Source organism: Vibrio sp. S457-15, assembly GCF_000960545.1.
Classification (GTDB): Bacteria; Pseudomonadota; Gammaproteobacteria; order Enterobacterales; family Vibrionaceae; genus Vibrio; species Vibrio parahaemolyticus.
In genome coordinates this window covers 57672-173014 of the sequence record NZ_JYOQ01000180.1, presented here as the reverse complement: position 1 = coordinate 173014, position 115343 = coordinate 57672, and the positions used below count along the sequence as shown (strand labels likewise).

Here is a 115343-nt window from a genome sequence, read left to right as displayed (position 1 = left end):
TCCTGCAGCGATCCCGCCCCAAGCACCACATGCTCCATGCAAAGGCCACACACCCAGTACGTCATCGATTTTGGTTCGGTTTTGCAGATATGTAAACAGATACACAAACAAAACCCCGGCAACGGCACCTGTCACTAATGCACCAAGCGGATGCATTAAATCTGACCCCGCGCAAACCGCAACCAAACCGGCCAAAGGGCCATTGTGAATAAAGCCAGGGTCATTTTTACCCGCAAGTAATGAAGCTACGATACCTCCAACCATTGCCATCAACGAGTTCATCGCCACTAAGCCACTGATTCCAGAAAGAGTTTGAGCGGACATAACGTTGAAACCAAACCAACCAACACAGAGAATCCAAGCCCCAAGTGCCAAAAATGGGATATTAGATGGAGCGAAGTTCGTATGCTTTCCTGCGCGGATACGACCTCTACGCATCCCTAAAAAAGTAACGGCCACCAGCGCAATCCATCCACCAACGCCGTGCACAACGACCGAACCTGCAAAATCGTGAAAACCATAACCAAAGGTACTTTCAAACCAAGCTTGAACACCAAAGTTTCCATTCCAGATGATTCCTTCAAATAGCGGATATACTATGCCGACAGTGAAAAATGTTGCGATTAGAATCGGATAAAAACGAGCTCGCTCCGCGATACCACCAGAAACAATAGCAGGAATCGCCGCAGCGAAGGTCAGTAAGAAAAAGAACTTAACCAACTCGTAGCCATTATCTTGAGATAAGGTTTGAGCATCAGAAAAGAACGTGCCGCCATAAGCAACCCAATAACCAATAAAAAAGTAAGCAATCGCAGAAATACCAAAATCGGCAATAATTTTAACGAGTGCGTTTACTTGGTTCTTTTGGCGCACGGTTCCCACTTCAAGAAAAGCAAAACCAGCATGCATCAAAAAAACCATGATGGCACCCAATAATAGAAAAAGTGTATCGGAACTTTGTGTGAGAGTTTGTACAACGCCATGTACCTGATCAGCAGTTACACTCATTATGTTTATCTCCGTTATTTGTAGCGCACTCATCCTGTGCATCAAAGTTAAATTCATCACCAATTTGGTGAATGAAATTTACAAAGCGTCTAATACAGCAATTACCGTTCCATAATTTACTCTTCTAACAATTAGGGTTTAATTCATTGTTTTATAAAGCCTTAAATGAAATCAAAAACTTTTATTTGTATTGATTTTATCTATTTAAATGCACCAATGTAGGGTTTATGCACCAATATAATGCGCACAACATGTACGCGTTTAATTAGTAAACTCTGACCATAAACGCAAAAAAGCCACCTCATATAGAGATGGCTCATACATTAAATTTCTAACTAAATGATAATTTATCGCGTGATCTTGTCTGCTTTTACATCTTCTAGCCAACGTCCTTCAACGAGATATGGAGGAAGCTAACTAAGCAGCAAGGTTTAAAATCTCTCTATAGGATATAGTACGTTATTTTATATTTAGGACTAGCACTTGCAATTCTGTAGCTCCCATACAACATCGCTTTAAAACTCTTCTATATCTGCCTCGTCGATCCTACCTTTTTTGAGTGTCTTTAAAGCTTTTTCTGACACTACAAGTCTATAGTCTTCAGCTATCCAAAAATCATCCTTTTCCACACTACCTACTACCTTCAACCAATAGAATTTAGGCAATTGTATTCCTGGATATAGTTCGCCAAATTGCTCAGATGTTGATATCTCCACATCACTCAGTTTGTAACCTGTTAAATTTGCTGATCCAATTTCTTTTGCTAATGACTCGGTAACAATGTAGCAAGGAAACGTCGCTAGTAAATCATCTCCCAACCAACCATCAAATTGATAGTGTAACTTAAACACTTTAGGTGGATGAGTTGATGTATCAAGCAAAGAATGCCTTCCCAATCCACCACTAACCTCAGGTTCAATATAAAAATACATATGCTCCTCCGGACTAATTATCTAATAGGTGGGTTGAATTGTGCACCAAACATATCATCAATTTCTGTCGCCTTATTAAGTAACTGTTGCTTATTCGGGTTAGGGTTCTGCCGATAAAACTTGTCCCACTCTTTCCTGATCTTACTCAAATGAAGTTTAGAGTTTACTTCTTTTGGTATCCCACGCAAATTTTCAAGAGAGTGCATTTCGGATTCCTTTATTATCCCTGGGTATCGCTCACGAACTTGTTGCTCGACTGCATGATGCACAACCACTTTCCCTTCCGTTAAAGGGTTGGCTTCAAAGAACGTTTTTCTATAGTTTATGGTTGTAGACTCACCAAATTTAGCTGATTCGTATTGGCCAAAAACATAAGTCACTCTAGATTCTTTGCGCGGGTGTAAAAGAACAAACTCCTCAATCCCAACAACATACTGAACTTCGTGTCTGCTGCCATCTGAATGATTGATATGGCGATAAAAAGTAATCTCGTTTTTCTTGCAATCAATATGGTCTAAATCGTATTCATATCGAATATTGTTTTTACCATTGGGTTTGCGGATTTTGACTTGCGAGCGAACACCATCTTCTCCGACGGATGACTCTTTTGCAGCTTCTAAAATCTGATCGCAAACCTCTTGGGGGACATCGCTTTGCGCCTGATACTCAGCCAGCATTTGCTGTAAGCGTTTTAACCCTTCTTCACAAAGGAAACCTGTTGGGTCAATCCACTGGATAGGATTGACTGCATATTGGTAATGGTTAATGCCACCAGCAATAGATATCGGGTCTTGTTGGATAAAACGTCCTAGCTTAGGGTCGTAATACCGAGCGAGGTTGTAATGTAAGTTGGTTTCTTGGTCGAAGTACTGACCTTGAAAACGTAGGGGGTTTACCACCTCTTCAATGTCAATATGGGCGAAGCCGTACACATCATATCTCGCACTCCAAACGACATGACCACTGCAATCAATGAGTCGTTCCGGTTTACCTACCTGATCACATTCATACAAATAAATTGAGCCATTTTCTAACACAGCCAATGGGATGTAGGTTTCTGGTTGATATAAGTACCAACGAAAGCCATCGGCGGTGCGTTCTCCGAGCAAACGCTCACCTTCCCAAAGAAACTCCGTGATACCATTTTGAGTAATTTTCTTTGTTCTACGGCCTAATGCATCATATTCATAGTGACTAATACTCGAATCACCATGTACTTCTACCAGTTGATTTAATGCGTCAAACACACGTTTTTGAACCGTGCCATCGCCTTCTCGTTTAACTTGATTACCTTGTTGGTCGTATTTGTAACGAACACCTGCATAAGCTTCAATGCGGTCACTCATTACCTTAGAATCAGCCAAAGCGGGATTTCCAAAGCTATCTGATTCAAATGTTGAAGTCGAACCGGCTTCACTAACCTTTGTAACGTACCCGAGGGTATCGTACTGATAGTGAGTTGCCCCTGCAGTATTATCTAAAATTGAAGAGATTCGGTTCTGTGCATTGTATATGTATTTTTTTTCTCTACCTGACCATTGCTGCTCGACTAATCGACCGACACCGTCATAAAGTTTGCTCTCTCTGAAACTCTCATTTTCAGTGACAGAAAGCCTCCCCATAACATCATATTGGAACTCAATTTTTGGTAATGAGTCATCGCTAAACCGGATTTCGGAAAGCCTACCATTGGTGTCGTATGAAAAGTTAAGTGACGTCTTGTCTGGTAAGGTTTGCGAAACACGCTGTCCGGCTCGGTTAAACTCTTCACCGATTTCAAATTGACCTTGAATACGCTTAGTTAAATGTCCAAATGAGGAATATTGATACTGTAGAGTTTGATGACGATTAGAGGCTAAAGTCAGTCTTCCACCTAACGTATAGTTAAAGTGATTCTCAACAATATTTTTTCCATTTCCCGCTTTAATATGCTGAAGAAAGCCAGCATCGTCATAGCTGTATAAAACGGTCCTATCTGCAACATCTTTTCGGATGATTTTTCCCATAGAGTCGTATTTGAATTGGCTGTGTAGCCCATCAAATCCTACGGTACCTGATAGTAAACCTTCACTGTCGTACAAAAACTCAAACGCTAGACCATCACTTCGAACTAATTTCGTTAGGTTACGTTGTTGATCGTACTCGTAGGAAATATGGCTGCCATCAGGGAAGATTACCGCTTCTTGTTGAGCCAAAGCTCCCCATTGATAAGACGTGACACCTTCTGGTGTCTGTATCTGTGCAACACGACTAAACTCGTCATAAGCGTATTCTTCACTGTAACCGACTTTGTCTTCGTCGTTGAAATATCTTATCGATGTGCGGCGTCCGTAATCATCATAGGAAATCTGGGCAACACATCCATCGGGATACGCAATCCCATTAACTAAATCGGTAGCGCCATAACTGTAACGAAGTAAAGTGCCATCTACTTCATGAGCGACTAATCTTTGTTGTTTATCCCACCACCAACGGCTCTTCTTACCATCTTCAGACTCTCTCTTTACGACTTGACCATGTTTATCGTATTCATACTCCGTTACGCAACCTAGAGCATCGATATCCCACACTCGTTGGCCAAGACTGTTGTAATAGGCCTTTTCAAGATCACCATCAGGAGATACCGTTTTTACAAGCTTACCTAAGCTGTCATAACCATATTGAATTTGAGCACCGGAAGAGTGCAGTTTGGAAATTAATTGGCCTTGCTGATTGTACTGGTACTGTGTTGTCGAGTTATCTGGGAATACCGCTTTCTCTTTACGCCCTAAATGATCATAGTGCCATTGCCACGTTCTTCCTGTCGGGCTCGATTTTTCAAGCAGATGACCTTGCTCATCATGAATGAAAGTCCACTCATTATCTAAAGAGTCAGAATAAGAGGACTTTGCCCCCTCATAATGGAATCGATAATCATAAATACCTGAGTCACCAAAGTTTCTAATGCACTTAGCACTCGAGCCTTCTCCCGACCATTCAAAGTGATGCGTAAACCCTGTTGGTCGAACACGTTTGGCTATCAAATGTTGGTTTTGATACTCATATCGCTCAGTCAAACCCAAATCATTCGTCGCACCAACAAGATCGTCTTGCTCGTCATAGATATATGTTGTTAATACTTGTTCTGTCTTTGCGTTCAGCAATTCAACAAGGCGCCCTTGTTTATCATATTGACACTCAATAACTGGTCGCTTGTTATGTGCAACTTCAACTAGGCGGTGGTTTCTTGAATAACGAAGTTGGAACGTCGAAAAGATTCCATTGCGGATTTGTTTTAATAGCCAAATGTCTTCTACCAACTCAAAACGATATTGATCACCACTAGAGAGAGTGACAATTTGTGTATTTGGGTTTAGGAAATGACAGCTTGCTCCGACATAGACTTGATAACTTGTTGAACCATGCTCAACTGGTTCAAATTCAATCTCGTCAGCAGAATCACTTACAAATTCCCATGAGGTGACGTTGTGCTTTTCATCTGTGACTTCTTTCAGTTCAAATTGAAAAGCATGTCGCCAACCGTAACCAAGACCTTGATTTCGGTAAGCTTTGGATGAGCGATACGTTCTTGACCAAACGAAGCCATTGGGAAGCTCTACATCATTGAGTGTTAATATTTCTTCGCCCGTTACTAGAGAAACCGGATCTCCCGCTTTTTCATGACATTCGCTGCCCGTCTGTAAAGGCTTTGCAGAGGCTGAATTCTTAGCTTGGGTTTTAGAAGATGTATGTGCTTTGTTCTGCTTAGACTTTGCTTTTACTTGCTTAGGTACCGGTGTTGGCTCACTGGATATTGTCGCGTTTTTCTTTGTTTTAGGGAAACTAGCGACATAAAGAGAACCATTCACAAGTGCTTTTGCAAATACAGGCGCATAAAGCTCTGGTGTCAGTTCTTCATCCGGTACGTTTGGGGGAAACTGACCAAGTAGATGATACAACTCTTCAACACGGCTTGAGCTAAGCGGTACGAAGTCATCTAGAAACGCCTTCGCACTCTGTTCTGAGTCAAACTTTTTGTGTTCACCTTTTGGGATTGGCTGACTGGAAAAATGATAGCTTTGACCAAGGCAGTTGGTGAGAGGGATAACAAATTGAGGAATCATAGTTGTAACGAGTGTGTCCTTTCCTATTGCCTACCACTGACTTCACAAGTTTGCTTTGTTTTCATCTAGCAGGCACTGAGAATACAAAGCAAACGTGTGAAAGCCGGATCCTTTTCAGAATTCGACTATTCCTTGACTTGAATGCACTAAGGCGAATTTGATGCTCTTTAAAAAGCTGAGCGTCGCGTACTCTAGCGGCTAAAAATGCCTTGAGTAAATGAACAATAGTGTGAGTGAGACTGAGGTCTCAGCGATTTGCCTTTTAGAGAGCAATTTCTTTTGTTAATTTGATTCGCTCCCCAGATAACAAAATTCACCAAGAAAATTCACAATAGTCGCATGACTGAGATACCGTGTCTCACACAAGAGAAGTTGACTCAAACTATAGAACGTTATGCTCATGTCCAGCGTGTCACGGCAAGCTTCAGGCTTTCCATTGCATAATCGAAGCAATAAAAAAGCCGCCCTAAATAAGGCGGCTTTTGATGCTGTTAAGGTTCAATTATAGGTTTGGACCTGTAGAGGGAGTATGAGGTTGATTGTTACGCAGTTGCTGCATGCCTTGGAACATACGGATGAACCAGACAAGAATAGCTAACGCAGCGAATACCATTCCGACCCAAGGGATGAAGTAAGCGATGTCTTCGATCAACGTACTTTTCACCCAATAGTCACTCACCCCGACGAGCACACCGTTAGAGGTCGCTACGGTGACAATCAGCACCACAAAAAACGTCAGGTAGAGGAAGAAGGTACGAATCAGACCGTAGTAATGAGAAATCACTACGTCGCTGTCTTCCCCCTTATCCAAACGGTAACCCGCATAGATAATTGCGATAACGCCTGAGATCAAAAACGTAAACGGGGTAAAACAACTCAGGATATACGCAATCCAAATCCCGTTATGATGTTTGTTCATTCGCTTTCGCTCCTTTCTCTGTCGTTGGTTTTGATTCTGCTTCGCCCATCGCTTCTTTAGACTTCACTTCTTCATACCAAAGATCGTGATGCTCTTTCGCCCATGTTTCATCGACTTCACCAGTCACCATGCCTTCTAACGCACCTTCCATACCGAATAGACCGATATAGATGTGGAAAATAAAGCCACAGATCAGAATCAGGGCTGAAATGGCATGAACTAGGTTAGAAAGTTCCATATCTCGTCGAGTTTGCCCAAAGATTGGGAAATCCAAAACTAAACCACTTACCGCGACAATAGCGCCAAAGAAAATCAACAACCAGTAGATGGCTTTCTCACCACCGTTTGAGAACCCTGCCGATGGATGTGTTCCTTTGTGCTTACCAACCATGCCGCCCATTTTCATGAACCAACGGATATCTGTCATGTTTGGAATCGACTTGCGCCACCATTTCAAGAGTACAAACATCAGCAAAATGAAGAACAGTGGTCCCATGTAGTTGTGGTATTGCTTCGCCAACATGACGATAAAGCCCCAAAACTCGGTAGGAACATACGGTTTTAAAAAGTGCTTACCGTAAACCAGCATCAAACCACTGAATGCAAGCGTTAAGAATGTAAACGCCATACTCCAGTGGAGAGCGCGATCCAAGCGAGACCAGCGCTTCATCTTTTTGCCTGTACGAGGCTTACTCAGCATCAAAGGGCCAACAAATACGTAAGCCATGATAACCATCGCGATACTGCCGAAAATCGCGACAGCACCAGCAGGAGACATCCATTTCTCTTTTAGAATGTACCAAGTCTCACCAGGTTTACTGATTAATACGCCATGTTCTGGCGATTTAGACGTGGTATAACCTTCTTGCCCCTCTCTGACTTCACGCCAATAATCTGCACCTGCAAGTTGCGTTATCTCCTGTTGAACCACTTTAGAAGATTGCTCCTCTGCTGAAGCAGGCATTGCGAAAGTCAGCAGCAATGCCGTCATCATTGACAGCATTGCTAGAGACGCACGTTTAAGAGTGTTTAGCATGTGCCTCTCCTTACTTAGCTTTTCGTCGCATCGTAAGAAAGATCGTTTCCGTCTGTCCAACCTGCGTTTTTCGCGCCGCGCTCTACCACACGTTGACGGAAAATATCAGAGACTTTCTCTGCGTCACCCGCAAGTAGTGCTTTTGTTGAACATAGCGATGCACACATCGGTAGTTTGCCTTCTGCGATACGGTTCGCACCATATTTTTGGCGTTCTTCTTCTGAACCTGGTTCAGTGTTTGGACCGCCTGCGCAGAATGTGCATTTGTCCATTTTGCCACGTTCACCGAACGCTTCTTGTTTCGGGAACTGCGGAGCGCCAAACGGACAAGCAAACAAGCAGTAACCACAGCCGATGCACAGATCTTTATTGTGAAGTACGATGCCGTCTTCTGTATGCTCGAAACAGTCAGCTGGACAAACCGCCATACAAGGCGCATCTGTACAGTGCATACAAGCAACAGAGATCGAGTTTTCACCCGGTTCACCGTCATTAAGTGTCACAACGCGACGACGTTGGATGCCCCATTCAAGCGCATCGTCGTTTTCGTTCTTACATGCAGTAACACAGCCGTTACACTCGATACAGCGTTTGGTGTCACATAGGAATTTCATTCGTGCCATTGTCAGACTCCTTACGCTTTACGAATGTTACATAGGGTTACTTTAGTTTCCTGCATCAAAGTAACAGGGTCGTAACCGTAAGTGGTTGCCGTGTTGGCGGCTTCACCAACAACATAAGGTTGCGTGCCTTCTGGGTATTTAGGACGTAGGTCTTCACCTTCGAACTTACCGCCAAAGTGGAACGGAATGAATGCCAAGCCAGGTTTCACACGACGTGTAACCATCGCTTTCACCTTGATTCGTCCCTTCTCTGCACCTTCAACCCAAACATCATCACCATCTCTAAAGCCAAGATCGTTCGCGTCTTTCGGGTTTACTTCAACAAACATTTCTTGTTGAAGCTCGGCAAGCCAAGGGTTTGAACGCGTCTCTTCACCGCCACCTTCGTATTCAACCAGACGGCCCGAAGTCAGAACGATTGGGTACTCGCCCGATTTGTCTTGCTCTTGAATTGATTTATACAACGTAGGAACACGGAAGATTGCATCTTTGTCGTCCCAAGTTGGGTAATCCGTTACAAGGTCACGACGTGGTGTGTACAGTGGTTCACGATGCAGTGGTACGCGGTCTGGAAACGTCCAAACAATCGCACGCGCTTTCGCGTTACCAAATGGAATACAACCGTGCTTGATCGCGACACGCTGAATACCGCCAGAAAGGTCTGTCTTCCAGTTTTTACCCTCTGCTGCCGCTTTCTCTTCAGCGGTTAGATCGTCCCACCAACCAAGTTGTTTCAACAACTTGTCAGTGAATTCTGGGTAACCGTCTTTGATTTCACAGCCTTTCGAGTAGCTGTCTTCCGCAAGAAGGCTCTTGCCTTCGAATTCCACACCAAAGCGCGTACGGAAGTTACCGCCACCTTCTGCAACCGTCTTAGACGTATCGTACAGAATGTGTGTGCCTGGGTGTTTCATTTCCGGTGTACCCCAACATGGCCAAGGTAGACCGTAGGTTTCACCGTTGACAGGGCCACCTTCCGCTTCCAATGTGGTTTTGTGGAACGTATGCCAGTTTTGTTGGTGCGCTTTCAAACGCTCTGGGCTTTGGCCTGTGTAACCAATCGTCCACATGCCTTTGTTGAATTCACGCGTTAGGTCTTCAATAACCGGCTGGTTGTTTTCAACACGGATGTTTTTGAACAGAAGATCTGAATAGCCCAGTTTCTTCGAAAGCAGGTACATGATTTCGTGGTCTGGTTTTGATTCGAACAAAGGTTCAATCACCTGATCACGCCATTGTAGAGAGCGGTTAGAAGCGGTAACACTGCCGTATGTTTCAAACTGCGTTGTTGCAGGAAGCAGGTAAACTCCGTCGGTACGGTCGTTCATTACCGCAGCAACAGTTGGGTATGGGTCCACAATCACCATCATGTCCAACTTCTGCATCGCTTTTTTCATCTCAACACCACGTGTTTGAGAGTTCACTGCGTGACCCCAGTAGAACATTGCACGGATGTTTTCGCGTTGACGAATGTTGTCTTTGTTTTCCAGTACGCCATCCACCCAACGAGATACAGGAATACCTGCACTGTTCATTGGTTTTTGACCACCGTAAGCGTTGTCATCGAAACGACCTTTAATCCATTCGTAATCGATTTCCCACACTTTTGACCAGTGACGCCAAGCACCTTCAGAAAGGCCGTAGTAGCCCGGTAGCGTGTCAGAAAGTACGCCTAGGTCGGTCGCGCCTTGTACGTTATCGTGACCACGGAAGATGTTTGCACCGCCGCCTGATTTACCAATGTTACCAAGCGCTAGCTCAAGCACACAGTAAGCACGTGTGTTGTTGTTACCAGTAGTATGCTGAGTACCACCCATACACCAAACAATACAGCCCGGGCGATTTTCAGAAAGCAGTTTTGCTGTTTGGTAAACGTCTTCTTCGCTTACGCCTGTTACACGCTCAACTTCTGCTGGCGTCCACTTCGCTACTTCAGCACGGATTTCATCCATACCGAATACACGTTGACGGATGAACTCTTTATCTTCCCATTGGTTTTCGAAGATGTGCCACAACACACCCCAAATGAATGCTACGTCAGAACCAGGACGAAGTGAGACATAGTGATCCGATTTTGCTGCCGTACGTGTACGACGAGGATCCGCTACGACGATCTTACAGTTGTTCTTCTCTTTCGCGATCAGAATGTGCTGCATCGCTACTGGGTGTGCTTCAGCTGGGTTTGAACCAATGAACAGCATCGACTTACAGTTGTGCATGTCATTGAAAGAGTTGGTCATCGCACCGTAACCCCAAGTGTTCGCTACACCCGCCACGGTTGTTGAGTGACAAATACGCGCTTGGTGGTCAACGTTGTTAGTGCCCCAAAGTGATGCCATTTTGCGGAACAAGTACGCTTGTTCGTTGCTGTGCTTTGCGCTTCCCAAGAAGTAAACCGAATCAGGGCCAGACTCTTTGCGGATATCCATCACCTTGTTACCGATTTCTTCGATCGCTTGATCCCAAGAAAGCTTTTTCCACTTACCGTTTTCAAGCTTCATTGGGTATTTAAGACGGCGCTCACCATGACCATGTTCACGCAGTGCTGCGCCTTTTGCACAGTGACCACCGGCATTAAATGGGTGGTCGAATGCAGGCTCTTGACCCGTCCAAACACCATTTTGAACTTCTGCATAAATACCACAACCCACTGAACAGTGAGAACAGATAGTACGTTTTACTTCTGTTTTCGCTTCTGGATCGACTGATTTTGCTTGCGCTTTTTTCATCATTCCCGGTGCGAATAGACTAGCACCAACCACTGCGCCACCAGCGGCAAGCGAAGTGTTTTTCATGAATGCACGACGAGATACGCCAAGCTGGTTCGTTTCTTTGCTCACACTGTCGGAGCGTTTGACAAGTTTCATCCGTTATCTCCTAAAGTGTGTCGTAGTAATCGCGAATGTGTTGAGTTTCACGATACCCTTTCTTTTTCACGTCTTTTTCAGAAGGCTCAACCGTTTCTGAAGCAACGGCCACTTTCGTGGTTCCCGCAACAACAGCACCAGCAACGGCAGCGGTTGTGAAGCCTTTTAGGAGATCCCTACGGCTTGTGTTTATTTCTTTATTATCTTTCATCATTGCTTCCTTACCTTACGGTAGATCTTTGGAGACTCATGCCTCTCTATCGATATGACCAAGTACTGCTCGATTACTCGTAATCAGTGACGTTTTTCACATCAATTTTTAATTTGCTCTTACTGCTTTTGGTGTTCACGCTAAAGCGCACTTGCTCTAACGTTAAAAATGCATCGCAAAGCTGTGCAGCTGGCTTGTAGAAGTTCACGCTTTCTGCGTTCTCTAGTTGGCGCGTAAAAGATTGGAACCAAGGGGCGATGTGTTTGTTAAACACCGCTTGTTGAAGTTCTTCCTCTTCACCCGTCAGCATTGCCATCACTTCGCACAGTGCAGAAATATGGTCTTCAGGCTCTTTCACGTTCTCTTCTCGTTCGATGCCTAAAAGATCCAAATCGCGACGAATTTCCGCTAACGGTTTTTCCATCATCGAGCCAGTGCGATGCCAAGATCCGAATGGCACAACTTCACCACGTCCAATGCCAATAAACAGATCTTGATATTCTTCTTCTAACGCTTCACGTTGCGCTTCGTTCGCGGCTTGTTGCAGTGCGAGCCAAGCTTTTTGCATCGCGCTCTCAGACGGTTCAATTTCTAGCGATTTCAAGAACGCCAGCATTTCATCACTAGGCGCACTACGAAAAAGTGCGGATAGAACGAGATAAATGTCCGTTCTCAGTGTTTGTTCTTGTTGTGTATCCACTGCGAGCTCCTAGTATTTCAATTGATTCATTGGATCAGCAGCCATCGATTCAAACATGTCGATCACACGACAGTCTTCACACATGGCGATGCGATTAATGGCGGCTTCATCAGAGAAATGAGAATGACCACGAAGCTTGTTTTGCAGCATGTCGATCATCGATTGCGGAGCAAAAGGCTTGTGACAACGAATGCACTCGGCTGCCTTTTCTTCATGAATCACAACCGCTTTCTGGCGTTCTTCTTTCACCCAGTTCATACGAGGAGTAAGCGTCAGCACTTTCTCTGGACACGCTTTCTCGCACAGCCCACATTGAATGCAGTCTTGCTCGACGAATTTAAGTGACGGAGATTGTCCGTCCGTATGCAATGCACGCGTTGGACACACCGCCACACAGCTCATGCACAACGTACAATCTTTGCTTTCACAAGAAACAGTGCCGTAAGGTGCGTTTGCTGGCAGTTCAACAATGTTCTCAACTGGAATACGCGATGCTGACAACGCATCCAACGCCGTAAATAGGCGCTGACGCTTGTTACCTTGCAAGTCTCCTAATGCCAAATCAAAAGACTCGGTACAAAGTGTCGGAGCACCTTCACGTAGTGACTCTAGATACAGAATGTCGATGGTTTCTTTGGCGATACCAAGTTGGTCGAGCAGCTCTTGAGCAATACCGACTTCGCTATTAAGCACACGAATAATGGTTTGAGGCATAAAACGCGAAGCCGCAAACAGCACCTGAGTAGCACCGTTCACAAGCGCGGCAAACCAAGTATCTATACCAACCGAAGGCAGTTCTTCCACCACAATTGGAATTACATTATCTGGCAGCGCTTTTAGTGCCATCACGTTGTAGCTCTCGTGGCGAGAACTACAAATCAATACGATAGGATCTAAACCACCCGCTTGCTCATAGTTGGCTAGCGTACGTTCAATAAACTTTTGCGTATCTTCGGGGTTTGGCAATGCGTAATGAATAGCTTCTGTCGGACACGCTGTAGCACAAGTACCCACGCCTTGACATAGGTATGGGTTGATCTCGATGCGATGGCCCGTTTTGTCGCTGCCTTCACTCGATAATGCACCTGCCGGACAAGCATCCACACAACGTTCGCAACCTTTTACGCCACGAGAGCTGTGTGCACATAGATCGGTATCTAAACGGAAGAATTTCGGTTTATCGAATGTCCCCATCAAGGTTGGAATTTCTTCCAACGCTTCAGCCAGTTTCGGATAGCCACGACCAACTGGGTAGTAGCCCGGTACTGGTACTTCTTCCGACATGCAGCTGTTTAGGCAAAGATCGAGTACGATATCGAAACAATCGCTATTGATCGCGACCTTGGCAAGATTGTTGGTCGAACCATGATTTTCAATGAGAACTTCAAACGTACCTAAGAACCCTGAAACCTGAACCGAATTGGCGTAGTAAAGCTCGGGATTTGTTCCCTTTTCGCCATCGGTAGAAAGCAGCGTTAGGCTGTTCATTTGCGACAATTGCGCTGCCGCACTTTCGATGATTGCCGTTGGACCCACAATCAAAGTATTACCGCCGCTTTCATAGCTTACGGTTGGTGGAATAAGATTGGTCAACTCTACGGTATTTTCGAAAGCGTACAGCCTCGCTTTACCGTTATTGGAAGTTGCTTGTTCTAATAATTGTTTCAGCATTGCTCAATTCCATTTATGAACATGGATAGTCTTTTCCATCTCTTAGTGTAGTTAGCGCCGGAGATTCTGCTGATTAACTTATCAATGAGCATTCTTATTCCGCCATCTATAGGCGATGAATACTACGCAGTGCGTCCGTACTAACTTCAACCAGATTGGTATTGAGCAACAAATAGCAAATGTCATGCCAATAAAATATCAATTAAAATTCAACCACTTAGATATTTTACCGACAAATAGTAGGGATAAAAAAACCAGTTGAGACATTTTGTCCCAGCCGGTTCATTGAGTGTTTAGTCAAAATGTACCTATTCTTTGTGTGGTATATTTTGTCTCACCTCGTTAGGCTGTGATTCCTCAGCAAAAGTATCACTTTCACCGGATACTGTATTTATATACAGCTCATTTTCATCTTGGGTAATTCCGGCACTTTTTTCGGCGTTTGGTTCTGCGTCTTCAACCACTTCAGATGCGATATCGTCGGCGTTAAGTTCAGATCCTTGCGCCGTTTCAGCGTCTGGTTCTTCTTCCACTTTTTCTTTAACCCAATCACGCAGCGTCTCTGCGACGTCTTTAGAAAGTGACTTTAAGTTACTGTAATCATCATCGTAATCGTCTAGGCCATCACGCACGTTAAATTCTTCGGACAAGAACATTTTGCGCAGCGCGGCTTTCTTAACACTTTCTGCAGCTTCAGAAACCAGCAGTTGCGCCACAGACATTTCCTCGGGCTTTTCAGTCTCTACATTCGCGGTAATGTCTGAAGACTGACTAACCTCATTGACGTTCAAAGCGTCTGAGCTTTCGTCAGCGTTTGAAAGCGCTGTGACACAATCTTCGGATTGCTCCGTCTCTGCTATCGGCGTGATCTCTTCATCATGTTGGGAAGATTCTTCTAACTTACGTTTCGACCAACGGCTTAAAAAACTAGTTGCCATTTGCTCTGCCCGCTCCTTTGCGTTTCTTACGTCTTACTTCTAACAACTCACCGTGGCGACCGATGAAGGCTTCCATCCAAGCCTGAACGGCTAACGGCATATCGTTGGATAGTACAAGGTTGTCGCCATCCATATATTGCGCCGCGACAGATTGTGAAGCCGTTAGTAGCTGTATCGCTGGTTTTTCACCAGACTCGACGTTATCCATCACTAAAAAAAGTTTAGGTTGCTGAGAGCTTAAGTTAAAGCGGTAGTCTGTACGCTCGTCTTTGTGCAATTGCAACAGACAAACATCTGGAGTCTCTTCCGTCGGATTTAGCGCAAATCCCGTCAACTGCCATTGGGTTGTCACCCAAATCCCTGTACTGATCTCATGCTCAACAAGCTCTACGCCAATTGGCCATGCGTCTTCAGTCTTCTCGTAATTGTTCTCGAAATCTTTCTTATCCGACATAACTCACCCAGTTTTTCTATGTTGGTCTGAAAACTCACAGGACATTTTGACCTTGGCTTTCATCCATTTCATCGCTACAAAGCAATAACCGCGCCAAATCAATCCTATACACAGCGCTATACTCAAGTACCAAAGTAGTTGAAACTCAAATTTATTGATGTGTCATTACTGCGATATCGCAGTTTTAATGCATTGTTGACATAAAACCTCGCAATTTTTATGGGAACCGCTATTTTGGAACGAGATTTGCTTTGCTAACCACTTAGCAAGCTAAATGCGTAGCAACCTAACGCTCTTAATCACTAGGACACGACTGTGCTGAAACCAAATATTATTAAAACCAGTGAAAATCCCCTGCAAACCATTGAAGTCGATGTGTACGACGAGTACGGCGAAAAGCTCACGAAGCAAATCGCTTGCGAGCGTCCTCTTACGGTCATGCTGAACTGGAAAGAAGTGGTCACGCTCATGACGCTAGGTTCGCGTCCAGAAGCGCTAGTACTGGGTTATTTAAAAAACCAAAGCTTCCTGTCTGATCCAGCAGCGATTGAATCCGTCATTATTGACTGGGAAACGCATTCCGCAGCGGTGATTACTAAAGAAAATACCGAACATTTAGAAGGCGCTCTGAAAAAGAAAACCGTCACATCTGGCTGTGGTCAAGGCACCATGTATGGCAACGTGATGAAACAACTTGAGAACTACCAAGTGCCTCAAGTTCCGCTTAAGCAATCAGAAATCTACTCCGCACTTGAAGCGTTGACTCATTACAACGACACCTACAAAAAAGCGGGCGCGGTACATGGCTGTGCGGTTTGCAAAGGCAATGAGGTATTGTCATTTGTGGAAGATGTCGGCCGTCACAACGCAGTGGATACTCTTGCAGGTGAGATGTGGCTCAAAGAAGAGACAGGTGAAGATAAAATTTTCTACACAACAGGTCGCCTTACATCAGAGATGGTGATTAAAGTAGCTCAAATGGGCATTCCTGTTCTACTTTCTCGCTCTGGCGTTACTCAAATGGGGTTAGATCTAGCGAAGCAATTTGGCATTACGACCATTGCGCGTGCGAAAGGTTTGCGATTCCAAGTATTTACCGGAGCGGACAAGATTGAGTTTGATGTGAAAGGCGAAAACGCATCTCGTTAACGAGAACACATTACAAAACCGCCGATTAGTGTAAACTTATAACGATTGGGATAAGTAAATCATCACGTTATGAAGGCTTAACTAAGCGATATAAGCCAGAAATAGCAACGCTTGTTGTAGCAATAACAACACTTGTTTTAATTGATGCTAACTACAGCTCATTCACAAAGGATGTGAACTATGGACAATGACCAACTGTGGAATTTTTTGCTCACGCCCAGTGGCATTATGCTCTCAATGATCATTACATTTGGTGTCGTCGGCATATATGCGTATCTAACCGGTCAGTTTAAGGATTAAGACCAATTAAAAAAGCCTCGCTAAATAGCGAGGCTTTTACTTTTCAAGCGCTGTATGAGTAATTACGCGTCAACGCCACGAGATTTCAAGAACTCAGAGTAAGTACCTTTGAAGTCTGAAATCTTGCCATCGCGAATTTCGATAATACGTGTTGCTAGCGAGTCTACGAACACACGGTCGTGAGATACGAAGAACAACGTGCCTTTGTATTGCTCAAGCGCAGTGTTCAAAGATTCGATCGATTCCATATCCATGTGGTTGGTTGGTTCGTCCATTAGCAACATGTTTGGCTTGTGCATCATCAGTTTGCCAAGCAGCATACGACCTTGCTCACCACCAGACAGTACTTTTACTGACTTCTTAATGTCGTCTTGACCAAACAGCATACGACCTAGGAAACCACGAACTACTTGCTCGTCGTCGCCCTCTTGACGCCATTGACCCATCCAATCCGTTAAGTTCATGTCTTCTGCAAACTCATGCGCGTGGTCTTGCGCGTAGTAACCGATGTTTGCATTTTCAGACCATTTGAACTCACCCGCACGAGGTTCAAGTACACCAGCAAGCGTGTTTAGAAGAGTTGTTTTACCCACACCGTTCTCACCGATGATCGCAACGCGCTCACCCACTTCAAAAATTGCATTGAAGTCTGAGAACAAGTCCTCTTCAAAACCTTGGCTTAGGTTTTCAACAATCAGAGCGTTACGGAACAGTTCTTTCGACTGTTCGAAACGAATGAATGGGTTTTGACGGCTAGACGCTTTAACTTCGTCCAGTTTGATCTTGTCAATTTGCTTCGCGCGAGACGTAGCTTGTTTTGCTTTCGATGCGTTTGCAGAGAAACGCGCCACGAAAGTTTGTAGCTCAGCGATTTGAGCTTTCTTCTTCGCGTTGTCGCTAAGTAGACGTTCGCGAGCTTGAGAAGCCGCGGTCATGTACTCGTCGTAGTTACCAGGGTAAACACGTAGTTCACCGTAATCCAAGTCAGCCATGTGTGTACATACTGAGTTTAGGAAGTGACGGTCGTGCGAGATGATGATCATCGTGCAGTTACGCGCGTTTAGCGTGTCTTCCAACCAACGGATCGTATCCATGTCCAAGTTGTTGGTTGGTTCGTCAAGTAGCATGATGTCTGGGTCAGCAAACAGGATTTGCGCTAGAAGCACACGCAGTTTCCAACCTGGAGCCACTTCGCTCATCAAACCGAAGTGTTGTTCCATTGGAATACCTACAGCAAGAAGCAACTCGCCCGCTTTTGCTTCTGCCATGTAGCCGTCCATTTCCGCGAATTGAACTTCAAGGTCAGCCACTTTCATACCGTCTTCTTCGCTCATTTCTGGCAAAGAGTAAATACGGTCACGCTCTTGCTTCACTTCCCAAAGCTCTTTGTGACCCATGATTACCGTGTCGATAACCGTGAATTCTTCATACGCGAACTGATCCTGGTTTAGCTTTGCAACGCGCTCATTTGGATCGTAGCTTACGTTACCGCCTGTTGGCTCAAGCTCACCGCTTAAGATCTTCATAAAGGTTGATTTACCACAACCGTTAGCCCCGATTAAGCCGTAGCGGTTACCTTCGCCAAACTTAACTGAGATGTTTTCAAATAACGGCTTAGCGCCAAATTGTTGAGTGATATTCGCTGTGGAGATCAAAACCTTTACCTTAGCAATTTAAGTGTATTGAGAAAAAACCGGGCAACGGTACTGCTTCAAGCTACATACTTCAAGTTTTGTTTTTATTAATTAATGGGAAATATGTTTCGTTACCTGTGTTTTTCTGTACGAAAAGGCGAAAAATCCATGTCATTTGTCGTACTTAAAGTGGCAACGAAGGATAAGATGAGTAGATAAGAAAAAGGCCAGTCTTCACTGACCTTTTTTGATGGAACTGGCGTTGGTTTACGTTACGCGATGTTCGTCACTTCCAGCAGTAGCTCGGCTTTCTTCGGTAAATAGATGCTGAATGTACTTCCTTTACCCCACTCCGATTCGGCTTTCAGCTCGCCACCGGTTTGACTAAGAATACTTTGCGAAACCGACAAGCCTAATCCGGTACCATCGCGTTTCGTCGTGTAAAACGGTGAGAAAATTCGATTTAAGTTTTCTGGTTTGATACCACAACCATCGTCGATAACATGAATCGCCGCGCCCTTTATTTCACCTTCTTCAATCCAATCTTCACTCATTACGATCAGTTTTCCTTTACCGTTCATCGCGTGAATGGCATTCATTTGCAGGTTAACCAAAATTTGTAGCAAGTGATGGCGATTAATTTCGACTGGCGTATGCGCTTGTAAATCGGTAACAAATTCGACGTCGCGCTTCTTAGTACCGGTTTTGACCAAGGTGATGCTCTCATCAATGATCGGGTTGACATGTTGCCAAGTGATTTCATCTTGAACACCGCCTTGGCGACTGTATTGCAATAAACTGCGAGTGATATTGCGGATACGGTCAATTTGCGCGTGAATTGCATCAATTTCTTCTTGAACTCGACTCGCATCTTCACCCAACTCAAAGTGAATCAACTCAACGTTACCAAGAATTACCGCAGTTGGATTATTGATTTCGTGTGCAATCCCAGCGGTCAGCTCACCGAGCGCCGCCAGTTTTTCATGCACTACCAATTTATCGCGGGTTTGGTTGAGCAACTGAATGTGAAGTTCGAGTTCCTCAGTTTTTTCTCGCAAGCTAGCCGTTCGCTCTTGAACTTTACACTCCAACTGCGCCGCCGCATTTTTGAGTTCGATTTTGCGATCTTCCAAGGCGTCAAGCATATTGTCGAACTGCCTAGCCAGCTGCGCCAACTCATGATGATCATCCAGCCCCAGCGGACCAATACGTTTCTCTTTACCAAGTTGAACTAGCTTAACGACTTTATGAATGCGCTCTATTGGTCGGAACAAATCACGCGAACCGCGATAGACCATCACGCCAGAGACCAGTAATAGCATTAAGGTAATAAGGCTGATTTCGGCGATGTTGGTCATGTACGCTTTCACAAATGGCCACATCAGGTAGCCGGTATAAAGCATGCCAATGACGTTATCGTACTGGTCTTTGATTGGTTGATAAGCGGTGATGTACCACGCATCGTACACATACGCGCGGTCGACCCATTGCTGACCTTGAGAGAGCACTTGGTTATACACTTCAGCACTTACTCGCGTACCAATAGCGCGCCCTAGCCTATGGTCGCTGTCTAGAGGGACATTGGTGCTCACACGCAAATCATCAAGAAACACGGTCAACGTACCCACAGGACGAAGGCGGTCATTATCACTGAGATAAATGAGATCGCGGATTTGGTCCACCAGCACAGTACTGTTGTTGAGGAGCAAACCACCATCAAGGAAGCCGATCAAATCGTTCGCTTGGCTGTATACCGGAATAACGGTACGGCTCACCAAGCCGCGCGCTTCCATTCCACCATCAGCCAGAATGGGCACTTCGGCCCTTTTGGCGAGTTCCGGATCGAGCTGTTCGAGCTCTTCCCGATTGAGTACATCAAAAAACGATTCGCGCTTGGTGAGATCCATAAAACGGAATTTGTTTTCCATCGAATTAACGCGTTGGAAAGAGAGAAAGTCTAGGGAGTAACGTTTTTTCTGTTCAGTAACCCACTTTTGTAGCTCGTTTTGTGGTGTCCCTTGATTGATTCGGGTTCGGAAGTCGTAGGAGTCAGCAAACGCTCGCACGTAATTGGCTTGCTTTTGTTGTAACAACGTCACGCTGTTATTTGCCACACCCAAACGCTCTGACACATCCAGCAGCGCGTTTTGCCACGTGTAATGGATAGACCAATAAATCGTAATACCGATCAGCGCTATCAACGTAAGGAAGATCGGTGCAGAGGTTAAAATCAATAAGCGATAACGCACCATGGTTTTAAAACGGTGCGTCCATTTCGACAATCCTTTGTGCTGCTGCCAGTTAGTCGGCATATCCCTCATCCTCAGAATCCCATTCTTTGTATTTGCGTTCTAACGTCTTGCGGGCAACGCCTAAGTCGCGCGCCGCTGCCGATTTATTGCCTTCATGCAAATTAACGACTTGTTTGATATGCGCTTTCTCGACTTCTTTTAAAGTCCAATTGTTTGGGTAGCCTTCGCCAGTAAATTCTTTGCCTTCTCTAAAAGTTGGTAACTCGGCGGAGTGAGAAACGGTAATCGAAACATTAGGCAGAGAATGTCCACCGTTCAGCTCTCGCCAGTAATGCGCTGGTGGCTTACCAAGCAAAATGCAGCGCTCGATGAGGTTCTTCAGCTCACGAATGTTGCCCGGCCAATCGTACTCACTCATGGCTTCCATGTCTTCGTGCGCCCATTTTGGCGCAGGCATACCGAGCTCGCGCGTCAGCATGTTGCTGAAAAATGGCACTAACTCAAATAAGTCGGTTTTGCGCTCTCGCAGCGGACACACTTCAATTTTCAGAACGTTTAAACGGTAATACAGGTCACTGCGGAAATTGCCTTGGTTGACCTCTTCTTGCAGATTACGGTTGGTTGCCGCCACGATACGAACATCAATGCTGATCTCTCTTTCTGAACCGACAGGACGAATTGTACGCTGCTCTAACACGCGCAATAATGATGCCTGCATGGAAAGCGGCATTTCTCCAATTTCATCAAGGAATAAAGTGCCGCCATTCGCTACGCGGAACAAACCTTCGCGTGATTTTTTCGCTCCAGTAAACGCACCTGATGTATGACCAAATAACTCACTTTCGAGTAGCTCTGGCGCAATCGCCCCACAGTTGATAGGCACAAATGGGCCCGTTCGCCCACTTGCTTGGTGAATGCCTCGCGCGACCAACTCTTTGCCCGTACCTGATTCGCCTTCAACCAATACTGAGGCACGTGATGGAGCAAACTGCGTGATAAGTTGTTTGAGCTGACGCGTTTTTTCTGAACCACCAATGATCTCGGAAGTATTGTGACGCTGGTAATCACGCTTCATGGCGTACTGCATGCGCTCGTTCAACCGGCGATCCATACAGCGGCTGACCGCTTTTAGCATCTGCTCAAGGTTGAATGGTTTGAGGATAAAGTCGGAAGCTCCGAGCTGCAGCGCTCGAATGGCAATTTCTAGATCCGCATAACCCGTCATGAAAATCACATCGGCGCGTTTTTCATCATCTTCAAACGCTTCTTCCCACTCAATCCCAGAACGCCCCGGCAGATTAATATCCAGCAAAATCAAATCATAATGGCGAGAACTGCGCAGTTGTTCTGCTTCTTCGATGCTGCCAGCGGTGTCGACATGTGAGAAAAGCTTTCCCAATGCCTTTTTTAAAATGGCTTGCATGCCCAATTCATCATCAACGACCAGTACGGAAAAGGCGTTATATTGTTGGTTTGTACTAATATGGGATTGAGTAGACATATTTACCCCAGATGGATTCGGATGGGACAGAGTGTACCAAGTTTGAAACGATATACCCTACAAAAAGTGCGACATTTTGTACCAACGCAAACTTTTGTGCAAATAACTCCATGAATCCGCGCATAAATCAAACATTTCTGGCTTGTAAAATGTTGGCATCTTGTTTGCTATAAGGGGTATCCAAGTGATCTCAGGATGTTGGAGAACTTGCTATTCCAACACCCTAAGGCAACTTGTGATTTGAGCAATCAAGATCGCTCCGGAGACTTCGCTGTCACCTAGACGGATAGAAGCCAAAGAATCATTGGAAAGGAAACACATAAAAATGAAAAAAATTGCGCTAACATTGGCCGCAACGTCAATCACGCTTGTAAGCTACTCTGCATTTTCTGCTCAAGACGCTGAACACGTCCGCCTAGCAACTACAACCAGTACTTACCACTCGGGCTTGCTTGACTACCTACTTCCACAATTTGAAAAAGACACTGGCTACAAAGTCGATGTTATTGCTGCAGGTACTGGCAAAGCGCTAAAAATGGGCGAAAACGGTGACGTAGATTTGGTGATGACTCACGCACCAAAAGCCGAAGGCACATTCGTTGAGAAAGGCTACGGCGTTCTACCTCGTAAGCTGATGTACAACGACTTTGTGATTGTTGGCCCTAAAGCAGACCCAGCAAAAATCAAAGATGACGAAAGCGTGTTAGATGTGTTCAAAGAGATCGCGAACAAAAACGCAACGTTCATCTCTCGCGGCGATGATTCTGGTACGCACAAAAAAGAAATGGGCTTTTGGGCTCAAACTAAAATCGAACCAAACTTTGGTGGCTACCGCAGCGTAGGTCAAGGAATGGGCCCAACTCTGAACATGGCGTCTGAAATGCAAGGCTACACAATGTCAGACCGCGGTACATGGTTGGCTTACCAAAACAAGTTGGATCTAGAAATTCTGTTCCAAGGCGATGAAAAACTGTTTAACCCGTACCAAGTTATTCTTGTTAACCCTGAGCGCTACCCAACAATCAACTACCAAGGCGCGAAAGCTTTCAGTGATTGGTTGGTGAACCCTCGCGGTCAGGAACTTATCAATGGTTTCCGCCTGAACGGTAAACAACTGTTTGTTGCGAATGCTGAGAGCAAATAACGCAATATGAATCTTGCTGATACAACACTGGAAGCGCTTCGCTTGCTGGTGAATTTTGATGCAGACCTATGGGAGATCGTTGCGGTCTCCTTTAGTGTTTCTATCACGGCAATATCCTTGGTGGTATTGCCGGCTATTTTGATGTCCTTTGTGCTGGCGTATACCGATTTTCGCGGCAAATGGTTTTTGCTGTCGATCGTGAATACGCTGCAAGCGGTTCCTACCGTCGTGATTGGCCTTTTGCTGTATATGTTGCTATCACGCGCTGGCCCTTGGGGAGATTGGCAAATGCTGTTCACTCAGAAGGCGATGATCTTCGGCCAAATGGTGATCTGCTTCCCTGTTTTGGTATCGATGATGCATGGTGCATTGCAATCTAGCGACCGTCGCGCAGTGGAAACCGCCATCACTCTAGGCGTCTCCATTCCGCGCGTTGCTGCTACGATGATTTGGGAAACCCGCTTTCCTCTACTTGCAGCTATCATTGCCGGGTTCTCACGTATCGTAACCGAGGTGGGCTGCTCAATGATGGTAGGCGGAAACATTATGGGCGTGACGCGCAATATTCCGACCGCTATCGCAATGGAAAGCAGCAAAGGTGCTTTTGCGCAAGGAGTTGCATTAGGAATTGTATTACTATCTTTAGCGTTGGCACTAAACTTCTTCTTATCAAGCATGAGAGGCAAAGGCTACCTCAGAACATAGAAAATGAAGCAAACAAACGACTCACCATTAACCCCATGTAGAGGCGCATTATGACTATAAAAATCACCGCCGAGCAGTTATCCATGCGCTTTAAAGAGCGTGTGCTTTTTCACATCCCTGAGTTAGCCATCGGCCCAAATGATGCCATTTATCTCAAGGGTGACAATGGTGTGGGCAAAACTACCCTACTCAAAATCCTTGCTGGCTTGCTAAAACCTTCTACTGGCGATGTTGTTGCACCAAAAGATACGTGGCTGAAAAGACTGACGCGCCGCAACGGCCGTGTCGATGTGATTTATCTCCATCAATCTCCTTACCTTTTTGACGGCACTGTTTATGAGAACGTAGTCTATGGAGTGAAATATCAACAAGACACACCAAAAGATAAGCGAGCTCAAGTTATTCACGCACTACGCATGGTAGATTTAGAAACATTAGCGGACGAACATATCTCCGTGTTGTCCGGCGGTGAAAAACAGCGTGTTGCCATGGCAAGAGCTTGGATCTTAAAACCGTCGATTTTATTGATGGATGAGCCAAGTGCGTCTTTAGACAAAGAGTCCATTGAACGATTGGTGGTGATGGCGAAAGATCTTTTGGATCGTGGTTCCAGTATCGTGGTGACAAGCCATCAAACCAACGCACTAACCGACTTATGTAAAAAACAGTGGTGGATTAAAGACAAGACTTTGATAGAGTCTCCTCTGTTGTATGTCATACCAAAAGAAACATCCCAAGAGAATGCATATGCTTCAACCAACACAAACTAGTTGGGTCATTTTGGCTGGTGGCCAAGCCAGCCGTATGGGTGGAAAAGATAAAGGTCTGATTGAATTAAATCAGAAGCCACTCATCGAACACGTTATTGAACGTTTATCTCCACAAACACCACGCATTTTAATTAATGCCAACCGAAACCAAGATGCGTACAGCAAATTTGGTTTCGTATTTAGTGATCAATTCAAAGATTTCCCTGGACCTATGGGCGGTATTCACGCGGGTTTGATGCATGCTGAAACTGACTGGGTCGGATTTGTACCTTGCGATAGTCCACAAATTAACACCGACCTTGTCGAGCGTTTCTGCCAGGCCGTCAAAGAAGACAGCGATATTTTGGTCGCGCATGATGGTGACCATCAGCAACCTGTTTTCACGCTCTACCACAAACGCGTACTGCCAAAACTCACCGCATTTTTAGAACGTGGCGACCGCAAAATCATTCTGCTCTACAAAGAGTGCAACACCAGTTACGTTGACTTTAGCGACTCACCAAACTGTTTCGTCAACTTGAACACTCCGGAAGAACTGGCGCAATTTGGACAATTAGAATCATGAAACACACGCTAAACATTCCTATTCTTGGTTTTGCAGCTTATTCAGGCACAGGCAAAACCACGCTACTTGAAGCCCTATTGCCAAAGCTGACTGAAGCAGGTTTACGCATTGGCATGCTAAAACATGCGCACCACAACTTCGATGTCGATAAGCCGGGTAAAGACAGCTACCGTTTACGCAAAGCCGGCGCGTCTCAAATGCTGATTGCTTCTCGCAACCGTTTTGCGTTAATGACAGAAACGCCAGAAGCCGAAGCGGAGTTTGAATACCTCTTAACTCGTTTTGATGAAGACAAGCTCGATGTAGTTTTGGTCGAAGGCTGTAAAAACATCGCGTTTCCTAAAATTGAATTGCACCGTGAAGAAGTGGGTAAACCTTGGCTTTACCCTCACGATGAAAACATCATTGCTATCGCTTCCGACAGTGCGGAGTTAGATTCTGAGCTCCCTCAAATGAACATCAATGATTTGGATGCCATCGCTCAATTTGTTCTTCAATACGTTCAAGATGCAAAAGCACCAAAATCTAAAGAGAAAGACGCCGCATGTTGCGACACTCTTTCTCCGGCTTTCCTTTCTGTGGTTCAAGGCCAAGAAAAAGTCCTTTCTTTGGTGAACACGGTTTCGGAAATAGAAGCATGCAAGATTGAAAACGCCTATGGCCGCGTTCTCGCGGAAGATATCATTTCACCAGTAAACGTGCCGCAGTACACGAACTCCGCGATGGACGGTTACGCCATCCGCAGTGATGATGTAGACCGCGATAGCTACCAAGTGGTTGCTGAAGTGATGGCGGGCCATGCTTACGATCAGCCTATTGAAGTTGGTCAAGCGGTGAAGATCATGACAGGCGCACCAACACCACTTAACGGCGACACAGTGGTCATGCGTGAGCAAGCCTCTCAAGAAGGTGACAAGGTCACCTTTGACGGTGCGAATATCAAAGCAGGCCAAAACGTTCGTCAAGCAGGTGAAGATCTCGCTATCGGCAGTGACGTCTTTACCGCAGGCACTCGCCTAGCCTCTCCAGAAATGGGCATGATTGCTTCGCTTGGTTTTGGTGAAGCGAATGTGTTCCGCAAATTGAAAGTTGCCGTGTTCTCCACCGGTGACGAAGTACAAGCGCCGGGAACAGAGCAAAAAGCGAATTCTATCTACGATTCCAACCGTTTTACCATCATGGGCATGCTTGAAAAGCTCGGCTGCGAGATCTTGGATTTCGGTATTCTGGAAGACAACGAACAGTTAATGATTGAAGCGTTGGAAAACGCATCGGCGCAAGCAGACGTGGTTATGACTTCTGGTGGCGTATCCGTTGGTGATGCGGATTACATCAAACTTGCCTTGGATAAACTTGGTCAAATCGATTTTTGGCGAATCAACATGCGTCCGGGACGTCCACTAGCGTTTGGTCAAATCAACAACAAGCCGTTCTTTGGTCTGCCGGGCAACCCTGTTGCCGTGATGGTCTCTTTCATTAACTTTGTCGAGCCTGCACTGCGTAAGATGCAAGGCGAACAAGGCTGGAAGCCTCTGAAAGTGAATGCCATCGCGACTGAGAATCTTCGCTCTCGCCAAGGTCGTACCGAGTTTAGTCGAGGAATCTATGAACTGGATGACACTGGCCGTTTAACCGTTCGTACAACAGGCAAGCAAGGCTCTGGCATTTTGCGCTCAATGAGTGAGGCGAACTGTTTGATCGAAATCTCCCCAGCTATTGATACAGTAAAAGCGGGAGAAAGCGTGACAATTATCCCACTTCAAGGCAGAATCTAGCCCAAACTAGAAATTCAAAGGTCAGCGAGTCTGGCCTTTTTGTTTAATACAGAAACCTTTTCAGAGAGACAGCTATGGCTCGCACCATTCTTTACACTTACAAAGACCAAGACAAAGAACTGACGTTCTCATACCAGCAGCACCGCAACATTCAAGAAGCGGTTGCCGAAGCAGAAGGTATCGATATCACTGAGTTCCTAAAGATGGAGCAACAAATCGAAGCAGTGTCTGACACTAAAGCGGTGCGCAACTACCGCGATAACTACTTCAGAAAATTAGGCTTTAGCAAAATTACCCTAGCTCAAAAAGAAAACCTAGGCGTAGGTAAAAAGAATAAATAAGCTTAGCTACAAACAGAAAACTCGCGATTCGTCGCGAGTTTTTTTATACATGCTATTTTTGTTCGTGCTCTATACCCGAGCATACCGAAATTACTTAGGTATATGAGTTACTTGGGTATATGAGTTACTTCGATATATAAGTCAAAAGCCCCGTTTTACCTTGATGGTCTAAACGGGGCTTTAAATTTCTTCTTACTTTATATCGAGTAAGGTTTCAGTCACTACTTGATGTTTAGGAACGCAGCGCCACGTACACCACCTGAATCACCGTGTTTTGCTTTGATGATCTTCGGACACTTCGCGACAGAAAGCAGGTACTTAGGAATACGTTTTGGCATCTCTTCGTAAATCAATTCGAAGTTGGAAAGACCACCACCCAGCACAACAACATGTGGGTCAGTCGCTGTAAAGATGTTTGCAAAACAGATAGCCAGCAACTCCATAAAACGCTCAACGTGCTCAACAGCTTTCGCCTCACCTTCTGCGTGCGCTTTAATGATGTCGATCGCTTTCTTCTCTTCACCGTAGTAATGGGCATAAAGAAGTTCGAAGCCTCGGCCAGAAAGGTAACTGTCTAAACAACCTTTCTTGTCACAACCACAGCCCAACAGAGGTGCGTTTTCGCCTAGGTGGAACCAAGCATCGATAGGTAAACGAGTATGACCCACCTCACCTGCTACGTGGTTACGACCAGAGAAAACTTTACCATCGTAGATAAAACCACCACCAAAACCAGTACCTAGGATCAAACCAAGTACAGAAGGCTCATCTTGAAGCTCTTCGTCCCATGCTTCTGATAGCGCAAAACAGTTCGCATCGTTTTCAATCTTTACGCTGCGACCGATTTTCGCTTCAAGATCCGCGCGCAGTGGTTTGCCTTTCGCCGCAGGAACGTTAACTGTTAATACCGTTGCATCGTCTGCGTCTTCCATGCCTGGTAGGCCAAGACCAATTGTGCCTTCGCAACCAAACTTTGCATCGTATTTGTTAACCAATTCCGCAATGGTATCAACCAGCAGCTCGTAGTTGTCTGTTGGTGTAGGTACACGTTCCGTCGCTACACGCTCAAGCTTCTCGTTAAATGCACCAAATTCAATTTTAGTGCCGCCGACATCAAAGCCGTAATACATGTATTTCTCTCCTAAAAAATGCTTAAACGACTCCAAAAATGGCTGGAGTCAAAAGTATAAACTAGTGGCATTATCCATATCTGTACGCCTGCAAACCGTGACCGAATGCAGATTTATCCCCTCGCTGAAGTCAGTTGAACAACATGCCATCAACAAAAGTTCATTCCTTAGAGTCAGCTCTCGGTTTTCACCCACTCTTTGAAACGTTTCAAATGTGGTCGATTAGGATCGTTTTTGACTCGGGTCTTGGTTAGCATGTAGGTTTCTCTAAAGGCTTCAAACCACAATTGAAGGCATTCCGATGCTTTGTTCTCCCCGGCTTGTTTCAAAACTAAAGTCGCAACTTCAGCTGTCGAAAGATGCTGCTCGTTCTCAGAACGGCGCATGATGTATTCAGATAAACACTCCGGCTCGATAGATAGGACTGGTAGAGACTGTAAAAACTCAGAGCGACGGAAGATTTTTCGCGCCTCACGCCAACTACCATCGATAAAAATCAACAACCACTTTTTGCTATTACCATCAGTGCGATGTAAGTACTCAGTGTTTAATCCATCTAGCAATCGCTCAGGTTGATCAACGTAATCGGCAGGAAAGACAATGACAGGCTGGTAGTCATCGTTGGACAAAAGATCAAGCATCTCTTGTGAAGGTTCAGTGCGATTCCATTGATACACGTAAGTCTCTTTCACCGTATCAGCAATCAAACGGCCTGTATTGCTTGGCTTAAACACTTCGTTCTCAGACACAATCAGCATGCACGCGACATTGCTATTGATATCAGGTTGCAATTCACATAAACAATGCTGCTCTGAAACCTGACAGAATGGGCAGCGCTGAACTTTGCATCCACGAGCATTGAAAGGCTTCGTTGAGATGGATTGACGATACTGATATAAACGATGGAAAGCGTGGATTCTCATGAAGGAAATGCCAAATAAAAACGAGAGCGCGATTCTACTGGTATAACCGCTCGCTCACAAGGCGGCAGCGTTATTACTCTAAAAACCAAACATTGAAAGAATCTCACGTTAGTTAAGGTCTATTGCGACAAATACGTAGAAGAAGGAAAGATCAGTGACTGAAAACACGTTTACCGACCCATCTTGGTTGCGACTTAGCTGTTTTATTGGCGTATTGTTGCTGTGTACTCTTTGGGAAAACAAGCTCCCAAGAAAGACACTCACCGTCAAACGTTCCTTTCGCTGGTTAAACAACCTCTCTTTGGTCGCCCTAAATAGCGCGATCATTGCATTAGTGATGCCTATCGTTGCGTTTCAAGCTGCGGCCATTGCTCATGATCAGCAATGGGGACTATTCAATCTTCTGTCCCTGCCCGGTTGGTTAAATGTGTTGCTTGCTGTGATTGCTCTCGATCTCATCATCTATGTTCAGCACTTGGTTTTTCATCGCGTTAAACCGCTATGGAAAATTCATCGTATGCACCATGCCGATTTGGATATCGATGTCACAACTGGCGCGCGTTTTCATCCAATTGAAATCATCATCTCGATGGTCGTCAAAATCGCCTCGGTATTCATTCTTGGCGTTTCACCTCTCGCGATTGTGGTGTTTGAGATCATTCTAAATGCGAGTGCGATGTTCAATCACAGTAACGCAAAACTTGCGTTATCTATCGATAAAAAACTGCGAAAAGTCATTGTGACACCAGACATGCACCGCGTGCACCATTCGGTGATGGTGAAGGAAACCCATTCGAACTTTGGTTTTTTCCTTTCCGTTTGGGATAGGTGGTTTGGAACGTATCGCGCACAACCAGCGCTTGGACATAACGATGTCATGATTGGCGTGCCTGAGATCAGGGAAGCGAGAGAGCAAAGATTGGATAAACTGCTGACACAGCCTTTTCGTTATCGCGAAGGCAAGGGCAAGAACGATGATTAAAAGAAAAACGTAGATGGAGTAACCAACAAAAAACAAATCACAGAGTTCATTATAGAGTTTTGGAGACCCCACCCACCGAAAAGACTTGCCGAATTAACTTTCGACTAATTGGCGTTTTTTATTTAATTGCGTAATGCCAATAACCAAGCCTATGACTCCAAAAACAGCACAAACTAAAGCACTAGTGTTGACGTGTTGCTGCGTTTCGAAGGAGCTGTACACAAAAGCGAGACTGAAGAAAATGGTGCCAAAACTCAAACCTGTTAACGCACTAAAACCGGCAAAACTCGCCAAGTCTTTAAAATCGTTCATAACGAATCCCTGTTGATAATCCTTAAATGTGTGAGTAGATAAAGTTAACGAAATATCTGACGCGATTGCTGGTGCTTTCGCGCATTCCAAAGCCAGATGGAAACGCCCAACGAAAAGCCCAAGAACAGCGTTTTCATTTGCAGAGCCACATTGTTGTCCAATACTTCTAATGTATAGTGAGCGTGTGAACTAAAAATCACGTTTGTCATTAAAATCAATAGCATCAACACCAAACCCACTCGGCGATGTTTCACTAATAAGTACACCGCTAACAAATCTAAAAGACCTAATGCGCTCCAATAAATGTTTAGCCAACGCGGAGCAAAATCGTAAGGCAAAAAGCCATCAACGATGTTGTCATACAGGTGAACCACGCCACCTATCATCATAAAAAGGCATAAGAGAAACACTACGAATTTATCCATTATCGTTTCCTTATCTGAAAGAATGCGCAAAGCATATAGAAGTCAGTTAAACATTTGTAATCCCATAGCCATTTTTGAGATCGACAGTGCCTTTAAACCGTACACGAGGCGTGCGAAAAAAGAGTAACGGATGCTCTCCCTTATCTATTCGCTTCTGATAGAAGCATAGTGTTTGCTTTGGCACTTCGCTCAAATCCGCTAGTTTTCCCTCGAGATTAGGTGAGAAAGGTTGTTGGGCTCGCGATGATAAAGATATGTCACACTCAACACTCCTTCGCGATCTCAGATACAAAAACAAATTTTTTCGACGGCGGAAAGATACAATCGTCCGAACATCTAAAGCCTCGTAGCCAGAATCCGTCGTCGAGATCCCGTAGATACAAACCACGAGGATAAGCTTTGTCATTCGAAAGCGGGGAAGACACCACAGTAAGGTACTCTCCCTTCGCCAAGTCAATTTCTTGTAAACGGAGGTATGGCGCAACAACTAAAGGGCAAGGTGATAGATTTTGTGTCGACGCCGCTTCAATCATTTCTCCAAGGGTCGCGCCAAAATAAAGTCCGAAGTCAAACGGTGTTTTTATCGTTAAAAAGAACGATTGAATCTCATCTGCGCACTCGACTTTGTCATCATCAAATAGTTGTTGGGCGAAGGCATTCAATTGAACACCTTTTTTACTCAGGTGCTTTAACAAGTTCTTCTTTGTTAAACCTCCAACTTGCAACCTCACATACACCACCCCTTGGTCTATCAGTTTTCGAACTTTTTCCAGTGCGTGCTGAAAAACAGTATGCGCCAGTGAGGAAATATCGCTCCCTATATAGTGCCAAAAAAACGCAAAATCATGTCCGCCATCGTCTTGCGTATGAAACGTCCATGAATCCTCTAGGTCTGCACACTCACACAAAACAAAATGCCATGCTTGATTTTGAAAGCCACTGTCCCATGAACATAAATACCGAGCGGAGATAACGTGCGTAATCCCAGATTCTTCAGCCAGCTCCCGTTTTGCAGCCGTGATGTAACTTTCATCAAACGTCTCAACCGTTCCCTTGACTAACTGAATACCCGCTAAGGGATGCTGAAAAAGTAGGATCTCTTGGTTTTGCTTACGCAGAACAACGGGGCAAACTTTATCGATCATAAAACCACTCCTCGTTGTCTAAACAGAAAACTTTGGCTTGCTCTGGATATAAAGGAATCGTATGAAGTTGATCTAAACGCACCCACTTTAAATGATACTGGTTAACGTCTGATTGTCTGGTTTGTTCCGGCCCCACCCCCAGTTTCACTTTTGAGTTCCCTACATAAGAAAGAAAATAGGTTTCTAAGCGACCTTGGTTTTCGATCTCAAAAACCTTTTGGACTCGATTGAGTTCCAATGAGGTTTCTTCCAGCGCTTCTCTTTTCGCAGCTTCAACAGGCTGCTCTCCAACTTCAACACTACCGCCGGGGAAAACCCAATAATGTCTATCGTTTTGAAAACGCTGGATAAGCAAAAGTTCTTGCTGATGATTAACCAGTATAAGGCTGGCTCTTTGTAATAGTTGCATGATTCATTCCTTTGAATTCGGACAACATTCTAGCCATCTTGTTTTACCGACATAGCATTAACACCACGTAGTGATAACTCAGCCCTTAAGAAATGAGCAAGATGCGATATAACTCACTTTTGCGATTTTAATAGCAATGAGAAGGTGCGTAGAAGCAACAAAAAAGCAGAACCGAAGTTCTGCTTATAGAAAATAAAAACATGTCACTTAGGCGGACTGATGTAGCTCGTATTTATGCAACATCGCTTGTTGATGCCCTGCAATTTCTGCCACTTGTTCAGAGCTTTCAACCATGGATTCAAGTTGTAGCTTTGTACGCTCTCCAAGCTCGGAAATATTATTGATGGATTGAGACACGTCCGCCGTCGCACGTTCTTGCTCTTCCGTGGCAACAGAGATCTGCTCAACACGCTCTTGAATATGCTTAACCGCGAGGTTGATGTCAGAGAACGTCGATTTCACTTCATTGCTGGAATGCAGCGCGTGGGTCATTTCTTCTCGCGAATCATTTACCGCTTGGCGAGAACGCTCTGCCGCAGTAATAAGCTCGCTCATCATTTCACGAATATTGGTCGTTTGTTGGGAGGTATCCTTTGCTAGTTTACGGACTTCATCCGCGACGACCGCAAACCCGCGCCCTTGTTCACCTGCGCGAGCAGCTTCGATGGCTGCATTCAGCGCAAGTAAATTGGTGTTTTCCGCAATACCACTGATCATGTCGACCATTTCACGAATCTGCTTAACACGCTGGTCTAGCTCTAACATTGATTGTTCATTCACATCCAAAGAGCTTTCTAATGATTCCAACCGCTTGCGGTTTTGCTCGACAACTTGGACACCTTTTTCGGTATGTCGTGTAGCAAGTAATGAATCTTCTGACGAAGCATTCGTTACTGTCGCAATTTCACGTATGGACGCCTCTAGCTGAGTAATCGTAGTCACCATGCTCGCTAACGCTTCGTTTTGCGTCGTTAGACCTTCATTGGTTTGCTCAGCTGCATCGTGGCTGATTTCTGCGGTTTGATAAAGCGTCTCACAGTTACGTGTAACCGTTTGGATAGAGTCGTGTGTTGAATCGATCACCTGATTCAATTTGCGTGCGACCTCTTTTAGCTCAAAGGGGCCCATCTCATCTGCTTTGGCACGAAAATCGTGGTCAGTTAATGCGGATAAACGTACCAGCACATTCTTCAAGCCTCGGTTTGTCCACGTTTTTAGCCCGAACCAAGAGACCAAAACAACCAGAGAGATAACACACGCCGCGACAAGAACCATCATGCTGACGTTGCCTATGGTGTTATTGACCATGGCTTCGCGTTCATCAATCAAGTTCGATGCCGACTGCGAAATGCTATCCAAGAGCCTCATGGTTTCATCAGCTAATAACGACGCTTGATGAAACTCACGCTGTTGTTGTTCGCTTTGGGCCAACTTGGCAAGAATGAGTTGCAAAATGCCCTCTTCGTCAAAGCCTGATTTCACCATCTCATAAGGCGCAGTCAAGCTGGCGTAGTCACTGACTTCAGGGTGTAAGGCTTTGAAATCTTCGTAAGCAAGGTTAATCCCCGCAATTCGATTTCGCATCTCCCGATATTCTTTCTCCGCTTTAGGTAAATCGGTATGCATCATCATTACAAGGAAAGTGCTTTCCATCGAACTCGCAGATGCAATAAAACGGTTTGCCGCGTCACTCGACTCAGGATCATCCAGGCTTAAAAATGAGCTAATTCTGTTCATCTCTGGGCCGATGGAACTCAGTCCATAGCGAAAACCACCAACATTCGCGTCGATGTGCCCTTGCATCTGAATCACTGCGGATTGCTTGAGTAAAATGGAGTTTGTGATTTGGTGCAATGTCTCCACTTTATCTTTTAACTCATTGGAAAGCTGTGGAGCGACTTCGGATGTTTTCTCGATCAGACCTTCTGTCTGTTTCGCCAGCGCTTCAATTTGCGCTTCTACAAGCGGCAACTCTTTCGCTTCCGTTACCTGCATTCCATAGTTGAGCAGTTTCACCATCTCCAACACATTTCTGGTCAGAGTCGCATTGGCCATCGCAATCGGTAATGCTTTTTGAGACAAATCTTCAAATTGTTCTCCAACCTGCCCCATTCCTTTGAAACTTGAGACAGAAAGGGCTATAACAAGTGCGATGATAGTTAAAAATGTTGCGCTGATAGTCTGAATCAGTGAAAGCGATGTGCGTGAGCGTTTGCGCGTTGCCATAATCAATTTTTATTCTTTCTTGAGGTTGAGTCGGCTTTGTCGTGAATCCGTCACACATGTGAGACAAAACCGTGATTTTCAGCCCATACTATGGATTGGTTATGACATTAATATTTCAGTTATGAGTCATACAGATGACAGGTGAAGATTTGCGTCGTATATATTTTCCTTTGATAATCAGTGCTCTACTTTCAGCTTGTTCGTCTGGCCCAGAGCCGAGTGAACAGGTTGAAGTAACTGTACCCACCAATCAGTTATTGTCTAATAACCCTGACTTGTTTCAGTTTTACAACGAGTGGCACGGCACGCCCTATCGACTTGGCGGAACGCAAAAATCTGGAATCGACTGCTCGGCTTTCGTTCAAAGAGCCTTTGTCGAAGCGTATCAACTCGCCCTACCAAGGACGACAAAGCAGCAATCCACACAAGGCGTTGAGCTGAGTTGGACGGATGCCAAACAAGGAGATTTGGTGTTTTTTAAAACTCGACGAAGCACCTACCACGTTGGAATCTACTTGGGGAACAAGCAGTTTATGCACGCATCAACGTCTAAAGGGGTAATTATTTCTAGAATAGACAACCCTTACTGGGCGTCCAAGTTTTGGCAAGTAAGAAGAGTTACCTTGTAACCCTTCTTATTGTTGGAATAGTGTTTAGCTGAATATTAGGGGGCATACTCGGCATTTGAACATTAGTCGTAAGTGGCGACTGCGGTATCAAATAGGTTTTTCACTAACGCAATGTATTCATCTAGAAAAGCAATCTGTTCGTTCGTTGCTTTCTTGCTCCACACGCCCGCTAGCACTTCACCAAGGTCTTCTACAACGGCATCTGCTTCTTTAAGCAGTTTAAAACGTACGCTTGAGTGAAGCTCAGGGTTTTGCTCAAAGATCGCCATGATGTTTGAAGCAACCATGTCAGTAACCACATCTTCGATGCTTTCGGAACCTGTATCGCCAATTTCCGTTGTGAAAATATCTAGATTAAGCGACAAATGCTCAATGAGAGCGAGATACCCATCGGTTTCTACAACCACTGTTTTTCTCCGTTTATTGCAAGCCTTCGTAGCTGAAAGCGAATTAGTTTCAATAGTAAGACATGCCGAGAAAATTTCATTAACTTATTTCATATTAATAAACATTCATGCGCTAACTGGATGCTTTTCAACCAATTAGGTTAATCGCATTCATGCAAACAAGTTTGGTTTCGCCCATTTTCTTTTGCGCGGTATAACGCCGCATCAGCACTCTTTAACCATTGAGTATGACTTTCAAAATAAGGCTTATACTCGCAAACACCAATACTTATCGTGTAATTAATCAAAAAATCTTCTACTTTCACGATCTCTTGCTCAATTCTCTTACGTAATCGCTCGGCAAAATAGCATGCTTGCTCTTGATTGGTATGCGGTAATAGCACAGTAAACTCTTCGCCACCAAAGCGGCCACAAATGTCACTGCTGCGCGCGGTTTTACGAAGTAAAGCAGAAGTACGACGAATTACCTCGTCACCCGTTGGGTGGCCATAGGTGTCGTTTACTTTTTTAAAGTGGTCAATATCGAAGATAACCAGAGAACATGGTCCGTCGATCACTTTGAGGTGCGCAAACTCATCTTTTAATGATTGCTCCCAAAATGCTCGATTAAACAAACCTGTTAAACCATCCTTTCTGCTGATCTCAGACAAATGCTGATTGGTTTCTCGCAAATGGATTCGGTTTCTCGCCGTTTCGGAAACATCGTTCACTTGAATCGCAATATGGCTTACTTCGCCAGAAAGTGAACGCAATGGCGTGATAACGATGTCTTGAAACATAAAGTCAGAGCTATTGGAAACCGGTGAAAAATTGTTGAATTTAAAAAGGTATGGTCGGTTTTCCCAACTGGAGAAGGAACGAGTCTCAAGATCAGCAGAGGCCTTTAGTTTCGTTTCCAACCACGTTCGTGGTAGTTCGTCGAAATGATCGAACAAGCATTGACCTAAAATATCTTGAGACAGCACACCGCTGTAAGACTGCATAAAGCTGTTCCAGACACACACGTTATATTCTGGATCAAGAACAATGAGCCCAGAATCCATGGTATCTAAAATTTGTGTGACCCAATGAAAGTCTGCTATGTCCAGCGTGATATCGGACATCAGATTAACTCCATGATTTCATAAATAATTTCTACTGATGGTTTGTCTATTAGAAATAATACTTCACACTCAAAATCGAGCGCTTCCGCCATGTAGGTATATTCGATGGTAAAGAGTTCGCCTGATTCTCCTTGTTCTTCATTGTAAGGAGTGATTGTATCGACGATGCCCGGCTGACGAAGTGAAAACTGCTTATCAAGTTGGTTCCCTAAAGAGGTTAGGAATGACGAAACCAGCAAGTTAGAGACATTTAAAATAATTTCATTATGAGGCGTAAATTCGAGCAGATACCCCAACCTTTCGCCAATTTGATTGATATCTTTCCCACGTAGGCAAACCAACGCCTCTCCGTGTATACCGCCGCCAACAAAGCGCTGCGAAACTGCTACAGAGCTATCTCGCCCAATCACGTCCACCAGCGTCATATGCAATTCACCATAGGACAATGGCCCAACATGCGGAACTGGCAACTGGATAAACTCATGCAAGTGATCAGCCATAATGGCCGCCCCTTTGCCTAGCGCAATGTTGGCAATTTCACGAAACTTGGCAAGGGATGAAAGCTCTTCTTGGCTTTGTGCAGAATTAAGCTCCATTGATGTTCGCTGTGCATAATGCAACCCAAGACGCTCGTACAGCGGGATGACTTGTTCTTCTGACAACGGCTTTGCGATAAAATCCATTGCCCCTAACTCTAGGCAGCGCTGCTTTGCTTCTTGTTGTACATCACCCGACACGATCACGATCTGAGTTGGATAATGGCTGACGGGTAAAGACTCAAGAACCTCGAAACCGTCCATAATGGGCATCGTTAAATCGAGGAACAAAACGTCAATATTTTGTTCGGCTAAGATTTTCAGCGCCTCATTCCCGTCTTGGGCTTCAATAAGGTGCAATGAGGTATCTTGTACGATGGTTCGAGCGATAAGCTTACGAGCAACCGCCGAGTCATCACATATCAGTATTTTCATGCCACCAATGGAACTAAAGTCAAAAAAATAATCATACCTGTTGTAAACAAATTGCTCCATATGTTAAGCCGACAAATCATAGGCTTATAGGAGATTTGATTCACACTTATAAAAAATAGGTGTTTTTAATCAAAGTTTTCTTGCCGAAGTATGCTCAACTCCGCGCCAATCTCTTGTCGTTTATCCTAAACTATTGGTGGTCAAATAGATTCGCGAGGTTTTGTATGTGGCAAGCAATATCGCAACAACTTTCTGATACATTACTGTTTGAATATCAGATCACCGAAAAAGTTCGACTATCCGGCGGAGACATTAGCGAAAGCTATATGATAAACGACGGTGAGCAACGCTATTTTGTCAAAATCAACGACCGAGAATTCTTGCACAAGTTTGAAGTTGAGGCCGAGAGCCTGCACTTGTTACGCGAAACTTCGACAATATTTGTCCCTGAAGTGGTATTAGTTGGTAAGACCAAAAATAACGCTTTCATTATTTTGAACTACCTTCCTACCAAACCCCTAGATGACCCTGAAAACAGCTTCAAATTTGGTCAGCAATTAGCTCAACTGCATCAATGGGGAGAACAGAAAGAGTTTGGTTTCGATACCGACAATTATCTCGGTTCCACCCTACAGCCAAATCAATGGCACAAAAAATGGTGCATGTTCTTCGCTGAGCAACGTATTGGTTGGCAACTGCAGTTATTAAAAGAGAAAGGCGTGACGCTAGTTGATATCGACGACTTTATTGACGTTGTAAAACAGCTTCTTGCGAACCATACGCCAGAACCGTCTCTTCTACATGGTGATTTATGGAATGGTAATGTCGCTCTCACCGCGTTTGGCCCGATTTGTTTCGATCCTGCATGCTATTGGGGGGACCGAGAATGCGATATCGCGATGACTGAATTGTTTGGAGGGTTCCAACCTGAGTTTTATCAAGGGTATGAATCGGTGATGCCATTGCTGCCTAACTATCATGAACGAAAAGATATCTACAACCTCTATCACATCCTCAATCATTGTAATTTGTTCGGTGGGCATTATTTGGAGCAAGCTCAGCTCACTATCAATAAAATTATTTCTTACTAATTTGGAAGGCATAAGCCACTGCTTTGTGTCAATTTTCGAGGCACATCACTCAAGCTACAGACCCCAGATTCAAGGTTGAGTTTGGGGTCAAGTTTTGTACTTATTTCGAATCAATTAGCAACAAGTCCACCTAATATCTAAGTAACTTATCTTTAGATTGTGCCTGAGCCGTTGGCATAAATGGCGCTTACGCGATTTGTGAATGGCCAGGCAAAGTAAGTGAAAGGGCTGTACTTCCTTAAATATTGAGTTTTAAAAGCCCTGCAATACTAGGAGTTGTTGTATGAAAAATTATACTGAAAGGCATGTTAAGTGCCCGCATTGTGGGCACTCAATAGGCATAACATTGGATGCAAGTAATGGGGATCAAGAGTTTTATGATGATTGCCCGGCTTGTTGCCATGCGATTCATTTAAATATGCGCGTGGACGAACTTCAAGATAAAGTCGAGTTGTTTATTGATGACAACTACGAGTAGCTACCCTCGGTATTGTTTCAAATCCATTAAAAATAGAAAAAGGAGCCTCTTTGCTCCTTTTTCTTCATCTATATGAGGCCAATATATAAGGCCAAATCTGCGTTCCAGCTACAACTGTTTAGCCGCCAGTACGCGCTCAACAGTATCAACGATAGCTTGAGTTTGAGGATCGAATTCAATGTTCACCTTGTCACCCACCTGTCGACTGCCAAACAAGGTTCTTTGTAAAGTTTCAGGAATCAAATGCACAGAGAAACGGTTTGCTTCAACTTCTCCAATGGTTAACGAGCAGCCGTCGATACCGATGTAACCTTTCGCAAGAACATATTTCATCGACTCTTGTGGTAACTCAAACCAAATTGTGCGGTTGTTCGGCGTATCAATCACATCTACAATGTTTGCCATTAAGCTAATGTGACCAGACATACTGTGCCCACCGATTTCGTCACCAAATTTAGCAGCGCGCTCAACGTTAACAGCGCTTCCTTCTTCGATAAGCCCCAAGTTGGTCAACGCAAGCGTGGCTTGCATCAAGTCAAAGCTGACTCGATTTCCATCGATGTTCGTCACAGTTAAACAGCAGCCATTGTGCGCAACAGACGCACCAATTTCTAACCCTTCGATTAACGCGCCATCGAGTTCAATGACGTGAGTTTGAAAACGCTCTTTCTTATCAATCTGAACAACCTTCGCTGTTCCTTGCACTATTCCTGTAAACATGTCTTTTACCTACTGATGCAATATAAACGTTGGCTATCCGCACAGACACTGTAATCCTGCGGCATTTTGCCTTCTATACCTAAACAATCCTTCGAAGAAAGCCAAAATGAGAATCGCTTAGGTATAGCATATGCACATACAATTGTTTATCATTTGCGCGGAGTTTCTCCGAGGCATTTTTTCACCTTATCGTGACTAAAATCAACCATCAGATCAGTTCATCACATCTTTTGTCCTCGAGCACTCCCTTTCTTTCAATCTTATTGTTCCGCTCTGGAGTATTTTTCGTGCATCGCTATAAAGAAGAAGCATCGAGTCTAATTAAATTGGCTACCCCTGTATTGATCGCGTCTGTCGCTCAAACGGGCATGGGTTTTGTCGATACCGTAATGGCAGGTGGCGTTAGCGCAACTGACATGGCTGCGGTATCTGTCGCTTCAAGCATTTGGCTGCCATCTATTTTGTTTGGTATTGGCCTGCTTATGGCTTTGGTTCCTGTTGTGGCGCAGCTTAACGGATCTGCGCGTCGCGAAAAGATCCCATTTGAAATTCAGCAAGGTGTTGTCCTTGCGTTGTTAATCAGTATCCCGATCATTGGTGTGTTACTGCAAACACAGTTCATTCTACAATTGATGGACGTAGAAGCTGTGATGGCAGATAAAACCGTCGGCTACATTCATGCTGTGATTTTCGCTGTGCCAGCTTTTCTTCTCTTCCAAACTCTGCGCAGCTTCACTGATGGTATGTCATTAACCAAACCAGCGATGGTGATTGGATTTATTGGTTTGCTGCTGAACATCCCGCTTAACTGGATTTTCGTTTACGGTAAATTTGGCGCGCCTGAGTTGGGTGGCGTAGGCTGTGGCGTAGCAACCACCATCGTATATTGGGTTATGTTCGCGTTGCTGTTGGCGTATGTGATGACGTCATCACGACTAAAAAGCATCAATGTGTTTGGCGAATACCATAAACCACAATGGAAAGCGCAAGTTCGCCTGTTTAAACTGGGTTTCCCTGTTGCAGCTGCACTATTCTTTGAAGTAACACTGTTTGCTGTAGTGGCGTTGTTGGTATCACCACTTGGCCCAATCATCGTTGCGGCGCACCAAGTTGCGATTAACTTCTCTTCGTTGGTATTTATGTTGCCAATGAGTGTAGGTGCTGCGGTAAGTATTCGCGTTGGCCACCGTTTGGGTGAAGAAAATGTCGACGGAGCACGCGTTGCATCTCGCGTCGGTATTATGGTTGGTCTTGCTTTAGCAACGATTACAGCGATCATCACAGTACTGTCTCGAGAACTGATTGCTGAGCTTTACACCAATAACCCAGAAGTAATCACACTAGCGATGCAGTTATTGCTGTTTGCCGCCGTTTACCAATGCACTGACGCCGTTCAAGTCATCGCAGCCGGTGCGCTTCGTGGCTACAAAGACATGCGCGCGATCTTCAACCGCACATTCATCGCGTATTGGATTCTTGGCCTTCCTACTGGTTACATTCTTGGTCGTACAGATTGGATTGTTGAACCAATGGGCGCACAAGGTTTCTGGCTTGGCTTTATCATCGGCCTAACCGCAGCTGCGTTAATGCTTGGTGTCCGCCTTCGTTGGATGCACCGTCAAGAGCCCGATGTACAACTTAACTTTTCTCTGCAGTAATTCGGCTCACCATTGGTGACGGTTTACAACAGAACGCAAAAGCCAGCATTCGCTGGCTTTTTTGATCTCCATGGCCAGTTGTTAGGTATACTTTTTGACAACGTATTAATTGAGTAACACAAGCAAACAGATAAGGAAGTTTGTGAAAATCCTATTCTTCGCATTACTCGCTTTGCTCAGCGGTTGCAACGGTTGGACGAATCCAGAGCGCGCAATCTTTGAAAAGTACCATCAACGTTTGGCAAACGTACTCGACGTTCCTCCGAGAGAGCTTAACGAGGTTTCCACTATCACGATTCCTGATAAAAGGGCTTTGTATCAAGAGTTGCCAAGATTGTCGCTAGGGTTACTAGAGAGTTACCAGCTGCGTCAATGCGGCCTGTTCAACCTGATTGCGGAAAAGAACTCCCAATTGGGCAAAGTACAAGACCCTTTCCATGACCTGGATTACCAAACCACTTTGCTCAACACGCTCAATAGTTGTTTGACTGAATACCCCTTGAGCGAAGACGAACGCACGACATTAACTCGCCTGTATGAACAAAAATGGCAGCATCTTCCCGTTCATCTTGATAACGTTCTCCTCACAAGCGAAACCATGCGCAAGCAACTCACCGCTTCAAGTTGGTTATCAGCCAAAAGCCGCAATCAAACTGCTCATGTCAGTAAAACCTTTCATGCGTTAAATGCCATGTATGAGACGCCTAAAGGGGTCATTTCGCGCTTACCCTCTTTCTCCTTCGTGCAATATCAAGAGGAAATGGAAAAGTCTCGCTTGATGGGTAAGGTTTACTTCACTTTGAACAGCACTTCTGAGTGGCTTGATGTCACCACAAAATTGCTAGAAGAAAATCATGAGCGCATTGTGTGTGGAAAGAATCGAGACACCACACAATTTCGCTATTTGAAAAATGTTTTCCAGTCAATTTATGTTGAAGAAGTACAGCCATACCTCGCCTTTGTTGACAGTACATATCAGCAGTTGAATGATGGTGCAATACTCATTGAGCAGAGAATGGAACTTCATGGGGAAAGTTATGGCGTGATAAAAGCGCATGAGCAATTTAGAACAAAGACCCTCGAACATGTTAAGTTCTGGCAGGGTCTTTTTAAACGTTGTGGCGTGGTAGTGGGAAACTCACCTACTCCTTGAATCGTTCTCTCAAAAAGCGAGCAAATCTTGGTTTCCCCGTTTGGGTAAACCCGTTGTATCTAAACGTAATGGTAGAGCCGATTTTCGGCGGATGGCGACGAACTTCATCCGTAAAACCGCTGCCGATGTAAAACTCTGTACCATCTGGCAAACGCACGAGCATTGCGCCCATCATCCCAAGCAAACGCCCCGTTCCCGGTTTGTAACCAACCACTTGAGCTTCCGTGTCGGCGTAGCGCTTTAGCTTAAGTAAGTCGCTTCCTCTGCCCGCTTGGTAACGGCTCGACACTTTACGCAGCATCACGCCTTCGCCATCGGACAAGGAAATTTTATCCAGTTGAGCAAACAAATGTTGCTCGTTTTGGATGGCTCGGTGCTCAACGTATTTGATGTGGTGCTCATCAATATCAAACACTAAATCCTGAATGTTGTAATAACGTTTTCGGTAATCTCCTGCGGAATACGGCATGTCAAACACCATAAAATCGATTTCGCGCCACGCGCTATCAATTGGTGTTTTATCAAGAACGGTTTGCTGAACAATGTGAAAATTTCCGCGTCCGGCCCAAAGCTCACCATCCAATGGATAGTTCGGGAGTGACTCAGTGAACCACTCGGGCGCATAAATTCGGTTTCCGTTGCGGGTCACGAGGTGTTGACCTGTCCAGTAGGCTCGAATTCCATCGAGTTTCTCACTGTACCAATACTCAGAAACATCTATTCCATCTTGATAGGTTTCAGCAAGAGAGACGGGCGGAGCTATAGGTGTATTCGCTTGGGGCTGCGCAGATGCCATAACGGCAAGGGCAATCAATGTCATTTTTAATGGCATGGGGGAACCTTGTACAAAAAAGCATCTTTATTGAAACGTAACTCCACCGATTTACCTATTTGTCAGTGTTAATTATTCGACTCAGAACAATCAACATAAGTAATGGTTTGCAATGTAAATCATAAAGTTTAGACAGGTATTGCATTTGTTTTTTCAGCTCACGTTAATGGCACGGTTATAAAGCCAAACTCTCCTCTTCAATTTTCAATCTGCATCTAAATCATCGTTCATTTTTGATTCTCAAATTGAGAACTGGGCGTTTCTCAATTTGAACATCACACTGCCATCACTTTAATTGATTGAAATTATTGAATTTAAATTTTGGCACGCTCCCTGCTCTACGAGATTAGGAAAGAACCTAAATGGAGATAGGATCATGGAACTACGCAAACTTGAAATCACCCAAGACAAACTAGCGATTGAGATTTTTGGTGACTTGGATGCAAACGGCTGTCGTCAAGCCCAACATCACATTGATGAAGTAATTCACAACAATCATCACAAAGAAGTCGAAATCAACCTCCAGCACGTCCAATTTCTTGATTCCTCAGGGATTGGTGCCATTGTTTACTTATATAAGCGCCTAGTTGAACGTGAACGAAGCATGAGTATTGAAAACGTATCAGGTCAGCCATTAGAAATCATGAGCTTGCTACGTATCAACCATGCCATTCCCGTCAATTCAAAAGGACACTAAAAATACCGGTTTAAACGGAGGTTGGCATGGTAAATCTAATACGACGAAGTGTAGTTAGCGGTCTCGTTGTCGGCATGTTTGGTTGTTCGTCATTTGATTATCCCGATCATGGTCAGGGTGGATTGGCGGAAAGCTATCAAGATATTTCGATTGAGAACTATCAGTTCTCGCCTGTGATGCCAGATGAACCATTGGGCCCAGAGCATGGATTGCGATTCGATTGGCAGTTGACCAAGCTTCATCTCGACGCTTTGATTCAAGAAGGCGCTCGTTGGTGCTTCCCTGCTGCAGTGGTGCAAGCACTCGAGAAGCAAAATCGCATTGCTCGTGAACTAGAAGGCGGTTTACTGCTTGATGCCGCCAATGACCTGGTCATCCAGCGTCGTCGATTAAACCAGCTTGAGCAGCAACTCGACTACGTACTTACGCAAACCACTTGCACGCCGCCGGATGACATTGATGCACTAAGGAATGACCTAAACATCGTCGCCGATATTTATGCGCTGCTCAACGTCGATAATCAGTTTGCCATTGATTCTGCGGAGATCAATCCGAAGTACATGGGACACTTGGCAGAAGCCGCTTATATTCTGCGCGACCACCCAGCTCTGTCTCTGGTTGTCACTGGCCATGCGGACGTCACGGGTACACCTGAGCACAATAAAAAACTAGCACAGGAACGAGCCGAGCAAGTTAAACGATACTTAAGTGTGTTCGGTGTAACGTCAGACCGTGTACAAACCAAATCTGTTGGCGACACATTGCCTTTGTATGAGGGACAAACGCCAGCCGTCCGCCTAACCAATCGTCGTGTGAGCATCGAAGTTCTCAGCGAAAACTCTGATAGCAATGCGCCAATGAATCACAATTTACCTAACAAAGGCAACATGCCAACGAGCGCGAGCGGTTCGATAGGAGGCGCGTTATGAGCATTTTCAAAACGTTTTTTGCCTTGTTCGCGATGTGCGTGCTCGCTTGGGTAACCCCTCTACATGCCGCAGATAACGACACAGTAAAAGTTGGTGACTTAGTACAGATCAACCTGCCCGGCGAAGCATCGCTAAACCAAGGTTTTCAAGTGGACCGCCGCGGACGAATCAGCTTACCGGAAATTGGTCCGGTGTTTGTTGCTGGTTATAACGAGCAGCAATTGCAAGATGTCATTATTGAAACGCTGAAAACCGTCTATCGAGACGTGAATAACGCTCGCGTGTTCATTAAACAGCAACAACTGCTTGTCTCCGTGCAAGGCTACGTTGTTAAGCCGGGAGAATACACGTTGCCCGCAGGTTCTAACATCCAAATGTTTGTTTACGAAGCTGGCGGGCTCCGCGCAGGTGCACAGCTCGACAAAATGATCGTCAAACGTGGCGATCAGAACATCGAGTTCGATTACAAACGCTTTTTGGATACAGGCGACAACAGCCAGCTACCAAAACTGGAATCGTTAGACGTGTTATTTGTGCCTGCTTCCCCATTGGTCGGCAACATTGAGCAAGAGTTCGATGCAGCCAAACTCGCCAACTCTGGTGACAGTGCCGACTCCGCTCGCGCAATCAAAGTGTTCGGTGAAGTGAACGCCCCGGGTTCATTTACTTACAAGCCAAACACCACGCTTGTCGATGTAGTCATGCGCGCTGGCGGTGTTACTCGCTACGCGAGCGTTGAGCAAATTCGCGTGATTACGAACAACACACCAACTATGTTCAACTTGAAAACCTACCTAGATACTGGCGATCAAAGCTTGCTGCCTGAGATATTGCCCGGCGCAACCATCTTTGTTCCTAAGCAGGAAGAAGAGATAAAAGCTGGCGCGAACGTAGTTTATATCATGGGTGAAGTTGCGCACCCGGGAGCTTACGAAGGTAAACAAGGTGCGAGCTTTATGGACATTCTGGCAAACGCAGGGGGCCCGACTCGTTACGCAGAATCACGCCAAATACGAGTGATAAAAGCCGACGGTCAGGTGATCAAATTCGACTTAACGGCGCATACTGAAGGGCTCTCTTCCGTAGCGCCACCAAAAGTGAGCGCTGGCGACGCGATATTCGTACCGGAAAAAACCGACTTTAATGAAAAGTCATGGTTGAAAGTCGCACCAAGTCGTGCCGTTGCCGTAATGGGTGAAGTCGTTCGTCCAGGCCGAATCGAATGGTCAGATGAAATGGACCTCATTGATTTGCTGGCTCACGTTGGCGGCCCGACTCGCCGTGCCGACACCTCCAAAATTGAAGTGGCCAACAACGGTCAAATGGCGAATTTCGATTTAGACCAGTACATTTTAGATGGTTCGCCAGCGTCTAACTTGCCACTCGTATCTGCCGGCACGGTCGTGCGCGTTCATGCACTGCCAGATGACCCTTCCGACAACAAATCTCAATGGGTCAGCCAAAGCTCAGACGCGTCCATTTACGTGTTTGGTCAAATCAACGCACCTGGTCGCTATCGCTTCACGGACGAAATGCACTTTCTCGATATTCTTTCGGCCGCCGACGGCCCGACGATGGATGCCGATATCCACAATATTCGCGTGACTCATCGCGGCTTAGGCTACGCAAAAGTGAGCAAACTAAATCTGTCGATGTATTTCGAAACGGGAGATGAATCTATCCTGCCAGACGTGCGCCCTGGCGACACTATTTACATTCCGGAGAAAAACAAAAACTGGCTCGACCGTTCTAAAGAATCCACCGTGCGCGTACTGGGTGAAGTACGAGATCCGGGACGCTACGTGTTCAACGACAACATGACGGTTTTAGACTTATTAGCAGAAGCTGGTGGCCCAACAAACAGCGCTTACCTTGAGAAAATTAGCATCGTCAATATGTCGTGCTGCCAAGGCCAAGCGAGAACGTTCGACCTCGTAAACTTCAGCAAAACCGCCAACATTTACGATCTGCCTGTCATTCGAGCTGGGGATACGATTTACATTCCTCATAAAGATGAAAGCTTTGCAGAAAAAGCGCGCGCTGGTTTGAGAGACATTCTTCAAATCACCACCACCATCGTGTTAATAGGAGCGCTGTAATGACCATTCCTGCGACTCATGCCGAAATCGAGCAAATCTATCTGCAAAGTGAACAAAAGGGTCACAGATCGATTTGTGTGGTGGGCTGTAAATCTGAAGAAGGCGTTACGTCTATTGCCTCTTCTCTTGCCGAGCGCCTTATCTTGGCAGGTTACAGTACGTTATATGTGGACTTGAACTTATTCAAACCCGCGTATCACACGGTGCACGAGTTTGATGATGACGCAAATGTCGGTCATTTAATTACGCGCGAAGATGCGCACCAAACGCTGGTGGGATTACCTGCCCCGTCGTTGGCAAGCACCAAACTGGCGTATCGAGATCCAACCGCACTGAGGAAAAACATCGAGACATGGTTATCTCAGTATGATCGAATTGTCATCGACACCTCTCCGTTGCTCAGTGTGAATAAGAGTAACATTCCACCGCAAGTCATCGCGGGAGTTTGTGATGCTACGCTTCTGGTTGCTCATTATGGGTCTACGACGACAACGCAACTTGAGCAAGCCAAAAAGCTGCTTGAAGCAAGCGATGCCAATCTGATTGGCTCGGTACTAAACATGAAACACACTCCGAGCCTAAAAGACGAGCTGATTCGCCAAGTCGAAAAGCTGCGTTTTCTACCGAAAAAATGGAAAGACAAACTGGCCCAGCAGATTAAAAAAAGTGAACTGTTTATGTTATAGGGAGCGCTTATTATGAATTCCAATACTGCACAACACATTGAACAAGAGTTGGTTGATGAGCTCATTCTCCAGCAAATGATTAAAGACACCTGCGCGGAGATCATTCCCACGTTGATTGAACACTATATCGAAGAGTCTCGCGAACGGATGCAAAAAATTGAGCGGGCGTTGGGTGAGCATGATCTAGAAAAACTCGAGTTTGAAGTCCATACACTCGGCAGTTCTGCACTGGCATTAGGCAATCGCCCATTATCTCGTCAAGCCAGAAGCATCGAGAAACATTGCGTCGAAGGTAAAACCCAACAAGCATTGGAGCTGTGTGCAGCATTGCCTTTACTGGCTGAACGTTCGTTTGAAGCGCTCAACCTGCGCAAGGCTCAAGGTTTTGAGTAACAAGAAGAAAACCCGCAAAACCATATGAACCATCGCACTTATTATAGTGCGATTTGGTCTTCATCTTTTAAAATTCATACCGCGCTTAATCAATTAAAAAGTAAAGAATTTTCGCAATATCCCTGCCCTGTGCTAATACTTAACTATAACTTTTCTCAAATTGAGAATCTTCTAGCGACTTGAGGATGCTTATCTATTTTTTCTTTCTCATCAATCTCCAAGTGAGCTGGCAGAATCATAACAATGAATCAGATTAAGTTGGGATAGGACTATGAGACCAAGGGTGTTATTGGTAGAAGACTCTACCTCATTAGCCATACTTTATAAGCAATATGTGAAAGATGAACCTTACGACATTTTCCATGTCGAGACAGGTCGTGATGCCATTCAATTCATTGAACGCAGCAAGCCTCAACTGATCATTTTGGATTTAAAACTTCCAGACATGTCGGGTGAAGACGTGTTGGATTGGATCAATCAAAATGATATTCCCACTTCGGTCATCATCGCCACCGCACACGGTAGCGTCGACTTAGCTGTAAACTTGATACAAAAAGGCGCTGAAGACTTCTTAGAAAAACCCATCAATGCCGACCGTCTTAAAACCTCTGTGGCACTGCATCTAAAGCGAGCCAAATTGGAAGACTTGGTAGAAAACATTCAGTCTACCTTCGATCGCCACAACTATCATGGCTTCATTGGCTCAAGCCTACCGATGCAAGCGGTATACAAAACGATAGATGCCGTCGCACCAACCTCGGCCAGCGTCTTTATCGTCGGTGAAAGTGGCACGGGTAAAGAAGTGTGCGCCGAAGCCGTTCATCGCCAAAGTGATCGCAGAGACAAACCTTTCATCGCCATAAACTGTGGTGCGATACCACGAGATTTGATGGAAAGTGAGATTTTCGGTCACGTTAAAGGAGCGTTTACTGGCGCAACCACAGACAGAAAAGGCGCAGCAACATTGGCCCACGGTGGGACGCTATTTCTCGACGAGCTGTGTGAAATGGAACTGGAAATGCAGAAAAAGCTACTGCGCTTCTTACAAACGGGCACTTACACCCCACTTGGCGGCACAAAAGAGATGAAAGTCGATGTACGTATCATTTGCGCCACCAACCGAGATCCACTTACAGAGGTGGAAGAAGGACGCTTCCGCGAAGACTTGTATTACCGTGTTCACGTTGTGCCGATTGATATGCCACCTTTGAGAGAAAGAGGAAGTGACATTGTCACGTTAGCCAAGCATTTTCTAACAACTTACGCCAAAGAGGACAAGAAAAAATTCTCTAACATTGATACCGAAGCGCAGCACGTGATCAAACATTACGAATGGCCTGGTAACGTAAGGCAGCTACAAAACATCATTCGTAATATCGTGGTACTCAACAATGATGAAAAAGTCACGGTGGCTCACCTGCCCGCTCAGTTAACTCAAAAGAAAACGCAGGCAAGAACCGTAACCCCTGTGCACGTCGAATCATCAAGCCCGAGCAACAATCTCAACGGACATAATGCTCCAGCGATGCAAACACAACCCATTGAACCAGTGCAACCTGTTCAAGAGGTGCCTGCTCAACAAACACAGCCTACTGTCGGCGTTGAAACACCGAGTCATTCCTTATCGCCGTACTTTAATGCAGACGGAAGTATCCGACCAATGTGGCAAGTCGAACGTGAAGCGATTCAAAACGCGATCGCCTATTGTGATGGTAACGTGCTCAATGCCGCTGTGATGCTGGAGCTAAGCCCTTCAACGGTCTATCGTAAAAAACAAGCGTGGGAAGCGGATGAAGTTAATCTCGAACAATCCTGATTTACCCATTGTGGGCGAAGTTTGGATTTTTGTTGATAGCCGCATTTTTGGCGGCATCGAAAGCCACATATTAGAGCTGGCAAAAGGCATTCTCGCGTTTGGGCACGCCGTGCGTATAGTGTTGCCAACGGAATACATACCTCAAGCGCAGCTTGTAGAAAAAGCGCAAGCGGCAAACATTCCCACCAGCTATTTGCCGCAAATATCTGGCGTTCCTTTGAATACAATTGCGATCAAGCACCTCACCAGCGCTGTCGCGCATCACCAACCGAGTGTGCTGCACACTCACGGCTACAAGGCGAGCATACTGGCTCGCACCGCCAAACTGCTCACTCGCACTTTTCCGCGTTTGGTCTCAACTTATCATGCAGGTGAGTCGTCATCGGGCAAACTGTGGCTTTACGACGGGTTGGACAGATGCTCAGGCTATCTCTCGGATCACTGCTTTGCAGTAAGCAAAAGTATTCAAGATAAAGTGCTCTGCCCCTCGCAACTGCTCAATAACTTTGTCGCGCTACCAAGCATGAACAACCATTATCAAGAGATCTCGTTTGTTGGTCGCTTAAGCCATGAAAAAGGCGCAGATCAATTTATAGAGTTAGCGAAAGCCTGCCCCGATTATCGCTTCTCTATCTATGGCGATGGGCCTGAGCGACAAAACTTAGAGACAACCGCACCAGCGAATGTCATTTTTCATGGTCATCAAGCAGACATGAACGCGGTATGGGAAAATATCAGCGTATTGATCATCTCTTCTCGCTTCGAAGGACTACCCATGGCGGCACTTGAGGCAATGGCACGCGGCATTGTGGTGATCAGTCTAATGGTCGGACGTTTACCCGACATCATTCAATCCGGCAACAATGGCTTTATTGCCGATGATGTCCCCGCTCTCGCGCTCAATCTACAGTACTGGATGACGATGGAGAAAAGCCAACAAGAACGAATCCGTAAAAACGCACGCCAAACGATCGTAGAACAGTTCTCAACAGAGAGCGTTATTCCCGTATTGCTAACGCAATATCAAATTGAGATGGATAACTAACCCATATTGGTTCTCAAATTGAGAATTTGTCTCGCTGCCTCTTTGTTTTCATTTCCTCACCTATACATTTCAATCACTTAAACCAATAGCATATTTTGGCATCTCGGTTGCAGTAGTCGAATTAGATTAACGATAAGACCGAGGTGACTTATGACTACTCCAAAACGCATTCTTTACGTTCATTATGGTGATAACTGGATTCGCGGCAGTGAAGTGGTACTACTCGATCTTATCTTGGGTATCGACCGAGACAAGTTCGAGCCAATTGTCTGGTCGAACTGCCAACCTCTGATTGAGAAATGCCAAGATCTTGGTATCAAAGCAGAGCACTCTACGTTCAATCTCGTCGGTGGCTGGTGTGCGCCGCGCTGGGACATTACAGGTTGGAACAACCTAATCAAACAGGGTTCTGCGCTGATTGAAAAGCACAATATCGACCTTGTTCATGTCAACAGCGGCGGCCCTTGCCAATGGATGTGCTTGGCTGCGCGCATGAACCATGTACCTCTAGTCACGCAATTGCATTGTCACTACACGTTGCGCGATCGTTTTTCGCTTGGCTTGCACCTTTCGCCAAAATTGATCTGTGTAAGCAAAGATGTAGGCCGTGAAATTCTGCGCGATGGTTATCCAGAAGAGCAACTGCACGTAGTGCACAACGGCGTCTCTTTGGATGACTCTGAAGCGCCTATCGACATCAAAGCGCGCTTGGGGATTCCTGCTAATGCATTCACCTTCCTTTCGGTTGGTTCGCTGATCAAACGCAAAGGGTTCGATCGCCTCATTCATGCTATGCGAATGCACAACTACCATCAAACCAATCCACATCTCGTGATTGTCGGCGACGGTGAAGAGCGCGAAAACTTGAAGCAATTAGTTACCGACCTTGGTATGCAAGACCGCGTGCACTTCGTCGGAGAACAGACCAATGCAGGCGCTTGGATGTCGGGCAATGCTGACGCTTTCATTAGCGGCGCATACGAAGAGGCTTTTGGTCTAGTCGTAGGAGAAGCGGCATTAGCAAAACTGCCAATCGTAGCACCTAAAACTGGCGGTATTCCCGAATTGTTCGAGCACAACCATAGCGCCCTTCTTTATCCAAACCAGGGCATGGCTGGACTGCTGAATGCGATTCAATTGGTCATGCAAGATGCCGACTTGCGAGAAAAACTGGCTGAAAATGCCTACCTACATGCTAGCCAAAACTTGACCACGACCGCTTCCGTCAAAGCGATTGAAGCAATTTATGAAACCGAGCTGGAAAACAAAACTGTTGTACCGATGCCAATGGCGCAGTGCATGAAACCCCTTTCCCGCTGGTTGAGCATCAACTGAGGAACAGATCATGAAACGTGTATTGATGTTCGATGCGATTCCAATGCAAGGCGGCTCAAAAATCGCCAATGCAGAGCTACTCAAACAGTGCAATAAGCTCAACGTTGTTGGTTATTTGGTGACAACAAAGCCCGAGCATTGGACGCCACTTTTGGAAGACACGCCACGCATCCAGATTCTCAACATAAAAGCGGCGCCGTTTTGCTCCACTCATGGCCTTATCTATTGGTTGATGAACGCGTTTTACCTGATTCAACTGCTCAAGGTTTGCATGAAGCTGCCAAAAATAGATTGGTATTTGGGGCTTTCTTGCCCAAGCAATGACATGCCTTTGTACCTGATGAGATTGTTCAGCCGCAAGCCAGTGGTACAAATGATTCACGGACCTGTTGGCGTCGCAAGATCGTCCGGCTATTGCTTAGTAAAAGCCAGCGCTATCTACTATCTGTCGAACACTCGCGAATCCTTGATTAACGCGTTGCAAGCCTATTTAAAAACACCAAAACCTGCGACGGAAAGATATTGGAGCACATTGAACGCCTCCACATTTGTGAACGGCCTTTCTCGCGAACGCTGGCCGAAACAAGCCAACCCAATCTCCAATCGCGTGTTTTGGGCAGCGAGTTTGTTGAAATGGAAAAACGTGGATTTACTGCTGGATGCCCTAACGTTAGAAAACACCACCACCATTCAATCTACCATTTGTTACATCAAACCGAATGTACCAGGCGTTGAATATTCCACTCCGGATTTTAATACCAAAGGGGTCGATTGGTATGAATCTCCAAACAACCTCAACGATTTGCGCGCACAGTGTGGTGTTTTTGTTTCCACCAGCGTGAACGAACCTTTCGGGCTTTCCATTTTAGAAGCACTGGCGTCCGGTATGTGTGTGGTTATCCCTCACGATGATAGCTATTGGGATCGCGTATTGACTCATGGAAAGAACTGCATCAAATACACACCGAATAATGCTGCTTCTCTGCACAACGCGATTCTTCTGCTTAATGAGTCACCGTGGATGAAGGTCACAATGGGACTTGAAGCCTTAAATGTCGCACAGCTATACAGCGCTGAACGCTGTTACATGCCAATCGCTCAATATTTATGTTCAGAGCATGCGCCAACCAGTCATCACGGTGCCAAAGCGCGAAACAACGTCAAAGGATATGACCATGTCTAAAGCAATGACCAACATGTCACTTTTCGCGATTGCGTTGGTGATCAACAAAAGCATCAGCTTACTCATGTTGCCTGTGCTTCCGCACTTTTTGACGCCAGAGCAAATGGGCAAACTCGAGCTACTGACCACTTTTGGCGTAGTGACAACCTTGTTGGTCAGCTTTGCTTTGCACGAAGCACTCTATCGTTTTGTCGGCGTGGAGAAAGACGCACAAAAAAGAACCGTTTCTCTCAACCAACTTTATTCATTGTCGGTGCTGATCGCCGGCGCGGTGGCTGCGATTCTCCTGTTACTGATTGCGTTGCTTCCTATTCCTGAACCTTTTACGCGCATCGAATTTGCTGTTGTCACGCTTGCCATTGTTCTGGAAGGCAGCATTGCGATTGGCACGGCTTGGCTGCGCACGCAAGATGACAAAGCCAAAACACTGCTTCAAGTGATGGTGACGACGACTCTACTGCAAGTCACGTTTATCGTCGCGGCGCTTGCGCTGCACCCGCATGTCATCTCGGTGCTGATTGGCGGTCTTATCGCTGCGGTCATGCAATTTGTTTGGTTACACATCATCAACCGTTACACCCTTGCTCTGCCTCAGATTGCCTTAGCCAAGCAGTATTTGAATTACAGCCTACCAGTAATGCTGTCTGCGCTTGTCGCGTTTTGTTTGAATGGTGCCGAGCGCTGGTTCATCGGCGCAAATGCTTCGTTGGCGACGTTAGGCATTTATGCGATTGCGGTTAAGTTCGCAATGGGTATGTGTATTTTGGTGCAGCCATTTGGCATGTGGTGGATGCCACGACGCTTTACGTACCTCGAAAATGGTCGAGATAGTGAAGCCGTGCGTGTTTCCCATTTAGGGATGATTTATGTTTCTGCGCTCAGCGTGGTTGTAGCGACACTGGCAATGGTCATGATCACGAACTTCTTGCCAAAAACCTACCATGAAGCGGTACTTTACACGCTGTTCTTGCTACCGATTGCGATGCTCAAGGAATGGAGCGAATTGTTAAACATCGCCATTCTTTTCAAACGCAGAACCCGATGGTTGCTTGGTATTAATGTGGTTTCTGCCTTCGTTGCGATTGGGTTGCTGTTTGGTTTGTCTTCTCTCGGTATTTTTGGCGTGTTCATTGCGTTGTACTACGCGCAGCTTTGTAAACTCGGCTTAACTTACGCGGTTGGCCAACAGTGTATGACTCTACCATTCCATTTGAGTTTGATGGTTTTACTTCAAATTATCTCAGGTGTGGCACTGTTCCTGCTTCACTCTTCACAATCGATAGGAATCGCCATCGCGATTTGCATTTTGACATGCAGCCTGCTGGCAGGACTCGCCGTTCGTTACATGAGTAAAGAAACCCGCAGCGCATTAAGTCAGCAATTCATTCGATGGCGCGGACAAGTGAAGAGATATTCGATATGAGCTCAACCGATGTGAGAACAAAACAATCCATTGCAGCGCTGACGATCACCGTCGTGATTGCGTTGCTTTGGATCGTGATGCCTCACCCCATTTTGATTGTGGCAGTGTGCTTTGCACCGTTGGCATTGCTATTCGTCCTCAATCAAACCTTTTGGCTCGTGACACTGTTCGTTATCTTTTCCTTTTTCCGTATTCACGAAGCGTTTCCTGCCATTTACAGCTTTAAAATTCCATTGCTTTTATCCCTTGGCGCGTTAGCTGCGCTAGCTTTTCATCTACTGCTGAGTCGCCAACTTACGGCATTCTGGCACCCTTCACTCAAGTGGCTGTGCATTTTCTGGGGGCTAGTTATCATCGGGATTGTGTTCGCCTCTAGCCGAGATATTGCCATCACGGTATTTAAAAATACGTATTGGAAAATCATTGTGATGACCTTGGCGATCACTTGGCTGATCACCAAACCACAGCAGCTCGCTCAAATGTCCAAAGCGATCATCGTCGCCGGCATGTTGATTGGGTTAGTCGCGCTTAACAACGCAGCGAACGGCATTGATTTAGTCGAAGGCACTCGCGTGTCGATTGGGCGTTCCATTGGTTCAGTGCTGGGCGATCCTAACGACTTGGCACTCGTGTTAATGTTTCCTCTCGCCTTTACCGTCAGTCAATTGATGGAAAAACGCTCGCCAACCCTATTACGACTCTTCGCGCTTATCACCTGCTTTATCCTGTTTTTCGCAGTGATACAAACACAAAGCCGTGGCGGTTTGTTGGGATCGCTCTCTGTGTTTGCTTACTTCGCCTTTAAACACATCAAAAGCAAAACCTTGGTTTTGGTTCTTGGGGCAGTTGCGGCTTTAGCCTTGTATGCTTTTGCTGGGATTTCGGGGCGTGAATCCGGCGGCGCAGCAGAAGATGGTATCGACGCATCAGCGATGGGTCGTTTGTACGCATGGGAAGCGGCTTTCAAAATGGCACTCCACCACCCGTTTACTGGAGTAGGATTAGATAACTTCTACTTCAACTACTATTTCTACAGCCCACATTGGGATGGCATCAACCACGCGGTGCACAGTACATGGTTTGGTGTGTTAGCGGAAACCGGATTTGTCGGGCTAGCGGTATTCATCACGCTGATCGTCTCGTTGATTCGCACCTCTTTAAAATCCATTTCGCTGCTCACACCCGATTCCGATTACGCACTGACTGTTGGCGCAAACGCGGTATTGAGCGGCCTTATCGGCACCATTGTCTCGGGTACGTTTCTTACTCAAGGCTTTACTTGGCCAATCTACATTCTTGCCGCGCTCACCGTGGTGGTCAGTCGTATCGTTCAATCTGATTGTCAAAATGAGAAATCCTAATCCTTTCATTTTGACAACAATACAACCAGCTGTTTTTAAAGGCTAAAATCCTTGGCACGCATTGTGATTACTCCTTCTATAAAAACAAATCTTAAGAACTCAAGGAGAAACACATGACGGATATCGTAGTATTTGGCGAAGACTTCGGCGGCCTACCATCATCAACGCAGCACATCGTTCAGCGACTTGCCACCAACCATCGCATTCTTTGGGTTAATTCCATCGGCTTAAGACAACCAAAACCGACGGGTAAAGACATTCAACGTTTAGTGAGCAAGATTTCCCGCGCAATCAGCAATACTGGCTCAGATAAGCCAACCATGCATTGTGATGCGGTAGACAACATTTTCACGGTAAATTTGCTGACAATACCGGCTCCACACTCTGCTTTTTCAAGAAAAGTGGCAGCGAAGATGATGCAGCACCAACTAGAAAAACACTTAAAAGCGTTGAACTTCGACAACCCACTGCTTTGGACATCCCTACCAACCGCCGCTGATGTGTGTAATGCCATGAATAAACGCGGGCTGATTTACTACTGTGGAGACGATTTTGGCGCGTTAGCGGGCGTTGATCATCAAACCGTTTTGGAGCATGAACGCACACTGGTTGATAGCGCCGATTTTATTCTTGCTGCAAGCGACAAGCTGGCCGCTCGATTTCCGGATAATAAAACCACAACGCTGCCACACGGGGTCGATTTCAGTCTATTTTCAACGCCTGCAGAAAAGGCAAGCGACTTGCCGAACAATGGCCGTAAAATATTGGGTTTTTATGGCAGTTTGTCTGACTGGCTGGACTATCGTTTGATCGACCAAGTCGCCCAACACGCACCGGATTGGGATTTGGTTTTTATTGGGCCGAATGAGTTTGCCCACAATCCATTACCACAGAGAGATAACGTTCATTACTTGGGGCCTCGCGCGCATCATTTATTGCCAAGCTATTCCCAACACTGGGACGCAAGTTGGCTACCGTTTGTCGACAACGCACAAATCAAAGCGTGTAACCCGCTCAAACTTTTGGAGTATTTGGCAACGGGCAAGCCCGTTATTAGCACGCCATTTCCGGCTCTGATGCCTTACAAACACATGTTACACATCGTCGCCGACGTCGAAGACGTGTGTGCCAGCCTAAGTCACCTGCTGCCACCACCAAACGGCTCTACATCTTATGTCCAACAACAAAGCTGGGAAGCAAGAGCAGACCAAGTTGAGAAATTAGTGAGGGCACTATGAGCGATTTACGAGAAAACATCAGCGTATTACTGCATGGCGCGTGGCGACGTCGCTATATGATTGTCATTCCGATGCTTGTGCTACCTATCCTTGGTTTTGGCGTAAGCAAGCTCGTTCCAACAACGTACGTCGCACACACCAGCATGTTGATTCAAGAAACAGCAAAGATGAATCCGTTTCTGCAAGATATTGCCGTATCAACCATGCTTAAAGACCGTTTGAGTGCGTTGAGTACTTTGCTGAAAAGCCGTCACGTGCTCTACTCTGTCGCAAAAGAGCAAGGGCTGATTGACGATGACATGGGCGCGAAAGAACAAGAATTCATCATCAAAGATCTTGCTTCGCGCTTGTCTGTTCAACAACTGGGTAAAGACTTTATCCAAATTCAGCTAAGAAGCGGTAAAGCACAAGGAATGGAGTCAATGTTAACGTCGGTGAGTAACCGATTTGTTGAGCAACTGTTGGCACCGGAACGCTCGTCGATTAAGGATTCCAGTCATTTTTTGACCATCCATATCAATAAGCGAAGAGAAGAACTCGACAAAGCCGAGCACGCTTTTGCCGAGTATAAAAACACCTACTCACACGCAACACCAGAAATGCAAGCCCAAAGCTTGACCCGCCTAGCCAGCTTAAAGCAAACCTTGGCGGAGAAAGAAGCCGAGCTTGCCGGTGTGACTCGCAGTTTGGGGAGCTTGGACCAACAGCTTTCCAAAACCAACCCCGTCATCGGTAAGATTGAAGAACAAATTATCGAGATCCGAAGCGAGCTTACTCTGCTCCGCGCCAAATACACCGAAGCGCACAGCCTAGTACAAGGAAAATTGCGCGAATTAAAACGCTTAGAGCAAGAACGCACAGTTCTGCTCAGTTCAAAACAGCCAGAGCTGAACAGTAACCAATTGTGGGACATTGCGAGTAACGCCACGGTAAGTAGCCTTGGAGAAGCGCAGCCATTGCTCGTGTCTCAACTGCATCAACTGCAAATCATGCGTAGCCGTTTTGAATCACTCACCGAAGAAACCGTCAGCTTGCAAAAGATGATTCAAGAGTTAGAAAGCAATGCACATCGCTTTGGTAGCACCGCAACAGAAATCAACCGTTTAGCACGTGATGTCGCCGTAAAACGTGAAATGTACGACGACCTCGTCGAGCGTTACGAAATGGCGCAATTGACAGGATCGCTTGGTGTGTTTGAAGAAAACAAACGCGTGAAGATCATTGATGCGCCATTCACTCCGACAATTCCGTCTAATCTACCAAGTATTGTATTTATCATTCTAGGCTTTATCGGTGGTGCCGGCCTTGGCGTTGGTCTAGCCACCATACTTGAACTGGCAGATAACTCGGTGCGTTCTCGCCGAGCATTAGAAAAACACCTGGGCGTTCCGGTGATCACCACCTTGCCTAAAGTGACGTTCGCCAGTTAACTCTCCTACTCACCATGACGATAAAGCACTCGTTGACCCGAGTGCTTTTTCTTTGCTACGCCACGTTAATTTACCGCATGGTTTTGTCTTTTCATTAATATGAATCTCAAATTGAGAATGTTGACTTCCAGATTTAACATTAACTCCTAACTGATTGTTTTTATTTTAAATAAATAATGGCACGTAGCGTGCAATACGTTGTTCAGAGTAGATACACACTACTGAGGGCGTAAAGATGGAACGCAGAGAAAATAAAAACACCAAACGGAATCATAAAAAAGTGGTGTTGCATGTGGTGCAACACTTGGCACCGGGTGGATTAGAAACGTTAGTGCTGGATATGCTTCGCTTCGCAGAACCTCGTCACGATGTGTTTGTGGTGAGCTTAGAAGGCGCCAAATCCCAAGCCTTAGCGAAATGGGCTAAGTTGACCGAATACAAAAACCAGCTTCATTTTCTCAATAAACAGCCGGGGTTCAGCGTTAAAACCTTAGGCACACTTAGGGCGATGATCAAAGGCATGAAGCCAGATGTTGTACACACACATCATATTGGTCCTTTGCTTTACGGTGGCATTGCCTCACGTTTGGCTGGCGTTCCTGTCATCATTCACACCGAACATGATGCCTGGCATTTGAACAATAAAAAAGCTGCGCGCTTACAGTCTGTGCTGCTAAAAACCGTTCGCCCACATGTGGTTGCCGATGCGCACTTTGTTGCCGATCAAATCACAACCAAACTCAACTATCGCGATGTGTGCACCATTCACAACGGTATTGATTGTCAAAAGTTTCAGTGCGGTGATCGCCAAGCTAAAAGAAATCACTTTGGACTACCTGAGGATAAAACCGTAATTGGCGTAGCAGGCCGATTAGAAACCGTGAAAGGACATAAAGTGCTGATAGAGGCCTTCTCTCACCTTGACTCTCATACCCACCTTGCGATTGCAGGTGACGGCAGCCAACGCGAGCAACTTGAACATTTGGTACGCACACTCAAACTTGAGCAACGCGTCACCTTTCTTGGTTTAGTCGACGACATGCCAAGCTTCTACCAAAGCTTAGACTTGTTTTGTTTACCGTCTCTGCAAGAAGGGTTTCCGCTTTCAACACTCGAAGCGCAAGCGTGTGACATCCCTTGCGTCGCGACGGATGTTGGCGGCGTGAAAGAAACACTGTGCCCGAAAAGCAGCGCTTTGGTAGAACCTAACCGCGTATTTTCACTCGCGGAGGCTCTATCTAAACAATTGAATTCAAACATCCATTCGCCTCGTGCTTACATTCTTCAACATTTCGATATTCGTGACATGGTTGGTCGCTACACTCGTTTGGCTAAGGAGTCGACTTATGAATGATCTCATTTGGATTGCTGGTTTTGGTTTGTCTGCGTTTTTGATTATCTACCATCATGTGGGTTATCCGTTACTACTGAAATGGCTGCCACTCAAACCAAAATCTAACGACGAAGGCGAACACTTTGCAGACCGTCATTACAAAGCCTCGGCCAGTGATAACAAACTTCCTTCCGTGACCATCATCATCCCCGCTTACAACGAAGAGCAGTGGATTGCTGAGAAAATTCGCAACTTGGCGAGTTTGGACTACCCAAGGGATAAGCTGAAAGTGGTAATTGCGTGTGATGGTTGTACCGATAAAACTGCAGAAATCGCACAAGATACCATCCAAGAAGCGATTTGCTCTGATACCTTGTTTATTGTGAACGACCACTCTATCAATCGTGGCAAAGTCGCGTTGATTAATGAAGAGATGAAACACGTCACTTCCGACATCACGGCGCTGAGTGATACATCTGCTCTGGTTTCTTGCGACTCTCTCCTTTTAGCAAGTCAGCATTATCAAAATGAGAAAGTGGGCGTCGTTAACGCGACATACCAAATTATGCGCACAAGCAATCAAGGCGAAGCCGCTTACTGGCAGTACCAGTCTCGCGTTAAACACCAAGAATCCTTACTTGGTTCAACGATTGGTTCTCACGGCGCGTTTTACACGTTCAGGACTACGCTGTTTGAGCCACTCGAAGCTGGTACCATTAATGACGATTTCATTCTCCCTATGAGAATCGTTTTGCGAGGCTTCACTTCGGTTTACGAACCTAAGATGCTCGCGCTCGAACTGGAACAAAGCTCAGACGACGCGGACTTCAAGCGCCGCCTACGAATCTCAGCCGGAAACATGCAGCAGCTGATGCAATTGAAAAAATTGTTGCTGCCTCGCTATCGTGGCACCGCCTTTGCATTTCTATCAGGAAAGGTTCTGCGTTTAGCAACGCCGTATTTGATGATTGTGTGCTTAGTGTGCTCATTGTTACTTGCTCAACATCCGGTGTTTCTATTGTTGCTTTTGGCGCAGGTTGGCATTTACGGCATTGCGTTAATGACTTATCTGATACCAGCCCTTAACACAGTGAAACCTTTCAAACTGATTAGCTATATCGTCGTTGGCCATATCGCAAACTTTGTCGGCGGTATGAAGTACCTACTAGGCATGGAAAACGGACGTTGGAAACGCGTCAACCAATAAGGAAAGCATCATGAAAAACTCACGTTACGACTCAAATGTATGCCACGCGAAAAGAACGTTTGATGTACTGGTTGCGCTGTTGATTCTGCTAGTAACCGCACCACTGTTTCCGTTCATTGCTCTTGCCATCAAGGTCAGCTCAAAAGGCCCAGTGATTTATCGTCAACTGCGTGTTGGTCGCTGCACACCAGAGAAGATGGATCTGTTTCAAATCATGAAGTTTCGCACGATGTACATCGATGCAGAACAACGCTCAGGTGCCGTCTGGGCAACCGAAAATGATCCACGCATTACCCCGGTCGGCCGATTTTTACGTAAGACTCGTCTCGATGAGTTACCGCAGCTATTCAATGTATTGAAAGGTGAAATGTCTATGATTGGCCCTCGCCCTGAGCGACCTGCCTTCTATCAAAAGTTGGAAGATGAAATTCCATATTTTGTAGAGCGTACATACGGCGTACTGCCAGGTATTACAGGCTTGGCGCAAGTAAACCAAGGTTACGATGCTTGCATTGAAGACGTGAGAAGAAAAGTTGGTTTTGACCACAGCTACGCACTAAGCCTTGGTTCGTTTTACTCGTGGATCACGATGGATCTTTCTATCATGAGCAAAACGCTTATCGTAATGATTGATGGACGCGGCCAGTAATGCTTCGAGTCTATTTTGTTACTCTTGCCACTGGCGACGCATCTTCTCGATTGTCGCTGGTGGCACATTATGAATGCTCTGATATTCGCCCGAACACACCATCACTTCCACCTCGATAGATTTCTTTCGGCAGTAATCTAAATACCGCTTCATTTCCCAATGTCGTACAAAGGTATTACTCACAATCACGATTTTCCCTTTGTTCAACCATTTTCGCGTTTGTTCAAAACACCATTCGTGCGCTTGCGGAAGCAAAGACGGATTGAAGTGGTACTCGCCTTTCTCATTCTCAAAATACATGTCGGCTTCGAAATGCTTCGCATCGAAATCTTTCACCAATTGTTTCGCCAAAGTTGTTTTTCCTGAGCCAGGAAGGCCACGAATGAGAATAAGTTTAGCAAGCGACATAATGCAGTTGAGTGATGAAAAAGAAGCCCAAACTGTAACGGAATTTCTTAAAAAGAAAAGCAGAAATAAAAATGCCGAGCAATGAATGCTCGGCATTGAGTATTAATTTATCAACATCGATTAGCGGTAAGCGGAAAGCTCGGTACGTAAACCTTTCACCAAACTCACACACATCAACAGTAGAACAAAGGTAAATGGCAAGCCGGTCGCAACCACACCAGACTGTAGCGCTTGCAAGGCTTCTTTACCGCCAACCCAGAGCATAACCGCGGCAATTGAACCCTCGATACACGCCCAGAAAATTCGCTGTGGAACGGGAGCATCAATCTTACCGCCCGCAGTGATACTGTCGATAACCAATGAGCCAGAGTCAGATGAGGTGATAAAGAACACCAAAATCAAAACAATCGACAGAATAGAAATCACTGAACTGTATGGTAGTACATCGTAAACATGGAATAGTGTCAGTGAAATATCCGTTAAACCATTCGCACCCAATTCACCAACTTTGTTCACGACCTGATCAAGCGCAATACCACCAAATACTGACATCCAAACCAATGTTACCAACGTCGGAATCACGATGACTGCGAACAAAAATTCTCGAACGGTGCGGCCTTTCGATACGCGAGCGATAAACATACCCACAAACGGAGACCAAGATACCCACCACGCCCAGTAGAACACTGTCCAACCGTGCATCCACGTTTCGTCTTCACGACCATGCGGGTTACTCAACGGAATGATGTTTTGAATGTATGCCATTGTCGTGTCGACTAATGAACCCATCGCAGTATCAAAGGTAATGAACGTAATAAAAATAAGCAGAGCGAACGCAACGATCATATTGACGTTACTTAGGAGTTTGACACCGCCGTCAATACCACGAACAACAGAAAGCACAGCAATAAAGGTTACAAACGCAATCACCACCATTTGTGTACCGATGCCGCCGTTTAAACCAAATACATGGTTAATACCACTGGTTGCCTGCTGAGCACCCAAACCAAGAGAAGTCGCAAGACCGAACAACGTCGAAAGTACAGCAAGGATATCGATAACGTGACCTAACCAGCCCCATGCACGGTCACCAAAAATTGGGTAAAACGCCGCGCGCAGTGAAAGTGGTAAACCTTTATTAAAGGCGAAAAAAGCAAGCGCCAACGCAACAAGGGCGTAAATACTCCAACCGTGAACACCCCAGTGAAACATGGTTGCGCCCATCGCGAGTGATTTGGCATCGGCTGAATACGCTTCTGCGTTTAGCGGCGTACCCCACCAATCCGTGAAATAGGCCGTTGGCTCAGCCACACTCCAAAAGAGAAGACCAATACCCATACCTGCAGCAAACAGCATTGATAGCCATGAAACGGTTGAATGATCCGGCGTCGCCTCTTTACCGCCTAAACGAATCTTACCTAATGGCGAGAAAAGCAGAGCAACAGCGAACAATAAGAAGAAATTGGTAGACCACATAAAGAATGCATCAAACTGTTCAATAATTCCGTTTTTGATCCCGTTTAATGCGTCGCGAGCGGTGACTGGCTCGACAAGAAGAAGTGAAAAAAGACAGAAAACAACGAGACCAGCACTGATGCCGAATACGGGATTGTGTATATCGAATCCCCATTTTTGAACGTTGTCTTGGCCAACCTGATAGTCTGTTGTGTCGATACTATATTTTTTAAATGCATTATCCATAAATACAAATTTAACGTAATTTGAAACGCTTCTCAGGGGAGAAGAACTCCAATACCGCCCTCCATTAATTTGAACTCTAAACTTTAAAAACGATGCGAAGTTTATCACCAATCACAAATTTATGCAAAAATGACACTTTTATTGCATATTTACAGCAAATAAACGCCAAACAAGTGTCTTCAACTCACAGAAATAAGCTACGACATCTAACTATTTTCGAAATTGGAATACACAGAGGAAAACAGTCAATCAACAAGGTCAAACGGTATTCAGAACAAAAGAAATGACCTCGCACATAAGTGCGAGACCATTTTGAGATAGGTGGAGTTTTTCAACCAACTGTGAAGGGTGAGTTGGATAAAGAAGATCGGGAAGTTTGCGGTTTACAAGAAATGGAAAGTCACGTTGCCCGTAAAGCTGCTTAGGTTATCGCTGTCCCCATTGATATCCACGCCAAATGATTGGTAACTTGCACCAACAGAGATATTGTCTAACAAGAAATATTCCGCGCCGACGCCATACATGTAAGACACGCCATCATCTTTGCTGACCGAGCTTAATCCGCCATTGTAATCGACATTGAATGCATTAATGCCGCCTTTGGCATACACATGTAGCGGACCAAAATCGATGCTTGGTTTCGCCGCTAAGTAGAACGAAGTGAAATCCGCATCCCCTTTGTTGCCACCGAAAGACAAGTCGACTTTACCGTGGTTGAAATAGCCGACTTCGATACCGATTAATGGCAGAATCCCCGTTCCGACATGCACGCCATACGTTGTGTCGTTTTCGCCATCAATATCTGATTGACCAATTTGGCCGCCTGCATAAATCCATGAGTCAGCAAGCACTGATGTTGAACACAACGCCAAAGCCAATAACGAGAGTTTTGTTTTCATAGTTATACCTTCCTGTTCGATTCCTGAACGGAACATTACGCATACATGCGCACCTACTCGTCACTATATATTGGAAGGCATGGCGAATTTAAGACCAAAAAGTGAATAATTTATGTTCAGCTTTTGTTTGTGTGATATCAATTCAGGTGAATAGTAGAATTAAGAGCAGTTAGGATTATCAATAGACAAAAAAACACCGGCGCAATGCCGGTGTTCAGAATTTTCATCATCTTGAATGGATGATTATAGGAAGTGCAATGTCGCGTTAACAGAGAACGTACCGATGTCGTCTTTGCCCGCTGTATAGTTCATGTAGCTAGCACCAATAGACATTGGACCAAAAATGAAGTACTCAGCGCCTACACCGTACATTAGATCGAAATCATCATCGTCTTTGCCGCCTTTTACTTTCTTATCCCACTGGTGGATACCACCTTTCGCGTAAACGTGCAGTGGGCCAAAATCGATGCTTGGCTTAAGTGCAGCGTAGTAAGAAGTCAGCTTAGTATCTTGGCCGTTTACGTTGAACTCACCGTGTTGAGTTACACCCGCTTCAATACCGATGATAGGTAGAATACCTGTACCTACGTGCACAGAGTAAGACGTATCTGTCTCGCCTTTGTAGTCAGATTGACCAACAGTTGCACCGCCGTAAATCCAAGAATCTGCCATTGCCGCAGAAGATGCGCCAAGTAGCGCCACTGCTAATAGAGTTTTTTTCATCATCTACCTTTACTCTTTATTATTCCCCACGTCTTGCAAATCAGACGTTGGTACTGCAAATACAAGGGAGGCGAACCATTGCCTCCCGAGAACTAAAAACAACACGTGACAAGTTACTAGCAATTACTGTACCAGTAACTTGTTCATCGTTTACAACAAACCACAGCGCCATTTTACTTGTTGATTAACAAGCATCAATCGCGTTTTTGATTCGTTTATCAGAAACCGGATATGGAGTGCCTAATTGTTGAGCAAAGTAGCTCACTCGAAGCTCCTCAATCATCCAGCGGATTTCTTTCACATTTTCTGGAATCACCATCCCTTTCGGGATCTTATTCAGCAACTCTTTGTAATCCTTGGTGACAGATTCCACTTTAAGCATGTGCAAACGGTCTTTGTTCGGATCGATCGGCAATTTCTCCATGCGGCGCTCAATTGCACGCATGTAGCGAAGAATATCAGGCAGACGTTTCCATCCACATTCCGTTGCAAAGCCTTTAAAAATCAAACTTTCGATTTGCGCTTTGATGTCCGACAACGCGAACGCCATGGTGAAATCAATCTTGCCTTTCAGCTTTTTGTTGATGTTGAAAGCCGTCGTCAGAATGGTTTCTACCTGTTTGGCAATTTCTACCACGGTATCACCCAGTTCAGCGCGAACGTGTTCTTTCAACGCTTCAAACTTCTCCGGCTCCCAAACCAAACCGCCCTGCTCTTCAATAAGCTTATCGACACCACAGGCAATACAGTCATCAATCAGATCAAGCACTTTGCCGTAAGGGTTAAAGTACAGACCCAGCTTCGATTTGTTCGGCAAGTTTGCGTGCAAATATTTAATTGGCGACGGTACGTTCAACAAAATTAAGCGGCGCTGACCAGCGCGCATTGCGGTGATCTGCTCAAATTCAGTTTCGTAGAGTTTGATCTCAACGCTGTCTTTGGTATCAACAAGCGCCGGATACGCTTTTACATCGTAGCCGCCTCGTTTTTGTTGATACACTTTCGGTAGTTCGCCAAAGCTCCACGTATGCAGGCCTTGTTGTTCGATATCGTCATCCGCGACTTTGGAAAGCGTTTCTTGAACTTTGTCTTTCAAGCTTTCTTTCAGTTCATGAAGATCTTTATTTTCCTTCAGCTTGCGATTTCGATGATCAACCGCGCGGAACGTGACTTTCAAGTGCTCAGGCACTTGTTCTAAGTTCCAATCTTCACGCAGCACTTCTACGCCCGTCATACGGCGCAGTTCTTTTTCTAGCGAGTCCAGCAGCGGCGCTTCCATTGGTGTTACGCGTGCTAAAAACGCATCCGCATAGTTCGGTGCCGGCACAAAGTTCTTACGAATTGTCTTCGGCAGAGACTTAATCAAACTCACCACAAGCTCATGGCGTAACCCCGGGATCTGCCAGTCAAAACCTGCTGGTTCGACTTGGTTTAAAATCGGCAACGGCAAGTGTACGGTTACACCGTCACTATCATCACCCGGTTCAAACTGGTAACTCAACTTGAGCTTCAAACCATTCTGATGCCAGAAGTTCGGGTAATCCAAATCGGTGACATGACTAGCATCGCCCTTGAATAGCATCTCTTTTTCAAAGTTCAGCAGTTCCGGATTTTCTTTCGATGCCTTTTTCCACCATGTATCGAAATGCTTACCAGACACCACTTCGGTACCAACGCGTTGGTCATAAAAATCAAACAGCTCATCATCATCCACCAAGATGTCACGACGACGAGATTTGTGTTCAAGCTCTTCCACTTCTTGCAAAAGCTTACGGTTTTGCTTGAAGAACGCGTGTTTGGTTTCCCACTCACCTTCAACCAATGCACTACGAATAAAGATTTCGCGGCTAACGGTAGGATCGATACTGCCGTAGTTCACCAAACGTTTCGGTACGATTGGTACGCCGTAAAGCATGACTTTTTCATGCGCCATCACCGCCGCGCGTTTCTTCGACCAATGCGGTTCGCTGTAACTGCGCTTGATAAGGTGCTTGGCTAATGGCTCGATCCACTCCGGTTGAATCTTGGCAATGATGCGACCCCAAAGTTTTGAGGTTTCCACCAGCTCAGCCGACATGATCCACTTAGGTTGCTTCTTGAACAGCCCCGATGCTGGGAAGATATGAAAACGAGCGTTACGCGCGCCTTGGTATTCATTCTTCTCTTGGTCTTTCATACCAATGTGCGACAACAAACCAACCAGAATCGCACTGTGTACGCCATGGTAAGACGCAGGCTCATCGTTAAGTTTGAATTCCATTTCACGCATCGACTGGTGAATCTGGAAGTACACATCTTGCCACTCACGTACGCGCAAGTAGTTCAAGTAATCTTGCTTACATTGTTTGCGGAATTGGTTGCCCGTCAACGCTTTCTGCTGCTTCTGGATGTAATCCCACAAGTTCACAAATGTCAGGAAATCCGACTCTTCATGGAAGAAACGACGATGTTTATCATCTGACGATTGTTGTTTGTCTGAAGGACGCTCACGCGGATCTTGAATCGACAATGCCGCTGCAATGATCATCACTTCTTTTAGTGCACCATATTTTGGCGCTTCCAAAACCATACGTGCGAGACGCGGGTCGATAGGCAAGCGAGCCAGTTGGCGACCAATGCTGGTTAAACGTTTCTTACCACCTTGAGAAACGGAATCTGTCGCTTCGGCGTTAATTGCACCAAGTTCTTCTAGTAGGCGTACACCGTCTTGGATATTGCGTTTATCCGGCGCTTCCACAAATGGGAACGCTTGAATATCGCCCAAACCCAGTGCCGTCATTTGCAAGATAACCGACGCTAGGTTAGTACGCAGGATCTCAGGATCGGTAAACTCCGGGCGTGACTCAAAATCTTCCTCTGAGTACAGACGGATACAGATACCCTCTTCCACACGACCACAACGACCTTTACGTTGGTTCGCACTCGCCTGAGAAATTGGCTCGATTGGAAGGCGTTGTACTTTAGTACGGTAACTGTAACGGCTAATACGCGCCGTACCCGGATCGATCACGTATTTGATGCCCGGAACCGTCAACGAGGTTTCTGCTACGTTGGTTGCCAGTACAATTCGACGACCAGCATGCGGTTGGAAGATCTTGTTCTGTTCACCCGCCGACAAGCGCGCGTAAAGCGGCACAATTTCCGTGCTCTTCAGGTTACGTTTAGACAGTGCATCAGCGGTATCACGGATTTCACGCTCACCGTTCATGAAGATCAGGATGTCACCTAAACCTTCATCACACAGTTCGTCTACCGCTTCGAAAATACCTTCAAGCTGGTCACGATCATTATCGTCATCACCACTTAATGGTCTGTAACGAGTTTCTACTGGGTAAGTACGACCAGACACTTCAATAATTGGTGCATTGTTGAAGTGTTTTGAAAAACGCTCTGGGTCGATGGTTGCCGACGTGATGATCACTTTCAAATCAGGACGACGTGGTAGCAACTCTTTCAAGTAACCCAAGATGAAGTCGATGTTAAGGCTGCGCTCGTGCGCTTCATCGATAATGATGGTGTCGTATTGATTTAAGAAACGGTCATGCTGAATTTCAGCCAGCAAGATACCGTCCGTCATCAATTTGATTTGGGTGTTTTCAGAGATCTGATCGTTGAATCGAACCTTGTAACCAACAAACTCACCCAGTTTGGTTTCCATCTCTTCGGCAATACGGTTCGCAACCGAACGCGCCGCAAGACGACGGGGCTGAGTATGACCAATCAGACCGAACTTACCGCGACCAAGCTCAGCACAAATTTTTGGTAGCTGAGTGGTTTTACCTGAACCGGTTTCACCTGCAACAATAACCACCTGGTTTTCTTCAATCGCTTTCGCTATGTCGTCTTTCTTCTGGCTAACTGGCAGGATTTCTGGGTATTCAATCGTTGGCTTGTAGCTGCTGCGTTGTTCCGCAACCATCATCGATTTAGCAATGTCTAATGCGATTTCATCAAACACAGCGTTACGCGCTGCGTCCTTCTTAATTTTGCTTGCACCAGAGATTCTTTTACTCAAACGAAAACGGTCGCGCATCATGCACTGATTCAGTGCTTTACGCAGAGATGCCGCGCTATTCACTTGAGCCTGAGGTGTTTGAGCTTGTTTCGCTGTCGCCTTTTGCGCACCATTTGACGGTGTCACTTGCTCTTCAACGGGGGTCTTTTTTGGGGGCTGTGACGAAGTCAAAGCGTTTCCTATTCTTTTCATTACAAAAACTGCGCGGATTGTATCACACAAGGTCTGCAACAAGATAACCGAAAGCTCATTCAATTTTTTCGAACATGTTAAGCGAATCGCTAGGCTTTTGAACTCACTTACCTTGCTTATAATGGCTCCCATAGTCGAAAGCACTTATTTAAGGAATAACCATTATGTCTCGTGTACTAGCTCTAAAATCAAGCATCCTTGGCGATTACTCTCAATCAAACAAATTGGTTGAAGACTTCATCAAAAATGTAGACCAAGACAAACTGACCGTTCGTGATTTGGCTGCAAACCCACTGCCAGTTTTGGACTTCGCCGTTGCCACTGCACTTCGCGCAACGGAAGATCTTTCACAAGAACAACAAGCGGTTGTCGACTTGTCTGATACCTTGATTGAAGAAGTAAAGGCCGCAGACACTTTGGTTATCGCTGCACCAATGTACAACTTCACCATTCCGACTCAGCTTAAAAACTGGATTGATTTGATTGCTCGTGCAGGCGTGACATTCAAATACACAGAAAACGGCGTTCAAGGTTTGATTGAAGGTAAGAAAGCGATCGTAGTAACGACGCGCGGTGGTATCCATAAAGATTCACCAACCGACAACGTGACGCCATACCTACGCACTGTACTGGGTTTTGTAGGAATCACTGATGTGGAATTTGTTTACGCAGAGGCGCTAAACATGGGTGACGATGCGGCATCGAAAGGCATTTCAGAAGCGCAAAGCCAACTTGCCACAATGGCATAACTTCAACGACAAAAAGAATACAAACGAAAAGGGATTGGTTTACGCCAATCCCTTTTTTATCGTTTTAAGTCAAAGCTGATCATGCTGGTGTAACAGCTTTGCGCACATTGCCCACAACCTTTGCATTTGGCTGCATCAATTTTGGGTTTGGCATCGTCTTGCCATTGCAATGCATCGTAAGGGCAACTGTCCTCGCAACTGCCGCAATAACCGTATAAGTTTTCACAGCTGTTCGAGATAGTTGCAATCAAGCCTGTAGACTCTGTTTGATTTGAAAGCGCCAATGTAGGACACGCCGACTTACACTCACCGCATAAATCACATGCTGAGTAGCTGATGTCTAACGCGGCCACGCCATCGACCATTTCAATGATTTGGCTTGGACATGCAGAAGCACACTTACCGCACCCATCACAAAGCCGCGTGAACATTGATTCTTCCACCGCATAAGGCGGTCTCGCTTTAACACGAGGCTCTTGAGCTTGTTCCACTGGCGCACGACGGAACGAAAACAAACGCCGCTTGCTTAGATCAACCGATTCAGACTGGCGCATCCGAGTAATCTCTCTTTGCAGGCACAACGACTTGGTATTGTTCACTCAGGGATTGAAGTAATTCTTCAGTAAGGTTCGACAGTTTTGAGTAAGGCGTGAGAGTCACCGCTTTTTTGAAGCGCTTGTTGAAAAAGCCAAACCACGTCATCAAATGTTCGCGCAGCATTTCAGCCGCCAGTTTTTGCTGTTCAGTTTCAATCAACATCCCTAACACCATCAGCATCAAGCCGATCTGGTCTTCTGGCTCACGTTGGTCCGATTCCAAAGCAAAGCCGCAACGCTGCAAAAAGTAACGATATTCAATGGTTGATTCACCAAACAACACCGCCTCTTTATCTAGATAAGCCGATCCCCAAGGTGGCGCTGGCATCTCACCAATACCGGCAAACATGCGATCGTGCTCCATTTGCAGTGCCTCTTCGCTCTCGTTTTGAAAGCTGCGCAGCATGTCATTAAGCGCTTCGATTGGTGTATCTGTATTGCTCAGCAACGTATCGAGATTGGCCGCTGGATAATCTTTAGGCTGGTAGTAAAACAGTGCACCAAACAGCTTAAGAACGATGCTGGTATCTTGTGGGTCAAGTTGAGAAATTTGCATGAAGTACCTTTGATGACTGGTGTTTTTATTCTTCGATTAAGTAAAACGGAAAAGAGGTGGGACGAACAGTCGCCCCCCTCTATTAACGGTTATCAGTACAAACCAGACGTAAAGTGCATGCCGTAGAACACGTTGCGACCTAGAATCTCTGCAACGAACAAGGCAACGAATGCCACGATAACCAGCAAGTTCTTCTGACGACCTTCTGCGGTAAACAACTCAACGAATACCCAAAGAGCAGCAGCAACCACAAGCAACAGTACGTGACCAGCCACGTAGCCAGATAACATAGTGATTTGATCTAAGCCACTGTGAATCGCCGTTGAGATACCTGCGAAGTGAATCGTCTGCATTACTGAGAACGCTAGGTTCAGTGCAATCAGACTTACGCCAGCCCACATTAAGCGACGATTGGTTTTCTCAGCCGTCACGTCCAATACGTTGATCAGCGTGTAGCCAAACATCAGACCCGAAGTCACGACCGTGAACCAAAACGCAACCGTTGTCATTGGTGAGTACCATGCTGGTACCGTTTCGATTTGGTAAACATTTGCCATCGCGAACATGAAAATCACGCCAACCGCGATAGATAACCAGTTCACGATTTTGCGCACGCCTTCGCTGCCGATTTTTAGAATCGTTAGCAACCAGTACAAACCCGCTAGAGACAGAAAGCTTGCACCCGTTAAGATCTCGTTAGATAGCGCCGCACTACCAACACGGTTTAATGCGTTGAAGGCACGAAGTGGGCTACCTAAGTGAGTGGTTGAGAACAAGAAACCCAAACCCATTACAACCAAAATTGCGAATCGAGCGATGTTCATACGAGGTTCTGTCACGCGTGGTGGCTTACCGAATTTCTCGAACGCATTAACCGTTAAGTGCGCGCCAACCGCGGTTTGAGCAAGAACCGTAAAGGCAACTAATGGTGCTTCGTATAACATTATTTCACCTCTCTTGGATTCTGTAGGAAACCCGTGCGGTCATTGGTTGGGCGACCATTTGGATTTAGCTTCACGATCAGGTTCGGACTCGTAATGCGAGAATCTGGCAGTGGTGCCACATCCGCGTTTGAACCGTATTTCGCACGCAGCTCATCAATTGGACCAAACTCAATCGCACGTAATGGACAGCTATCAACACACACTGGCATTAAGCCTTCTGCGACACGTTCGTAACAACCATCACACTTAGTCATGTGACCTTTTTCTTCGCTGTATTGAGGTGCACCGTATGGGCATGCCATGTGACAAGATTTACAGCCGATACACACGCTTTCATCGACAACGACAAAGCCGTCTTCTTCACGCTTGTGCATTGCACCAGATGGACAAACCTTGGTACACGCAGGGTTAGTACAATGGTTACAAGAGATCGATAGGTAGTACGCAAACACATTTTGACGGAACGCGCCGTTTTCTTCTGTCCAGTTGCCGCCTACATATTCGTAAACACGACGGAAGTTACGGTCGATACCCAGATCTTTGTTGTCTTTACAAGAGAGCTGACATGTTTTGCAGCCAGTACATTTGCTTGAATCAATGTAAAAGCCATACTGCTTCGCTGTGCTCATTATTTAGCCCCCATTTTCTTAATTAGCGTCACTTCAACGAGGTTGGTATGGCTCGGGTTCGATTTTGCCAATGGGCTTGGACGTTGTGTTGTCAGCACGTTGATTGAACCCGCTTGGTCAACACCTTTTGCGTTTGGTGCGTACCATGCACCCTCACCTAAGCCAACAACATGCGGCATGATGCGGGGGGTCACTTTTACGCGAACGTTCATTTCACCAAACTTGCTACGAACGCTCACCAAATCACCGTTGTCGATGTTGCGTGACGCTGCATCAATCGGGTTGATCCAAAGCTCTTGTGGCGCTGCTGCTTTTAGGATGTCCACGTTGCCGTACGTTGAGTGCGCGCGTGATTTGTAGTGGAAGCCCGTTAACTGAAGTGGGAACTCCTTACGATCTGGTGAATCCCAGCCGTTGAATGTCGAAACATATTCAGGCAATGGCTTGATGGATTCATCTTCATCCAGTTCCCATTCTTCGTTGATCTTCGCGAGGGTCTCTGAGTAGATCTCAATCTTACCTGACGGTGAAGGCAACGGATTCGCTTCTGGGTCACGACGGAAGTCTTCAAACGCCACGTGTGGGCGGTCGAATTGCTTCTTGTAGATGCCCTGCTTTCTCATCTCATCGTAAGACGGCAGGTTTGGATCGTTATTTTGCTTAACAGTCTGAGCGTACATCCACTGGAGCCACTCTTCTTGAGTGCGACCTTCAGTAAATTCATCAAACACGCCCATACGTTTCGCCACACCAGACATGATGTCGTAGATTGGCTTACATTCGAAACGAGGTTGAATCGCTTGGCTTGCAAAGATGAAGTAAGGCATTGACGCTGCCGCACCATCCATACAGAAATCTGATTGCTCTGACGTTGTACAGTCTGGCAGTACGATATCGGCATACTTCGCAGAAGACGTCATGTGGTTGTCGATCACCACAATCATTTCACACGCTTTTTCATCTTGAAGAATGTCGTGTGTGCGGTTGATATCTGAGTGTTGGTTAATTAGACAGTTACCTGCATAGTTCCAGATGAACTTGATGTTGTTTTGCAGCTTCTTAACGCCTTTGATGCCATCAGTAAGATCGGTCATCTCAGTGCCGCGGAAAATCGCATCTGTCCAAAGGAACATTGGGATAGAAGCGCTGATCGGGTTTGGTACTTTCGGGAAGCGTTGGAATGGGTAAGAGTGGTTACCCTCACGAGCACCAGTACCACCGCCTTGTAGGCCAACCTGACCACGAAGCAGAGACAGCATCATGATCGCTTTACATGCTTGCTCACCGTTTGCTGAGCGTTGTAGACCCCAACCTTGCGTGATGTAAATACGTTTTGCATCGCCGATTTCACGCGCAAGTTTCAAGATCACATCAGCAGGAATACCTGTGATTGGTTGTGCCCACTCCGGCGTTTTCTCGATACCATCCGGACCTGTGCCCATGATGTAATCTTTGTAGCTGCCATTTTCTGGCGCTGATGCTGGCAGAGTTTTATGGTCGTAACCCACACAGTAGCGGTCAAGGAAGTCTTGGTCGACTTTATCTTCGCTGATCAGTACATGGGCGATAGCAGCGACAAGGGCCGCATCGGTACCGTGTTTGATAGGAATCCATTGGTCTTCACGGCCAGCGGCAGTATCGGTGTAACGAGGGTCGATACAGATCGTACGTGTGTGGCTAATATTTTTTGCGTCCACGTAGTTGTGGATTTGACCACCGCCCGACATACGCGTCTCGGCTGGGTTGTTACCAAACATCAGACAAAGATCTGCGTTCTGTATGTCGTCAATCGAGTTGTTGTCTACCCAAGTGCCGTAGAAATACTCAGACATACATTCAATGTTCGCTGCTGAGTAGTCACCATAGTGGTTCAGGTAGCCACCACACAGGTTCATCATACGTGCAACCAATGTCGCGCTTGGATCCCAACTCTTAGTTACCGTACCGCCCAAGGTACCCGTACCGTAGTTTAAGTAAACCGCATCATTACCGTAGTCTTTAATGATGCGTTTTAGATTGTCACCGATGAGGTCAAAGGCTTCGTCCCAAGTAATGCGTTTGAACTTACCTTCACCACGTTTACCAACGCGAAGAAGTGGGTATTTCAAACGGTCTGGCGAGTAAACACGGCGACGCATAGAGCGACCACGCAAACAAGCACGTACTTGATGGTTGTGGTTATACACATCATCACCCGTGTTATCGGTTTCTACCCATTTGATTTCACCGTCGACCACGTGCATACGAAGCGGACAACGAGAACCACAGTTTACGGTACATGCCGACCAGACAATTTTTTCATTGGGTTTTGCTGGCGTTTCTTTGGCAACCGCTTTAGTTGCGAACGGGAGAGAAAGCGCGTTTCCTGCTAACGCTAAAGCGCCAAGTGCAGAACCGCACTTTAAAGCATCACGCCGAGTAATATTAAACTTACCATTTTGACTCATGGTTTTTTCCTAAGTGCATTTAAAATTGGGAGTGGCGCTTAATTAATAACAAGTGGGGAAAGAACACTAATTAGAAACAAATAAGATATAGAGATCGTATTTTCAAAATAGGCATGATTTGAAAATATCTAAAACACTTTGAGGTCAAAGTGACATTTCTAAGATCTATTAATCAAGCTTTACTTATCAGGCCTTGAGCAACTAAAGCCAGACAAGAAACCACTATCGATATCCTTGTAGATTTAATGGTTAATAAGTTTGACCACTATCAATTTATAAATGGCACGATGTGTAATCTTATATTTCATTTTACGATTTTTTATTAATGAAATATGAATAGGTCAGAGCTAGGTAAAATAGATAATATTTACTAATCTAAATTGAATATATAAATACAAAAATAGAATACAGAAGAATAAAAATAGTAATTGTTATCAATCATTGGATAATAAAAAGCCCTGTAGGATTACAGGGCTTAATAATGTATTTAGAATTCGTATTGGAAATAAATCGTGTTGTAGTTACTTCCACCTTTAATTCTGCCAAATTGAGAGGCGTTTTCGAAGATCGCAGAGCGATGGTGTAACGAATACCCCACCCACATGTTATCCCAATCTTTTTGGTTAAATAGGTCACCGACGTTCACATCCAATGAAAAGTCCAGATAGTTAAGCAAGTTACTTGGCGTGTAACCTTTCTCTTCCATTTCTGTACCTTCGATATAGGTGATGTTGTCAATGTAAGACATCCCTTCCGCAACACCAAAACGCCATTGAGTCGGCCAGTTAAAGGTGTAATACGCTTTAATCGCCATGACATATTCGGTACTAGATGACTGAACATCCGACGACCAATGATGAACCAAACCAGGCGTTAAATAGATATCAAGAGGCAAACCAAACAGTTCATCAGTTAACGGATGTCCGTAGAAAAACGAAGTGAGCTGATTATCGTATTCATCCTTTTCAGCGTTGAACTTGAAAATGTCGCCCATATTGGAAGGCGTCGCCCAGCCGTGCGCAATTCGCAAATATGGACGATTGTGAAGGTCAGATTTTCGCTCTTTGCCTTTGTCGTTAAAGAAGCCGAAACCGACAAACACTTCACCTTGGTAACGATCTTCGACAATTCCACTCTTGTAAGCTTCGTTGTCTAAGCGCGTCACGCTGGTTTCGCCCAACAAATAGAGGTTAGAAATCACGTGATAACGCGCTTTGATGCCAAGATTAGCATCTGCGCCAGCACCGATTCTTTCCCCTGTCACATCTTTGAAAGCGTAATACTCGCTGTTGAAATCAGAGTCCTTATAACGGATGGTAAAAGATGGTTCGAACTCCCAATCACCCAGCTCGTAATTTGCTGCAATTCTGTAGTTTGAGTGAAACTGAAACTCGTCATCCGTCATCAATTCCACTTCAGCGCGCCAGTTTTCATTGAAGTCATAACGCAGTTGGCCACCAAAATCGACGCGATCACCTTCAAACGCGTTTTGAACGGATTTAGGAATGTCGACAAAACGAAGACGCGTAATCGCACTCACTCGCCAGTCAGAATCCTCTTCGTTAAACAGAAAAGCGCCACCCTCGAGTCCGTTAATGTACAAATGTTCATTTTCAAAAAACATCATCGGCACGAAGGTGCTCACCGTAGAGTCATCGTTAGCAGTGTAAAAAGGAATCGAGGCCGTGCGATACATGGCGGCAATGCCCCACGTTTGCTCATCTGTTGCATAAGCCGTTGATACAGCCGCAGCGAGCGGAAGCATCATGGTGGCTTGTTTCAATCTCTTCATGGGTTTTAATCAAAGTTGATGGAGAAAATCAGTGAATTAAGCTTATGTTCTTTCGATATTAGCCGTTACAATACTTAACGTTGTCATGTGCGTGACAGTTCGTGTCATGCACTTTGATACGTTGGCATGAACATAATCTCAGTGCGTTGTTAACCTAACAACGAACTATGCCAGCAATCTAGGCATGTCGTCACCAAAAATCATTAAAAGCAGCCACTTATGGGTTTAGCTTAAACTTAAACATAACGAAGTAAACGTGAAAGCATCAGAACTTATCTCTATCCTCAATAATTTGCCGTCTAACTCCAACCCAGACATCGTGATGGGAGAAGAGTGGCTACCTGAAAGATTAGTGGATACCAAGCTCGATGGTGAGCTCCTGTTTTTGCATTTCGATAACGCACCTGAAGATGGACAAGGTGACGAAGAAGGCCGTGGTTTTGTCGATCATGAAATAGATTTGATACGCACTCGCCTACAACAAATTCTGGATGAAGACAGTGACAACGCATCAAAAGCGGATGCGATGTTAGGTTTGTTTTTAATGGGACATGAACTTAGCAGCTCTCAAGTCATCGAAGTATTAGAAGAAGAATCAGATACATAAGGAAGCGCTTTGCCAACAACGTTGACCAATACTGAACCTACTCCCCTTCCTCTTATTATTGCAGGGCCTGTCCTGCGCAAAGTCACCGCGTCTGAAATCAACATTTGGCTAGTGACGACCAAGCCTCTTAAAGGCGTGGTTGAAGTAATGGATGCAAGCACTCACAACGCATACACATCACAATCACTTGATGAACTTCAGCAGCTCCAAATAGGCCAGAGAGCATGGGTAAGCTTACTCGCCATTAAAGGTGATTACCCAACTCATCAACCGCTTCGCTACCAAATTCAAACTCAAGATGGTCTATTGACTGAGCTGTTGCCACATCTGAACTATGAACAAGACCAACATCCACATCAAGGATTGGAGTTTGTGATCAGCGAAAAAGCCGATTACGTTCTTCATGGCTCTTGTCGAAATCCTCACCATTTTAGTAAAGACACTTTAGTCACTGCAGACGAAAAGGTCGCTAGCTTACGTGTTGATGAGCGACCAGACATGCTGATCATGAGTGGCGACCAAATTTATGCAGACCACGTAGCGGGGCCGACTTTGGACGCCATTGAGCAAGTCGTTAAGCTACTAGGGTTACCAGACGAGCAATTTGAGCAAGCGCCCATTGCAGATACAAAAGCACTGTATAAACACCCAGATTGCTACTATGGACGCGATAAGCTTCTGCCACATTATGTCGATGATGGTAGTTTGTTAACTAAGCTGTTCCCTCATCGTGGCACACCCATTTTTAGTGCGAAAGAGTGTGAAAACCACCTGATCAGTTTCGCTGAATGCTTTGCGATGTATCTGCTAGTTTGGTCACCTACCCTTTGGGATCTAATCAAACGCGACCGCTTGCTGGAAACTGCATTCACGGTTGGTGGAAAAACTCTCGAACCAAAATGGCAGCAGCAATGGCGCGAGGAAAAAGTCCAAATCGATAACTTTGTTGCAGGTTTGGCGAAGGTACAAAGACTGCTCGCGCACATTCCTACCTATATGATCTTTGATGATCACGACGTAACCGACGATTGGAACTTAACCATCGGCTGGGAACAAGCGGCTTACAGCAACGCTTTCTCAAAACGCATTATCGGCAACAGTTTGATCGCGTACTGGCTTTGCCAAGGCTGGGGAAACGCGCCAGAAAAGTTTAACGAGACGTTTTGGCGACACGCGAACCACTTTTTCGACGCGCCCTCTTCGCAAGCTCAAGATGCCTTTATTCAACATCTCTATCGCTTCGAAGAATGGCATTACACCATCCCTACTTCACCAAAGGTCGTGGTACTCGACACACGAACTCGCCGCTGGCGGTCTGAATCTCGCATGAATAAACCATCGGGTTTGATGGATTGGGAAGCGATGATTGACTTCCATCAAGAGCTGGTGCATCAAGACAAAGTGATTATTGTTTCTGCCGCTCCCATGTTTGGTGTGAAATTCATTGAAGCCTTGCAGCGTGTGGTAACAATGCTTGGCAAACCGTTGATGGTCGATGCCGAAAACTGGATGGCGCATCCGGGCAGTGCCAATACGCTCATCAGTATTTTTACGCATACCAAAACACCAACCAACTTTGTGATTTTGTCTGGTGACGTTCACTACTCGTTCGCCTATGACATCAAATTGCGTTATCGAAAAAACAGCCCGAATATTTATCAAATCACCTGTAGCGGAATTAAAAACCAGTTCCCTACGCAACTGCTCACGATCTGCGATGGCCTAGACAGAATGCTTTACAGTCCGCGTTCACCTCTCAACTGGTTTACGAAACGTAAACGCTTGAAGATCTACAAACGCGCGCCAAGCACTCACAATTTTTATCGCTTGGTTAATCACAGTGCTATAGGAGAGTTACGCTTGGACGATGAAGGAAAACCGAGTCACATCGGCATTCTGACTAGCGACGGAGAGGAGATTAACTTCCCTCCAACTCGCGCAGAAGATAAAGGAAAATAACCTGTCAGTGCGGTGCTAAATTTGATACGACACCTTGAGATTTACCGTATCTATTACCATCTTAAAAGAAAACAGCTTGGTGCTTACTATGTTTAATTCTCTTACTTCGTTGTTTAAACAACTTATCGACGGCTCGGATTTGAGCAAAACCAATGCGCTGTCGCCAAACATGGCGATCGCATGTCTGCTGTGTGAAGTGTCTGGTGCGGATCATCTAATTGATGAAAAAGAAGAAAGCACAAAGCGTTCTTTACTGATGAAGTTGCTCGAGTTAAACGAGCAAGAATCGGAGCAATTACTTGCTCAGGCAAAAGAAAAAACGCAAGACGCTACCTCTTTGTACGATTTTACTTCCCAGCTTCGAGAACTCACACAAGAGACTCGCTACAACTTGATTAAGAGCATGTGGGAAGTCGCGTATGCCGATGGACAAATCGACCCACTTGAGGATGCCGTAATTCGCAAAACCGCAGAACTCTTGTACGTTGACCACAGCGATTTTATCCGCGCAAAACTGCAATCACAGTAACGCAGTGACAATAAAACTTGTGCTCAATGCTCATTTTCTACCAATAAAAAAACGCGCATCACGCGCGTTTTTTCTTCAGCCAACGACATTGTTATTAAAATACTGGTCAAGGTATGAATGTGTTTGACAGCTTCTACACTAAGCTACATCCATGACAAAACAACAATGATTGGATGACGAATTAATTACAGCATGGTGAGCGCAAGCTTCGCTAGGTTGTGCGCGTCCACGTAGCCCGAGTGCTGACGCCCTTCCCACTCAATGCCTTTTGCTTCTTGAGCAGCTCGGTGGCCAATTCGCTTGTCTTTTAAACGGTTTTGAATACGGTACAGCGTCGCGAGATTGATGAATTCCGTAAACGGCGCTTCAATGCCTTTTTGTTTACACTCTTCAAGAAGAATGACATCGTCACGTCCCCAAGAAGCATAAATCTTGTTGCGACCACCAAAGTTCTTAATCATAGATTTGATTACTTCGGCCAATGGTCTGCCTTGCTTTTCGATTTTACGCGGCGTGATGCCCGTCAGTTCGGCACAAAATAGTGACACTTCATCGTGTTCTGGCTTCACATAGTATTGAGCACGCTTGACGATCTCGCCTTTAGACAAATCTATTTCAGCTAACCCTACTTCGATGATCTCTCCCGTGCGGCCGACGCCATTCTCGCTCCAGCAGCACATTTCTAAATCGAAACAGACGATACGGTTATGGTTCATAGCTTGTCTTGGTTCCTAGCGTAAATTTGAAAGGGTGCGATTCTACCGCAACACTATGAAAAACTCGAATTTGCGCGCTGATTTAATCGCCGATCGACACGGTATTACGGCCATTTTCCTTACTTAAGTACAGTTGAGCATCCATTTTGTGGTATAAGTTTTCCGGATCTTCGTCGTGATGAACTACCGCACCAATACTCAGTGAGCAAATTATAGACGCCTCTTCATAGTCAAATGACGAGCTCGCCACGATACCGCGTAACTTTTCAAGATACGCTTCTAGCTCTTCTGTGTCCGTCACCGTGGAAAGAATACAAAACTCATCTCCACCAGCACGATAGAATCGGTCACCAGTATTTAAGTTGGCACTAACCAATTTCGTGACATGAAGTAACGCTTCATCACCCGCCAAATGGCCGTACTTATCATTAATCACTTTAAAGTGGTCAATATCGAAACCAACCAAAGAGAACGGTTTACCGCTATTAATTTGATTGAGCAAGTTGTCGTTAAACACTCGACGGTTCAACAATTGCGTCAGAGGGTCTAACTCGGCCATGCGTTTTAGCTCCACCGTCTTAATATCAAGCATTTCGGCTAAACGTTCTTTTTCTCGCGACTGTAAGTTAACGATGTAGCTGATCAAAAACGCAATCAGAAGACCTGCGATGGTCGTTCCCGTTAAAATGGAGCGCTCCCAAGCAGACACGGCATCTGAAAGTTTAAAATCAATTCGCCATTGTCGATTAGGCAGCTGAATCGTTCGGCTGATCACTTTACCGCTTATCCGGTCCCAGTTCTCACTTTGAAACAAAAACGGGTCGTCAGAGGCATCGAAACCTAAGTCTTCCACTCTGACCGACATATCAAGTTCCGTCGCCGTCTTGGTGATCAGTTCTTCGAAATAAACAGTGCTACGAATCACACCTGTAACCACGCCCAACAGGTTTTTATTCTCGAAGTCAAAGACCGGGTGATACACCAGCAAGCCAGATTTGGGGATGGATTTGTCGTAGCCGTCTTGAAGCAGACGAACTTTATCGGAAACATTTGCGCGTTTGTGTGTCGAAATGTCGTCAAAGATCAAATCAAAACGCTTTCGAGAGGAGTAAAAACCAAGTAAAGATAAGTTGGCTTGGGTTCTTGGGTAGATGTCCGTTGCAACGTAAACAGGAGTGTTGTTTTCTAGAATGTAGCCAAAGGTTTTGGGCTGATCTTTTGGAACGGTAAAAATTTGGTAATCTGGGTATGTTTGACGCATTTTAGCAATGTGCGCGTTTAAATCTTCTCGCTCTACTCGTTGCATCCACTGCAAACCAATCAAACTGTGCGAGCTATTGATAACCTGCTCTGCATAAACGGGAAATGCTGACCAATAAGAACTGTCTATAGAATGATAAAAATTGGCCCCCGCTCCGATAAATTTCAAATCATTTTCAACATTTGCTTTTAGAGATTCAGCTTGTCGATCTGCAAGGGTTGCAAAAGTAGCGAGGGTATATCGTTGCTGAATTTGGTAGGCCACACCAACTACGCCTGCAGTGACGAGGAGCGCCGCTACAAAAGCAGAAATGGAATCAGAGTGTCTCTTTATAAAGCTCTTTTGAGCAGTGCTTGTGGTCATCTCGTCTACTGATATTTCCGTAAGTTAAACTTCGGTATTTAGGGAAATACTGCGTTACCAGCGAATAAACATCAAGCAGCAACCTACCAAGCTTAGTCCAATCGTTGATTTTTCACGCTGATCGTACGGTATATTCACGAATTATTACAGCCTTAGGCCTTGAATATGCTACCATCCGTCATCATTTTAATGTCTAAACTTGGTGCAAGATCGCAAAGACGATCGCTTTTAGTCAATAAATTGAGCCAACACTGAGCACCGAGCAATCAATAGAAAGAGAAAAAACGTCATGAACATTGATTTGAACCTAATTCCTCAAACGTTCGATATGCTGCACGCAGGCCTTGCTGCTTCGAGCGTATTGCTTCTTCTGATCGCAGTATCACGCAAATCAAAAGTGATTGAGAAAGTGGTAGAGAAACCTGTCGAGAAAATCGTCGAGGTTGAAAAGCCAGTCGAGAAGATCGTAGAAGTGGAAAAGGTTGTAGAAGTAGAGAAAGTCGTAGAAAAAGTGGTGGAAGTTGAATCAAAACTTGCAACAGCTTCTACTGATTCTGCAATGCAGCTGCTTTCTATCATGCAGCAAGAAGCGCGTCTAATCGACTTCCTGAAAGAAGACCTAACTTCGTTCTCTGATGAAGAAGTAGGCGCTGCGGCTCGTGTTATCCACACTGGCGGTCAAAAAGTACTGAACGATTACGTGACACTTGCGCACGTTCGTAACGAAGAAGAAGAAACTCGTATTACGGTTGAAGAAGGCTTCAACCCACAAGAAATCCGCCTAACTGGTAACGTGACAGGCAGCGCGCCGTTCCACGGCACTCTAGTTCACAAAGGTTGGAAGGCAACGTCTATGAACCTGCCTAAACTGGCTGAGAACTACGATGCTTCTGTGATTGCTCCAGCTGAGGTTGAGCTGTAATGGAACACATGAACCAAGAAAACCTTTCTCAAGAGACAGCGCAAGAGCAACAGTCTCCTAAATTCAGTGTTGGTATCGACTTAGGTACCACTCACTGCGTAATGTCTTACGTTGATACTCAAGACGAAGACGCTCGTGTACAAGTCATGCCTATCCCGCAGCTAACAGCTCCGGGTACTGTAGAAACTCGCAGCCAATTAGGCTCGTTCCTATACCAGCCGCATGAGCATGAAATGAACCCGCAATCACGCGTTCTTCCATGGTCAAGCGAACCAAAGGCACTTGTCGGTGCGATTGCTCGTAACCTAGGTTCAAAAACACCAATTCGTTTAGTTGCTAGTGCAAAATCTTGGCTTTGCCACGCTGGTGTAAACCGTCGTGACGCATTCCTACCTGCGGGTAGCCCAGAAGAAGTGGAAAAAGTATCCCCTCTTCGCGCAACCGAGCTATACCTTGAGCACCTAAAAGACGCTTGGAATCACGCGAATCCAAACCACAACCTTGCCGATCAAGACGTTACCATTACGGTTCCAGCTTCTTTCGATCCTGCGGCTCGTGACCTGACAGCCGAAGCTGCGCGCAACGTTGGTTTTGTGCACCTAACGCTTCTAGAAGAGCCTCAAGCTGCGCTTTACAACTGGATTGATAACAGCAACGACAAATGGCGCGACGAAGTTGAAGTTGGCGACATCGTGCTTGTGGTCGATATCGGTGGTGGTACAACCGACCTTTCTTTAGTTGAAGTAACAGAAGACGAAGGCAACCTAACTCTGAACCGTATCGCGGTAGGTGAACATATCCTACTTGGCGGTGACAACATGGACCTTGCACTTGCGTACCGCTTGAAGATGAAGCTAGCGCAAGAAGGCAAAGAGCTACAGCCATGGCAAGTTCAGGCGATGACGCACGCATGTCGTGATGCTAAAGAAGCGCTATTGAACGACAGCGAGCTTCAGTCAGTGCCAATCGTGGTACCAAGCCGCGGTTCTAAACTGCTTGGTGCAACGCTGAAAACTGAACTGACTCAAGAAGAAGTACAACAAACATTAGTTGACGGTTTCTTCCCTCAAGTTGCGATTACAGACCACCCTGTTCAACGTAACCGTGGTGCACTAACACAAATGGGTCTGCCTTACGCACAAGATGCGGGTATTACTCGCCACATTGCAGCATTCTTGTCTAAGCAAGCACACGCGCAAAGCGGCGGAGAATCAGCGCAAGCTCAAGATTTCAACCCATTTGCAAACATGCCAGGTATGCCTGGCGCGGATGCTGCGCAATCGGCTGACTTCATCAAGCCAACTGCAATCCTATTCAACGGCGGTGTTCTGAAATCGAAACTTCTAGCAACTCGTCTAGAAGACACGATCAACGAATGGCTACTAGAAGCAGATGCTGAAATGGCGAAACGCCTAACAGGTGTGGATCTAGACCTTGCGGTTGCTAGCGGTGCGGCTTACTACGGCTCTGTGCGTCGTGGTCAAGGTGTGCGTATCCGTGGCGGTATTGCTTCAGCGTACTACGTGGGTATCGAAAGTGCGATGCCAGCGATTCCGGGCATGGCGCCTCCAATGGAAGCACTTTGTGTCGCACCATTTGGTATGGAAGAAGGCTCAAGCGTTGACGTACCAAGCCAAGAGTTTGGTTTGATCATCGGTCAGCCAGTTAACTTCCAATTCTTCGGCTCAACCGTTCGTCGTGATGACCTAGCAGGTACTCACTTAGACTACTGGGCACCAGAAGAGCTTGAAGAGCTACCCGAAATCCAAGTAACGCTGCCTGTATCTGAGGGTCGTCGTGAAGGTGAAGTGGTTCCAGTAACCCTAGCTTCTCGCGTCACAGAGCTTGGCACGCTTTACTTAGAAGCCATCGCCGCAGATAACGGGCAAAAATGGCATGTTGAGTTCGATGTGCGCGAAGACGCGAAAAGTGACTCAAACGAAGAACAATAATTAGAAGTCAAACGGCATCCAATCGGGTGCCGTTTTTAAATACACGAAGGTTTGGTTTTGTATGGCATCTCCTCGTTTTCTTGTTGGTATTGACCTTGGCACCACAAACACTGTGGTGGCCTACTGTGAAATAACCGACAACCTTGAACAATCCGAAGTATCCCTATTTGACATTGACCAACTGATTGGTCCGGGCGAAGTCGTTCGTAAACCACTTCTGCCCTCTTTCCGCTATCATCCAGCTGTAGGTCAAATCTCCCCTTCTGACCTCACTCTTCCTTGGGACAACGAACCTGTTGCCGGCGACATTAACAATGTCATCGTTGGTGAATGGGCTCGCGAATTAGGCGCGAAAGTAGAAGGTCGTCAGGTATCCAGCGCGAAAAGCTGGCTCTCACACCAAGCGGTTGATCGTAACTCAGACATTCTTCCTTGGGCTGGTGCGCAAGACGTGGATAAAGTCTCGCCAGTTATTGCCAGCGCAAGTTACCTCAATCACATTCGTCAAGCATGGAACTACCGTCATCCAAGTAACAAACTCGAAGACCAAGACGTAGTTGTCACCGTTCCTGCATCATTTGATGAAACCGCGCGTAAACTGACACTTGAAGCCGCCGAGCTTGCTGGCTTGAAAAAAATCGTCTTGCTCGAAGAGCCACAGGCGGTGTGTTACGACTGGTATGCACGCCACCAGCAAACTGCGGCTGACGAATTAAAAGATCTGCCACTAATCCTTGTTTGCGATGTGGGTGGTGGTACAACAGATTTAAGTCTTATCGAAGCTAAGTTCACTCATGACGACTTAGCACTTGATCGTATTGGCGTTGGTGAACACTTAATGCTAGGTGGCGATAACCTCGACTTAGCGTTAGCGCACCTTGCTGAAAGTCGCTTCAGTCAAAACAAAAAACTCACTGCTGCAAGCCTAACCAAGCTTATTCAACAAACTCGTAAAGCTAAAGAAAACCTACTCTCAACGAGCGCGCCTGACGAAGTAAAGATCACCATGCTAGGCAGTGGTTCTAAGCTGCTTGGGGGCACAAAGAGTATTGCTCTAAGCAAACAAGAAGTGCACCAAATCGCATTGGATGGTTTCTTCCCGCTTTCTGATTTCAGTGAAGTGCCAGACAAACGCCGCAGCGCGGTTGTCGAGTTTGGTCTTCCATACGTTGCTGACCCAGCCGTCAGTAAGCACGTTGCCGAGTTCTTAACTCAGCATCAGCAAGTGTCTCGCGCCGCTCTTGGCATTGAAGACGACAAACAAAACGCGATCCCAGTTGGCTTATTGCTGAACGGTGGCGTGTTCAACAGTGATCTGGTAACTGAACGTGTCACAACCCTACTTTCTGACTGGCGCGGCGCACCAGTTACGGTATTAGATAACCCACATCCAGATTGGTCGGTCGCACTAGGTGCGGTTGCGTTTGGTAAAGCGCGTCGTGGCGCACAACTGAAAATTGGCGGTGGTGCTGCACGCTCTTACTTCTTGCATCTACAAGAAAAAAACAAAATGGGTAAAGCCCTCTGTTTACTTGCTAAAGGAACAGAAGAAGGCCACGAAATCCGTTTAAGCGGTCGTCGTTTCTCGCTCACTCTTGGAGAGCCAGTTCGCTTTAACCTGCTGACTTCTACCCACGATACCTTAACCAACAACACGGCGATTCAAAACGGCGTGATGGTTGATGTTGACCCAGACTTGTTTGCGCCTCTGCCGCCTTACATCACCACACTTGAAGGTGAAGGTGCAGAGCTACAAGCCAACCAGAAAGAACGTGTTGAAGTTCAGCTGGCATGTCAGTTAACCGAAGTAGGCACTCTTAAGATGGAGTGTGTCAGTGCCGAAGACGACAACAAGCGTTGGGAACTGGAATTTGAAGTTCGCAATAAACAAGCCGATGACGGTGAGGAAATTCAGCTTCATCCAAGATTGAACGAATGTAAGGAGCTGATTGCTCGTCTATACAGCGGTAACAAGAAAAGCGCAGAAGGCAATGAGATCAAAACCTTAGCGAAAGATCTTGAGAAGAAGCTCGGCAAACGCGATGAGTGGGACTTTACCACACTCCGTCAACTTTTCGATACTTTTGCGCAGGGTCGTAAGCGTCGTCGTCGCTCTGAACAACATGAGAAAAACTGGCTTCGTTTGGCTGGCTTTGCACTGCGTCCGGGCTTTGGCGATCCAACCGACTCTTGGCGTATTGAGCAAGTTTGGGGACTGTACCAACAGAACATTCAGTTCAAAAACCATCAAGGCTGGACAGACTGGTGGGTATTCTGGCGACGTATCGCGGGCGGTCTAAGCCAAGAACAACAAGAAACCATTTTGGCAGACATCGCAAAATATCTGCATCCCGGCGCGATGAAAAATCCGCAGTCAGCAAAAGCGGCTCAGGAGATGGGGTACGAATCCATGGTGCGTCTTTCAGCCTCTCTGGAGCATCTAGAAGTGGAAGATAAAGTCCTGCTGGCGACGTGGTTCTTAAGCAAAGCCATCAACCAAAACCAGTTTGAACAAGCACACTGGTGGGCGATGGGACGTTTGGCTTCTCGCACACCGCTTTATGGCAGCCAGCACAACGTCATTCCTCGTGAACAAGCTGAGCAATGGTTACCTAAGCTTTTGGAACAAAATTGGCTGAAAGAACCAATGATCGCTTTCGCAGCCGTAATGATTTGTCGTAAGACGGGTGACCGATTATTCGATATTTCTGACGACTACCGGGAACAAGTTCTAACAAAACTCAAACAGAGCAAAGTACCTGAGTCGTGGGTATCGCTGGTTGAAGAAGTGAAAGAGCTTTCAGAAAGCGAGTCAAAACGTGTCTTCGGTGATGCTTTACCAAGCGGTTTAACGCTGGTTCATCATTAAATCCACTTTACAAAAGAAGACGAGTTAAACGCACAAAGCCCTTCCGACGAAGGGCTTTGTTTTATTGCATTCTTTTGGTTTTGACCGCGCACAACGCGTTAATTCATTTCTGTCGTAATCACCACATCGCGCGTTTCGTTATCCATATCACTAATACCGACCACCGACACTTCTCTGTCCGATAGAGTCTCAATTAAGCTGTCTTCTAATCCGCCATCAGCCAGCCAAGTATAAAATTTATCCGCGATACGCTCCGAACCTTCCCCGACAAACGTTAATGTGACCTTCTTCATTTGTGACACTCCATCAATTTACGATTCAGCCACTTAAGCGTAGTATGTTTCGCAAATATCGACATAAACTAGGACTAACTTCTTTTATGAGTATCGAAAAATTTGACGCGATTTATCAACGTGCTGCTGAGCGAAAAGGCGGAGAAGATCAGCTTGAAGCGCTATTGTCTCACCCATTAAGTAAAGAGGAATTAGCAGCGATTCCCGATGACCGTTGGCTCGCCGCTTTTTCGATGAAGGTGTTCCAAAGTGGGATTTCGTGGAGCGTCGTTCGCAACAAGTGGCCGAACTTCGAAGAAGTGTTCTTCGGATTTAAGATTGAGCCACTATTGATGCTGTCTGACGAACAATGGGAAACCAAAGCAACGGACAAACGCATTATTCGCCACCTAACGAAAGTGATGTCGATTCCTGCCAATGCTCGAATGATCCACGAAGCATCAATCCAGCATGGGTCATTTGGCAAAATGGTCGCAGATTGGCCTCAGGAGAAAATCACTGAGCTTTGGGCGTATCTAAAAAAACATGGCAGCCGTTTGGGCGGTAATACAGGGCCATATACTTTACGTCAAATGGGTGCTGATACGTTTATTTTGTCTAACGATGTGGAAGCATACTTGCGCAATTGCAAAATCATCGAAGGCGGAAAAGACACCAAAAAATCTCACGATGCAGCAACCCAAGCGTTTATGCAATGGCAAAAGGAGAGCGGTCGTAGCCTCACCGAAATCAGTCAAATCATTGCATTTAGTACCGGTGATAATCGACTCTAACGACAAATTGATAAGCACATTGACTCTTATTACAGTGTGCTTTTTCTGGCCATATCTCTAGCTCCACTCTTGGCTTCATTAAACTTCAACCACCTTCCCATCTTGAGAATTACAAATAATTGTCGTATCGACAAAATTAATTTTCCATACAATATTTTTATTTATCAAACACCTACCTATGGTTGATGTTTTATTAGGCATGTTTTATTGATTCTGCTCAATTGCATTGCCTATTCAAACTGAATAGGATACACGCCCTTCCTGAGTGAACTATCAAAAATAAAATCGAGAAACTTGCTCGAGTTTCTCAACAGTTCACGAACATTCTCGACAATTATATTCATTTCATGATTGTTAGCGCACTTGAGCGCTGATTGAAACGACCATTGCTCCGTACTCGAAAGATTTCGTATTCGCGCTTTCTTACGTGGAGTTATTTATTTCATCAAGGTTGGTCAAAAGGATGATGCCCCTTGAATGCATTTACTGGAGGACAAAAAATGCCAAAAGGTCTAATGCTGACTGACTTAGCCATCGCAGGCTTACTTTTGATTGTAGCGAAAGTGATTCGCGTGCATACGCCATTGCTACAACGCATGTACATTCCATCTGCTGTATTGGCAGGTTTATTTGGTCTCGTGTTTGGCCCTGCCATGCTCGATCTATTACCGTGGACAGACACGTTTACCGCTAACGCAAGCCTATTAACCGCTGCACTTTTTTCTGCGTTAGGGTTAGCAACGGATGTTCCATCCCCAAAAGTGGTCGCACAACGCGCAGGCTCGTTATGGGCATTTAACCAAATTGCTTCTGTCTCACAGTGGTTATTTGCTGCAATGTTTGGCCTGCTCTTAACTACATTTTTCTGGCCAGAAATCAATCCTGGTTTTGGCGTAACAATGTCTGCGGGTTTCATGGGTGGTCACGGTTCAGCCTCAGTTGTGGGAGATATTTTCACGGGTCTTGGTTGGGAAGATGGCTTCACGCTTGGTTTGACCTTTGCGACAGTCGGTATCTTCATCTCAATTTCCATCGGCATGCTGATGCTTCAATTTGCTCTAAAAATGGGTTGGATTCGAAGCTTTACAACTTTTGACAGCATGGATGAACATGAACGAAAAGGTCTTGTCAAACCAACAGAACAAGAACCAGTGATGAAAGACACAATGTCTTCACTCTCTGTGGATTCATTTGCTATTCACGCAGCCCTTGTCGTCGTCGTTACGGCTTTCTCTTATGTCGCAGCAAACTACTTATCGTCGTTCCACGACAAAGTACAAATTCCGACATTTGTAACGGGCTTTTTGGGCGGAATGCTCGTGCGAATTGTCGCGAAACAAACCAAAGCGTCACGATACCTTTGTGATGGAGCATTTAAGCACGCAGCTGGTATCAGCACCGACTACCTGATCATATTTGGTATTTCGGCAATCAAAATTACTGTTCTTGCTCAGTACCTTGCGCCAATGATCGTACTCGCCATTGGTGGCATCGCATTTACGTTGTGGCTGATCTTCTGGGTTGCGCCTCGAATTATGGGCGATGATTGGTTTGAAAAAGGCATATTCTCCTGGGGCTGGCTAACAGGCACAGTTGCAATGGGCATCGCGCTATTGCGCATTGTTGACCCTAAAATGCGTAGCAAAGTTCTGGATGACTACGCCATTGCTTATGTGCCTGGTTCAATTACCGATATCTTTATCATCTCTCTGATGCCTATCGCGATGTATAACGGTATGGAGTGGCAAGCACTTGGTGTTGGCTTAGCTTATATCGCAGTAGTCCTGTTTATCTGGCGATTTGTATTTAAACGCAGTGGCCAAACGGTAACGGACGCATCTTAAATACTCCGGCTCGGGAGATTTTTCCTCCCGAGCACATCTTTATTCATTTTTTTCCTTTTCCCTCCTCTCTTTAAAATCCCAATTGAGAAACCGCTTCAATCTCTAATGAATAAATAGGCAACTTGTTTTATATATGAGATTTGCAATAACAGTCACACCTTCTCATTCTTTTTTAATACCGATATAACCCCATTTTTATTCCAGAATAGCAGCCTATAAAATGACAAAGCTGGAGGCTGGTTGTGCGTGGTTCACGAGGATTTACCCTTATCGAGTTAATAATGTGCATCATCATTCTTGGTGTTGTTGGCGTTGTTGCCCTGCCCAAGTTCCTCGGAATACAAAAAGACGCACGAATTGCCGTTTTGTATGGTGCAAGAGAAGCGCTAATGACAGCCAACAACCTTGTTTACACTAAAGCCGTTATTCAGTCTCAAGAGAACATCAACTCAGAAGACACGCGAAACATCGACTTAGATAACGACGGAGTAAACGATCTTATTGGTTACTTTGGGTTAATCAAAAACGTGATTCCAGCAAAAGAACTTGCCGGTTTTGACCCAAAACTCACCATCAACAAATGGTACGGCGCCGATTCAGAGGCTGAACCCTACTTCCTTATCGGCTTTGCCAACAAACCCGTGAGCATCCATCACCTGTGTTATGTCGAAGTGTACTACCCTAAAACACCGGGCGGACAACTTCGCTATGGAATTCAAACTGAAGACTGCTAAAACCTCTCCAAAACAAGCTTCAAAATTGTACATTTTGAAGCTTTCTACTTTTAGCGCTCACTTACGCGCCAAAACCTCAACTTAACATAGATTTCACATAATTTTGTTGCATGGTTTTCTTGCAGCGAGAAAGCAAGTAATTCCTGAGTGCATATATTCAAAATCGACACAATCTGTTGTTTTCTTCTTCGCTCAAAAATTGTGCTTGTAAACTCATCATTTCGCTCAATAATAGTTCCATAACAAATTCAATAATTTAAAGCAGGAGGCGTAATGAGAATTTTCTGGCAGCTGCGTTGGTATTTCCGACAAAAATGGAAACATTATGTGGGTTCCATTCTTTTATTTGCAGTAATCTCTGCCCTTCAGCTGGTTCCACCCAAGGCAGTCGGAGTGATTGTCGATGGCGTTGTTGATAACACATTAGAAACAAACACGTTAATCATGTGGTTGTTAGGCCTTATTGTTCTACTTTTCACCATCTACGGGTGCAGAATCCTCTGGCGTATATGGCTATTTGGTGCGAGTTGGGAACTTGGAACCATTTTACGCAACCGCCTTTACCGCCACCTTTCGACTCAACCTCCCCGCTTTTTTGAACGATACAAAACTGGCGATTTGATGGCGCGCGGCACGAACGACGTAAGAAACATCGTTATGACAGCTGGCGAAGGGGTATTAACGGCAGCCGACTCGGTTATCACAGGCATAGCAGTATTGATCATCATGGTCACGCAAGTCAGTTGGAAACTGACCGTTATGGCCCTGTTGCCAATGCCATTTCTCGCGCTAATTATTTTCTTTATCGTCCGCATTCTTCACCAACGTTTTCGTGTCGCGCAGGAAGCATTCTCTTCGATGTCCGATATGGCGCAAGAATCCCTAAATGGTGTGCGAATGCTGCGTGCTTTTGGTTTAGAAAACCAAGAGCAACAACGATTTGAAGATGTCGTTGACGATACTGGTGCTAAAAACATCGCGGTAGCAAGAGTAGATGCGCGCTTTGACCCTGCGATTCAATTGACGATTGGTCTTTCGTTTCTTCTTAGTGTGGCGGCAGGCGCGTATCTGGTCGACAAAGGCGAAATCACTCTTGGTGATTTGACAGCCTTCACCATGTACTTGGGTTTGATGATTTGGCCAATGCTGGCGTTCGCATTCTTGTTTAACATCTTAGAGCGCGGTTCTGCCGCATGGAATCGCCTACAAGAAATCTTCGATGAACAACCAGAGATCATTGGTGGTACACAACCTCTAGATGACAAACCATTACAGCTACACATCAAGATTGACGCGTTTCATTGGAGTAAAGAACTCCCTCCTGCTCTTGCCGCTGTGGACGTAACGTTAGAGCCAGGGAAAATGCTCGGAATTGCTGGCCCAGTAGGCAGTGGCAAATCGACATTACTCACTCTGCTATTGCGTCAACATGATTTAGAAAATGGCACCATTCAGTTTGGCGATGTCAAAATCAAAGACGCTATCTTACCTCAATGGCGTAATCGCTTTGCGGTTGTGAATCAGAGTCCATTTTTGTTCTCAAAATCGATCTTTGACAACATCGCCCTTGGCAATCCTCAAGCAACAAAGGAGCAAGTTTATCAAGCAGCGAAATTGGCGTGTATCCACGACGATATAGAGAAATTCCCTGACGGATACCAAACCGAAGTTGGCGAAAAAGGCATTACTCTTTCTGGCGGTCAGAAGCAGCGTATTGCGATTGCACGTGCCATGCTTCTCAACGCTCAAGTGTTAGTTTTAGATGATGCCCTATCCGCCGTAGATGGTCGAACCGAACATCAGATTCTCAAGAACCTTGAAACACACTACCGTGATCAAGCGTTGATCGTTATCGCACACCGATTAACGGCATTAGAAGCGGCTGATGAAATCATCGTTCTTAATCATGGCCATGTCACCGAGCGAGGGAAACATCATTCTCTACTCGAACACCAAGGCTGGTACGCAGAAATGTTCCAGTACCAAAAACTCGAACAAGCAATGGAGGAGTAATCAATGAAACAAACCAGTACATTTAAGCGGTTGTTGTCTTATCCATTGTCTCAGCCGAAGCCAATGATAAAAGGCTTAGCTTTGCTGTTTATCGCGGCGTTAGCGAGTGCGAGTGGCCCTTGGTTGATCCAGTATTTTATTGATGAACACATTGCCAAAGGTGACTACTCTCGTAACGTATTGATTGCTTTAGCGTTGGGCTATGTATCACTTCAAGTCATTTCAGCAACGTTCCAATATCTTCAATCGTTGCAATTTAGCATGGTGGCAACGAACACGATCAAAACCATTCGCAAGCAAGTGTTTTCGGGAGTGATCAAACAGCCACTTTCTGCGTTTGACTACACACCTGCCGGTAAGCTTGTTTCTCGAATCACGAATGATACAGAATCACTTCAGCAGTTTTACGAGTTGTTAATCGCGACCGTGGTTAAGAACGTTGTGATGATCGTGGTGATGTTGGGTGTCATGTTCTTCATGAGTTGGAAGTTGACGCTGGTTGTTCTCGTCCTGTTACCGATCGTAATTGGCTTTATGTATCTGTTTAAACAACTCAGTACCGATAGTTATCGCAGAATGCGTGACTTGCTCACGGACATTAACGCCAACTTAAGCGAATCAATCCAAGGGATGAGCGTGATTCAGCTGATGCAACAAGAAGAGCGCTTTAATAAACAGTTTAACGAACTCACTGCTGAGCATTTGGTCGCGTCCAAAAAAGTCATTCGCTTAAACGGGTATCTGCTGCGGCCTCTCATGGATCTGTTGGCTGGACTTGCCCTACTCTGCTTAGTTGCCATCTTTGGCTTTAATGGTGTCGAGTTGATTGGTGTCGGTGTACTTTATGCGTTCATCAGTTATTTGGCGCGTGTGACCGAACCTCTGATTGAAATGACCCAACAACTTGCACTTTTACAACAAGCGTTGGTGTCGAGTGAACGTGTTTTTGAGTTGATTGATGCGAAGCCACAAACTTACGGTGACGATCATAAACCACTTAAAACGGGCTCAATTGAGCTAAATAATCTGACGTTCAGTTATGATGGCAAGCAAGATGTATTGAAAGACATCTCCTTGAAAGCCGCTCATCAAGATTTTATCGCGCTGGTCGGCCATACGGGCAGCGGCAAGAGCACATTAGCATCTTTGCTCATGGGCTTTTATCCAACCAATGTGGGCGAGTTATTGATTGATGGGCGGCCACTTAATACATTGGGTAAAGACGTACTTCGCAAAGACGTAGCAATGGTTCAACAAGATCCGCACATTCTCCCAGCCTCTGTACGTGAGAACATTTCTCTTAGCCGAGTAGTGAGCGATGAGCAAATATGGGATGCGTTAGATAAGGTAGGTTTGTCGGAGCAAATTCACCGCTATCCAAACGGCTTAGACACTCAACTCGGCCAAGGTGAAACCAACCTTTCGGCAGGTCAAAAGCAATTACTTGCGTTAGCCCGAGTGTTAGTAGCGAAACCAAAAATCTTAATTTTGGATGAGGCAACGGCAAACATCGATTCAGGAACTGAGGCTCTCATTCAAAAAAGCTTAAAAGTTTTGCGCCAGAACATGACGTTAGTGGTCATTGCTCACCGACTGTCCACCATATTGGATGCAGACCAAATTGTGGTTCTACACCATGGTGACTTGGTCGAACAAGGCACGCATAAAGCCTTATTGCAACAAAATGGTCGCTACGCTCAAATGTACCAATTACAACAAGCGAATAGACACCTTCAACAGATTGAGCAAGAAGATGCTAAACAACTAGAAGAAGCTGTTTAAGCACTGTACAAGCCACCTGAAAATCGCAATGCAGGTGGCTCCATTTAGTTAAATCCATTCACAATTTAAACTAATTTTTTATTTCTTACCTATTATTGACATAACCCCTCGCTATATAACGCAAGGTCGTTGTAAAATCGTAACGAACTTCAGCTCAACTTCTTGCCGATGACTCGGTGAGCTGATTACCTATTTCTCATATTGCATATTAATCTCATGACACAAGTCCATGGACAAAGATAAGTTTACTAACATCTATCGCTTGCCTGGTTCGATTCAAATTCGTATCGGTAAATGGCAAAAAACGTTCCGCGGCACCTCTGATTTGGTTTTACATCAGGCGCTAATGGAGCGTAATAAACAGTTTAAAAAACCAGACTTTCTACCTAAAGGCTGGTGTGTTACTCCTATTGACGAAAACGACATCACCATTACGCACCACGGTAAGTACATCCAAACAGTCATGCGTACCATGTTAGATAGAAAGGTATCGTATAAGCGGCTGTTCATGTCGCGTATGAATGCAGAAGCTGGTGAAAAGGCACTTCGAAAATACAAATTGGAGTGGGTTCAAAAACACAATCAGATTGCGAAAAAATACAACCAAATCAAGAAAAAGCAGTACATGAATTTTGCAAGGGAAGAAGAAGAAACACTCTACCCTTCCATTCCAAAAGGCGAGTTCGATAAAACGCTGTGGAACAAATTGGTTATATCCACTTTTGGTCCAGAGAAAAAATACAAAAATCCTCACTTTGTACGCAAAGCAGACATCTAATTAAACACCCCTAAATTTAGGGGTGTTTATCTACACGTTAATACAATAAAAATGCAAGACTGATATTCAACTCAAGTAAACTCGAGATACTTGAGTTCTCGTTTTTGACCTATGGCGTTGAAGGATTGAAATGACGCCATAGCGGTTAATTTAATGACGAGCGTCAGCGCCAAATTCTACTTCTTTATAGATATCGGCCAGCGACTTCTTACCTTGTTTGTCTTTGGCTGAACGCTTTTTCTTTGCATGATAGTGATATTCTTGCTCCTGAAGTGCTTCTTCATGCTCTTTCGCTGACTGCACAAACTCAGGGTTCGCAAGTGCTTGTTGGCGTAAGCGGTTTACTCTCTCAAGGGTTTCCCACAACATACTTCACCTCCAAACCAAATACTGTATATAAAAACAGTATTGTTTATAATTTCCTCCTAGTCAATATTCGTGCTCCTTCGTTTACGGGGATTACATCAGCCCTAAGCCTGTGTAGTGCTCAGGATATTTATGGATGATTTGTTTTAGATAATTTTGATGCTCACGCAGCGCGTTGACACATTCTCTGGACAACAATCCTTGATACACCCATTTCTCCAACTCAAGCAAGGCGTAAGGTATCGACCAAGCTTGGCGATATGGGTGATGAGTCGTAAGCACATCGAATGCGTTAGCCACCGCAACGATTTGCGCTGCAATTGGGATCGCCTCTTTCTTCAAACCGTACGGATAACCAGAACCATTAAGGTTTTCGTATTGGTACGTAATCATCTGCAAAAACAGCGTCACGCTTGGGTGAACTGGATTACCAATACGCGCCACTATATCGTCTGCAGATTCGATACACTGCTCGATATGTTGAAGAAGAATCGCCTCCTGCTCTCTCGTGTAACGTGTTCTACTACAGGCTATTTCTATCGGCAGTTGAATATCGCTCAATGCATGAAACTGCGCAAACGTACCAATATGCTCAACCGTTTCGTCATTGAAATGATGATGATCCGCGAGTTGTGTGGCGATTAACTGGCTGTAATATTTCATCCGTTTAGTATGGGCATAATATTCTGGCGAATAACCCGGCATCATACCCTGCATTCGATCGGCAAGCGTTTCGATGGCATGAACGACATGATCCTCAGACTCAACAGCAAATTGAACCATCTCAAAATAAGGCTTAAGTCCATTCAATGCTTCAAGCTTAAAAGCTTGGGGCTGGGTAGAATTTAAAAAGACAAATCCGGTAAAGGCTTTGTTGTCATAGCAAGGAATCGCGACTGATGACTGATAGCCTTCTTTAAGCAGGGTTTGTATGCGGGAACAATGATTGATGTCGTGAAGATCATCGACAATACGTGGTATTGCATTTTCAGCGGAGATAGTAAGGTTGTGGAGCTTTCTAAACGGCGCCTCATGATGGGCCAAGCACCAAGTATCAAATTCACTTTCGGCGAAAGATTTGAGCATGTCTTGATGAGGGTGATATTTCGCAAACGACACCCTATCGATACACGGCAAATGTGCCTGCATTCTATTCTTCAACGTTTGCAGTTGCTCATTAAGCGGTTTAGCAAACGGGTAAAAACTCCGGTGCGCCATACTTCACCTCCACACCCAAGTAGAGAAACCAGAAGAAAAAGCTCCTTTCTGTCAGAAATTTTGATGATCTTAGAGCGGCTTTTCCCCACTTAAATAATTGATATACCACAACCTAAGTGTACGAAATAAAAACAGACTTCCGCCAATTTTTTCACCGAATATCTTACGGTAATTTGATCCAGATTAAAAAAGCCAACAGGTTTCCCTATTGGCTTTTCGCGTTCAATTTAAACTGTGGAACTAACCTAGAGCAGGTAATACACCTAAAGTAATGAGCACTTGCGCTAAAACGATGCCCGTACCCGCTATACCAGTGACGACCAGCGCTCCTTGCCCACCTGCGACACGGTATTCACCTGAGAAATCATCGGAACGACGAACCTTGATCACCATGACAAGAGGAAGGAAAATCGCAAGAATAGCCAATGCAATCGCCGCGTAACCCAGCGCCATAATGAAGCCTTGCGGGTAGAAAAGCGCAAAACCAAGTGGCGGAGTAAACGTAATCACTGCAGCTAACAAGCGATTTGGTTTCTCACTTTTGCCTTTGATCGTATCACCTAAAAATTCGAACAAACCTAAGCTCACACCTAAAAACGAGGTGAGAAGTGCAAGGTCGGCAAATACACCTACAATGCTGCTCAAGTTGGATTTGTGAACAGTTTGAGATAATTGACCAATAAGTGCACTCAAGCCACCGTTTTCAATAAGCGCATCTTGGCTTACTACGCCTAAGGTAACGATTTGCCAGAAAATGTAGATAACTAAAGGAATCGTCGAACCAACAATAACCGCTTTGCGCAAAGATGACGTATCGCCATCTAGGTAGTTTACGATTGCAGGAATACTGCCGTGGAAACCAAACGATGTGAAAATCACTGGAATCGCCGCAACAATAAGTCCCTGTTCGATAGGCATGCTTAGCAAGTATGACTCGGTAACGTTTGGCGCTAAAAATGACAGTACCGCAACCATTGCGACTAGCTTTAACGCAAACAACACACGGTTTACTTTATCAACTGTTCCTGTACCAATAGTCACCACTAAAGTAACGATCAGAGTGAAAATCACTGTCGCTGTCGGGCCAGAAATATCTAACTCAAACCACTGAGATAAGCGGTCACCAAATTGTGCACCGCCACCAGCGATGTATGCCGCACACAATGAGTAGAACAAAAATAGCATCGCAAAACTGGCAACCCACTTACCCTTTTGACCAAGGATTTGTTTCGCCAAGGTATGAAGTGTTGCACTACTTTCAGCATATTGGTGAAGTTCAAGCATCAGTAACGCAGTAAAGGCCATCAATGCCCACAAACTCAACATGATGATCAGTGATGTAGTAAAACCAATGCCAGCGGAGGCAAGAGGAAGAGCTAGCATACCAGCCCCAATTGTAGTACCAGCAATAATTAGGGTACTACCAAACACTTTAGAACGACTCATTGTATATTTATCTTTACATCTTATTGGCGGTTATCAGCATCAGATCGGGCAACGGCGCACCAAAACTGACACCATATTTGTAATAAGCACGATATTGTAGGATCTTTGAGAGAAGATCAAGCAAAGTGTAAGGATAAAAAACCACGTCCGTAAAATTATATTTACATAATGCAATCTAAGCGCTTATTTCTATCAATAAGCGAGCGCATTCTTCAGAATTCATAAACTTGGGAACGGGGTAATTCCAATGTGCCTCTTTCAGAATCAGGTCAACCAAGTCTTCGATATCATCTTGTTTTATGGCTGTTGTACATTTTTCGATACCAATAGCATCGTACAAGGATTCAATCTGTTCCAAGAAATGCTCAGCACTTGGTTTGTCTTTCGTATTGATATTGGTCTTCTCGGCAAGCGTTCTTAGCTCATCTTCAATTTCAGGCAAAGAGAACTTTAAGACGGGTAGCAACGCTAACCCATTTGCCATACCATGTGGCAAACCATACCTTGCCCCTAAGTTGTGCGCAAAAGCATGCACGTACCCCAGACTTGCCTTGGTAAAAGCTAACCCTGCGTAGTAAGACGCCATGGCCATTTTGTATCGAGCTTCAATATCTCCCCCCTGCGCCACGGCTTTGGGTAAATAACGAAATATCAATTTGATTGCAGCGACTGAATACGCTTGAGTTTCTGGTGTCGCATTGCGCGAGATGTAGGCTTCTACCGCATGAGTTAACGCATCAATCCCTGTGTCAGCAGTGATTTTGGCTGGCAAACCGATAAGCAAGTCGGGATCGAGCACGGCCATAATCGGCACCAGTTTCGGGTCCATCAAGGGCGTTTTTAAATGCGTATTTGGGTCTGAAACCACTGCCGCGATCGTCACTTCAGAACCAGTGCCAGAAGTGGTTGGAATAACAAACAGAGGCGCCGGGGTTCGCCATACTTTGAAAAGTCCTGAGAGCTTTTTGATTGAGCGTTTGTTACTTACTCTTGCAGCAATCACTTTTGCACAGTCAATGGCAGATCCGCCACCTAACGCCAAAATGGCTTCCGACTGAGAGGCGTTGTAAGCACGTAATCCATCTTCGACTTGATCGTAAGTTGGGTCTGGTTTTACTTCAGAAAACACGCCCACCTGTAAGCCCAACCCCTGCGTTTGCTCCAAGACTTTACCTACCATACCGATTCGAACTAATTCCTCATCGGTCACTAGCAACAAACGTCGAAAACCTAGATCAGATATCGCCTCCAACAACTCAGATACGGCTCCCGAACCAGAAAACAACGTCGGCCTTGGAAGTGGCAGCACATGCGCTGCGATTTTTAGCCCTTTGGTGTAACTGCGATACAAACAATGTTTCAACATACAAATTCCTTTTGAGTTGGAGCATTTAGTCTAGTAGATTTTCAGGCAACTCTTCTTTGCGGCTTCACAAATTCGCAATCGAGTCGTTTACCTTTTCTTCCTTTAACTCATTGAGCTAATTAAGAAACAAAATTGGGATATTTTCTTTCCTACAGTGACCACCACAATAGGTATTCCATCTGCACCGTCCATACGATTTACATTGAGAGTGGCAGCAAAACGAGCAACGTCACTTTGAGGCCGAAAACCCTAAAGTCGTCTCTCCCCCTTTGTTTGCTGATGTTTTAGTTAAAAGTAGAAATAAGAATACGTTGCATCATGATTTATTGTCGTTTTCAAAGAAGTCAACCAAAGCAACAAGAATCTTTTAAAACCAATACTCAGCTCAAAGAACTGACGTTAAGCAGTGAGCTTCGAGTGATATTCTTATGCAACTAGGATTATTATCTACGCCATAATTAAAATTACGTCCAAATAGCCCACCTTTAAGGGTTCTTTTCGCTGTCGCGCCCTTTCTCTAAATATCAGGCCATGATGTCGGTTTGCGTGGGCTTAAAAACATGTCGGTATAAATAATGAAGCATTCTTCCTCTCCCGATGCTATTGCGGGTTTTGAAGTCGATCTAAAACAAGCACTCATCTGGGTCGCCCGTGCACTCGACTATGTAGGTGTCGATGATACTCACCACAGTCACCGTGTCGCATACATCGCCTACCAATGTGCTCTAGCCTTAAATTGGGATTTAAAGAAAGCAGAGTTTTGTTACTTTGCAGGCATGATTCACGATTGTGGCGTCTCTGAAACGCAAGAACATAAAATGTTGCTGGACGAGCTCATCCCTCAAGATGCCAAAGCGCACTGTTTGCGCGGCTACCAAACGCTCAAACAATGTCGCCTTTTAAGTCAATTTGCCGTTCCAGTACTTTACCACCACACCCATTGGGATGAACTGCAACATCTCGACCTGCCTGAGTTCGAAAAAGACGTTGCGGCCATACTCTACCTTTCTGATCGACTAGACTTCATGCGTGCGCGCTATGTAATGAACTGCCACTGTGACATTGTTACGCTGCATGAGGAGTTGATTGCAGAATGTGTATTGGCGAATGCTGGCACCTTGTTTAATCCAGTCATGTGCGAAGCCATGGTTAAGCTCATCATGACCGACGGATTTTGGTTCGCGATGGAATCAGAAAACATCGAAACCATTGGTCTGAATTTTAAGAGCATTGATTGGTTACAAAAACAGTTAACCATTTGGGACATGAACAGCCTTGGATTATTTCTGGCGCGCATTGTCGATGCGAAAAGCCCATTTACTTATCAACACTCGCAAAAAGTTGCTGAGTTGTCGCGCTATTTGGCGGGCAAATTAGGACTCGATGAACACGACCAAGAAATGCTGTTTATTGCCGGTTTGGTTCACGACATAGGTAAGCTAAAGACGCCGGATGAAATTCTACATAAGGAAGGCGCGCTCAGTAAGCAGGAATACACGAGAATCAAACGACATACGATAGACACTCAACTTGCGCTGCATAAGGTGTTCCCAAACGCCAAAATCGCAGAATGGGCTTCAAATCACCATGAACGCTTGGACGGCTCAGGCTACCCTTACCATAAAACAGCAGAAGAACTAGACATCCCTTCTCGCATTATTGCCGTTGCCGATGTGTTTCAGGCACTATCGCAAGATCGCCCTTATCGAGGACGAATGAGCCAAACACAAATTGCTGAGATCATGGATGACCTAATTGAGCAGAATAAACTCTGCGCTCACGTCTATGAGGTGTTAGAGCAGAATATGACGGCTTGCTACAACATGTCTATTTTCCACTAAAAGCCGATTTTCAGACATTAAAAAGGGCGCATCACGCGCCCTTTTTAGTATTTAGTAGCGACTAGATTTTTAACTCTCCACCGATTCTTTTTGTATCTAAAACATCCGTCTCAACTTTTCTGGGCTATGTTCGATTACCAAGGTCAATACATAGACAACCAGACTAGTTGAAATCAAACCAAATAGAAGGCCGACCCGAAACGACATCGTGGTCAGAGTGATAAATCTATAGCTAAAAACTCCAATATTAAGCATTGCGTACAAGTTATCCAAACCATAACTTGGTAACGGCATACTGATAAATAGAAGTGACAACAATAATAATGGAGTCAATCCGTAATAAGCAAAGTAAAAAATATGGTTCAATCCAGTCCGAACCCTAGTTTAATAAGAGTATTACGCAAGTAACAAATACTCGATGACAGCGCTAAAAAGACATATTTTCCTTTGCAATGTTTATCACCAAAATTAAATAACTTGAAAATGCCTACTGAAATACCGAGAACAATCCAAAACATACAGCATGGTAAACGACCAAATCATACCAATTGGCAACCAAAAAGAGAGCTTCGCTAGTGTGACTTCTTCCTGTTCTTCATAGTGAAGACTCCACTATACGAGTGCTACATAGGCGAACAACACTCCCAAAATGATGACATATTCCGCCTCAGAAATACTAATAATCATAAGTACTAACGCCAGCGTTAAGATAAATACAATCTGGTAGAAGATGGCAGGAAGTGAACAAACTAGTCGCCAGTCGCAAAATTACACGGCCAACATCTTGGAAAGTCTCGTAAGTTTTCGCGATAAAATAAGCAACTGACGCTATAAAGTGTTCAATTTCTTGATTTTCTTCACGTTCAGTTTTCACGTCATTTTTTACAGAATATAAACAGTAGAAAGATTCACTCTGTTTCTGTAAGCTCACGCATTATTGCTTTATCCGTGATGTCATTAACAACCAACGTATGATTTTTATTCTTTTCTAATTCTTGCGATGAAATACTCAAAGAACATGTAAAACAAAATAAAACTGATAATGTTGAACTGATTGATTTAAAAGTTTAATGACACTTCCCACTATTTCAAGGCAATACTGGTTACTCGATGTATTGAGTCTACTGACAGCACCTGTCATGCTCTTTCGGTAAATTCAGCCTCATCTATTTAACAAAGTTGAGGAATAATCCATGCTGACTATCAATTCATTCGTTCTCTATGTAGAAAACATTCACGTGAGCCAAACATTTTACTCGAGACTGTTTGATTGTGAGGTCACGCTTTTATCTCCTACATTTGCTTCTATGCCACTTTCCCATAGCGTCAAACTTACGCTCAAACAAAGTGACGTGCTTACTCCAGTCAGCATGGTGAAAGGTGGAGGAGCCGAGTTATCGTTGTCTGTAGCAGACGGACATCAACTGGAGCTGGTTTACAACAAATGGAAAGAGATGGGCGTAGACTTTATTCAGCCACCAATGACCTCGGTGTATGGGTTAAATTTTGTAGCGACCGATCCTGATAAGCATCGCATTCGCGTGTTCATTAGTGAATAAAAATGCGTTAAAAATGCTTTTTACCATTCCCAACTAGACTTCAATAAATTAGACTCAGGGGACACTAATAAGCTGCGTTGTATATAACTAAAGGAATGCCCATGAGCTCAAGTATGATCCTTAGCGAATCCCTAATTGAAAGTGGACGTGATATCCCACTAAAAGAACTGCTTTATGCAAAGCGCGTGTTAGACAACTACATGGCGGTAGCAAAAGACACAAGCCCGCTTGAGCTATTAACAGAAATGAAAGCTGCAGCTAAACAAGTAGAATACTTCACTACAAATAACAATCCGTGTGAAGCGCGCAATGTCATTAGCAGTATGATTGATGAGATCGACAGTGCAGAAACGTTTGCTGCTTTCAAAACTCTCGCAGGAAAGCCATCTCAAGCTTTGAACGAATTAATTGAAGATCGTGCTCAACTCATTAGGTATGAACGAGAACTTTTGCTTGCATCAGGTTATGATGCCTCTCGTATCTAACGAGTTTTAGCTTAACATAGGTAAAAGGAAAGGAGCTCAGTGAGCTCCTTTTTATATGAACAATCGAGTGTATTGTTGAGCTTATAAACCCATATCCGATGTAATTTCTTTGATCTGTTTGAGATCCATTTTATAGACTTCAATTAGTTGATCAATTTGGCTAAGTCGAGAATTTGCTTCATCGTGCTTATCGCAAGCATCGGATTTTACATCCCACGACTTCCCTTCTAAGAACACATCACATTCTTTCTTCAGCTTGTCGATTTTCGGCAGTAGCTTCTCACGCTCTTTCTCTAACGCTTCTAGATCTTGCGAGATTTTGAGTTCTTTCTGGAACACTTCACGAGAGCGTTCAAACATGGTTGCTTGCATATCCGCTTGGCGAGTAAGCTTTTCATTCTCTGTCTTGCTCGAGCTCAACTTGTCATTCTGTTGCTTCACTTGAGATTCCAACGACAAGTTAACCTTCTCGACCTCGGTAAGCTGAGCTTGTAATTTTTTCAGCGCTTTCTGATGTGCGGCGTCCTTTTCTGCGAGCAGTGCATCCACTTTCTCTTGGATTTCTTTGTCTAGCGACTCTTCACGAGTTTTAACTTGAGAAACTAACGCGGTTTTATCTTGCGCAAGCGCTTGATATTTATCTTCTAAAACTTGGTAAGTAGATTCCCATTTATTCGCCGTCAAAACAGAGCCAGCCAAGCCCCCAAATGCCAAGCCTAGTACCGCTGCAATTGCGATATATATGTGTGTGCGTTTGTCACGTTCCTCAATGACAACCACTTCATCTTGTTCTTCAATATTTTTTTGAGAAGTCACCGTATATTACTCCAAGGACTCTTCTATCTTGCTAGCGAATCAGTTCCGCAATCACAATGGATGCGGTATAAATCAGGAATGCGCCAATCAATGTTATGACGGTCGCTTTTTGGACTTTTTCATTGGTTCGATAACGGAATAGCACAAACGCTACAACTATCAATACCGCAATGGCTAACAATCTGGTCATACAGCCTCCTTGTCCAATCGCGTAAAACTGACTAACTCCCAAGACAGTTTCACAAAAGTTTATTGTAACTCATTTCTACGTTACGCAAGGTCAACTTAGCGTAGATTTTCATCCGCGTGCGCTAGATTGGATCAATTTTGTGCTCTTAATTGAATAACTTACCTAAGGCCCACTGGCGATGCATTACCAAAGATTATGTTGGTAAGTGAGAATATTACCAATAGAAATAGTATCAATTCCCTACGCTACTCAACAAACCTATATCCAGTACGCCATAAAAATACCTTTTGTTCAAAAATGTGTTGAAAATAAATCGTCCAAGGGTGTTGAAATGGTCAAGAAACATGATAGAGTTCACACGTTAATGGTGACCAGCATCATTAACTAACCTTTACTTATTTGATTGAGTAAATGTTCCGATGAAGACTGCAGGAGAGTGGTTATTAACCAAACTTTAACATTTGGTTAGATTAACTCGCCGAAGAATTAACTATTTCAGGTGCTACCTTGGTAGCGGGGACTGTAGTTGGAGGAACCTCTGGAGAGAACCGTTAAATCGGTCGCCGAAGGAGCAAGTCCTGCACATGTGTGCGGGGTGAAACTCTCAGGCAAAAGGACAGAGGAGTGGAAAGTTACAACCTAACTATTTGGCGTTCCCGCCTTCTTTAAATAGCTTAGTTCTATTAGAGATCCTTGATCTCGTCCTTTCCCTCTTCTCCTTATTAGTTGTTTTATTAAGGGGAAATCATGAACGACCTACAATCTTTACTACAAACCATTGATAACTTTGTCTGGGGTCCACCACTGCTTATTTTGCTTGTGGGAACCGGTGTTTACTTCACTTTTAGCTTAGGCTTGATCCAGTTTAAACACCTACCAACCGCGTTAGCGATGGTATTCAGTAAAGATAAGTCATCTGATAAACAGGGTGACGTTTCTAGCTTCGCAGCACTTTGTACTGCACTTTCTGCAACTATCGGTACTGGTAACATTGTCGGCGTTGCAACCGCAATCAAACTTGGTGGCCCTGGCGCCCTATTCTGGATGTGGCTTGCTGCCCTATTCGGAATGGCGACGAAATACGCTGAGTGTCTGCTTGCTGTTAAATACCGACGCGTTGACGACAATGGCCAAATGATTGGTGGCCCAATGTACTACCTACAATATGGTGTTGGCTCTAAAGCGCTAGCCATCATGTTTGCGGTATTCTCACTTGGAGTTGCTTGTTTTGGTATCGGTACGTTCCCGCAAGTAAATGCGATTCTTGATGCAAGTGAAATCTCTCTAGGTGTAAACCGTGAGCTTGCAGCTTTCATCCTGACGCTTTTGGTTGCATTTGTAACTCTAGGTGGCATCAAATCTATCGCAAGTGTCGCAGGTAAAGTGGTTCCAGCAATGGCGCTGTTTTATGTGTTGGCGTGTCTTAGCGTGATCATCATGAACGCAGATCAACTACTAAATGCTGTTGAACTTGTGTTGGTATCTGCTTTCACGTCTACCGCAGCAACGGGCGGTTTCCTAGGTGCTAGCATCATGTTGGCAATCCAATCTGGTATTGCGCGTGGTGTATTCTCCAACGAATCTGGTTTGGGTAGCGCGCCAATGGCCGCAGCAGCAGCGAAAACAGACTCTTGTGTTAAACAAGGTTTGATTTCGATGACAGGTACCTTCTTCGATACCATCATCATTTGTACCATGACAGGTCTAGCCCTGATCCTAACTGGCGCTTGGCAAAGTGACTTGTCAGGTGCCGCGATGACAACGCATGCCTTTGCTGTTGGTCTCAACGCAGAAACATTTGGCCCAATGCTGGTGTCTATCGGTCTGATGTTCTTTGCGTTTACAACGATCCTTGGTTGGAACTACTACGGTGAGCGTTGTGTGGTGTTCCTAATGGGCACAAAAGCGGTTCTGCCTTACAAGATTATCTTCCTTGCTCTAGTGGCTTCAGGCGCGTTCCTGCACCTAGACATGATTTGGATTCTGGCAGATATCGTAAACGGTTTGATGGCGATCCCTAACCTTATTGGTTTGATTGCGCTTCGTCATGTTGTACTGGCAGAAACTAAATTGTTCTTTAACCCTTCAGTTCAATCTGATGATCTTGATGCGGTAAAAGCATAGCTCTACAAAGAACCGTTAAGCCTGCACTTAAACGAGTTAGAAACCTTAAAACACAAAGCCCGCTCATGTTTAGCGGGCTTTATTTTTATCTAGATTCAAGATGACAACGTTAATCACGTAACCACTGATGTTCAACCTTCTCTCCACGCTGTTCAAAAAACTTAGCGTTTTGCTGTTTGAACTGATCAACTTTAATATCCGCGATTGGCCAATGGGCAAAATCTTCCGTAATGAAAGACTCATCAACACCAAATTCCAGCGAATCTAAATGCTTACCTATGTAACGGTAAAAATAACTCTGTCCGACGCTATCACACACAATTGGCACATGCGCCATTCGCTGGCGATTCACTGATACGGATGCCCAAGTTGTGGTGTTCGGTTTGCAAGTTTTCTCCTGCACAACATCGATTTCAAACTTGTTGTCTAACGTCGTAGATACAAAAACGACGATCGCATCGTCAAGGTAAACTCGTCTTAACAATAGCTGTTTGGTGTCGTGCGTTCGCGCCTTTTGGATACCATTAGAAAACGGCTCAAAGTGAGCCCAGTGCCACCCCCACTCCATCCCCCGAGGTGAAAACTTGATTTGTGGTAATGTCATCCAAGCAACAGCACTCGCAAACCCCAACAAAAACAGCGTCAGCATTAAAGCAAGTCGGTATAAATTGCGCATTTAAAGTGGTTCTTCAATCAGTAACTTAATTCCTAGCGCAACAAGCACAGCACCTGTTACTCCTTCCATCCATTTCATAAAGCTGGCATTTTTGAGCAAATTCTTTGCTGAGTTTAAAGCCCCTGCCAAGCCACATTGCCAAACCATTGCGATAACAAAATGGATAGCGGCCATCGTCATAGATTGCAACAATGGTGAGCCTTCCGGATTAACGAATTGCGGTAAAAATGCCAAGTAAAACACGGCCGTTTTTGGGTTTAGTACATTTGAGAGAAAGCCCTCTCTAAACGAACGTTTTCCACTGTATACCTGCTGAATTTGTTCAGCGACAGTAATGCCTCCGCCCGATGCCATTAGCGCTTTCAAACTGCTGATACCAAGCCAAATGAGGTACGCGGCTCCAATCATTTTAACGATTTGGAATAGCTCTGCGGATTGTGCAAGGATGGCAGAAATGCCCACGGCAGAGAAAAACGCATGTACAAACAAACCAAAACAAATGCCTAAACTTGTTGTACACCCATCTTTTAAGCCCGAACGACTTGTATTACGAAGAACTAATGCGGTATCCAGCCCCGGCGTCAGCGTTAAAATCGTGATAGCGATAAGAAACGCTTCAAAATTTAGTATGTCCATATTGTTGTGATAATTAATGGGTAATGTGTCATCAATACCGCCAATCAACTCGATTCGCAAGCTTCTTTTTTAAGAGCGCTATACAACCGGATGAATTTGTGGACAATGAGACGTCATTAAATGTTAATTATTAGTAAATTAACTTCAGTTGCTTAGCGCGACTTGATGTGAAGGACCCTTTTCAGGTGTTTAGGGAAAGAACAAAAATAAGAGTAGTCACAATGAATGCATTTACAAAACTCGTCGAACATTCAAAAAAAGTCGCCAACTTTGGCCATTTATTAGAAATTGTAGGCTGGGATCAAGCTGCTGTGATGCCATCAGGCGGTGCTGAAGCACGCTCCAACGCAATGGCTGAACTTGAAGTTCACATCCACTCGCTCATGACTCAGCCGCATCTTGAGGATCTATTTGCACAAGCAGAAGAAGAAACCCTCGCCACGCAAGAGCGAGCCATGTTACGTGAAATGAAACGCGAATGGCAGCTTGCAAACCTTCTTCCAGAATCATTAGTTCAAGCAAGTTCTCTTGCCGGTTCGAAGTGTGAGCACGCTTGGCGCACACAGCGTGCTAATAATGACTGGGCCGGTTTTGAGAAGAACTGGGCAGAAGTTGTAAAGCTATCCCAAGAAGAGGCTCAAATTCGTGCAGACGCAAATGGCACAACGCCATACGATGCGATGCTGAATGTTTACGAGCCAGGCACGACGTCAGCTTCGTTAGATACACTGTTTTCTGACGTCAAAACATGGTTGCCTTCTTTAATTGACGAAGCAATTGAAAAGCAAAAATCAAATAACATTCTGCTTCCTAACGGCCATTACCCTGCTGAAAAACAAAAAGCACTGGGCTTGCAAGTGATGAAGCTGCTTCAGTTCGATTTCGAGCATGGTCGACTCGATGAGAGTGTCCACCCGTTCTGTGGCGGCGTTCCTACCGATGTGCGTATCACAACTCGTTACGATGAGAGTGAGTTTATGCAATCATTAATGGGAATCGTGCACGAAACTGGTCACGCTCGTTATGAACAAGGCTTACCTAAGGAATTGGCTGGCACACCAGCGGGTGAAGCGCGATCGATGGGCATTCATGAATCACAATCTCTATTCTTCGAGATGCAAATTGGCCGCAACAACGCCTTTATCGATCATCTTGCTCGCTTGGCTTCAAATCATTTCTCTGGCAACGAGTTCGCGAAGGACAATCTAGCGAAGATATACACGCGAGTAGAAAAAGGCTTCATCCGAGTTGATGCAGATGAACTGACCTACCCTGCGCACGTTATCCTTCGCTACGAAATTGAACGAGATCTCATGAACGGTGTGATTAAACACACTGACGTCCCTGAATTGTGGAACGAGAAAATGAAAGCGTATCTGGGTCTATCTACAGAGGGCAACTTCAAAAATGGTTGTATGCAAGACATCCATTGGACTGACGGCTCTTTTGGTTATTTCCCATCGTACACACTAGGAGCCATGTACGCGGCACAATTTATGGCAGCGATGAAGAAGACTATCGACGTTGATGGCGTAATTCAAAGTGGTGACCTTTCACCTATCTTTACTTGGCTATCAGACAATATTTGGAGCAAAGGCAGCTTGTTAACGACCGATGAGCTCGTAAAACAAGCAACAGGAGAAACGCTTAATGCTCAACACTTCCAAGCCCACTTAAAAAGTCGTTACCTATAACTGCTGAGCTTAGACTCAAGAAAGTCAATGCCCAAGGAACGCAGCTCCTTGGGCATTTTTCTTTTTAAATACTGATATCCATTGCAGGGACAAATCTTGGTTTATACAAGCAGTCTTCACCTTCTGGCCTAGTTTTAAAACGTCGGTGGAGCCACATGTATTGGCTTGGGCTTGCCATGATAGATGTTTCAACAATTTTATTAACGAAAGCCGCAGCACTATCGGGATCGTCTTTTGGAAAACCATCCACTGGCGCATCAATCGTCAAGGTATAATGCCCATCTTCGCCTCTGACCATCGTAAATGGGACAATTGCGCAATTTGTATTATCAACTAACAAGCTAGTGCCCGTTGTTGTACAGGCATTTTTAACCGCGAACAACGGAGCAAACGTCGAACGTCTGTTTCCGTAATCATGATCCGGCGCATACCAAACACGCTCGCCAGAGTTGAGTGCTTCAAGCATGGCTTTGACATTTTTACGATCGATCAACGTACGGTTAGAACGAGAACGGCCTTTGTATTGGAAATAGTCGAAACACGGATTGTTGTTTGGTCGATAGACACCCGTCCCAGATTTTTGAATGCCAAATGCGCGAGCACCTAATTCCAAGTTCATTGAATGGACGGCCAACATTAAGGCACCTTTACCGGACTTTTCTAACGCTTCTAAATGCTCCATTCCTTTAATCGTAACGTGCTTACTGACTCTTTTATCTGACCAAAACCATGCCATCGCTGTTTCGAAGAGTGCAATACCGGAGTTGTCGATATTATCTTTTAAAATCGCCTCGCGTTGAGATTCGCCCATGTGAGGAAAACAAAGCTCAAGATTCCGCCGTATCGTCACTTGACGCTTTTTCATTATTCGCATGGCTAAACGGCCAATACCGCGTCCTAGTGCTAATTGAACATTAAAAGGAAGAAGGCTCAATGAGTACATCACGCCGATGAGAATTAACGTACCCCAATAACGAGGTAAAAGAAATTTAGCCTTAAATTCAGGCTTTTTGTATTTATTCATATATGAAATGTCAGATGCGAGCATCTATAAGTGGGAGAAACAATGATAATAAAAAGCACTTTTATCATTGATAACGCTAATAACATAAATTAAAGCGCGCGGATTCTATGGTTCTTCGACACACTACACAATAAGAACTTTACAAGAATATGTTGGGCGTGCAAAAACACCAAAGACGAGCTCGGACATTAACATCAACAGATGAAATGAATCCACCCGCCTTTCATAAAGTTTGGATAAACATAACCGTGTATTTACAATACCTTGGATTGCGTATTACCCCCAAAGAGCGGCGATCAGAAAAATAGCCGCAAACAATCCAGCGATAACTAACATTAAGTATGATAGTTTGCCTGTTCCACCTTTTGGCGCTTGATTACAACACCCCATTTGTCTTCTCCTTAACGATTTTCGTTCCCTTTAACTTAGCGCTTACCCTTGGGTGAAGGTCAACCTGTGGCAGTTTGTTGTGTGTCTTTTTACTTTTTTCGCGCCAATGCACCAACGTAAACGTTTACATTGATTACAAATAAATCACTGAGTTTTCGGTTCATTTTTGGGTAAATACATACCATTTTTCGCTATATACCCGCCGTTTATAACAACCCTACAATACGCGCGTCTTACTTGTAGCACGCGGGTTTTCCAACCATGAATTCGTGGCTCGTTTATTAAAGGTATCGAATGAGCAATATCGCCAAGTCCGCCGTTAAACTCAGTGTTTTCTCGGTGATCATGATTACGGTTACATCCGTTGATAGCATCAGAAACATACCGGGTGCCGCCTTATTTGGTAGTCATGCCATCTCTTTCTTTTTACTTGCTGGTTTATGCTTTTTCGTTCCCACGGCTTTAGTGTGTGCCGAGCTAAGCACGACTTACCCTCAACAGGGTGGCGTCTATCTTTGGGGAAAAGAAACGATTGGACCTAACTTCGGCTTTGCAACCGTTTGGTATCAATATGCGGAAAATATCGTTTATTACCCGCCACTGATCTCTTTCATTGTCGCTACAGGTGCCTACCCATTTTTCCCTGAACTGGCGCAGAATAATATTTTCATGTTAATCATGATTAACGTGATTTTTTGGGCGCTAACATTGGTAAATATATTCGGCTTACGTTTGTCATCGATGATCACAAACGTGTTTGGCACTCTAGGGCTCATTTTCCCAATTTTGCTGATTATTGGCTTAGGTGGTTACTGGGCATATACCAATCCGGGTGAGTCCCATATCTCCCTTAGTCATGTCTCTGACTGGCTACCCGATTTCTCTCAAGATGGAATAGGGGCAGGTTTCACCGCTGTCGTGCTTTCATTGACTGGTTTAGAAATTACCACCTCATATGCAAGTGAGGTAGAAAATCCACAAAAGGCGTATCCAAAAGCACTCTTAGCTTCTACGGCGCTGATTTTGGTATCTTTAACAGCTTGCTCACTGTCAATTTCATCGGTGGTATCAAGCGATCACGCCAGCTTAAGCGAAGGTGTGATCTTAGCGTTCAAAACCTTCTTTGATGATTTGAACCTCTCATTCATGCTGCCTGTGATTGCTTTGGCGATTGTGTTTGGCACGCTAGCAAGCTTGAACAACTGGATTATTGCACCGACAAAGAGTTTGCATGTAGCGGCGAAAGACCAGTTTATGCCAATTGCACTGTCGAAAGAAAATCAAAACCAAGCACCTGTCGCCCTACTCTTATTGCAAGGGGCTATCGTTAGCGTGTTGTCATTAGTGTTTATTTTGGTTCCAAACGTTAACCAAGGTATGTGGCTGCTGAACATCTTAATGACTCAGTTGTACATGGTGATGTACGTGTGTATCTTTATTAGTTTTTTGG

97 protein-coding genes, 1 pseudogene and 1 riboswitch (2 of these 99 cut by a window edge) are annotated in these 115343 nt (G+C 45.1%); of the genes and pseudogenes, 48 read left to right on the top strand and 50 right to left on the bottom strand.

Going from position 1 to position 115343, the window contains the following annotated elements; translation table 11 throughout:
* The 12 genes from UF05_RS22820 to UF05_RS22765 all read right to left on the bottom strand — a co-directional run.
* A protein-coding gene (locus tag UF05_RS22820; RefSeq protein ID WP_045545162.1) for an ammonium transporter crosses the window boundary here: on the bottom strand, nucleotides 1-1008 show its 5' portion. Its footprint begins 213 nt before the window's first position; 1008 of the gene's 1221 nt are visible here — the first part of the coding sequence; the start codon lies at nucleotides 1006-1008; its stop codon lies beyond the left edge, outside the window.
* Nucleotides 1009-1523: 515 nt separating this feature from the next.
* On the bottom strand, nucleotides 1524-1940 hold the full coding sequence (locus tag UF05_RS22815) for a hypothetical protein (protein WP_021486723.1): 417 nt from the start codon (nucleotides 1938-1940) through the stop codon (nucleotides 1524-1526).
* 17 nt (nucleotides 1941-1957) lie between these two features.
* On the bottom strand, nucleotides 1958-6043 hold the full coding sequence (locus UF05_RS22810; RefSeq protein WP_231583824.1) for an RHS repeat-associated core domain-containing protein: 4086 nt from the start codon (nucleotides 6041-6043) through the stop codon (nucleotides 1958-1960).
* Between the two features lie 502 nt (nucleotides 6044-6545).
* Nucleotides 6546-6962 (bottom strand): membrane protein, encoded by a 417-nt coding sequence (locus UF05_RS22805; RefSeq protein WP_005479430.1) that lies wholly within the window; start codon nucleotides 6960-6962, stop codon nucleotides 6546-6548.
* Nucleotides 6946-7998 carry a formate dehydrogenase subunit gamma gene (locus tag UF05_RS22800; protein WP_005495045.1) on the bottom strand — a complete coding sequence of 351 codons (1053 nt, stop codon included), beginning with the start codon at nucleotides 7996-7998 and terminating at the stop codon, nucleotides 6946-6948. The genes UF05_RS22805 and UF05_RS22800 overlap by 17 nt, the downstream gene beginning before the upstream one ends.
* A gap of 14 nt (nucleotides 7999-8012) precedes the next feature.
* Nucleotides 8013-8621 (bottom strand): formate dehydrogenase FDH3 subunit beta, encoded by a 609-nt coding sequence (gene fdh3B / locus UF05_RS22795; protein ID WP_005453840.1) that lies wholly within the window; start codon nucleotides 8619-8621, stop codon nucleotides 8013-8015.
* Between the two features lie 11 nt (nucleotides 8622-8632).
* Nucleotides 8633-11488, bottom strand: a complete 2856-nt coding sequence (locus tag UF05_RS22790) for a formate dehydrogenase subunit alpha (protein ID WP_005453899.1) — start codon at nucleotides 11486-11488, stop codon at nucleotides 8633-8635.
* Between the two features lie 10 nt (nucleotides 11489-11498).
* The gene (locus UF05_RS22785) at nucleotides 11499-11699 is read right to left on the bottom strand and encodes a twin-arginine translocation signal domain-containing protein (RefSeq protein WP_005396171.1); all 201 of its coding nucleotides are present in this window, start codon (nucleotides 11697-11699) and stop codon (nucleotides 11499-11501) included.
* Between the two features lie 73 nt (nucleotides 11700-11772).
* Entirely contained in the window at nucleotides 11773-12399 is a 627-nt protein-coding gene (locus tag UF05_RS22780; RefSeq protein WP_005495048.1) for a TorD/DmsD family molecular chaperone, read from the bottom strand.
* Nucleotides 12400-12408: 9 nt separating this feature from the next.
* Entirely contained in the window at nucleotides 12409-14070 is a 1662-nt protein-coding gene (locus tag UF05_RS22775; RefSeq protein WP_005396174.1) for a 4Fe-4S dicluster domain-containing protein, read from the bottom strand.
* A gap of 308 nt (nucleotides 14071-14378) precedes the next feature.
* Nucleotides 14379-15008, bottom strand: coding sequence for a DUF3306 domain-containing protein (locus tag UF05_RS22770; protein WP_045545161.1), 630 nt, complete (start codon nucleotides 15006-15008; stop codon nucleotides 14379-14381).
* Nucleotides 14998-15462, bottom strand: coding sequence for a DUF3305 domain-containing protein (locus UF05_RS22765; RefSeq protein WP_005396177.1), 465 nt, complete (start codon nucleotides 15460-15462; stop codon nucleotides 14998-15000). The genes UF05_RS22770 and UF05_RS22765 overlap by 11 nt, the downstream gene beginning before the upstream one ends.
* A 315-nt stretch (nucleotides 15463-15777) precedes the next feature.
* On the opposite strand from UF05_RS22765, the gene UF05_RS22760 reads away from it, so the two are divergent.
* Nucleotides 15778-16611: a formate dehydrogenase accessory sulfurtransferase FdhD gene (locus UF05_RS22760; protein ID WP_005453887.1), complete on the top strand. Its 834-nt coding sequence runs from the start codon at nucleotides 15778-15780 to the stop codon at nucleotides 16609-16611.
* A gap of 362 nt (nucleotides 16612-16973) precedes the next feature.
* Here UF05_RS22760 and UF05_RS22750 read toward each other — a convergent pair whose 3' ends face one another.
* The 3 genes from UF05_RS22750 to UF05_RS22740 all read right to left on the bottom strand — a co-directional run bounded on the left by UF05_RS22750 (nucleotide 16974) and on the right by UF05_RS22740 (nucleotide 22298).
* Nucleotides 16974-18566: an ABC-F family ATPase gene (locus UF05_RS22750; protein WP_005453913.1), complete on the bottom strand. Its 1593-nt coding sequence runs from the start codon at nucleotides 18564-18566 to the stop codon at nucleotides 16974-16976.
* Nucleotides 18567-18817: 251 nt separating this feature from the next.
* On the bottom strand, nucleotides 18818-20857 hold the full coding sequence (locus tag UF05_RS22745) for a sensor histidine kinase (protein WP_045545160.1): 2040 nt from the start codon (nucleotides 20855-20857) through the stop codon (nucleotides 18818-18820).
* On the bottom strand, nucleotides 20847-22298 hold the full coding sequence (locus UF05_RS22740) for a sigma-54-dependent transcriptional regulator (protein WP_045545159.1): 1452 nt from the start codon (nucleotides 22296-22298) through the stop codon (nucleotides 20847-20849). The genes UF05_RS22745 and UF05_RS22740 overlap by 11 nt, the downstream gene beginning before the upstream one ends.
* 325 nt (nucleotides 22299-22623) lie before the next feature.
* Here UF05_RS22740 and UF05_RS22735 point away from each other — a divergent pair, with 325 nt between their 5' ends.
* From UF05_RS22735 to UF05_RS22710, 6 genes are all read left to right on the top strand, one after another.
* Entirely contained in the window at nucleotides 22624-23442 is an 819-nt protein-coding gene (locus tag UF05_RS22735) for a substrate-binding domain-containing protein (RefSeq protein ID WP_005479446.1), read from the top strand.
* 6 nt (nucleotides 23443-23448) lie between these two features.
* The gene (locus tag UF05_RS22730) at nucleotides 23449-24147 is read left to right on the top strand and encodes an ABC transporter permease (RefSeq protein ID WP_005396188.1); all 699 of its coding nucleotides are present in this window, start codon (nucleotides 23449-23451) and stop codon (nucleotides 24145-24147) included.
* Between the two features lie 50 nt (nucleotides 24148-24197).
* Entirely contained in the window at nucleotides 24198-24917 is a 720-nt protein-coding gene (locus tag UF05_RS22725; RefSeq protein ID WP_045545158.1) for an energy-coupling factor ABC transporter ATP-binding protein, read from the top strand.
* Entirely contained in the window at nucleotides 24895-25482 is a 588-nt protein-coding gene (gene mobA, locus UF05_RS22720) for a molybdenum cofactor guanylyltransferase MobA (RefSeq protein ID WP_005453897.1), read from the top strand. The genes UF05_RS22725 and mobA overlap by 23 nt, the downstream gene beginning before the upstream one ends.
* Nucleotides 25479-27257, top strand: a complete 1779-nt coding sequence (locus UF05_RS22715) for a bifunctional molybdopterin-guanine dinucleotide biosynthesis adaptor protein MobB/molybdopterin molybdotransferase MoeA (protein ID WP_045545157.1) — start codon at nucleotides 25479-25481, stop codon at nucleotides 27255-27257. The genes mobA and UF05_RS22715 overlap by 4 nt, the downstream gene beginning before the upstream one ends.
* 74 nt (nucleotides 27258-27331) lie before the next feature.
* Nucleotides 27332-27598: a DUF2960 domain-containing protein gene (locus UF05_RS22710; protein WP_005377584.1), complete on the top strand. Its 267-nt coding sequence runs from the start codon at nucleotides 27332-27334 to the stop codon at nucleotides 27596-27598.
* Between the two features lie 221 nt (nucleotides 27599-27819).
* Here the strand turns inward: UF05_RS22710 and nagK are convergent, their stop codons facing one another.
* Together nagK and UF05_RS22700 are read right to left on the bottom strand one after the other, a co-directional pair.
* A complete protein-coding gene (gene nagK, locus UF05_RS22705; RefSeq protein ID WP_023625024.1) occupies nucleotides 27820-28728 on the bottom strand; it encodes an N-acetylglucosamine kinase in 909 nt (302 codons plus the stop codon).
* A 173-nt stretch (nucleotides 28729-28901) separates the two neighbouring features.
* Nucleotides 28902-29651 carry a tRNA-uridine aminocarboxypropyltransferase gene (locus UF05_RS22700; protein ID WP_024103873.1) on the bottom strand — a complete coding sequence of 250 codons (750 nt, stop codon included), beginning with the start codon at nucleotides 29649-29651 and terminating at the stop codon, nucleotides 28902-28904.
* A 154-nt stretch (nucleotides 29652-29805) separates the two neighbouring features.
* Here UF05_RS22700 and UF05_RS22695 point away from each other — a divergent pair, with 154 nt between their 5' ends.
* Complete coding sequence (locus UF05_RS22695) at nucleotides 29806-30633, top strand: sterol desaturase family protein (protein WP_045545156.1); 828 nt, start codon at nucleotides 29806-29808, stop codon at nucleotides 30631-30633.
* Between the two features lie 93 nt (nucleotides 30634-30726).
* Here UF05_RS22695 and UF05_RS22690 read toward each other — a convergent pair whose 3' ends face one another.
* From UF05_RS22690 to UF05_RS22665, 5 genes and pseudogenes are all read right to left on the bottom strand, one after another.
* Nucleotides 30727-30945: a membrane protein gene (locus UF05_RS22690; RefSeq protein ID WP_020903776.1), complete on the bottom strand. Its 219-nt coding sequence runs from the start codon at nucleotides 30943-30945 to the stop codon at nucleotides 30727-30729.
* Nucleotides 30946-30989: 44 nt separating this feature from the next.
* The gene (locus UF05_RS22685; protein ID WP_025626225.1) at nucleotides 30990-31370 is read right to left on the bottom strand and encodes a hypothetical protein; all 381 of its coding nucleotides are present in this window, start codon (nucleotides 31368-31370) and stop codon (nucleotides 30990-30992) included.
* A gap of 734 nt (nucleotides 31371-32104) precedes the next feature.
* Nucleotides 32105-32515: pseudogene (locus tag UF05_RS22675) on the bottom strand (NUDIX hydrolase); the annotation flags it as partial.
* The gene (locus tag UF05_RS22670) at nucleotides 32505-32924 is read right to left on the bottom strand and encodes an NUDIX domain-containing protein (protein WP_023625020.1); all 420 of its coding nucleotides are present in this window, start codon (nucleotides 32922-32924) and stop codon (nucleotides 32505-32507) included. The gene UF05_RS22670 and the pseudogene UF05_RS22675, both read right to left, overlap by 11 nt.
* Before the next feature lie 207 nt (nucleotides 32925-33131).
* On the bottom strand, nucleotides 33132-35150 hold the full coding sequence (locus tag UF05_RS22665) for a methyl-accepting chemotaxis protein (RefSeq protein WP_045545155.1): 2019 nt from the start codon (nucleotides 35148-35150) through the stop codon (nucleotides 33132-33134).
* Between the two features lie 134 nt (nucleotides 35151-35284).
* Between UF05_RS22665 and UF05_RS22660 the strand changes: the two genes are divergently transcribed.
* Nucleotides 35285-35779, top strand: a complete 495-nt coding sequence (locus UF05_RS22660; RefSeq protein ID WP_015296721.1) for an NlpC/P60 family protein — start codon at nucleotides 35285-35287, stop codon at nucleotides 35777-35779.
* 62 nt (nucleotides 35780-35841) lie between these two features.
* Here the strand turns inward: UF05_RS22660 and UF05_RS22655 are convergent, their stop codons facing one another.
* The 3 genes from UF05_RS22655 to UF05_RS22645 form a co-directional block, all read right to left on the bottom strand.
* Complete coding sequence (locus UF05_RS22655) at nucleotides 35842-36186, bottom strand: DUF3802 family protein (RefSeq protein WP_005453925.1); 345 nt, start codon at nucleotides 36184-36186, stop codon at nucleotides 35842-35844.
* A 140-nt stretch (nucleotides 36187-36326) separates the two neighbouring features.
* A complete protein-coding gene (locus tag UF05_RS22650) occupies nucleotides 36327-37289 on the bottom strand; it encodes a GGDEF domain-containing protein (RefSeq protein WP_015296720.1) in 963 nt (320 codons plus the stop codon).
* On the bottom strand, nucleotides 37289-38260 hold the full coding sequence (locus UF05_RS22645) for a response regulator (RefSeq protein ID WP_005488594.1): 972 nt from the start codon (nucleotides 38258-38260) through the stop codon (nucleotides 37289-37291). The genes UF05_RS22650 and UF05_RS22645 overlap by 1 nt, the downstream gene beginning before the upstream one ends.
* 224 nt (nucleotides 38261-38484) lie before the next feature.
* Here UF05_RS22645 and UF05_RS22640 point away from each other — a divergent pair, with 224 nt between their 5' ends.
* Together UF05_RS22640 and UF05_RS22635 are read left to right on the top strand one after the other, a co-directional pair.
* On the top strand, nucleotides 38485-39351 hold the full coding sequence (locus tag UF05_RS22640; RefSeq protein WP_023585765.1) for a fructosamine kinase family protein: 867 nt from the start codon (nucleotides 38485-38487) through the stop codon (nucleotides 39349-39351).
* A gap of 283 nt (nucleotides 39352-39634) precedes the next feature.
* A complete protein-coding gene (locus tag UF05_RS22635; RefSeq protein WP_005396219.1) occupies nucleotides 39635-39829 on the top strand; it encodes a CPXCG motif-containing cysteine-rich protein in 195 nt (64 codons plus the stop codon).
* 108 nt (nucleotides 39830-39937) lie between these two features.
* Here the strand turns inward: UF05_RS22635 and UF05_RS22630 are convergent, their stop codons facing one another.
* Nucleotides 39938-40549, bottom strand: coding sequence for a riboflavin synthase (locus UF05_RS22630; protein ID WP_005483431.1), 612 nt, complete (start codon nucleotides 40547-40549; stop codon nucleotides 39938-39940).
* Nucleotides 40550-40836: 287 nt separating this feature from the next.
* Here UF05_RS22630 and UF05_RS22625 point away from each other — a divergent pair, with 287 nt between their 5' ends.
* Both UF05_RS22625 and UF05_RS22620 read left to right on the top strand, forming a co-directional pair.
* On the top strand, nucleotides 40837-42207 hold the full coding sequence (locus UF05_RS22625; protein WP_015296717.1) for an MATE family efflux transporter: 1371 nt from the start codon (nucleotides 40837-40839) through the stop codon (nucleotides 42205-42207).
* Between the two features lie 142 nt (nucleotides 42208-42349).
* Nucleotides 42350-43360, top strand: coding sequence for a DUF3080 domain-containing protein (locus UF05_RS22620; protein WP_045545154.1), 1011 nt, complete (start codon nucleotides 42350-42352; stop codon nucleotides 43358-43360).
* On the opposite strand, the gene UF05_RS22615 is transcribed toward UF05_RS22620, so the two are convergent.
* Nucleotides 43350-44192, bottom strand: a complete 843-nt coding sequence (locus UF05_RS22615) for a DNA ligase (RefSeq protein WP_017448527.1) — start codon at nucleotides 44190-44192, stop codon at nucleotides 43350-43352. The genes UF05_RS22620 and UF05_RS22615 overlap by 11 nt on opposite strands.
* A gap of 376 nt (nucleotides 44193-44568) precedes the next feature.
* Here UF05_RS22615 and UF05_RS22610 point away from each other — a divergent pair, with 376 nt between their 5' ends.
* From UF05_RS22610 to UF05_RS22535, 16 genes are all read left to right on the top strand, one after another.
* Nucleotides 44569-44889, top strand: coding sequence for an STAS domain-containing protein (locus UF05_RS22610; protein WP_005454817.1), 321 nt, complete (start codon nucleotides 44569-44571; stop codon nucleotides 44887-44889).
* A 26-nt stretch (nucleotides 44890-44915) separates the two neighbouring features.
* The gene (locus UF05_RS22605; protein ID WP_045545153.1) at nucleotides 44916-45818 is read left to right on the top strand and encodes an OmpA family protein; all 903 of its coding nucleotides are present in this window, start codon (nucleotides 44916-44918) and stop codon (nucleotides 45816-45818) included.
* Nucleotides 45819-45850: 32 nt separating this feature from the next.
* Entirely contained in the window at nucleotides 45851-47917 is a 2067-nt protein-coding gene (locus UF05_RS22600) for an SLBB domain-containing protein (RefSeq protein ID WP_231583843.1), read from the top strand.
* Entirely contained in the window at nucleotides 47917-48603 is a 687-nt protein-coding gene (locus UF05_RS22595; RefSeq protein WP_021454342.1) for a CpsD/CapB family tyrosine-protein kinase, read from the top strand. The genes UF05_RS22600 and UF05_RS22595 overlap by 1 nt, the downstream gene beginning before the upstream one ends.
* Before the next feature lie 12 nt (nucleotides 48604-48615).
* Nucleotides 48616-48996, top strand: coding sequence for an Hpt domain-containing protein (locus tag UF05_RS22590; RefSeq protein WP_005454845.1), 381 nt, complete (start codon nucleotides 48616-48618; stop codon nucleotides 48994-48996).
* Nucleotides 48997-49267: 271 nt separating this feature from the next.
* A complete protein-coding gene (locus UF05_RS22585) occupies nucleotides 49268-50812 on the top strand; it encodes a sigma-54-dependent transcriptional regulator (protein ID WP_025631727.1) in 1545 nt (514 codons plus the stop codon).
* Nucleotides 50787-51857 carry a glycosyltransferase family 4 protein gene (locus UF05_RS22580; RefSeq protein WP_045545151.1) on the top strand — a complete coding sequence of 357 codons (1071 nt, stop codon included), beginning with the start codon at nucleotides 50787-50789 and terminating at the stop codon, nucleotides 51855-51857. The genes UF05_RS22585 and UF05_RS22580 overlap by 26 nt, the downstream gene beginning before the upstream one ends.
* Nucleotides 51858-52007: 150 nt before the next feature.
* Nucleotides 52008-53192, top strand: coding sequence for a glycosyltransferase (locus UF05_RS22575; protein ID WP_029802279.1), 1185 nt, complete (start codon nucleotides 52008-52010; stop codon nucleotides 53190-53192).
* A 10-nt stretch (nucleotides 53193-53202) separates the two neighbouring features.
* On the top strand, nucleotides 53203-54375 hold the full coding sequence (locus UF05_RS22570) for a glycosyltransferase family 4 protein (protein WP_045545150.1): 1173 nt from the start codon (nucleotides 53203-53205) through the stop codon (nucleotides 54373-54375).
* Nucleotides 54368-55798 carry a lipopolysaccharide biosynthesis protein gene (locus UF05_RS22565; RefSeq protein WP_045545149.1) on the top strand — a complete coding sequence of 477 codons (1431 nt, stop codon included), beginning with the start codon at nucleotides 54368-54370 and terminating at the stop codon, nucleotides 55796-55798. Before UF05_RS22570 ends, UF05_RS22565 begins: the two co-directional genes overlap by 8 nt.
* Nucleotides 55795-57159, top strand: a complete 1365-nt coding sequence (locus tag UF05_RS22560; protein WP_021486645.1) for an O-antigen ligase family protein — start codon at nucleotides 55795-55797, stop codon at nucleotides 57157-57159. Before UF05_RS22565 ends, UF05_RS22560 begins: the two co-directional genes overlap by 4 nt.
* A 113-nt stretch (nucleotides 57160-57272) precedes the next feature.
* Entirely contained in the window at nucleotides 57273-58397 is a 1125-nt protein-coding gene (locus UF05_RS22555) for a glycosyltransferase (protein ID WP_045545148.1), read from the top strand.
* A complete protein-coding gene (locus UF05_RS22550) occupies nucleotides 58394-59827 on the top strand; it encodes a GumC family protein (RefSeq protein ID WP_005455029.1) in 1434 nt (477 codons plus the stop codon). The genes UF05_RS22555 and UF05_RS22550 overlap by 4 nt, the downstream gene beginning before the upstream one ends.
* A gap of 235 nt (nucleotides 59828-60062) precedes the next feature.
* Entirely contained in the window at nucleotides 60063-61181 is a 1119-nt protein-coding gene (locus tag UF05_RS22545) for a glycosyltransferase (RefSeq protein WP_031850377.1), read from the top strand.
* Nucleotides 61174-62367: a glycosyltransferase family 2 protein gene (locus UF05_RS22540; RefSeq protein WP_045545147.1), complete on the top strand. Its 1194-nt coding sequence runs from the start codon at nucleotides 61174-61176 to the stop codon at nucleotides 62365-62367. Before UF05_RS22545 ends, UF05_RS22540 begins: the two co-directional genes overlap by 8 nt.
* A gap of 10 nt (nucleotides 62368-62377) precedes the next feature.
* Nucleotides 62378-63016, top strand: a complete 639-nt coding sequence (locus tag UF05_RS22535) for a sugar transferase (RefSeq protein ID WP_005495117.1) — start codon at nucleotides 62378-62380, stop codon at nucleotides 63014-63016.
* An 18-nt stretch (nucleotides 63017-63034) separates the two neighbouring features.
* Here UF05_RS22535 and UF05_RS22530 read toward each other — a convergent pair whose 3' ends face one another.
* The 5 genes from UF05_RS22530 to hrpA form a co-directional block, all read right to left on the bottom strand.
* Nucleotides 63035-63424: an ATP-binding protein gene (locus UF05_RS22530; protein ID WP_020840675.1), complete on the bottom strand. Its 390-nt coding sequence runs from the start codon at nucleotides 63422-63424 to the stop codon at nucleotides 63035-63037.
* 120 nt (nucleotides 63425-63544) lie between these two features.
* Entirely contained in the window at nucleotides 63545-65125 is a 1581-nt protein-coding gene (locus UF05_RS22525; RefSeq protein ID WP_025524668.1) for a BCCT family transporter, read from the bottom strand.
* 383 nt (nucleotides 65126-65508) lie between these two features.
* Nucleotides 65509-66024: an outer membrane beta-barrel protein gene (locus tag UF05_RS22520; RefSeq protein WP_005454858.1), complete on the bottom strand. Its 516-nt coding sequence runs from the start codon at nucleotides 66022-66024 to the stop codon at nucleotides 65509-65511.
* Nucleotides 66025-66267: 243 nt separating this feature from the next.
* Entirely contained in the window at nucleotides 66268-66747 is a 480-nt protein-coding gene (locus UF05_RS22515; RefSeq protein WP_045545220.1) for an outer membrane beta-barrel protein, read from the bottom strand.
* A gap of 184 nt (nucleotides 66748-66931) precedes the next feature.
* Complete coding sequence (hrpA, locus tag UF05_RS22510; protein ID WP_197065590.1) at nucleotides 66932-70933, bottom strand: ATP-dependent RNA helicase HrpA; 4002 nt, start codon at nucleotides 70931-70933, stop codon at nucleotides 66932-66934.
* Nucleotides 70934-71118: 185 nt separating this feature from the next.
* Here hrpA and UF05_RS22505 point away from each other — a divergent pair, with 185 nt between their 5' ends.
* Nucleotides 71119-71703 carry an FMN-dependent NADH-azoreductase gene (locus UF05_RS22505; RefSeq protein WP_005455062.1) on the top strand — a complete coding sequence of 195 codons (585 nt, stop codon included), beginning with the start codon at nucleotides 71119-71121 and terminating at the stop codon, nucleotides 71701-71703.
* Between the two features lie 56 nt (nucleotides 71704-71759).
* Here the strand turns inward: UF05_RS22505 and UF05_RS22500 are convergent, their stop codons facing one another.
* The 6 genes from UF05_RS22500 to UF05_RS22475 all read right to left on the bottom strand — a co-directional run bounded on the left by UF05_RS22500 (nucleotide 71760) and on the right by UF05_RS22475 (nucleotide 78643).
* A complete protein-coding gene (locus UF05_RS22500) occupies nucleotides 71760-72257 on the bottom strand; it encodes a 4Fe-4S binding protein (RefSeq protein ID WP_045545146.1) in 498 nt (165 codons plus the stop codon).
* Nucleotides 72244-72855 carry a TorD/DmsD family molecular chaperone gene (locus UF05_RS22495; protein WP_045545145.1) on the bottom strand — a complete coding sequence of 204 codons (612 nt, stop codon included), beginning with the start codon at nucleotides 72853-72855 and terminating at the stop codon, nucleotides 72244-72246. The genes UF05_RS22500 and UF05_RS22495 overlap by 14 nt, the downstream gene beginning before the upstream one ends.
* Nucleotides 72856-72947: 92 nt before the next feature.
* Complete coding sequence (locus UF05_RS22490) at nucleotides 72948-73799, bottom strand: dimethyl sulfoxide reductase anchor subunit family protein (protein WP_045545144.1); 852 nt, start codon at nucleotides 73797-73799, stop codon at nucleotides 72948-72950.
* A complete protein-coding gene (locus UF05_RS22485; RefSeq protein ID WP_005433785.1) occupies nucleotides 73799-74428 on the bottom strand; it encodes a DMSO/selenate family reductase complex B subunit in 630 nt (209 codons plus the stop codon). The genes UF05_RS22490 and UF05_RS22485 overlap by 1 nt, the downstream gene beginning before the upstream one ends.
* The gene (locus tag UF05_RS22480; protein ID WP_045545143.1) at nucleotides 74428-76875 is read right to left on the bottom strand and encodes a DmsA/YnfE/YnfF family dimethyl sulfoxide reductase; all 2448 of its coding nucleotides are present in this window, start codon (nucleotides 76873-76875) and stop codon (nucleotides 74428-74430) included. Before UF05_RS22480 ends, UF05_RS22485 begins: the two co-directional genes overlap by 1 nt.
* A 487-nt stretch (nucleotides 76876-77362) precedes the next feature.
* A complete protein-coding gene (locus UF05_RS22475; RefSeq protein WP_226056715.1) occupies nucleotides 77363-78643 on the bottom strand; it encodes a MipA/OmpV family protein in 1281 nt (426 codons plus the stop codon).
* A gap of 280 nt (nucleotides 78644-78923) precedes the next feature.
* On the opposite strand from UF05_RS22475, the gene UF05_RS22470 reads away from it, so the two are divergent.
* The 3 genes from UF05_RS22470 (at nucleotide 78924) to UF05_RS22460 (ending at nucleotide 81762) form a co-directional block, all read left to right on the top strand.
* A complete protein-coding gene (locus tag UF05_RS22470; protein WP_015296697.1) occupies nucleotides 78924-79274 on the top strand; it encodes a hypothetical protein in 351 nt (116 codons plus the stop codon).
* A gap of 9 nt (nucleotides 79275-79283) precedes the next feature.
* Entirely contained in the window at nucleotides 79284-81233 is a 1950-nt protein-coding gene (locus UF05_RS22465) for an alkaline phosphatase D family protein (protein ID WP_045545142.1), read from the top strand.
* A gap of 88 nt (nucleotides 81234-81321) precedes the next feature.
* Nucleotides 81322-81762, top strand: coding sequence for a tellurite resistance TerB family protein (locus tag UF05_RS22460; protein WP_005454910.1), 441 nt, complete (start codon nucleotides 81322-81324; stop codon nucleotides 81760-81762).
* Nucleotides 81763-81947: 185 nt separating this feature from the next.
* Here the strand turns inward: UF05_RS22460 and UF05_RS22455 are convergent, their stop codons facing one another.
* Nucleotides 81948-82478 (bottom strand): 3'-5' exonuclease, encoded by a 531-nt coding sequence (locus UF05_RS22455; RefSeq protein WP_005454828.1) that lies wholly within the window; start codon nucleotides 82476-82478, stop codon nucleotides 81948-81950.
* 82 nt (nucleotides 82479-82560) lie between these two features.
* On the bottom strand, nucleotides 82561-84102 hold the full coding sequence (locus tag UF05_RS22450) for a sensor domain-containing diguanylate cyclase (protein ID WP_045545141.1): 1542 nt from the start codon (nucleotides 84100-84102) through the stop codon (nucleotides 82561-82563).
* A 289-nt stretch (nucleotides 84103-84391) separates the two neighbouring features.
* Here UF05_RS22450 and UF05_RS22445 point away from each other — a divergent pair, with 289 nt between their 5' ends.
* The 3 genes from UF05_RS22445 to UF05_RS22435 all read left to right on the top strand — a co-directional run bounded on the left by UF05_RS22445 (nucleotide 84392) and on the right by UF05_RS22435 (nucleotide 89845).
* Nucleotides 84392-85024, top strand: a complete 633-nt coding sequence (locus UF05_RS22445; protein WP_005454971.1) for a DUF2760 domain-containing protein — start codon at nucleotides 84392-84394, stop codon at nucleotides 85022-85024.
* Nucleotides 85024-86976: an Hsp70 family protein gene (locus UF05_RS22440; RefSeq protein WP_025626298.1), complete on the top strand. Its 1953-nt coding sequence runs from the start codon at nucleotides 85024-85026 to the stop codon at nucleotides 86974-86976. The genes UF05_RS22445 and UF05_RS22440 overlap by 1 nt, the downstream gene beginning before the upstream one ends.
* 61 nt (nucleotides 86977-87037) lie before the next feature.
* Entirely contained in the window at nucleotides 87038-89845 is a 2808-nt protein-coding gene (locus UF05_RS22435) for an Hsp70 family protein (protein ID WP_045545140.1), read from the top strand.
* Between the two features lie 98 nt (nucleotides 89846-89943).
* On the opposite strand, the gene UF05_RS22430 is transcribed toward UF05_RS22435, so the two are convergent.
* The gene (locus UF05_RS22430; RefSeq protein WP_005394200.1) at nucleotides 89944-90138 is read right to left on the bottom strand and encodes a hypothetical protein; all 195 of its coding nucleotides are present in this window, start codon (nucleotides 90136-90138) and stop codon (nucleotides 89944-89946) included.
* Between the two features lie 86 nt (nucleotides 90139-90224).
* Here UF05_RS22430 and UF05_RS22425 point away from each other — a divergent pair, with 86 nt between their 5' ends.
* The 6 genes from UF05_RS22425 (at nucleotide 90225) to UF05_RS22400 (ending at nucleotide 98062) form a co-directional block, all read left to right on the top strand.
* Entirely contained in the window at nucleotides 90225-90911 is a 687-nt protein-coding gene (locus UF05_RS22425; RefSeq protein WP_045545139.1) for a DNA-3-methyladenine glycosylase I, read from the top strand.
* A gap of 500 nt (nucleotides 90912-91411) precedes the next feature.
* Nucleotides 91412-92755: a sodium/glutamate symporter gene (locus UF05_RS22420; protein ID WP_005454913.1), complete on the top strand. Its 1344-nt coding sequence runs from the start codon at nucleotides 91412-91414 to the stop codon at nucleotides 92753-92755.
* 242 nt (nucleotides 92756-92997) lie between these two features.
* Nucleotides 92998-93489: a prepilin-type N-terminal cleavage/methylation domain-containing protein gene (locus tag UF05_RS22415; RefSeq protein WP_045545138.1), complete on the top strand. Its 492-nt coding sequence runs from the start codon at nucleotides 92998-93000 to the stop codon at nucleotides 93487-93489.
* Between the two features lie 273 nt (nucleotides 93490-93762).
* Entirely contained in the window at nucleotides 93763-95502 is a 1740-nt protein-coding gene (locus UF05_RS22410) for an ABC transporter transmembrane domain-containing protein (RefSeq protein ID WP_031818640.1), read from the top strand.
* A gap of 3 nt (nucleotides 95503-95505) precedes the next feature.
* Nucleotides 95506-97284: an ABC transporter transmembrane domain-containing protein gene (locus tag UF05_RS22405; RefSeq protein ID WP_029827919.1), complete on the top strand. Its 1779-nt coding sequence runs from the start codon at nucleotides 95506-95508 to the stop codon at nucleotides 97282-97284.
* Nucleotides 97285-97513: 229 nt separating this feature from the next.
* The gene (locus UF05_RS22400; protein ID WP_029827921.1) at nucleotides 97514-98062 is read left to right on the top strand and encodes an MSHA operon transcriptional regulator; all 549 of its coding nucleotides are present in this window, start codon (nucleotides 97514-97516) and stop codon (nucleotides 98060-98062) included.
* A 150-nt stretch (nucleotides 98063-98212) separates the two neighbouring features.
* On the opposite strand, the gene UF05_RS22395 is transcribed toward UF05_RS22400, so the two are convergent.
* The 4 genes from UF05_RS22395 to UF05_RS22380 all read right to left on the bottom strand — a co-directional run bounded on the left by UF05_RS22395 (nucleotide 98213) and on the right by UF05_RS22380 (nucleotide 102458).
* Nucleotides 98213-98431: a hypothetical protein gene (locus UF05_RS22395; protein ID WP_005455055.1), complete on the bottom strand. Its 219-nt coding sequence runs from the start codon at nucleotides 98429-98431 to the stop codon at nucleotides 98213-98215.
* A gap of 90 nt (nucleotides 98432-98521) precedes the next feature.
* Nucleotides 98522-99646: an HD-GYP domain-containing protein gene (locus UF05_RS22390; protein WP_029805418.1), complete on the bottom strand. Its 1125-nt coding sequence runs from the start codon at nucleotides 99644-99646 to the stop codon at nucleotides 98522-98524.
* Nucleotides 99647-99886: 240 nt separating this feature from the next.
* Nucleotides 99887-101092: an aromatic amino acid transport family protein gene (locus UF05_RS22385; RefSeq protein WP_005455065.1), complete on the bottom strand. Its 1206-nt coding sequence runs from the start codon at nucleotides 101090-101092 to the stop codon at nucleotides 99887-99889.
* 175 nt (nucleotides 101093-101267) lie between these two features.
* Nucleotides 101268-102458 carry an iron-containing alcohol dehydrogenase gene (locus UF05_RS22380; RefSeq protein ID WP_045545137.1) on the bottom strand — a complete coding sequence of 397 codons (1191 nt, stop codon included), beginning with the start codon at nucleotides 102456-102458 and terminating at the stop codon, nucleotides 101268-101270.
* A 575-nt stretch (nucleotides 102459-103033) separates the two neighbouring features.
* Here UF05_RS22380 and UF05_RS22375 point away from each other — a divergent pair.
* The 3 genes from UF05_RS22375 (at nucleotide 103034) to UF05_RS22360 (ending at nucleotide 106343) form a co-directional block, all read left to right on the top strand.
* The gene (locus UF05_RS22375) at nucleotides 103034-104299 is read left to right on the top strand and encodes an HD-GYP domain-containing protein (protein ID WP_045545136.1); all 1266 of its coding nucleotides are present in this window, start codon (nucleotides 103034-103036) and stop codon (nucleotides 104297-104299) included.
* 1193 nt (nucleotides 104300-105492) lie between these two features.
* Nucleotides 105493-105858 (top strand): VOC family protein, encoded by a 366-nt coding sequence (locus tag UF05_RS22365; RefSeq protein WP_020840697.1) that lies wholly within the window; start codon nucleotides 105493-105495, stop codon nucleotides 105856-105858.
* 101 nt (nucleotides 105859-105959) lie between these two features.
* Nucleotides 105960-106343, top strand: coding sequence for a hypothetical protein (locus UF05_RS22360; protein WP_020840698.1), 384 nt, complete (start codon nucleotides 105960-105962; stop codon nucleotides 106341-106343).
* A gap of 81 nt (nucleotides 106344-106424) precedes the next feature.
* Here the strand turns inward: UF05_RS22360 and UF05_RS22355 are convergent, their stop codons facing one another.
* Nucleotides 106425-107159, bottom strand: coding sequence for a hypothetical protein (locus UF05_RS22355; protein WP_005464478.1), 735 nt, complete (start codon nucleotides 107157-107159; stop codon nucleotides 106425-106427).
* Between the two features lie 31 nt (nucleotides 107160-107190).
* Nucleotides 107191-107349, bottom strand: a complete 159-nt coding sequence (locus tag UF05_RS25305) for a hypothetical protein (protein WP_005477734.1) — start codon at nucleotides 107347-107349, stop codon at nucleotides 107191-107193.
* A 528-nt stretch (nucleotides 107350-107877) separates the two neighbouring features.
* A riboswitch (glycine riboswitch) is annotated at nucleotides 107878-107979 on the top strand.
* Between the two features lie 117 nt (nucleotides 107980-108096).
* On the opposite strand from UF05_RS25305, the gene UF05_RS22345 reads away from it, so the two are divergent.
* Nucleotides 108097-109473: an alanine/glycine:cation symporter family protein gene (locus tag UF05_RS22345; protein WP_005464704.1), complete on the top strand. Its 1377-nt coding sequence runs from the start codon at nucleotides 108097-108099 to the stop codon at nucleotides 109471-109473.
* 109 nt (nucleotides 109474-109582) lie between these two features.
* On the opposite strand, the gene UF05_RS22340 is transcribed toward UF05_RS22345, so the two are convergent.
* Nucleotides 109583-110149 carry a hypothetical protein gene (locus UF05_RS22340; protein ID WP_005500403.1) on the bottom strand — a complete coding sequence of 189 codons (567 nt, stop codon included), beginning with the start codon at nucleotides 110147-110149 and terminating at the stop codon, nucleotides 109583-109585.
* Nucleotides 110150-110785 (bottom strand): LysE family translocator, encoded by a 636-nt coding sequence (locus tag UF05_RS22335; RefSeq protein WP_011105916.1) that lies wholly within the window; start codon nucleotides 110783-110785, stop codon nucleotides 110150-110152.
* Nucleotides 110786-111006: 221 nt separating this feature from the next.
* On the opposite strand from UF05_RS22335, the gene UF05_RS22330 reads away from it, so the two are divergent.
* On the top strand, nucleotides 111007-112479 hold the full coding sequence (locus UF05_RS22330; protein ID WP_021486516.1) for a carboxypeptidase M32: 1473 nt from the start codon (nucleotides 111007-111009) through the stop codon (nucleotides 112477-112479).
* A gap of 64 nt (nucleotides 112480-112543) precedes the next feature.
* On the opposite strand, the gene UF05_RS22325 is transcribed toward UF05_RS22330, so the two are convergent.
* A complete protein-coding gene (locus UF05_RS22325; protein WP_045545218.1) occupies nucleotides 112544-113503 on the bottom strand; it encodes an LpxL/LpxP family Kdo(2)-lipid IV(A) lauroyl/palmitoleoyl acyltransferase in 960 nt (319 codons plus the stop codon).
* Between the two features lie 684 nt (nucleotides 113504-114187).
* On the opposite strand from UF05_RS22325, the gene UF05_RS22315 reads away from it, so the two are divergent.
* A protein-coding gene (locus tag UF05_RS22315) for an APC family permease (RefSeq protein ID WP_005500396.1) crosses the window boundary here: on the top strand, nucleotides 114188-115343 show its 5' portion. Its footprint extends 272 nt past the window's final position; only the first 1156 of its 1428 coding nucleotides appear in the window; it begins with the start codon at nucleotides 114188-114190; the stop codon falls past the right edge of the window.

Bases quoted from the DNA above. Each gene is read 5' to 3' on its own strand.
- UF05_RS22670 (WP_023625020.1), bottom strand. From the start codon at position 32,924: ATGCAACTATTACAAAGAGCCAGCCTTATACTGGTTAATCATCAGCAA.
- UF05_RS22340 (WP_005500403.1), bottom strand. From the start codon at position 110,149: ATGCGCAATTTATACCGACTTGCTTTAATGCTGACGCTGTTTTTGTTG.
- UF05_RS22520 (WP_005454858.1), bottom strand. From the start codon at position 66,024: ATGAAAACAAAACTCTCGTTATTGGCTTTGGCGTTGTGTTCAACATCA.
- UF05_RS22725 (WP_045545158.1), top strand. From the start codon at position 24,198: ATGACTATAAAAATCACCGCCGAGCAGTTATCCATGCGCTTTAAAGAG.
- UF05_RS22785 (WP_005396171.1), bottom strand. From the start codon at position 11,699: ATGAAAGATAATAAAGAAATAAACACAAGCCGTAGGGATCTCCTAAAA.
- UF05_RS22615 (WP_017448527.1), bottom strand. From the start codon at position 44,192: ATGCCATTAAAAATGACATTGATTGCCCTTGCCGTTATGGCATCTGCG.
- UF05_RS22365 (WP_020840697.1), top strand. From the start codon at position 105,493: ATGCTGACTATCAATTCATTCGTTCTCTATGTAGAAAACATTCACGTG.
- UF05_RS22650 (WP_015296720.1), bottom strand. From the start codon at position 37,289: ATGTCCGATATCACGCTGGACATAGCAGACTTTCATTGGGTCACACAA.
- UF05_RS22345 (WP_005464704.1), top strand. From the start codon at position 108,097: ATGAACGACCTACAATCTTTACTACAAACCATTGATAACTTTGTCTGG.
- UF05_RS22560 (WP_021486645.1), top strand. From the start codon at position 55,795: ATGAGCTCAACCGATGTGAGAACAAAACAATCCATTGCAGCGCTGACG.
- UF05_RS22745 (WP_045545160.1), bottom strand. From the start codon at position 20,857: ATGCCGACTAACTGGCAGCAGCACAAAGGATTGTCGAAATGGACGCAC.
- UF05_RS22400 (WP_029827921.1), top strand. From the start codon at position 97,514: ATGGACAAAGATAAGTTTACTAACATCTATCGCTTGCCTGGTTCGATT.
- UF05_RS22770 (WP_045545161.1), bottom strand. From the start codon at position 15,008: ATGGCAACTAGTTTTTTAAGCCGTTGGTCGAAACGTAAGTTAGAAGAA.
- UF05_RS22805 (WP_005479430.1), bottom strand. From the start codon at position 6,962: ATGAACAAACATCATAACGGGATTTGGATTGCGTATATCCTGAGTTGT.
- UF05_RS22375 (WP_045545136.1), top strand. From the start codon at position 103,034: ATGAAGCATTCTTCCTCTCCCGATGCTATTGCGGGTTTTGAAGTCGAT.
- UF05_RS22485 (WP_005433785.1), bottom strand. From the start codon at position 74,428: ATGAGCACAGCGAAGCAGTATGGCTTTTACATTGATTCAAGCAAATGT.
- UF05_RS22405 (WP_029827919.1), top strand. From the start codon at position 95,506: ATGAAACAAACCAGTACATTTAAGCGGTTGTTGTCTTATCCATTGTCT.
- UF05_RS22585 (WP_025631727.1), top strand. From the start codon at position 49,268: ATGAGACCAAGGGTGTTATTGGTAGAAGACTCTACCTCATTAGCCATA.
- UF05_RS22590 (WP_005454845.1), top strand. From the start codon at position 48,616: ATGAATTCCAATACTGCACAACACATTGAACAAGAGTTGGTTGATGAG.
- UF05_RS22525 (WP_025524668.1), bottom strand. From the start codon at position 65,125: ATGGATAATGCATTTAAAAAATATAGTATCGACACAACAGACTATCAG.
- UF05_RS22715 (WP_045545157.1), top strand. From the start codon at position 25,479: ATGAAACACACGCTAAACATTCCTATTCTTGGTTTTGCAGCTTATTCA.
- UF05_RS22550 (WP_005455029.1), top strand. From the start codon at position 58,394: ATGAGCGATTTACGAGAAAACATCAGCGTATTACTGCATGGCGCGTGG.
- UF05_RS22430 (WP_005394200.1), bottom strand. From the start codon at position 90,138: ATGAAGAAGGTCACATTAACGTTTGTCGGGGAAGGTTCGGAGCGTATC.
- UF05_RS22815 (WP_021486723.1), bottom strand. From the start codon at position 1,940: ATGTATTTTTATATTGAACCTGAGGTTAGTGGTGGATTGGGAAGGCAT.
- UF05_RS22775 (WP_005396174.1), bottom strand. From the start codon at position 14,070: ATGCTGAAACAATTATTAGAACAAGCAACTTCCAATAACGGTAAAGCG.
- UF05_RS22595 (WP_021454342.1), top strand. From the start codon at position 47,917: ATGACCATTCCTGCGACTCATGCCGAAATCGAGCAAATCTATCTGCAA.
- UF05_RS22570 (WP_045545150.1), top strand. From the start codon at position 53,203: ATGAAACGTGTATTGATGTTCGATGCGATTCCAATGCAAGGCGGCTCA.
- UF05_RS22790 (WP_005453899.1), bottom strand. From the start codon at position 11,488: ATGAAACTTGTCAAACGCTCCGACAGTGTGAGCAAAGAAACGAACCAG.
- UF05_RS22545 (WP_031850377.1), top strand. From the start codon at position 60,063: ATGGAACGCAGAGAAAATAAAAACACCAAACGGAATCATAAAAAAGTG.
- UF05_RS22500 (WP_045545146.1), bottom strand. From the start codon at position 72,257: ATGCGCCAGTCTGAATCGGTTGATCTAAGCAAGCGGCGTTTGTTTTCG.
- UF05_RS22475 (WP_226056715.1), bottom strand. From the start codon at position 78,643: ATGATGCTTCCGCTCGCTGCGGCTGTATCAACGGCTTATGCAACAGAT.
- UF05_RS22730 (WP_005396188.1), top strand. From the start codon at position 23,449: ATGAATCTTGCTGATACAACACTGGAAGCGCTTCGCTTGCTGGTGAAT.
- UF05_RS22425 (WP_045545139.1), top strand. From the start codon at position 90,225: ATGAGTATCGAAAAATTTGACGCGATTTATCAACGTGCTGCTGAGCGA.
- UF05_RS22645 (WP_005488594.1), bottom strand. From the start codon at position 38,260: ATGAAAATACTGATATGTGATGACTCGGCGGTTGCTCGTAAGCTTATC.
- UF05_RS22440 (WP_025626298.1), top strand. From the start codon at position 85,024: ATGGAACACATGAACCAAGAAAACCTTTCTCAAGAGACAGCGCAAGAG.
- fdh3B (WP_005453840.1), bottom strand. From the start codon at position 8,621: ATGGCACGAATGAAATTCCTATGTGACACCAAACGCTGTATCGAGTGT.
- UF05_RS22740 (WP_045545159.1), bottom strand. From the start codon at position 22,298: ATGTCTACTCAATCCCATATTAGTACAAACCAACAATATAACGCCTTT.
- UF05_RS22455 (WP_005454828.1), bottom strand. From the start codon at position 82,478: ATGAACCATAACCGTATCGTCTGTTTCGATTTAGAAATGTGCTGCTGG.
- UF05_RS22575 (WP_029802279.1), top strand. From the start codon at position 52,008: ATGACTACTCCAAAACGCATTCTTTACGTTCATTATGGTGATAACTGG.
- UF05_RS25305 (WP_005477734.1), bottom strand. From the start codon at position 107,349: ATGACCAGATTGTTAGCCATTGCGGTATTGATAGTTGTAGCGTTTGTG.
- UF05_RS22580 (WP_045545151.1), top strand. From the start codon at position 50,787: ATGAAGTTAATCTCGAACAATCCTGATTTACCCATTGTGGGCGAAGTT.
- UF05_RS22800 (WP_005495045.1), bottom strand. From the start codon at position 7,998: ATGCTAAACACTCTTAAACGTGCGTCTCTAGCAATGCTGTCAATGATG.
- UF05_RS22325 (WP_045545218.1), bottom strand. From the start codon at position 113,503: ATGAATAAATACAAAAAGCCTGAATTTAAGGCTAAATTTCTTTTACCT.
- UF05_RS22540 (WP_045545147.1), top strand. From the start codon at position 61,174: ATGAATGATCTCATTTGGATTGCTGGTTTTGGTTTGTCTGCGTTTTTG.
- UF05_RS22460 (WP_005454910.1), top strand. From the start codon at position 81,322: ATGTTTAATTCTCTTACTTCGTTGTTTAAACAACTTATCGACGGCTCG.
- mobA (WP_005453897.1), top strand. From the start codon at position 24,895: ATGCTTCAACCAACACAAACTAGTTGGGTCATTTTGGCTGGTGGCCAA.
- UF05_RS22495 (WP_045545145.1), bottom strand. From the start codon at position 72,855: ATGCAAATTTCTCAACTTGACCCACAAGATACCAGCATCGTTCTTAAG.
- UF05_RS22665 (WP_045545155.1), bottom strand. From the start codon at position 35,150: ATGGCAACGCGCAAACGCTCACGCACATCGCTTTCACTGATTCAGACT.
- UF05_RS22450 (WP_045545141.1), bottom strand. From the start codon at position 84,102: ATGACCACAAGCACTGCTCAAAAGAGCTTTATAAAGAGACACTCTGAT.
- UF05_RS22610 (WP_005454817.1), top strand. From the start codon at position 44,569: ATGGAACTACGCAAACTTGAAATCACCCAAGACAAACTAGCGATTGAG.
- UF05_RS22765 (WP_005396177.1), bottom strand. From the start codon at position 15,462: ATGTCGGATAAGAAAGATTTCGAGAACAATTACGAGAAGACTGAAGAC.
- UF05_RS22710 (WP_005377584.1), top strand. From the start codon at position 27,332: ATGGCTCGCACCATTCTTTACACTTACAAAGACCAAGACAAAGAACTG.
- UF05_RS22555 (WP_045545148.1), top strand. From the start codon at position 57,273: ATGACGGATATCGTAGTATTTGGCGAAGACTTCGGCGGCCTACCATCA.
- UF05_RS22605 (WP_045545153.1), top strand. From the start codon at position 44,916: ATGGTAAATCTAATACGACGAAGTGTAGTTAGCGGTCTCGTTGTCGGC.
- UF05_RS22735 (WP_005479446.1), top strand. From the start codon at position 22,624: ATGAAAAAAATTGCGCTAACATTGGCCGCAACGTCAATCACGCTTGTA.
- UF05_RS22490 (WP_045545144.1), bottom strand. From the start codon at position 73,799: ATGTTATACGAAGCACCATTAGTTGCCTTTACGGTTCTTGCTCAAACC.
- UF05_RS22690 (WP_020903776.1), bottom strand. From the start codon at position 30,945: ATGAACGATTTTAAAGACTTGGCGAGTTTTGCCGGTTTTAGTGCGTTA.
- UF05_RS22445 (WP_005454971.1), top strand. From the start codon at position 84,392: ATGAACATTGATTTGAACCTAATTCCTCAAACGTTCGATATGCTGCAC.
- UF05_RS22530 (WP_020840675.1), bottom strand. From the start codon at position 63,424: ATGTCGCTTGCTAAACTTATTCTCATTCGTGGCCTTCCTGGCTCAGGA.
- UF05_RS22410 (WP_031818640.1), top strand. From the start codon at position 93,763: ATGAGAATTTTCTGGCAGCTGCGTTGGTATTTCCGACAAAAATGGAAA.
- UF05_RS22635 (WP_005396219.1), top strand. From the start codon at position 39,635: ATGAAAAATTATACTGAAAGGCATGTTAAGTGCCCGCATTGTGGGCAC.
- UF05_RS22535 (WP_005495117.1), top strand. From the start codon at position 62,378: ATGAAAAACTCACGTTACGACTCAAATGTATGCCACGCGAAAAGAACG.
- UF05_RS22565 (WP_045545149.1), top strand. From the start codon at position 54,368: ATGTCTAAAGCAATGACCAACATGTCACTTTTCGCGATTGCGTTGGTG.
- nagK (WP_023625024.1), bottom strand. From the start codon at position 28,728: ATGTATTACGGCTTTGATGTCGGCGGCACTAAAATTGAATTTGGTGCA.
- UF05_RS22385 (WP_005455065.1), bottom strand. From the start codon at position 101,092: ATGAGTCGTTCTAAAGTGTTTGGTAGTACCCTAATTATTGCTGGTACT.
- UF05_RS22420 (WP_005454913.1), top strand. From the start codon at position 91,412: ATGCCAAAAGGTCTAATGCTGACTGACTTAGCCATCGCAGGCTTACTT.
- UF05_RS22640 (WP_023585765.1), top strand. From the start codon at position 38,485: ATGTGGCAAGCAATATCGCAACAACTTTCTGATACATTACTGTTTGAA.
- UF05_RS22810 (WP_231583824.1), bottom strand. From the start codon at position 6,043: ATGATTCCTCAATTTGTTATCCCTCTCACCAACTGCCTTGGTCAAAGC.
- UF05_RS22395 (WP_005455055.1), bottom strand. From the start codon at position 98,431: ATGTTGTGGGAAACCCTTGAGAGAGTAAACCGCTTACGCCAACAAGCA.
- UF05_RS22360 (WP_020840698.1), top strand. From the start codon at position 105,960: ATGAGCTCAAGTATGATCCTTAGCGAATCCCTAATTGAAAGTGGACGT.
- UF05_RS22685 (WP_025626225.1), bottom strand. From the start codon at position 31,370: ATGGATAAATTCGTAGTGTTTCTCTTATGCCTTTTTATGATGATAGGT.
- UF05_RS22515 (WP_045545220.1), bottom strand. From the start codon at position 66,747: ATGAAAAAAACTCTATTAGCAGTGGCGCTACTTGGCGCATCTTCTGCG.
- UF05_RS22660 (WP_015296721.1), top strand. From the start codon at position 35,285: ATGACAGGTGAAGATTTGCGTCGTATATATTTTCCTTTGATAATCAGT.
- UF05_RS22330 (WP_021486516.1), top strand. From the start codon at position 111,007: ATGAATGCATTTACAAAACTCGTCGAACATTCAAAAAAAGTCGCCAAC.
- UF05_RS22435 (WP_045545140.1), top strand. From the start codon at position 87,038: ATGGCATCTCCTCGTTTTCTTGTTGGTATTGACCTTGGCACCACAAAC.
- UF05_RS22380 (WP_045545137.1), bottom strand. From the start codon at position 102,458: ATGTTGAAACATTGTTTGTATCGCAGTTACACCAAAGGGCTAAAAATC.
- UF05_RS22700 (WP_024103873.1), bottom strand. From the start codon at position 29,651: ATGAGAATCCACGCTTTCCATCGTTTATATCAGTATCGTCAATCCATC.
- UF05_RS22480 (WP_045545143.1), bottom strand. From the start codon at position 76,875: ATGAGTCAAAATGGTAAGTTTAATATTACTCGGCGTGATGCTTTAAAG.
- UF05_RS22630 (WP_005483431.1), bottom strand. From the start codon at position 40,549: ATGTTTACAGGAATAGTGCAAGGAACAGCGAAGGTTGTTCAGATTGAT.
- UF05_RS22335 (WP_011105916.1), bottom strand. From the start codon at position 110,785: ATGGACATACTAAATTTTGAAGCGTTTCTTATCGCTATCACGATTTTA.
- UF05_RS22505 (WP_005455062.1), top strand. From the start codon at position 71,119: ATGTCTCGTGTACTAGCTCTAAAATCAAGCATCCTTGGCGATTACTCT.
- UF05_RS22390 (WP_029805418.1), bottom strand. From the start codon at position 99,646: ATGGCGCACCGGAGTTTTTACCCGTTTGCTAAACCGCTTAATGAGCAA.
- UF05_RS22600 (WP_231583843.1), top strand. From the start codon at position 45,851: ATGTGCGTGCTCGCTTGGGTAACCCCTCTACATGCCGCAGATAACGAC.